We start from the raw sequence: 111,044 nt of genomic DNA on the forward strand, positions 1-111,044 counted from the left end.
TGGTGATCGTGCCGCCCTCGATCCCCGCATCGCTCAGGATCTGCCTGGCCTTTTCCACGTCATAGGTCCAGGGCTGATCCTCGAGCGCGCCCAGATAGCCGGCGGGCAGGAATGCCTGATGGGTCATGAACATGCCCTTCAGGAAGCTGTCGGTGATGCCTTCATAGTTTACCAGATGCTTCATGGCCTCGATCACGGCCGGATTGGACAGCAGTTCGTCCTTCTGGTTCAGGCCCATATACAGGATGCGGCCGCGCGGCTCGTCCTGTATCCTGACGCCCTCGGTGGTGGAAAGCGACTCGACATCGGTGGGCGTCAGGTTGCGCGCGGCGTCGATATCGCCCTGTTCCAGCAGCAGGCGCTGCGCGCTGGATTCGGCCACGTTCCGAACGATGACGCGCTTCATGTCCGAGGCGCCCTGATAGTAATCCTCGTATGCGGTCAGCTGGACCGCCTCGTTGGGTCGCCACGCCGCCAGCTGGAAGGCGCCCGATCCGGCCTCGTTGGTGTTCAGCCAGGTATTGCCCAGATCGTCGCCCTCGGCATGGGCCATGACGGTTTCCTTGTCCACGACGCTGGCGATCATCGCGGTCAGGCAGTTCAGCACGAAGGACTGCGCATAGGGCTGGTCAAGACTGATCGTCAGCGTGTTGCCGTCATGGGTGATCTTTTCCTCGACATTGTCGGCGGTGAACCCGAACTGCGTCAGGATGAAGGCCGGGGTCTTGTCCAGCTTGACGGCCCGGTGCAGCGACCATGCGGCATCTTCGGCGCGGACCGGGTTGCCGGAATGGAAGGTGACGCCTTCACGCATCGTGAAGGTGATCGACATGCCATCCTCTGCCACTTTCCAGCTTTCGGCCAGCGCCGGCTTGAAGCCCGCCTCCATGTCCAGCGGGTCGAAATCGACCAGGCGGTCATAGGTGTTGCGGTTCACGTCGTTGCCCGAGAATTCGAAGGTCTGGGCCGGATCGAGGCTGATGATGTCGCTGATGTCGTTGGCGACGACCAGCGTATCGGCGGGCGTCTCGGCATAGGCAGCAGGCGCAAGCGCGAGGGCCGAGGCCAGCAGCAGCGCGCGGGAGGAGAGATGCATTTTCATGAGCTGGGTTCCCTGTCGGTTGTACGTGGCCCCCTCTGTCCGGGGGCATCATGCGACGAAGGTTGACCCAACCCCGCCCAACTGGCAAGGGCGGGCGGTCCTTCGATCAGGACATGGCCTTCGACCGGCAGCGCGGTCGACAGCCTTTCGACCATCGCCGTGTGGCCGATCACCCCGGGTCGGCGCCGCGAGCCAGCGCCGGGACCGGTGCGAAGCGCGGTTTCACCGGCCGATCGGGTCCGAAACCAGACCGCTTCAGGATCGTTCACCCCCCCCCCCCCCCCGATCCCGGAACGCGGCAGGCAGGAAAGATGCGCTCCGGGATCGGGCGGGGGGGATGATCGGGCGCGCGGTCATCCGCAGCTTTGTCGCGCGGAGGCCACGATCAGCCCCCGGAAAAGCGCCACTCTCCGTCGCCAAGCGCGGGTGCGGCGCGCTGCGTCGTCAAGACATTGCGCGAAAACCGCATCGGGCTGCGAAGGCCCGGAATGCCTTCCGGTGCGATGCGCAGGCCGCGCGCCTGAACCTGTGGCTCGGTCAACGCCTCGGCAACATCGTTGACCGGACCGGCGGGCACGCCCGCGGCCTCGAGCATGGCAATCAGGGCACCCCGCGCGTGGTGTCGCGTCAGCCCGGACAGGATGGGTATCAGCCGGTCGCGATGCGCGACGCGTGCCGGATTGGTCGCGTAGGCCGGGTCGGCCGGCAGGTCCGGCCGTTCCAGCGCCCGGCACAGTGCCGCGAATTGCCGGTCATTGCCGCACGCAATGACCAGATGTCCGTCTGAGGCCGGGAACAGCTGATAGGGAACGATGTTGGGATGTGCGTTGCCCAGGCGATGCGGGACCTGCCCGCCCAGAAGATAGTTCGTCGCCTGATTGGCCAGCACGGCGACCCCGCAATCCAGCAAGGACAGGTCCAGATGCTGACCCTGCCCCGATCGGGCCCGTTCCGCCAGCGCCGCCTGCACGGCGATCACCCCGTAAAGTCCGGTGAAGATGTCGATCCACGCGACCCCGACCTTCTGCGGCTCGCCATTCGGATCGCCTGTCAGGTCCATGATCCCCGACATGCCCTGGATCAGGAAATCGTAGCCGGGCTGCGCGGCGCGCGGCCCGTCCTGCCCGAAGCCGGTGATCGAAGCATAGACAACGCCCGGATTGCGGGCGGCCAGGCTGTCGTAGTCCAGCCCGAATTTCCGCAGGCCACCCAGCTTGAAATTCTCGATCACCACATCGGCGCTCTCGATCAGGACCCTCAGCCTGCCCAGGTCGTCCTGGTCGTTGAAGTCGCAGATGACCGAGCGTTTGCCGCGATTGGCGGCATGGAAATAGGCCGCGACCGTCTCGGTCGTGCCGTCCCGACGCGGCCGCTCGATGAAGGGCGGGCCCCAGCGCCGGGTGTCGTCGCCCTCGGGCGCCTCGACCTTGATGACCTCGGCGCCCAGATCGGCCAGCGTCTGGCCGATCCACGGGCCGGCCAGGATGCGCGCCAGCTCGACGACTCGCAGACCCTTCAGCGGCGCCTCAGCCAAAGGCCTGCAGGCCCGTCTGCGCGCGCCCCAGGATCAGCGCATGAACGTCATGCGTGCCCTCGTAGGTGTTCACCGTCTCCAGGTTCTGGGCGTGCCGCATGACGTGATATTCGATCTGGATGCCGTTGCCGCCATGCATGTCGCGCGCATGCCGCGCGATATCCAGCGCCTTGCCGCAATTGTTGCGCTTGACGATGGAAATCATCTCCGGCGCGAACTTACCCTCGTCGAACAGCCTGCCGACGCGCAGGGACGCCTGCAACCCCAGCGCAATTTCGGTCTGCATGTCGGCCAGCTTCTTCTGGTAAAGCTGCGTGGCGGCCAGCGGCTTGTTGAACTGGTGCCGGTCCAGCCCGTATTGGCGGGCGCGGAACCAGCAATCCTCGGCCGCACCCATCACGCCCCAGCTGATCCCGTAGCGGGCGCGGTTCAGACAGCCGAACGGCCCCCCCATGCCCTCGATATCGGGCAGCAACGCGTCCTCGCCGACCTCGACATCCTCCATGACGATCTCGCCGGTGATCGAGGCGCGCAGGGACAATTTTCCGCCGATCCTGGGCGCGGACAGCCCCTTCATGCCCTTTTCCAGCACGAAGCCGCGGACCTTTCCGCCATGCGCCTCGGACTTGGCCCAGACGACGAACACATCCGCGATCGGGCTGTTCGAGATCCACATCTTGGATCCGTTCAGCAGATAGCCGCCCTCGGTCTTTTTCGCGCGGGTCTTCATGCCGCCGGGATCAGAGCCTGCGTCGGGCTCGGTCAGGCCGAAGCAGCCGATCAGCTCGCCCGACGCCAGCCCGGGCAGGTATCTGCGCTTCTGATCCTCGCTGCCATAGGCCTCGATCGGGAACATCACCAGCGACGACTGGACCGAGGCCATGCTGCGATAGCCGCTGTCGATCCGCTCGATCTCGCGCGCCACGAGGCCGTAGGCGACGTATGAGGCACCGACCCCGCCATGTTCCTCGGCCACGGTCACGCCCAGCATGCCTGCCGCGCCCATCTCGCGGAATATCTCGGGGTCGGTGTGCTCGTTCAGATAGGCGTCCTGCACGCGCGGCGCCAGGCTTTCGGCCGCGAAGGCCGCGGCGCTGTCGCGGATCATCCGCTCTTCCTCGGTCAGCTGATCCTCCAAGAGGAACGGATCGGACCAGTTGAAGGGCGCACCCTTGTGGGATTTCGTGGACATCCGATTTCTCCTTCGACGGCATGTGCGTCATTCTGGTAATAACTCTTATCGCTTTGCAACCGGCCCGGAAAACGGATAATCCGCATCAGTTCATGCAGGGAATGAATGACCCCATGCGGCAAAGACGGTTCCTGCCCAATCTGAGCCTGCTGCTGGCCTTCGACGCGGTGATGCGCAGCGGGTCGGTGACCGCCGCGGCCCAGGATCTTTCGCTGACCCAGAGCACGGTCAGCCGGCTGATCCAGTCGCTGGAAGCGCAACTGGGACTGCCGCTGTTTCTGCGCCAGCGCAAGCGCCTCGTCCCGACCGACGCGGCGCAGAGATATTTCCGCGAGATATCGGGCGCGCTCGACATCGTGCAGCGCGCCAGCATGTCGCTGATCGCCAATCCCGACGGGGGCACCCTGTCGCTGGCGGTGCTGCCGACCTTCGGCACCCGTTGGCTGGCGCCACGCCTGCCAGCGTTTCTGTCCGCGAATCCGGGTATTTCGGTCAACCTGGCCACAAGATTTGCACGCTTCAACTTCGAGTCAGAGCCGTTCGACGCGATGATCTGCTTTGGTCAGGACGACTGGCCGGACGCCCATCACCGGAAGCTGTTCGACGAAAAGCTGACGGCGTGCGCGTCGCCGGGGTTCCTGCGCGCGCATCCGGTCGCAGCGCCCGAGGACCTGCATGACAGCGTGCTGTTGCAGCTTGAGACGCGACCGGCGGCGTGGCCGGCCTGGTTTGCGGGTCAGGGCAGCGTGCCGCCGGCGGTGCTGGACGGGATGCTGATGGATCAGTTCTCGATGATGATCCAGGCGGCGATTTCCGGGCTGGGGGTGGCCCTGCTGCCGGACTACCTGGCCCGCATCGAGATCGCCGAAGGCCGGTTGCAGCCGATCCTGCGCCAGGCCGTTCCCGGTCCCGGCGCCTATTGGCTGGTCTGGCCGCGCACGAAAGACGGGCTTGGCACATTGCGGGCGTTCCGAGCCTGGCTGACCGACTGTCTGGCCAGGCAGACGCCCTGACCCGCCACCCGGCTGGACGCGCCCGCCCGCTGGCCGCTGGTCGCCGCCGAAGGGTCAGCGGCGTCCGCCGGCAAGCCTCCTTGCCTCGGGCAGGGCGCGCAGCCGCAGCATGGCGGCCGCGCCCACAAGCGGCCCCGGCACAAGCACCACGAACGCCCATTGCCAGCCGCCCAGCAGCGCCGCGACGCGCGGCATCAGCCAGATGGCCAGCACGGTCAGCGCGAAGCCGATGCTGAGTTGCAGGGTCAGCGCCGTCCCGACAAGGCGGCGGTCCGCAAGTTCGGTGACGGCGGCCGAGAACTGGGCGCTGTCACCGATGATCGAGATTCCCCAGATCACCGCGACCAGCATCAGAACCCACGCCGGTCCGGCGAAGGCAAGGCCGATCAGCGCCGCGCAGCAGCCCGACACCGCCATCATGCCGGCGGTGGTCAGGCAGCGTCCGATCCGGTCGCTCAGCACTCCGCCAAGGACGCAGCCAAAGACGCCCGAACCGACCACGACAAAGGCAAAGACCGAGGGCGAACCGAACGGCGCGACACCGCCCTGCCGGGCAGCGGTGGCGAAGGCCAGGAACCACGCCCACATCGCATAAAGCTCCCACATATGGCCGAAATAGCCCAGATTCGCCAGAAACACGGGGCGATTGCGCAGCACCGCCAGCGCTTGCCGGGGGTCGAACGTGGCGCGGCCGAAGCCATGCGGCCCCTCGCGCACAAGCAGCCCGAAGATCAGCGCCGAAACGATCGCGGCCAGCGTCGAGGCCATCACCACGACCCGCCAATCGACCCCGCCGCCAAGGGCGCGGAACAGATGCGGCATGGACGACCCAAGCGTCAGCCCCGCGATCAGAAAGCCCATCGCCAGCCCGCGCCCGCGCAGGAACCACGTCGCCATCAGCTTCATCGCCGGCGGATAAAGCCCGGCCAGCGCGACGCCTGTGACAAGCCGAGCGGCGATCGCGATGCCGAAACCCGGTTGCAGCAGCAACACCGCATTGGCCGCCGCCGCCAGCAGTGCGGCCAGCGTGATCAACCGTGTCATCCGCACGATGTCGGGCAGGTTCACCAGCGACGACGCCAGCGCGCCCAGCACGAAGCCGATCTGCACGGCATTGGTCAGCCAGCCCGCCTGGGATGCGGTCAGCGACCAGTCCGCGATCAGCGCCGGCATGATCGCCGTGGCAGAGAACCAGCAGGTCATCGCCCCGACCACGCCAGCGCAGATCAGCGTCAACGCCGTCCAGCGACCTTCGGCCCCGGTGCTCAGGTCTCGGCCTGCTGATTGTCGCGTGGCGGCCGGCCGATGATGTCCCGCAGGGCCTCGAGTTCGATGAAATTGTCTGCCTGACGACGCAGGTCATCGGCGATCATCGGGGGGTGTGACCGGATGGTCGAGACGACCGATACCCGCACGCCCTGTCGTTGCAGCGCCTCGACCAGCGGCCGGAAATCGCCATCTCCCGAGAACAGCACCGCATGGTCCAGCCGGCTGGCAAGTTGCATGGCATCGACGGCCAGCTCGATGTCCATGTTCCCCTTGACCTTCCGGCGCCCGATCGAGTCGGTGTACTCCTTGGCCGCCTTCGTGACCACGCAGTAGCCATTGTAGTGCAGCCAGTCGATCAGCGGGCGGATCGGCGAATATTCCTCGCCATCCAGCAGCGCAGTGTAATAATAGGCGCGCGTCAGCTTGCCGCGGCGGTCAAATTCCTGCCGCAGCAGCTTGTAGTCGATCTCGAAGCCAAGAGATTTCGCCGCAGCGTAAAGATTGGCGCCATCGATGAACAACGCCAGCCGATCATCCTTGTAAAACATCAGCAATGCCTTCAATCAGACTTCTTGTTTCAGTCGTGGTGCAAGAGCCGGGGCAAGCACCCGGCCAGAACCGCCCAATCACGGAAGCAATGTAGGACGGCAAAGCAGGCATGGATAAGTTGTCTTTCGGTATTGTCGCCTTGGGTGCCAACCTGCCATCCGCAGACCGGACTGCGCAGCAAGCGCTTCGGTCCGCGATGCACATACTGCACGCTGAACCGGATATTTCAATATGCGCGGTCAGCCGGGTGTGGCAAACACCTGCCCACCCCGCAGGCAGCGGTCCGGACTACGCCAACGCGGTGGTGACGCTGCAAACCTCGCTTGACGCGGCGCAGCTGCTGCAGCGCCTGCATGCGATCGAGGCCGGGTTCGGGCGCGACCGTCGCACCGGGCGGTGGTCCGCGCGGGTGCTGGACCTGGATCTGATCGCGCTGGACGAGTTGGTCCTGCCCGACGCTGCGACCCAGCGCGCATGGGTCGCGATGTCGCCGGAATACCAGCAGGTCCAGACCCCGGCAGAGCTGATCCTGCCCCATCCCCGAATGCAGGATCGCGGCTTCGTGCTGGCACCGCTGGCCGAGATCGCGCCCGGCTGGCGTCATCCTGCAAGCGGGCAGACGGCAGCCGCGCTGCTGGCGGCGCTGGAGCCAGGGAAACTGGTCGGGATGGTGCCCCTGTCCGCGCGCGATTCCGGGGGTTTTCCTTGACATTCGCGCGCCGGGCCATCAGATGTCCGGTTTCGCCCCGGATATCCGATTCGCAACTGCACAGGTGAGATATGGCCCGCGTAACGGTTGAAGACTGCGTCGACAAGGTTCCCAACCGGTTTGATCTGGTTCTGCTGGCCTCGCATCGCGCACGCGAGATCGCGGCGGGCAGCGCTCCGACCGTTGACCGCGACAACGACAAGAACCCGGTCGTCGCCCTGCGCGAGATCGCCGACGAAACACAGCCCGTGGACGATCTGCGCGAACGCATGATCGAATCCACCCAGACCCAGATCGAGGTCGACGAGCCCGAAGAGGACGCCATGGCGCTGCTTCTGGGTGCCGAGGTTGACCGACCCAAGCCCGCCGACGAGGAATCGGAAGAGCGGATGCTGCGCATGATGCTGGAAGCAAACCAGCGCGGCTGATGGAATAACGGGGTCTTCGGCAGATCATGATCGACGTCGAAGACCTCATCGCGCTGGTCCGGAACTACAACCCCCGCAGCGACACACGGCTGATCCGCGACGCCTATGAATATGGCATGCGCATGCATGAGGGTCAGTTCCGCCATTCCGGCGAGCCCTATTTCACCCATCCGATCGCAGTCGCCGCCATCCTGACCGAGATGCGGCTGGACGACGCGACGATTGCCACCGCGCTGCTGCACGACACCGTCGAGGACACCCGCTCGACCAAGGAAGAGATCGGCCAGCTTTTCAGCCCCGAGATCGCGGACCTGGTCGATGGCGTCACGAAGCTGACAAATCTTCAGCTGTCCTCGACGCAGTCCAAGCAGGCCGAGAACTTCCGCAAGCTGTTCATGGCCATGTCGCGCGACCTTCGCGTGATCCTGGTCAAGCTGGCCGACCGTCTGCACAACATGCGCACGATCCGGTCGATGCGCCCCGACAAGCAGACGCAGAAGGCGCGCGAGACGATGGATATCTATGCGCCCCTGGCCGGTCGCATGGGCATGCAATGGATGCGCGAAGAGCTTGAGGACCTGGCCTTCAAGGTCATCAACCCCGAGGCGCGCAACTCGATCATCCGCCGTTTCGTCAGCCTGCAAAAGGAATCCGGCGACGTCATCGGCCAGATCACCGCCGATATCCGCACCGAGCTGGAACGCGAGAATATCGACGCCGACGTGTTCGGCCGCGCCAAGAAACCTTTTTCCGTCTGGCGGAAAATGCAGGAGAAGCAGCTTGCCTTCTCTCGGCTTTCGGACATCTATGGTTTCCGGATCATCACCCGGACCGAGGCCGACTGCTATCGCGCGCTTGGCGTCATCCACCACCGTTGGCGCGCGGTGCCGGGCCGGTTCAAGGATTACATCAGCCAGCCAAAGTCGAACGGCTACCGTTCGATCCATACCACCGTGTCCGGGCGCGACGGCAAGCTGGTCGAGGTGCAGATCCGCACCCGCCAGATGCACGAGGTTGCCGAGGCCGGCGTCGCGGCGCATTGGGCCTATCGCGACGGTGTGAGGGCCAGGAACCCGTTCGCCGTTGATCCCGCACAGTGGATCGAGACGCTGACCGACCGCTTCGAAGGCGAGGATCACGACGAGTTTCTCGAGCATGTGAAGCTTGAGATGTATCACGATCAGGTCTTCTGCTTCACGCCCAAGGGCGACGTGATTCAGCTGCCGAAAGGGGCCACCCCGATCGATTTTGCCTATGCGATCCATACGCGGCTGGGAAATTCCTGCGTCGGCGCCAAGGTCGACGGGATCCGCGTTCCGCTGTGGACGCGGCTGAAGAACGGCCAGTCCGTCGACATCATCGCCGCCTCGGGCCAGCGCCCGCAGGCGACCTGGCTGGACATCGTGGTTACGGGGCGCGCCAAGGCCGCGATCCGGCGCAGCCTGCGGGAGGAGGATCGCGACCGTTTCGTCCGGCTGGGGCGCGAACTGGTGCGTGTCAGTTTTGAACATGTCGGACGCAAGCCGACAGACAAGGCGCTGCGGACCGCCGCGCGGCAGATGGGGCTTGCCGGAGGCGACGAGCTGCTGGCCCGGATCGGCAGCGCCGAGAACTCGGCCAAGGAAGTGCTGGAGGTTCTGTATCCCGAACTCGCCAATGCCCCGCAGGACGAGATCGACGGCCAACGCCCCTTTGCCGGTCTGGAGGCGGATGCCAATTTTCAGCGCGCACCGTGCTGCAGCCCCCTGCCCGGAGAGCGGATCGTGGGAATCACCTATCGCGGGCGGGGCGTGGTGATCCACGCCATCGACTGCCCGGTTCTGGCCGAGTTCGAGGACAATCCCGATCGCTGGGTGGACCTGCAATGGCGCGACGGGCGCCACCCGGCCGCTTATTCGACACTTCTGAACCTGACCATTCGACACGATGCAGGTGTGCTGGGACGCATCTGCAGCTTGATCGGGGCGCAAGGGGCGAATATCTCGAACCTCGAGTTCATCGACCGAAAGCCGGATTTCTACCGGATCGAGGTCGAGGTCGAGTTGCGCGACCACGAGCATCTGCATAACCTGCTGACCGCACTGGAGGCGGAAAGCGATGTGGCGCAGGTGGCCCGGATCCGCGACCCGGCGCTGAAACCGTAAGACGCGGCAGGGTCCGCGAAGCACCGGATGGTATTTCTTGTTCAAGCGCCGAATACCTCGAAGCTATGGCCAGATGGCCAGCGACATGATCTATCCGCGGGGCGGCTGGCGCCGTGCGGGAACCTATGTCCTGCATCGATTGCGCCGCCTGCCCGATCGGCCGCACCGGATCGGCCGGGGCATTGCCGCGGGGGTGTTCGTATCGTTCACGCCGCTGTTCGGATTTCACTTCGTCTCGGCGGCGGGGCTGGCCTGGCTGATCGGCGGGAACGTCCTTGCCGCGCTGCTGGCGACCTTCGTGGGCAACCCGATCACATTTCCCTTCATCGCCGTCGCCTCGGTCAGCCTGGGCCGGCAGATGCTGGGCTATCGCGGCGAACTGGGCCCCCAGCAGATCTTCGGCGAATTCGCCCGCGCAAGTGCCGAACTTTGGCACAATATCCGCTCGGTCCTTGGCCCCGAAAGCGCCCATTGGGGACATCTGCTGGAGTTCTTCCAGCAGATCTACTGGCCCTATCTGGTCGGCGGCGCGATCATCGGCCTGCTGGTCAGCATCGCCTCGCACTACGTGACCGTTCCGGTCATCCGCGCCTATCACCGCAGGCGGGAAAAGAAGATGGCCGAGCGGATCGCGCGGGTGCAGTCGCGGGGCACGATCGTGACGACGGCACCGCCGGTGGTCGCCAACCAGACGGAAGCCCCCACCGGCGCCGCGCGCCCGGATGACTAGGCACCGAACCGTCTAGTAGCCCTTTTGGCGATCCACCAGGTGACGGACGGGACGCCCCGCCATCGCACGGCGCAGGTTGTCGGCAACCACCGGGGCGGCCGTTTCGGGGCGGGTATCGGCGGCGATATGGGGTGTGACGGTCACAGCCGGATGCGTCCAGAACGGATGGGTCGGCGGCAGCGGCTCGGTCCGGAAGACGTCGAGGACGGCATGCGCCAGCCGGCCCGCGTCCAGCGCGGCCAGCAACGCCTCATCGTCGATCAGCGTGCCCCGGCCGGGATTGACGAGCCACGCCCCGCGCGGCAAACGGGCCAGCCGGCTGGCATCCAGCAATCCGCGCGTCTGCGGCGTGTCGGGCAACAATGTGACCAGGATCGCGGCCCGCTCCAGCGCCTCGTCCAGCGCATCGCCGGCCAGCATCTCGACGCCCTCGACCGGCTTTCCCGAGGCGCTGTAACCGGTCAGGCGAAAACCGATCGGGGCCAGCATGGCCGCCACGGCGCGGCCCAGTTCACCCATGCCAAGGATCACCACGTCGCGCTCGGACGCCAGGGGCGGAATCTGCCCGTTGCGCCACGTCCCGTCCTGAACATAGCGGTCCATGCCCAGATGCGCCCGCATCACCCAGCCGGTGCAGTATTCGGCCATGCCCTGCGCCAGGCCCGGATCGACCATCCGCGCCAGCGGCTGGCTCAGCGTCGGATTGGTCACGATCCGCTCGACGCCCGCCCACAGGCTTTGCACAAGGCGGGCGTTCGCATAGGGCGACAGGTCCTCGATCTCGCCACCCGGCGCATAGATGATCGCGTCGATCGCAGACGGGTCGCCGCCGCGCTGCAACACCATCTCGGGGCAGGCTGCGCGCAGGGCCGGCGCCCATTCGGACCACATCGCATCGGGGGCAGAGAACAGCACCCGCATCCGATCAGCGCGGCCGGTGGACATGCGCGGACTGGACCATGCCGAACCCCATCAGCAGGATCATCATTGCGGTGCCGCCGTAGCTGACAAGCGGCAGCGGCGAACCCACGACCGGCAGAAGCCCCATCACCATCCCCATGTTGATCGCGAAATAGACGAAGAACGTGCCGCTGATCCCGATCGTCAGAAGCGAGCCGAAGCGGTCGCGGTTGCTCAGTGCGGAAAAAACGCAGAAGCCGATGATCAGCGTGTAGAGCATCAGCAGCGAAAAAGCGCCGACAAAGCCGAACTCCTCGGCCAGCACGGTAAAGATGAAATCGGTCTGTTTCTCGGGCAGAAAGTTCAGCCGCGACTGGGTCCCCTGCATGAAACCGCGGCCCGACCAGCCCCCCGACCCCAGTGCGATCTGTGCCTGGGTGATGTTGTAGCCCGCCCCAAGCGGATCCACCGATGGGTCAAGGAAGGTGTCGATGCGCCGGAACTGGTAATCCTCCAGCAACTGCCAGTCGGTGCCACGGCTTTTCAGCACGGCATAGACCAGCCCGACCGCCGAACCGACCACCGCGGCGAAATACCACAGCGAGACCCCGGCCGCGAACATCACGATACCGCCCCCAGCCATCAGCATGATCGAGGTCCCCAGGTCGGGCTGTTTCAGGACCATCGCGGTCGGCAGCAGGATCAGAGCGACCGGGATCAGCACCCAGAGCGGGCGGGACACGCGGCGCAGCGGCAGCAGGTCGTAATAGGCGGCAAGGACCAGCACCAGGGCGATCTTCATCAGCTCCGAGGGCTGCAGGCGCAAGGGCCCGAACTCAAGCCAGCGCTGCGCGCCCATGCCGATATCGCCGACCAGTTCCACCGCCACCAGCAGCAGCAGGCACGCGACGTAGGACAACACCGACACCCCGCGCCAGAACCACATCGGCACGAAGGCCAGCGCGAACATCGCCACCATGCCGACGGCGAAACGGTACATCTGCGGCTCGGCCCAGACATCGGCGCGGCCGCCGCCAACCGAATACAGCATCAGGAAGCCGACGCAGGCCACGGCTGACAGCAGCAGCACGAGCGGCCAGTTGATATACAGGATCTTGCGCAGACCGGTCGGTGTCTGGGCGACCTGATAATCCAGATACGACATGCGCCGCCCTTTCTCAGGCCCGCGACCGGCCAGGGGCGGTCGGCTGCGGCGTATAGAGATTCATCGCGGCATGGCGCGCTTCCATGTCGGCACGCTGGTCTGCCGGCACGGCGTCCAGCGGCGGCAGCCCGTCGGCCAGCGCGAAAAGCAGGATGTCGCGGGCGATCGGCGCGGCTGCGGTCGATCCGCCGCCGCCATGCTCGACCACGACCGACACCGCATAGCGCGGCGATTCGTAAGGCGCGTAGCAGACGAACAATGCATGGTCACGGCGGTTCCAGGGCAGCTGCTCGTTGCTGATGACGCCGCGGGCTCGTTCGGCGGCCGTGATGTTGCGCACCTGGCTGGTGCCGGTCTTGCCGGCCATGCGCCAGTCTTCGCGGCTGATGCGGGACCGTCGCGCCGTGCCGCGCGGCCCGTTCATGACCGCATCCATTCCGCCCCGCGCCATCCGCAACAGGGCTTCGTCGAGGCCAAGCGCCTCTGCCTCGGGCAGCGGCTCGGGCACGCCGTCGATGGCGTGCACCAGTCGCGGGCTCACCGCCCTGCCAGATGCAATACGCGCCGTCATCACCGCCAGTTGCAGCGGTGACGCCAGCACGAAGCCCTGCCCGATAGAGGCATTGAGGCTGTCCCCGATCTGCCACGGCTGATCGTAACGGGCCCTCTTCCAGGCCCGGTCCGGCGCGATCCCCTCGGCCACCGCCGACATGGGCAGGTCGTGCGGGACGCCGATGCCCAGCCGCTTTGCCATCGCCCCGATCCGGTCGATCCCCACGCGCTGAGCCAGTTCATAGTAGAAGACGTCGCAGCTTTGCTCGAGGCTCTGGATCGGATCGACCGTCCCGTGGCCGCCCCTGCGCCAGCAGTGAAAGCGGCGCCCGCCGACCTCGGTGTAGCCGGGGCAGTAATAGCGGGTCCCGCTGTTGATCAGTCCCGAATCGAGGCCGGCCAGCAAGGTGACCATCTTGAAGGTCGAGCCGGGCGGATAGAGACCCTGCACCGTCTTGTCGGCCAGCGGACGATGGTCATGGTCCATCAGTGCCCGGTAATCGGCGGACGAAATCCCCCGCACGAACTTGTTCGGATCGAAACTGGGCGAGGAACATATCGTCAGCAGATCACCCGTCTGAACATTCATGACAACCGCCGCGGCGCTTTCCTCGCCCATCCGTTGCGCGGCGTAATTCTGCAACTGCGCATCCAGCGTCAGCTGGACCGTGGCCCCCTGCTCGCCCTCCTGGCGGCTCAGTTCACGCATCTCGCGACCGGCGCTGTTGACCTCGACCCGTCGGGCCCCGGCCTTTCCGCGCAACAGCGTCTCGAGCTTGGTTTCGACACCCACCTTGCCCAGCTGGAACTCCGGCAGCATCAGCACCGGGTCAGGGTCCTCGATCTTGGACAGGTCGTAATCCGAAACCGGCCCGACATATCCCATCACATGCGCCAGATCGCCCGCGCGCGGATAGGCGCGCGAGAGCCCCGATTCCGGCGTGATTCCCGACAGCGCCGGCGCATTGACCGCGATCGAGCTGAACTGTTCCCAGCTCAGCCGGTCGGCCAGCACGATCGGCGTGATCGCGGTCCGCTTGGAAAATTCTTCCAGAAGCTCGGCGATTCGTTCCTCGCTGATGGGGATCAGCTGCGACAGACGGCGCAGCACCGGCTCGACATCTCCGCCCGCCTCCTCGCGGGTCAGCGTGACCCGGTAATTCTGCTCATTGCCGGCGATCAGCAAGCCATTGCGGTCGTGGATCAACCCGCGCGCGGGCGGCAGAAGCCTGATCTTGATCGAGTTTCCGTCGGCCAGCAGCCGGTATTCCTCGGCGTGATCCAGCTGCATCGAACGCAGCCGCAGCGCCAGGGTGGTGACCACGCCCAACTGGATGCCAGCCAGCATCAGGGCGCGGCGTCCAAGCTTGCGGGTCCCATCCTGCTTTTCGCGCGGCGATTTCTTCATCGACGATATCTCATCATTTCGGACTCGGCAGAGTCGATCCGGCGCAATCCGATCAACCAGCGCGCCGCGAAGACCACCAGCGGATAGGCCGCGACAGTCGCGATGTATTGCAGCAGGACCTGCCCCAGGGCGGGGATCGGCGACATCGACAGCAACAACACCACGCGATAACCCAGCATCATCGCGCCGATCAGGATTGCGACGCGCAGCCATTCAACCATGAATGGCTGATCGCGCCAACGGGCTTCACGAAGGCGTGCGGCCTCGGTTCCCAGAAGCACGATCGCGGCCCACAGCCCCGGTGGCCGCAGAAGCAGGATATCCTCGGCCAGGAAGATGAGCGCGATCACCGGCGCGGCAAGCTGGTCGGGACGGCGCAGCACCCATGCGAAGGTCAGGCACAGCCCAAGGTCGGGGCCGGGCCAGCCTGGCAGACCTATGGTCAGCGGCAGAAGGCGCAGGAACAGCAGCAGCCCCATGCAGATCAGGAACAGGGCCGTGCCGATCATCACCTGGCGCGCAGGCCCCTCAATCATCAGCATCACCACCGGGCACCGGAGCGGCGGACCCGACCGCCCGGGCGGGCGAGGTGGGAAGCTGCGGGCCGATGATGCCCTGATCGCCCGGCCGGATGATCGCGCCGGTATCGACCACCACCTCGGACGGGTGCGACCGCAGCACGCGCAGGAACTCCAGCCGCCCGTAGTCCGCGGCCATGCGCAGCCTGATGCGCCCGTCGCTGCCCTGGACCACCTGCCCGACCAGAAGCCCCGGCGGGAATACCCCGCCATCGCCCGAGGTCACGACACGGTCGCCCGGGCGGACATTGTCAGGCGTGACGATGAAATCCAGCAACGGCAACGGCGTGTTGTCACCGGTCAGCAGGGCGCGGTCGCCCGATGGCTGGACGGTCACCGGGATGCGCGACGAGGGATCGGTCAGCAGCAAGACCCGGCTGGTCCGCTGCCCGACGCCCGAGATGCGGCCCACCAGGCCAAGCCCGTCCATGGTGGCCCAGCCATCCAGAATCCCGTCCTGGGCGCCCACATTCAACAGCACCGACTGGCGAAAGGCCGAGCCGCTATCGACCATCACCACGCCGGTCACGCTGGTCAGCGCCGGGTCGATGCGGACATTGTTCTGGGCAAGCAGCTTCGAGTTTTCCTGCTCGAGCTGCACGGCCGCTTCCTTCCATGCCTGCATCTTCTGCAGTTCGCGCCGCAGCTCCTGATTCTGTTCGTAGATCCTGGCATAGGACTGAAAGCCGGCGATCATCTGGCTGATCTGCGTGACCGGGGCGAAGGCCCATTCGAAACTGGGCACGAATCGGTCGATCAGAACCGTGCGCATGCGTTCGGCACGCGGGCTGTCGATGCGCCAGAACAGGAAAAGCGCCATCAGGGCAATCGTCACCAGCGCGATCAGAACGCGGCGGATCGGGGTTGCGAAATCTGGTCCCTTGCGCGCCATTCAGGGCCTCCGCGCGGGCGACATCAGCTTTCGTAATCTATGACATGGCGCAATTGTTTCTCGAATTCCAGCGCCTTTCCGGTGCCCAGCGCCACGCAGCTCATGGGCTGGTCGGCCAGGGTGATCGACAGGCCCGTCTGCTCGCGCAGCGCCAGGTCCAGGTCGCCCAGCATCGCACCGCCGCCGGTCAGCATCACACCGCGATCGACGATATCCGCGGCCAGATCGGGGGGTGTCGCCTCGAGCGCGACCATCACCGCCTCGCAGATCGCCTGCATCGGCTCGGTCAGGGCCTCGGCCACCATCGCCTGGCTGATCTCGATCTCCTTCGGGATGCCGTTCAGCAGGTCGCGGCCGCGCACCATCAGCGTGGCACCGCGCCCGTCATCGGGCATCCGCGCGGTGCCGATGCTGGTCTTGATCCGTTCGGCGGTCGAATCACCGATCAGCAGGTTCTGGTTGCGGCGCAGGTAGTTGATGATCGCCTCGTCCATGCGGTCGCCACCGATGCGGACCGAACGCGCATAGACCACGTCGCCCAGGGACAGCACCGCCACCTCGGTCGTGCCGCCGCCGATATCGACGACCATGCTGCCGGTCGGCTCGGTGATGGGCATGCCCGCGCCGATCGCGGCCGCGATGGGTTCTGCGATCAGGCCCGCCTTGCGGGCGCCGGCGGACAGCACCGACTGGCGGATCGCGCGTTTCTCGACCGGCGTGGCGCCGTGCGGAACACAGACGATGATCTTGGGCTTGGAGAAGGTCGTGCGCTTGAAAACCTTCTTGATGAAGTGCTTGATCATCTGCTCGGCGCTGTCGAAATCGGCGATGACGCCTTCGCGCATCGGCCGGATCGCCTCGATGCTGCCGGGCGTGCGGCCCAGCATCAGTTTCGCGTCCTCGCCCACGGCCAGGACCTGCCGCTTGCCGTCCTTGACATGATAGGCGACGACCGAGGGCTCGTTCAGGATGATCCCCCTGCCCTTCACATAGATCAGCGTGTTCGCCGTCCCGAGGTCGATTGCGATGTCGGTCGAAAACAAACCGCCGAATGCCATGCCTGTCGTCCTTCTGCGCCGGTTGATCCGACCCTGCCCCGTTTTTCCTGCCCGTCCGCCCCTGCGCAGCAGCGGGCGGAATCGCCCGCCCGCAACGGCGTTGCCCCATATAGAAGGGTTAATGCGCCGGTGAAAGACCCATGCGCCGCGCGAATGCAGAGTTTCGCGCGCACGCGCCGGATGTGCAACAACCGCTTGGACCGGACCGGCCGTCGCGCCCGGGGTCAGTGCGAATACATGCTGATCTGCTTGTCGTCTCGGCCCTGCTGGGACCGCCGGACGATCAGATGGTTCAGCGCACCGACATAGGCCTTGACGCTGGCCAGGATCGTATCCGTGTCCGATGACTGGCCATTCACGATGCGCCCGTCCTCTTCCATCCGCACACTGACCGTGGCCTGGGCGTCGGTGCCTTCGGTCACGGCGTGAACCTGATACAGCTGCAGCCGCGCATTGTGGGGAAAGATCTCCTTCACGGCGTTGAAGCAGGCGTCCACCGGCCCGTCGCCGGTTGCATGAACGCTCTTTTCCTCGCCATCGACGATCATGGTCAGGTCGGCGGACTGCCCGTCGCTGCCGCAGACAACGCGCAGATGCTTGACCTGCAGGTGATCGTCGCCGGTATTGGCGGTGGCATCCTGCACCAGCGCGACGATGTCCTCGTCATAGACCTCTTTCTTGCGGTCGGCGAGAGCCTTGAAGCGCACGAAGATGTCCTTCAGCTGGTTGTCTCCGACCTCGTATCCCAGATCGGCCAGCTTGGCGCGCAGGGCGGCGCGGCCGGAATGCTTGCCCATCGCGATATTGCTCTCGTTCAGGCCGATATCGGCCGGGCGCATGATCTCGAACGTCTCGACATTCTTCAGCACGCCGTCCTGATGGATGCCGGATTCGTGCAGAAAGGCGTTCTTTCCCACGATCGCCTTGTTGAACTGCACCGGAAAGCCCGAGACCTGCGCCACGCGGCGCGACAGGCCAATGATCTTGGTCGTGTCGATGCCGGTGTCGAAGGGCATGATGTCGTGGCGGACGCGCATCGCCATCACCACCTCCTCCAGCGCGGTGTTTCCGGCGCGCTCGCCCAGACCGTTGATCGTGCACTCGATCTGGCGGGCGCCGGCCTCGACAGCGGCCAGGCTGTTGGCGGTCGCCATGCCCAGATCGTTGTGGCAATGGGTGGCGAAGATGATCTGGTCGGCGCCCGGCACGCGTTCCAGCAGCATGCGGATCAGTTCGGCGCTTTCGCGGGGCGCGGTGTAGCCCACGGTGTCGGGGATGTTGATCGTCGTGGCCCCCGCCTTGATGGCGATTTCGACCACGCGGCACAGATAGTCATGCTCGGTGCGGGTGGCGTCCATCGGCGACCACTGCACATTGTCGCACAGGTTGCGGGCGTGGGTCACGGTCTGCTCGATCCGTTCGGCCATCTGGTCCATGTCCAGATTGGGGATCGCGCGGTGCAGCGGCGATGTGCCGATGAAGGTGTGGATGCGCGGGCGCCGGGCATGCTTCACCGCCTCCCAGCAGCGGTCGATATCGGGGATCTGGGCGCGGGCAAGGCCACAGATCACGCTGTGACTCGCCTGCCTCGCAATCTCGGACACGGCGGCAAAATCGCCTTCCGAGGCGATCGGAAAGCCGGCCTCGATGATGTCCACCCCCATCTCGTCCAGCATCGCGGCGATTTCCAGCTTCTCGGCGTGGGACATGGTGGCACCGGGCGACTGTTCGCCGTCGCGCAGTGTGGTGTCGAAAATGTAGACGCGGTTCTTGTCGGTCATCGTGGGGTCTTTCTTACGCGGATCCTGGGAATATCCGGGCGCTGGCCTGACTGAGCGGCGGCCCGGAAGACCCGCTCAGCGCAGCGTAAGAAGCAGCAGACCACCTGGATGCACAGCCCGACGCGCGCCGAACGGCACGGTCGCAGCGGTGAAGATGTGAGCCATCCGGGTCATGCGACGGAATATGCCGACCATGATCGGGTTTGAAAAGCGAAAAATCCTCACAATGCCGGCCACGCGCCGCGCGCCGTCCCCACGCGGCCCGACGCCGGGGCTGCCGCGATGGCCGGCACGCCGCAGCCCCGGCGTGCAGCACGCCGTCCCGGACAGGCAAATTCACGAAGTCGTCATGTTTTCTCTGGCCGCGACGACATTCTAGCGCCTATCATTTCATCACTGAAGCCAAACAAGAACAACACGACAAGGGGGTAACATGTCACGCAAGATCGTCGTCGGCTTCGACGGCAGCGAAGCGTCACGCCGCGCGCTGGACTTCGCGGTCGGCCGCGCCAAGGCGCAGGGGGACAGCATCATCATCGCGCATGTGCTGGAATGGTCGCCATACAGCTTTCTGACGCCCGAAGAACTGGCCGAACGCCACAAACGGCGCAACGAGGAGCTTGAACGGGCCGAAAAGGCGATCCTGCAACCGGTCGTCAAGCGGGTCGAGGACGCCGGAGTCCCGGTCACGACCGTTATCAAATACGGCCACATCGCCGAAACGATCTGCCAGATCGCCACGGACGAGGATGCCGCCCTGATCTTCATCGGGCGCATGGGCCATTCCGGCCTCGCCACGCGCATCTTCGGATCGGTGGCGGGCACTCTGGCGCAGGTCGCGCCTGTTCCGGTCACCATCGTTCCATGAGCGCAGGGAATACAATCACATGAAAATCAAAGCATTTCTCACCGCTTTCCTTGCGGTCATGACCGCTTGGCCGGCGGCAGCCCAAAGCATCGCCGAACGCATCGACAGCGGCTTCGCGGCGGCGACCAGCCCGTTCGTGAACTTCATCTTCGCGAATTTCCCCGGCACCAACTTCTCGTGGATCGTTGTCTGGCTGGTCGTCGGCGCGTCGGTGTTCACGGTCTATTTCGGCTTCATCCAGTTCCGCGCCTTCGGCCATTCGCTGGCCCTGGTCAGCGGCAAGTACTCGGATCCCAACGATGCCGGCGAGGTCAGCCATTTCCAGGCCCTGGCCACCGCCCTGTCGGGCACCGTCGGACTGGGCAATATTGCCGGGGTGGCGGTTGCGGTCAGCATCGGCGGCGCCGGGGCGACCTTCTGGATGATCCTGGCCGGATTGCTGGGGATGGCGTCGAAATTCACCGAATGTACGCTCGCCGTCAAATACCGAAACGAATACGAAGACGGGACCGTCTCGGGCGGGCCGATGTATTACATGACCAAGGGCTTCGCCGAACGCGGTCTGCCTCTGGGTGGGTTCATGGCGATCGTGTTCTCGATCTTCTGCGTCCTCGGCTCTCTGGGCGGCGGCAACATGTTCCAGGCCAATCAGGCGGCCGCGCAGCTGCGTGACACCATCGGCCTGCCGGTCTGGGTCACCGGGCTGACCCTGTCGATCATCGTCTTTGTCGTCATTGTCGGCGGCATCAAGTCGATCGCCCGTGTGACCGAAAAGGTCGTGCCGTTCATGGGGGTCGGCTATGTGCTGATCTCGCTGCTGATCCTGATCATGAACGCCGACATGATCGGCTGGGCGTTCGGCGAGATCTTCCGCGGCGCCTTCACCGATACCGGCATCGTCGGCGGCCTGCTGGGCGCGCTGATCCAGGGTTTCCGCCGGGCTGCGTTCTCGAACGAGGCCGGTGTCGGTTCTGCCGCGATCGCCCACTCGGCGGTGCGCACCAAAGAACCGATCACCGAAGGCTTCGTGTCGCTGCTGGAGCCGTTCATCGACACGGTGGTCATCTGCACCATGACGGCGCTGGTCATCATCATCACCCAGCAATTGACGGTCGACCCGGTCACCGGGCTCTACGCCATCACCGAAGAGGGCCGCATCGCCATCGCCAGCGGCGCCACCGGCGGCGTGCCGATCACCTCGGGGGCCTTCGGCTCGGTGTTCAGCTGGGCGCCCTATGCCCTGTCCGTGGCGGTCGTTCTGTTCGCCTTCTCGACCATGATCAGCTGGTCCTATTACGGGCTGAAGGCCTGGACCTACATGTTCGGCGAGGGCAAGACCAAGGAAATGGCCTTCAAGATCATGTTCTGCGTCTTCGTGTTCATCGGTTCGGTCGCCAGCCTCGGCGCCGTGATCGACTTCTCGGATGCGGCGATCTTTGCCATGGCGGTGGTCAACATCACGGCGCTGTATCTGCTGATGCCGATCGTCAAGCGTGAGTTGAACAGCTATCTGTCGCGCCTGAAGTCGGGCGAGATCCGCAAGTTCGAGTGACCTCGAAGCGGACAACGCACGAGGGCGGGCGCAGCGATGCGCCCGCCCTTTTTTTCATGTCCGCGCCCTAGTCGGTCCAGCGCACCCGGGTCAGGTCGTTCGCCTGGGTCGGCGCATTGGCCCACAGCCCTTCGATGCGCGCATCGGCAACGCCGGTCTTGGCAAGCTGGAACAGGTAGGCGTTGACGTGATCGTCGGCGATCATCTGCTGGGCCTGCCGATAAAGGGCGCTGCGTTGCTCGGGGGCGACCGCCGATTTCAGCTGCTCCATCAACGCCACGAATTCCGGGCGGGCATAGTGGAAATAGTAATCCGGGCGGGCATAGATATCGATGTCCAGCGGCTCGGTATGGCTGACGATGGTCAGGTCGAAATCACCGCCCTTGAACACCGTCTCCAGCCATTGCGCCCATTCCATGTTGGTGATCTCGGTCTCGATCCCGACCGCGCGCAGCTGCGCCGCGATGATCTCTCCGCCGCGCCGCGCATAGGATGGAGGCGGCAGCGCCAGACGCAGCCTGACCGGTCCCAGCCCGGCCTCTGACAGCAGATCCCGCGCCAGGGCCGGATCATGGGCCGATGCCGCGGTCAGATCGACATGGTCGGGGTGATGCGGCGCAAAATGGCTGCCGATCGGCGTGCCATAGCCGAACATCGCGCCCTCGATGATGTCCTGCCGGTTGATGGCGTGGGCAATCGCCTGCCGCAGCTTCGGATTGTCCAGCGGGGGCCGGCTGTTGTTCATCGCCAGAATGGTTTCGCCTTCGGTGGTGCCGACGATCACCTTGAAGCGGGGATCGGCCTCAAGCTGGGGCAGTGTCTCGGGCGCGGGGAAGTTCGGGAACGCATCCACGTCGCCGGCCATCAACGCGGCAAAGGCCGCGGTCGGGTCGCTGATGAAGCGGAAGGTCGCGGTCGCCAGCGCCGGCTGGTCGCCCCAATAGCCGTCAAAGGCGGACAGCACCACCCGATCCCCCTGCACCCATTGCTCGAAGCGGAACGGACCGGTGCCGACAGGCCTGGTGGCCAATTCGGCGGCGCTGGCCTGATCGACCATCACCGCGTCGCCCCAGGCCATCTTGAAGGGGAAGTTGCCGTCCGGCGCGTCAAGCGTGACACGGACCGTAAGCGGGTCGGTGGCCTCGACGGTCTCGATCCCCGCGAACAGCACCTTCTGGGCGTTGGTCGAATCCTCGGCCCGCGCGCGGTCGAGGCTGAAGACCACGTCATCGGCATCGAAGACGCTGCCGTCGTGGAAGGTCACGCCGTCCTGCAGATGGAAGACATAGACCTTGCCGTTTTCTTCCACATCCCAGCGTTCGGCCAGCGCGGGCAGGATGCTGCCATCGGGGCCGAACCGGGTCAGCCCCTCGAACAGATTGGCATAGACCACCTCGTCGGTGGCCGCCGCCGCCCCGCCGGTCGGGTCCAGGTTCGGCGGCTCCAGCACCATGCCGATGGTCATCGCGTCCTGCGCCGCGGCAGCGCCGGCCATCAACGCCACCGCCGCCACGGATGATTTCAGAATGTCCAGCATACGCCGCCCCCCCGATCCCTGATGCGGCCGGATCATCGGACGGATTGCCCGGTCAGGCAAGCATCAGCCGCGCCTTGGCCAGAATTGCTGCACCGGCCCCGCCAGCAGCAGCCACAGCGAGGTCAAGACCAGCCCCCAGATCGCCCAGCTTGACGGATGGAAATCGACCCAGGCCGCGCGCCCCGCGAACACCACCCACAGCACCGCGACAGGCAGCGAGATCGCCCGCCAGCGCTCGGTCCGAACCGGGTGGATGAACTTGATGTTGGTGAACATCGCCACGGTCAGCGCGACCACGATCAGCAGGATCACGACCCAGTGCGGCCTGGTGGCGAACAGCACCAGCACCACCATGTTCCAGCAGCCCGGAAAGCCCGCGAAGGAATTGTCGGTGGTCTTCATCCGCGTATCGGCGAAATAGATGACGCTGCCATAGACGATCACGATGATCGCGAACCAGCCGGTCCAGCCCGACAGCAGACTCGACTGGAACAGCGCGAAGGCCGGGATGAACACATAGGTCAGATAGTCGATGATCAGGTCCATCAGCACGCCATCATAGATGGGCCAGTTCGTCTTGACATGGTATCGACGCGCCAGCGGGCCGTCGATGCCGTCCACGACGAAGGCGACGACCAGCCACAGGAACATCAGCGCCCAGTCGGACTGAACCGCCGCCAGCATCGCCAGCATGGCCAGGACCGCCCCGGAGGCGGTCAGCAGATGGACGGACAGGGCCTTGTGACGCAGTTGCATCCGCTCGTTCTTTCAGTTTGATGACGGTCGCGCAACCGCCTCGGCCGCCTAGCGCAGGATCGGCGGCCGCTTGGGGCGTGCAGGCGGCGCGATGGCTTCGGGCGCGCTCAGATCGAACCGCAACGCGCCCGGCGGGGGCGTCGTCTCGGAAAAGCTGATATCGACGCCACCGGGCTGCGCGGGCAGGAACGCCAGCGCCTCGGCCAGCGCCTTGGCCAGCGCCGGCTGGCGCGCCGCCTCGGCCCCCGCGATCAGCAGCAGATGCGAGGACGGGCCGCCCTCGCCGGCGACCCCGGCCAGCGCCGCGCCCGCCATCAGCCCGCGCATGTCCGCAAGCCGCGCGGCCAGCGGTTCGGCCAGCGCCTCGACCGTCGCGCGCGCGGGGGCGGTCAGGCGCAGCCGGGCCTCGGCCGCTTCGGGGGCAGAGGACAGCGCGCCCGACAGCCAGTCCAGCATCGCGGCATCCAGCAGCATCTCGGACGGGTGGCCCGGGTTGACCAGCAGCCCCGCCCCCTCGGCGCGCAGCAGCCCGGCCAGAACACGCCCCGGCAGGGCCGCATAGGCCACCGGCGCGGCAAGGAAATCGGCCAGCCGATCCTCGGAATCGCAGGCCAGCGCGACCGCGCCCGACTCAAGCGGGAACATCCGCAGGCTGATCCGGTCGCCCGTCGGCTCGGCGCTCAGCGCGACCGACAATTCGGTATCGGCCAGCCGCGACAGCATGCGCGCCCGCGCGGGCGCGTCGGCGGCGTGGAACGGCGTGGCGGCAAGGTCATCAAGCGCGGTCATCTGGTCTTTTCCCGGCAGGCTTTATCCATCGCCCTACCCGGCACGTGCGCGGCCGGCAAGCCCGTCCTGACGCAGCCGTGATTTCGGTCCGGCACAGCCGGCGCCCATATTCATGGCCATGAAACGCCGTTCCCTGCTGATCTGCGCCGCCTCGGCGCCGCTTCTGGCCGCACCCGGGCTGGCGCGCGCCAGCCTCGCGCCGATCCTGGCCGAGGCCCGGTCGCTGGACCCGCTGCGTGCCCTGACCGTGTGGCGCGCAGGTCCCGGCGGGGGCACCGAGATCGCCGCCCAGGGTTACGGCGGCTTCACCCCGGACAGCCCGACCAACATCAAGTCGGCGTCCAAGACGATCGTCTCGGCGCTGGCCGGGATCGCCATCGACAGGGGCCATCTCGACGGCCCGAATCAGCCCATCGCACCGCTGCTGCAAGCAGACCTGCCGGACGATCCCGATCCGCGGCTTTCACGGATCACCCTCGGCCAGCTTCTGTCGATGCAGGCGGGGCTGGAACGGCAGTCGGGCCGGAACTATGGCCGCTGGGTCAGCAACCCGAACTGGGTCCGCGCCGCGCTGGCCGCACCCTTCACGCAGGACCCCGGCGGGCGGATGCAGTATTCCACCGCCTCGTCGCACCTGCTCTCGGCGATCCTGACGCGGGTCACCGGCCGGTCCATGCTGGATCTGGCGCGCGACTGGCTGGGCGCGATCCCGGGGTTCCGGATCACCGGCTGGGAACGCGACCCGCAGGGCATCTATCTGGGTGGCAACCAGATGGCGATGAGCACGCGCTCTCTGCTGGCCTTCGGCGCGACGTATGCCCGGGGCGGACGGGCCGACGGGCGGCAGGTGGTGCCGGAACGCTGGATCGCGGAAAGCTGGCGCCCCCGAACCGAGTCGATCTTCAGCGGGCAGGGCTACGGCTATGGCTGGTTCATCGGACGCATGGCGGGGCGCGACCTGCGCTATGGCTGGGGCTATGGCGGGCAGATGATCTATGTATTCCCGGCCACCCGCCGCAGCCCCGCCCTTGCGATCGCCATCACCTCTGACGCCGACCGGCCCTCGGCGCGCACCGGCTATCGCGATGCCCTGCACAGCCTCGCCCGCAGCATCGTCGAGGCCGCCTGAACGGCAGGCCGCCTGTTTCAGCCCTGGCCCCTCTGCGATCAGTCGATGAGATCGCCGGCCTGGAAATTCCCCAGACTGCCCAGCAATTGCCGGATGAAGGATATCTCGGTGATGCTGCCCTCGGTCACGCGGCGCGACAGCACCACGACCCGGCCACGCTCAAGCCCGAAACGCTCGATATTGGTGACGGTCCCCTCGGGCCCGAACGAGACCGCGACAACCTCGCGGCTGATCTCCTCGGGCCGCCTCGGGCCGTAATGCCGCCAGCGCGATCCCACATAATACCAGCCCGACCCGGTCAGCAGGCCCTGCGCCGAGGGGCGTCCGACCAGACCCTGCAACTCGGCCATGCCGGTCTGGCCGACGACAACCTGCGCCAGGTCCTCGTCGGGCGGCACGAAGCCGTGATTTCGATAGACCGGGGCGCAGGCGGACAGGCCAACGATGGCCACGAAAGCCAGGATCAGCAGGTTCCTGATGGCAGCCATGTAAGCAATTCCTTCGCTCGGACGGTTGACGCGGCCCGACCGGCTTAGCAAACTCGGCGACGGCGCTCAAGAATATCCATCCGCGGCTGGGACTTGTGCACCCCGTCAGGCCGCAAACACCCTTCACACCTGTGCCAGAGGCCCCGCCATGACCGCCCCGTCCTCGTCCACGCAGCGCCTGCGGGTGGCGCATCTGAACCCGCGCCACGCCAATCCCTTCGCGCTGGAGCCCGATGCCGACACCAGGAGGGCCATCGCCGCAGAGCTGGGGATCAGCGAATTGCCCCGGCTCGGCTTTCACGGCGAGTTGCGGGCCAAGGGCGGCGACGCATGGGTGCTGACCGGCCGGCTGACCGCGCGGGTCGTGCAGCCCTGCGTGGTGACGCTGAAACCCGTCAGGACCAACCTGGTCGAGGATGTGCGGCGCGAATATTCGCCCCATGTCCACGATCCCGAGGCCGAAGAGGTCGAAATGCCCGACGAGACGCTGGAACCGCTTGGCCAGTTCATCGACCTGTCGGCGGTGATGATCGAGGCGCTGTCGCTGGCCCTGCCCGACTACCCGCGCGCCGCCGGTGCGGAACGGGAAGGCGACCTGATCGAGGACGACGCGCCCGACACAAGGCGCCCGTTCGAGGGGCTGGACAGGCTGCTTGGCGGCGGCGGGCGCGACGGCGCGGAATGACCCCGCCGAGGCGGGCCGGCGTTGCAGCCTTGCCACAGGCGGCGCCCCGGGCGCCCCACGACCCGCCCCGATCGTCATCGGCGCTGGTGCAGGACACGCGCTTTGGCGCATTTTTGGGGAACATGCCGCGCCGCAGGGGCTTGCGGGCGGGACTTTCATCGCGTATCTGCGCGGTTCATTTGCGAATGCAAGACACACGGTGCCAAGGCGTCCAGACGCCGCACCCCCTAACCGAGGTTGTGACATGGCTGTCCCTCAGAACCGCGTAACCCGCTCCAAGCGCAACATGCGCCGCGCGCATGACGCCCTGGTGGCCGGGAATCCGAACGAGTGCTCGAACTGCGGCGAGCTGAAGCGCCCGCATCACGTCTGTCCGTCCTGTGGGCATTACGCCGACCGGGAAGTGGTTGCGATGGCGCCCGAGACCGACCTGGACGACGACGCGGCCTGATCCGGGCCCGCAGCGCGACCAGATGACCGTCGATTCCTCGACCAGCCCCGCGCCGCGCGCCCCGGAAGACCGGGGCAGCGTGGTGATTTCGGTTGACGCGATGGGCGGCGACCGGGGTCCTGCCGTCGTGGTCGCGGGCATGGCCGAAAGCGCCGGCAAGAATCCCGACATCCGTTTCATCGTGCATGGCGACGAGACCGAGCTTCGCCGCCTGATCGCGCGTCGGCGCGACCTGTCCGAGCGCTGCGACATCCGCCACGCGCCGGGTGTCGTGACGATGGGCGACAAGCCCAGCCAGATCGTGCGCAAGGGCAGCGACACCTCGATGTGGGCGGCGATCGAATCGGTCAAGACCGGCGAGGCCGAGGCGGCGGTCAGCTGCGGCAATACCGGCGCGCTGATGGCGCTGTCGATGCTGCGCCTGCGCAAGCTGCCGGGCGTCGATCGTCCCGCCATCGCCTGCCTGTGGCCGTCCAAGAATCCGCAGGGCTTCAACATCATGCTGGATGTCGGCGCCGATATCCGCGCCGATGCGCCCGATCTGCTGCAATACGCGATGATGGGCGCATCCTACGCCCGCAACGGCCTTGGCGTCGCCCGGCCGCGCGTCGGGCTGCTGAATGTCGGCACCGAGGAACACAAGGGCCGGGCCGAGCTGAGGCAGGCCCATGACATGATCACCGCGCAGGCCGATCGCGGCGATTTCGACTATGTCGGCTTCGTCGAGGGTGGTGATCTGCCTTCCGCGCGGGTCGATGTGATCGTGACCGACGGATTTACCGGAAATGTGGCCTTGAAGACCGGCGAAGGGACGGCCAAGCTGGTCGGCGAATTCATGAAAGCCGCATTTGCCAATTCGATCATGTCCAAATTTGCCGCGCTTCTTGCCATGACCTCGTTGAAACGCCTGCAAAAGCGCATCGACCCGCGCCGCGTGAATGGCGGCATCTTCCTGGGTCTCAACGGAACCGTCATCAAGTCGCACGGTTCGGCCGATGCGACCGGCGTGTCGGCCGCGATCAAGCTGGCCTTCACGCTGGCCAAGTCCGGCTTCCAGGAGCGGCTGGCGGCGCGTGTGGCGCAGGGCGCGGCGGCCTCGGCCAGCGCATCCGCCAAGACGGAGCCCGCATCGTGAGCCGTCGCGCGGTGATCATCGGCACCGGCCATTACCTGCCCGACCAGGTGATCGACAACAGCTGGTTCGAGGACAAGCTGGACACCACGGACGAATGGATCAGGTCCCGCACCGGCATCGAGCGGCGGCATTTCGCGGCCGAGGGGCAGAACACCAGCGACCTCGCGATCCGCGCGGCACGCGCCGCGCTGGACAAGGCCGGACTGCAACCCGACGATCTGGACGGGATCATTCTCGCCACCTCGACCCCCGACTTCACCTTCCCCGCCGTCGCCACGATGGTGCAGGCCGGGCTGGGCATGACCCGCGGCTTTGCCTTCGACGTACAGGCGGTCTGCGCCGGCTTCGTCTTCGCCCTGGCCAATGCCGACGCGATGATCCGCGCCGGCCAGGCCAGCCGCTTGCTGGTGATCGGCGCCGAGACCTTCTCGCGCATCATGGACTGGACCGATCGCGGCACCTGCGTGCTGTTCGGCGACGGCGCGGGCGCCGTGGTGGTCGAGGCGCAGCAGGGCAGCGGCGAATCGACGGATCGCGGCATCCTGTCCAGCGACCTGAACAGCGACGGTCAGTATCGCGAACTTCTGCATGTCGATGGCGGCGTGTCCTCGACGGGCACGGCGGGGCATCTGCGGATGCAGGGCAACCTGGTCTTCCGCCACGCGGTCGAGAAACTGGCCAGAACGGCCCACACCGCGCTGGATCGGGCCGGGCTTCAGCCCGGCGACGTCGACTGGCTGGTCCCGCATCAGGCCAACATGCGGATCATCGCCGCGACCGCCCAGAAGATGCAGCTGCCGCTTGAGAAGGTGGTCCTGACCGTCGCGGATCACGGCAACACCTCGGCCGCCTCGATCCCGCTGGCGCTGTCGGTGGCGGATGGCGAGGGTCGGTTCAAGCCCGGCGACGTGATCGTCACCGAGGCGATCGGTGGCGGCCTCAGCTGGGGCTCTGTCGTCCTGCGCTGGTAGAAGCGCGCCGGTCCCTGCGGGCAACCGACACGGTCCGGACCCGTCTATTTCAGTTGCGAATCCTTGCTGGCGCGGCGGTTGACGCCACCCAGGGGACGCCTTGCCCTGTCGCGGCCCGACTGGCAGGCGACGCACAGCTGCACGCCCGGGATCGCCGCGCGGCGCGCCTCGGGGATCGGTTCATCGCATTCGACGCAGGATTCCGCCGCCTCGACCGCCGCGACCCGTGCGGCGCGCTGCCGCGCGCGCGCCACGGCCTCGGCCGTGCTGATCTCGATCTGTTCGTTCACCGCGTCGTCGCGGGCCCATCCACCGGCCATCGCTGATCTCCTTTCGACAGCCACAAGATAGGTGCCTCTGCGTCATGTTTCAAAGTCAGAATGTCCTCCGACTTTCGGTTGACACCTTCTGCGCCATTGGAAAGACTGCCCGGCGAGTGCGGGCGCAGCACAAATCCTGCAAGACCTTGGGAGGGTCCATAATTTGCCGATCATTCGCGTGATCGACGGCATCAACGAGGTCGTCGGCCGGGTCGTGTCGATCGTTGCGATCGTCTTTGCCGGTATCATCATCTACGACGTGTTCATGCGCTACTTCATCGGCGAGCCGACACGGTGGGCCTTTGACGTGACCAAGCAGCTTTACGGCTTCTACTTCGTCATGCTGGGCGGCTACGCGCTGCGCCATCAGGCGCATGTGCGGGTCGATCTGGTGACGGCGCATCTTGGCCGCCAGGCCCGCCGCTGGGTCGAGGCCGCGGGCTATGTCATCTTCTTCTTTCCCTTCGCCTGGGTCTTTGCGCGCCACAGCTGGAATTTCGCCATGACATCCTGGGGTCAGGGCGAGGTGACCTATGGCGCGGTCCAGCTTCCGGTCTATCCGCTCAAGATCGCGATGTTCGTGGCCGCCGCCCTGCTGCTGATCCAGGGGATAAGCGAATTCCTGAAACTGGTCCTGAACAAGACCGACCATCTCGAACCCATGGAGCCGCTGGATGTCCGGTGAATCGATTGCCCTGATCATGTCGGGCCTGCTGCTGCTGGGCCTGTTCATGGGGCATCCGCTGGCCTTCGTGCTGGGCGGCACGGCCGTTCTGGGTGCGCTGATCGCCGGCAAGGGGATGGTGCTGGGCATCGTCATCAGCCGCATCTTCGGTGACGTGCTGGACAATTACGTGCTGATCGCGATCCCGCTTTTCGTGCTGATGGCGCGGTTCCTGTCCGACAGCGGCGTGACCGACCGGATGTTCGAGGCGCTGCGCCACCTGATGGCGCGGGTGACTGGCGGGCTTGGGCTTGCGGTCGTGTTCATCTCGATCCTGCTGGCGGCGACGACCGGCATCATCGGCGCGTCGATCACCGTGATGGGGATGATGGCGCTGAAACCGATGCTGCAATACGGCTATGACAAGCGGCTGGCATCCGGGCTGATCGCGGCCTCTGGCTGCCTGGGCATCCTGATCCCGCCCTCGATCATGCTGATCCTGATGGCCTCCTATGCGCCCGGCCTGTCGGTCGGCCAGCTGTTCGCGGGCGCGATGATCCCGGGCATGGTGCTGGGGCTGATGTATGCGCTTTATGTCGCCTTCATTGCCTGGCTGAGGCCCGAATGGGCACCCCCCGTCGCCGACGAGGAACAGATCAGCCGCGCTGCGATGTGGCGGATGCTGATCGTCGAGGCCGTGCCGCCGCTGGTTCTGATCCTGGGCATCCTGGGCTCTTTGCTGGCCGGCGTCGCCACCGCGACCGAGGCCAGCGCGATCGGCGCGTTTCTGGCGCTGCTGATCGTCATCATGCGCGGGCGGTTCCAGTGGAAGACCTTCTATTCGGCGCTGCTGGAAACCGGGCGGACCAGCGCGATGATCCTGTTCATCGTCGTGGGCGCGACGGCTTTCACCGGCGTCTTCAATATCACCGGTGGCCTGCGCGCCAGCCAGGATCTGATCCGTGGACTGGCCGACGATCCCTATACGCTGGTCGCGGTGATGCTGCTGGTGGTGTTCATCCTGGGCATGTTCCTGGACTGGACCGGGATCGTTCTGCTGTCCTTCCCGATCTTCCTGCCACTGGTCGGCGAGATGGGGATCAATCCGCTGTGGTTCGTCGTGCTGATGGCGGTGGTGCTGCAGACCAGCTTCCTGTCGCCGCCCTTCGGATACGCGCTGTTCTACATGCGCGCCATCGCCCCGCCCGAGGTCTCGACCACCGACATCATTCGCGGCGTCCTGCCCTTCATCGGGCTGGTGCTCGTGATGTGCGCGCTGATCATCGCCTTTCCGGCGCTGGTCACATGGCTGCCCGCCACGCTGTATGGCGGCTGATCCCTTCGCGCATCTATTTCCGAACCAACGAGGAGTGAACCCATGAAACACCTGATGACGACCGCCGTTCTGGCGCTGGCCACCGCCGCGCCCGCCATGGCCGAGAACTGGACCATGACCACCACCTGGCCATCGAGCCTGGAACTGATCGAGATCGACAAGCACTGGGTCGATCTGGCCAACAGCCTGATCGATGACGACAAGCTGACCATCGAATTCTACGACGGTGGCAGCCTGGTCCCGGCGGGCGAGGTCTTCGGCGCGGTCGAATCGGGCACGATCCAGGCCGGTGCCGACTGGCCCGGCTACTGGGCGGGCCGCGACAGCGCGTTCTCTCCGCTGGCGACCACCGCCAGCCTGTTCAACGCCGTGGACTATGTGAACTGGATCCAGGAATGGGGCGGCGCCGAGCTTTACAACGAGGTCTACGGCAAGTTCGGCATGGTCTATCTGCCCTATGGCGTGACCAACAACGAATCGGGCTTCCGCACGGTGAACACGCCGATCCGCACCGTGGCCGACCTTCAGGGCCTGCGCCTGCGCCTGTCCGGTCTGGAACAGGGCAAGCTGCTCGAGAAACTGGGGGGCAACCAGGTCAGCATGGCCGGTGGCGAGATCTACCAGTCGCTGGAGCGTGGCGTGATCGACGGGGCCGAATTCTCGACCCCCAATGTCGATTTCTCGGGCGGTTTCCAGCAGGTCACGAAATACTGGTCCACTCCCGGCTGGCACCAGTCGTCGTCGATGTTCGGGGTGATGATCAACAAGGCGGCCTGGGACGCGCTGGATGAGGAAACCCAGTCGCGGCTTCAGACCGCCGCCGACGCCACCATGCTGTGGTCGCTGGCCTTCACCGAAAAGCGCGCCACCGAGGCCTATGGCCAGTTCGTGGAGGCCGGCACCGAGATAAACCGGCTGGACGACGCGGCGCTGGAACAGATCCAGACTCTGGCCAACGAGACGATCGAGGAAGTCGCCTGCGAAAACCCGCTTTCGGCCAAGGTCTATGCCAGCCAGGTCCGATACCTTCAGGACTACGCGACCTGGCGCGACGCCTCGGCCCCGTTCAACCTGGGCCGGACGCCGAATGGCCCGGACCTGGCCAAGATCGAGGCCTGTGCGCAGTAAATCGCGCATCTCTCAATGCAAGTATCGGGCGGGGAACGATTTCCCCGCCCTCGTCGTTGACAGATCAGGGATTCGGGCACATCCTGCTTCCATCTGAAGGGAAAGATGATGGGCGAGAAAACGCTGACTCGAATGGACCTGGCCGAGGCTGTTTTCCGTGATGTCGGCCTGTCCCGACATGAATCCGCGCAGCTTGTCGAAAGCGTGCTCGAGCATGTTTCCGATGCGCTGGTGCGCGGCGAGCAGGTGAAGATATCGTCGTTCGGGACGTTCAGCGTGCGCGACAAGAACGAACGGATCGGTCGCAATCCCAAGACGGGAGAAGAGGTTCCGATCACCCCGCGCCGGGTGCTTTCGTTCCGACCGTCGCATCTGATGAAAGATCGCGTCGCCGCCGGCAACAAGCGATAGGACGCGTTTCACAGCATGAAGAAGGGCGCAGACGCATTCCGTTCGATCGGCGAAGTGGCCAAGCTGATCGGCGTCGCACCGCATGTGCTGCGTTACTGGGAAACCCAGTTCTCGCAACTCAAGCCGATGAAGCGGCCTGACGGACGGCGCTATTACCGCCCCGACGACGTGCGGCTGGTGGCCGGGCTGTGCACGGTGCTGCGCGACGAGGGGATGACCATCCGCGGTGCCCGGAAGATGCTGGCCCGCGACCGCGGAGAGGACATCCGCGCACGCGGCGCGGCGCGGCTTGGCGACCTGATGACGGCCGATAGCGGCCCGTTCGAGCCCGCCACGCCCGATTACCCCATGTCAGACACCCGCGTGCCAGACGCCGTGCCCGCGGCCTCGCGGCCGGCCACGCCCGCCGCGGCGCGCGGCCTGACCAACGGCCCGGCGCCCCTGCTCGCCGACGCGGCGGACGATCCCATACCCGCAGAGGAGACGCAGGACATGGCCGCCCACGGTCCCAGATCGCGCCACCGCCGTCGCCGCGCCCATGAGGGCGACGACGCGCTGCCGCTGTTTCCCGAACTCGATGCCGCAGGGGGCGATGCGGCATGGCTGGCCCGCCTGGCCGGGCTGGCGGCGCGGCTGCGCGACCTGCCGCCGGGAACCAGGCTCTCCGCCGCGCCGCGTGCCCGCCTTGCGGCGCTGCGCGGCGCCATCATCGACCTCTACTAGCGCCGCCCGGATTTGACGCAGATTTCCGCATCGCGGCCCTTGTGCAGCCTGCCTGCTTCGCTCTATATGGCCGGCGTCGGGCCGTGGCGCAGCCTGGTTAGCGCGTCCGTCTGGGGGGCGGAAGGCCGCGAGTTCGAATCTCGCCGGCCCGACCATACCGAAAACGCCCATCCCCGTGCGGGGGTGGGCGTTTCCATATCCCTGATGGGGAAAGGCAAGGCATGAACGGCGTCCTGCCTGACAGCGAAATCCGCGGACTGATCGAAACAGGGGTGATTTCCGCCGCTCCGCCGATCACGCCGGACCAGATCCAGCCTGCCAGCCTCGACCTGCGGCTTGGCGATACGGCCTTTCGGCTGCGCGCCAGCTTCCTGGCCGGGCGCGGGCGCCGCATCGCGGACCGGCTGGCCGATCTGCAGATGCACCAGATGGATCTGTCGGGCGGCGCGGTGCTGGAACGCGGCTGCGTCTATCTGGTCCCGCTGATGGAACGGCTGACGCTGCCCGCCGGGCTGACCGCCGTCGCCAACGCCAAATCCTCGACCGGACGGCTGGATCTTCTGACCCGGCTGGTCACCGATGACGGCACCGAATTCGACCGCCTCCCCGAAGGCTATGACGGTCCGCTCTACGCCGAGATCTGCCCGCGCTCGTTCTCGGTCCTGGTCCGGCCCGGAATGCGCCTGAACCAGTTGCGACTGCGCCGCGGACAGGCGGTGCTGTCCGACGCCGAGCTGCGCGAACTGAACGCCCGCGAACCGCTGGTGGGCGGCCCCGCGCTGATCGATCACGGGCTGGGATTCTCGGTCGATCTGCGGCCCGATGCCGATGATCTGGTCGGCTATCGCGCCCGCCCGCACAGCGGCGTGATCGACCTTGACCGGATCGCGGCATATCCGGCCGCCGAGTTCTGGGACGAGTTGCGCACCTCCGAGGGCCGGCTGATCCTCGATCCCGGCGCGTTCTACATCCTTGTCAGCCGCGAAGCGGTCGCCATCCCTGCGGACTGCGCGGCCGAGATGGCCCCGTATCTGGCCATGGTGGGTGAGTTCCGCGTCCATTATGCGGGGTTCTTCGATCCCGGTTTCGGGATCGGCACCGCCGGTGCGGGGGCGCGCGGCGTGCTTGAGGTTCGATGCCACGAGGCGCCCTTCGTGCTGGAACACGGTCAGGTGGTCGGACGCCTTGTCTATGAACGCATGGCCGCACGGCCCGACCGGCTTTACGGCGCCGGCATCAGGTCAAACTATCAGGGCCAGGGGCTGAAACTGGCGAAGCAGTTCCGTTAGGATCGAGAGGGCACTGGCCCGGTTCGCGGCGCGCAACGCGCGCAAGCGGTGTACAGACTGTGCACGCGCTGTGCACGCGCTGTGCACGCGGAAATCCCCGGAAATACAGGCTTTCCGCACCATCTGCGCGCGGCCGCGCCTCGGGCAACGCACGCTGCTGTTGCGCGCAACACTAAAGCGGGCCGGTCTGCCAAAGCCGCACCTTCAGCCCGCCATGCGCCACGATCGGACCCGGCGGTAGAAACGGCAGGCCCGTGGCTTTCGCCAGCCCGGCCTCGGACGTGACGATGCCGACGCGCCAGAGCGCAAATCGCTCGCGCAGCACCGCGCCCATCGCCGCGTGCAATCCGAAAAGCGGCCCCTTGTTGCCGACCCGCGCCCCGTAAGGCGGGTTCACCATCACGATGCCCGGCGCGCAATCCGGGCGCAGCAGGTCGCTGATCTGGCCCAGCTGGAAATCCGTCGACCCGGCCACGCCGGCGCTGTCGGCATTGGCCCGGCTCATCCTGATCGCGCCGGCGTCCCGATCGCTGCCGAAGAACTGCCGGGGCGCGGTGCGGCCCGACACCGATCCGCGCATCGCCTGCCAGACAGGAGGATCGAACGTTGCAAGTTTTTCAAAGGCAAAGCTTCTCGACCGGCCCGGCGCCAGCCCGGACGCCATCTCGGCCGCCTCGATCACGAATGTCCCCGATCCGCACATCGGGTCCAGCACCGGCTGACTGCCGTCGAACCCCATCTCGCGCAGGAACATTGCCGCCATGGTCTCGCGCATCGGAGCCTTGGCGACGGCCTGCTTGTGACCGCGCTTGTGCAGCGATTCGCCAGTCGTATCGAGGCTGATCGTGACCAGATCGTCCTCGATCCGGACCTTCACCACGACGGCCGCATCGGCCGCGACGGGGGCGCCCAGCTCCTCGACGATGGCGCGCTCGATCCGCTGGCTGGCGGCGCCGGCATGGTAGATCCGGCTGGCCCGGCAGGTCGTCTCGACCTTCACAGGCTGATCGGCCCGCAGCACGTCGCCCCATGGAAATTTCCGCGACCGCTTGTCCAGCTGCGCCAGATGCAGCGCCCGGAAACTGCCGACCCGCGCCAGCACCCGCGTCGCCCCGCGCAGCATCAGATTGGCCCGCCAGACATCCCGCCAGCCACCGCTTACCGTCACTCCGCCGGGCTGAGCGCGCGCGCTCCAGCCCAGCTCTCCCACCTCGGCGGCCAAGGGTGCCTCAAGGCCGGGCGTCGCCACCAGGAAGATCTCGAAAGGGTCAGTGTTCATCGGCCAGCCCTATCCCGCCGCGCCCGGCTTGGCGAGGGGCCGCGCTCAGCGACCCAGCCGGCGCACAAGCTGCACGGCCTGCTGCACGCGCCTCGCGGTCTGGCGCGCGATGGGTCCCTGGCTGGACGGTTGACGAGGCGTCGCGCCCCTGGTCCCGACCATGCGGCCGGCGCCCTTGCGAAGACCCCAGCTCATCGCGCGATTGGCCATCATCCGGACCAGCATGTTCAGGATCTGGTTCATCGCGTTGCCTTTCAGTCGTCGTCAAAAAGATCATCGGCCGGACCGTCGTGACCGATCGCGTCGTCGTCATCCCCGTCAGGAATGACGGGCAGCGACATGCCGTCGTCGGGGGGGCGGGAATCAAGCAGGCCAGCGGCGCGCAGTTCGGACAGACCCGGCAGATCGCGCGCGGATTCCAGGCCGAAGTGATCGAGGAAGGCTTCGGTCACGACGAAGGTTGCCGGCCTTCCCGGCGTCATGCGGCGGCGGCCCATGCGCACCCACTCCATCTCGATCAGCTGGTCCAGCGTTCCGCGGCTGACGGCCACGCCACGGATCTCCTCGATCTCGGCGCGGGTGACGGGCTGGTGATAGGCGATGATCGCCAAGGTCTCGACCGCAGCGCGCGACAGCCGGCGCTGCTCGACCGTTTCGGTCTGCATCAGGAAGGACAGGTCGGGGGCGGTCCGAAAGACATAGCCGTCGCCGACGCGTTCCAGCACCACGCCGCGGCCCTGATAATGGCGGCGCAGTCCGGCCAGCACCTCGGCCGGATCGCAGCCGGCGGGCAACCGCGCCGCGAGGTCGCGCACCGTCAGGGGTTGGGCCGAAGCGAACAGAACAGCCTCGACCATGCGCTGCTGCTGGTCCAGCGGGGGTGGCGGGAAATCCGGCGCGCGGGGGACGGCGTCATCGGTGTCGGCCGGGCTGGGCATGTCATCCTGGGTCAGATCGGTCACGTCAGTTTTCGGCTGCGGGTTTGCGCCGAAAGCTGATCGGCGCGAAGGTATCCGACTGGCGTATCTCCAACCGGCCCTGACGCGCAAGCTCCAGCGAGGCGGCGAAGGTGGCGGCGGTGGCGGATCGCCTGCGTTTGCCGTCCGCCGCCCAGCCGTCGGGCAGAAAGTCCGAAAGATCGGTCCAATCGCCGGCGAAACCGATCATCCGGCGCATCCGGTCCAGCGCCTGCTCCATGCTGAAGACGTTCTGGCGGTCAAACGCATAGGGCCGGAATTCGTCCCGGGTCTTGAGCCGCGCATAGGCGCGCATCAGGTCGATCAGTCCCGCCTGCCACTCGGTCCGACGACGGCGGGCGACAGGCTCGGGGGCGCCGCGCTGGAACCGGCTGATGCCCAGCCGGTCGCGTCCCATCAGTCGGCTGGCTGCCTGCCGCATCGCGTCCAGCCTTTCCAGCTGGAACGCCAGATGGGCCGCCATGTCCTCGGCCGAGGGTCCTTCGGCCTCGGGGTCCGGCGGCAGCAGAAGGCGCGATTTCAGGAAGGCCAGCCACGCCGCCATCACCAGATAATCGGCGGCCAGTTCGATCCGCAGCTTGCGGGCCCGTTCCACGAAGACCAGATACTGCTCGGCAAGATGCAGAACCGAAATCTTCATCAGATCGACCTTCTGGCTGCGCGCCAGCGTCAGCAGCAGGTCAAGCGGACCCTCGTAGCCATCGACTTCGACGATCAGCGATTCCTCGGCCTGGCGCGCCGCGACGGTGCCCGCGTCAAAGCCGTCGCCACGCGCAGCGCCGCCCGCCGACGCAGCATCCGGGACGGGGCGCAGATAGGGCACATCGGGCGTGTTTCCGGCCAAGCTGTCTTCCTGATTGTCCGCCGATCAGGGTCTGACGTCACCCTTCACAAGTCAAGCCGGGCGTGTCGGTGCGTCGTCGGGTGTCACGCAGATATCGGCGACGGCAATCGGTGGCGGTCACGCCGTCATCCTCTGCCATTCCCGCATCAAGGCAGCGCGGTCCAGGTCCTGCGGCTCACGGCGCAAGGCCAGCGCGGCCCTGGCGCGGCGTTGCGCGGCCGGTGTCATCGACCCTGCGGCCGCGACGACGGCCTCCATCGCGGACACCGAGCCGTTGCAATGCAGGACCAGATCACAGCCCGCCACGATCGAGGCCCGGGCCCGTTCGGCTTCGGTTCCCGACAAGGCGTTCATGGTGATGTCGTCTGTCATCAGCAGACCGTCGAAGCCGATCCGGTCGCGGATCAGCGTGATCATGCGCGGCGATGCCGTCGCCGGCGCGTCATCCAGCGCGGTGAAGCGGATATGGGCGGTCATGGCCATCGGCAGATCGCTGAGAGCCCGGAACGGGGCGAAATCCAGCGTGTCCAGTTCCGCCTCGGTCGCGGACACCACGGGCAGGTCGTGATGGCTGTCCGACAGGGCGCGCCCATGGCCCGGCAGGTGTTTCATGACGGGCAGCACACCGGCCGCCAGCAGCGCCTCCGCGGCAGCGCGGCCCAGTTCGGCGACACGGTCCGGATCGGTGCCAAGGCAGCGGCTGCGCAGGAAAGGATGCGTGTCGGGCCGGGCGATGTCCAGCGTGGGCGCGCAGTTGGAATCGATGCCGACATCATGCAATTCGCGCCCGATCAGGTAATAGCGCAGCCACATCGCGCGCGGCCCGCAGTCTGCCTGGTCCAGAGGCGCCGGCCAGTCTGACCAGTGCGGCGCGCCCAACCGCTGGACCCGGCCACCCTCCTGGTCGACGGTGATGACGGCCTCGCGCCCTACGGCCTCGCGCAGATCGCCGGTCAGGCGGGTCAACTGCTCGGGGCTTTCGACGTTGCGGCCAAACAGGATGAAGCCCCACGGATCGGCCGCGCGGAAAAAATCCCGCTCGGCCGACGAGAGATCGGTCCCCGCGATGCCGCCAAGGATCGTGGCGCTGTGGGCCATTACTGGGTCAGCGCGAGGCAGTCCGTGCCGCCCGATTTCAGCGCCGCGCAGAATTGCCGCGCCTCGCCGATCGTGCCGAAGCCTGCGACCCGCAACCGCCAGAAGGTCCGGCCGTTCGCGTTGTGCTGCTGGATCACCTGGCCCTTGCCCGAGAACAGCGAGCCGAACTTGCCGGTGAGGCGGTTCCATTCGCCGGAGGCGATGGCATTGCTGTCAAATGCGCCGATCTGGACCAGTGGCCCGCTGGCAGAGGATGCGGCGGCAACGGGTGCGGCTTGCGGCGCTGCCGGGTCCGGTCGCTCGGCCGGGGCGGGGCTGGCATCCGAGGCCGTTGTGCCGGCCGAGGCGACGCGGGCCGCGCGCGGGCGCGCTGCGGGCCGGGGCGAGGCGGTCAGTATGCCCGGATTGGCAGCGGCTTGTGCCTGGATCAGCGCGGCTGTAATCGCATCCGTCTGCGCGGGTGCGCCGGTTTCATCGGTGACGACCGTGTTGACCGGGCCTTCGGCGGCGGGCGCGTCGATGATTGAGGCCTCCTCGACGCTGCGATCGGCCATCGCAAGCCGCTCGGCGTCGGCGGCGGCCTGAATCTCGGCGAGGCTGCGCGCCTCGCTGTCCGACATCGGCGTGATCGGCTCGCCGTCGAAGCTGAGCGGAACTTCGGACGGGTTCTCGGGCTCGCGCGCCGTGGCGCCAAGCTGGCCCATCGCCACGTCCTGATCGGTCAGTTCGGTCGCGGCGGGCGCGATCGCGACCTGATCGGTCGGCCTGGGCTCTGCGCCTTCCGCAACGCCGTTGACGGCGTAGCCGGTATAGCTGGTCAGTTCGCCGCCCGGCTCGTCGGGCGTGGTGCGGGCGTCGCCCTCGATCGCCTTGATGACCGGCACGCCGGACACGTCCCGCGACACCAGCTGCCAGCCCCACGCCATCAGGCCGACCATCAGGCCGACCGATGCCAGCGCCCCCAGATAATGCGTCAGCCGCGCCACCCGGGCCGAGAAGCTGTCATTGCCGTCGGGGTCGGCCGCGAACCGGCTGTCATCGTGCGCCTGCGCGCCCTCGTCCCGGCCGCCCTGATCATAGGAGAAATCGCGCCGCACCTTGTGACGCGAGAACACATAGCCGCCTTCGCGGAAATCCATCACTGCCATAGCCTGCCTGCCTGCCGGTTGATCCGACTTTACCGTTCACTGCTCGATCCGGCCGGGGCGCCCGTTGAATCAGCGCATTTCCTCGACAGGAGTCACGCCAAGGATAGCGAGACCGCTTGAAATGACAACGCCAACCGCCCGGACCAGCGCGATTTTTCCCTGGGTCGTTGCAGGATCGGCTTCCTGAAGGAAACGCAGCGACGCATCATCATTGCCGCGGTTCCACAGCGAATGCAGGTCCGAAGCGATCTCGTACAGGAAAAACGCGACCCGGTGCGGTTCATGCGCGCGGGCGGCGTGTTCCACGAGGCGTGGCCATTCGGCAACTTTTCGGGCCAGGTCAAGCTCTGCCTGATGGGCGATCGCGGTCAGATCCGCCGCACGAAGCGCCGCGTCCGAAACGTCGATGCCCGCCTCTTGCGCGCGGCGCAGCACGGAATGGACGCGCGCGCTGGCATACTGGACATACCAGACCGGGTTGTCCTTGGATTGTTCCAGCACCTTCGCAAAGTCGAAATCAAGCGGCGCGTCATTCTTGCGCGTCAGCATGATGAATCGGGTCACGTCGGCGCCGGCCTCTTCGACGACATCGCGCAAGGTCACGAAGGTTCCGGCGCGCTTTGACATCTTGAAGGGCTCGCCGTTCCGGTAAAGCCTGACCAGCTGGATCAGCTTGACGTCCAGCGGCACGCGGCCGTTCGACAGCGCATTAACGGCCGCGTTCATGCGCTTGACATAGCCGCCATGATCGGCGCCGAAGACGTCGATCAGCTGATCGAACCCGCGTTCGATCTTGTCCCAGTGATAGGCGATATCGGGCGCGAAATAGGTCCACGCGCCGTCCGATTTCTGGATCGGGCGGTCCACATCGTCGCCATGCGCGGTCGAGCGGAACAACAGCTGCTCGCGCGCCTCCCAATCCTCGGGCAGCTTGCCCTTGGGCGGTTCCAGCACGCCGCGATAGATCAGGCCCTGGCTGTTCAGCCGCTCGATCGCGGCCTCGATCTTGCCGGTGCCATAAAGCGCCTTTTCGCTGGAATAGACGTTCATCGTCACGCCAAGCGCGGCGAGATCCTGGCGGATCATGCCCATCATCGTGTCGGTCACGGCATCGCGCAACTCGACCAGCCAGTCCGATTCGGGCTTGTCCAGCAGCGTGTCGCCATATTTCGCCTTCAACGCCTCGCCGACCGGAATCAGGTAGTCGCCGGGATAAAGCCCCTCGCGGATCTCGGGCTCGAGCCCGTTCGCCTCGCGATAACGCTCATAGGCCGAGCGGGCCAGCACATCGACCTGCGCGCCGCCGTCGTTGATATAGTATTCGCGGGTGACCTCGTGGCCCGAGAAATCCAGCAGGTTCGCCAGCGCGTCGCCAAAGACCGCGCCGCGCACATGCCCGACATGCATCGGCCCGGTCGGATTGGCGCTGACGAATTCGACATTGACCCTCTGGCCGGCGCCCATGGTCGAACGGCCGAAATCGCCGCCCGCCTGCAGCGCGGTGCGGACGACGCCCTGCCAGACGGCGGGCGACAGCCGCAGGTTGAGAAAGCCCGGTCCGGCAACCTCGGCCGCTGCGATGCGCGGATCGGTCAGGCGGGCCGCCAGCCTTTCGGCAATGTCGCGGGGCTTCACGCCCGCCGGCTTGGCCAGCACCATCGCGGCGTTCGTTGCCATGTCGCCATGCGCGGGGTCGCGCGGCGGCTCGACCGTGACAGCGGCGAAGTCAAGCCCAGGGGGCAGTTCACCCGCCTGTTCCATCTGATCCAGCGCCTCGACGACGACGCCGCGAAGATCGGTGAAGAGGTTCATGTCCGGCTTCCTGATTGGTCAGCGCGGGTTAACGCCTGCACCCGGTGAAGGTCAACAGCGCATGGCCCGCCCGCGACGGCTTGAGGCGATCCGTCCACCCGCTGGATTGCAGGATCGCGGATCAACCGGACTTGCCGCCCTCGCCCTTCCCCTCGCTCGCGGACGTGACCGATGCTTCGGCGGCCTCGCCGGTCTGGCCGGCATCCGGTTCGGCCTGTGGCTGGCGATCGTCCCGTGGCCTGTCGTCGGCGGCGTCGCCGCTGGTCTCGATCAGTTCGGGATCGTCCTTGATATCCTCGCGCAGCGTGTCTGCGTCGTCCTGCACGGCACCGCCGGCGACGCTGCCATTCCCCTCGCCGCGCTGGACGGCCCGGGCCTCGGCGCGCGCGATCTCCTTGGCCTGCTCCTTCGGCCTGGCCTGCGCCTCGTTCTCGCGCTCGATCCTGTCGGCGACCTCTGGCGGCAGCATCGAAACGATGCGGATGCCGGGCTTGTCGATCAGGTCGTCTTCTTCCCCGACAAACCATATGTCGCCATTCTGGACCACCGCCAGCGGTATCGCGCCCTCGCGGGCGGTGCGCCAGTCATCCAGCCCGTACTCTTCGGTCAGGCGCGTGGTGCGAAAGATCCAGCCCTCGCCCAGCAGTTCCAGATACCGCGCCAGGGTGCGGTTGCCATCGATGGTCTGGCCGCCAAGCTGGACCGGCAGCGAGTGCCGGGCCTGCTCTTCCTTGTGGCGGGCCAACTGCCAGATGTTCTCGCGCCCGAATTCGGGTCCGAGATCGGTCGCGACGAGGGTGTTGTAGGCGTCGTTGTCCGAGGCCGCGAGGATCGAGCCATAGACGATGAACTCGACACTGTTTTCGGCCGCTTCGCCCAGGATGTCGCCATAGAAGGTCTGTATCCCTGCGGCGCGTGCGGTGCGCAGATGGTCGCGGTTGGCGTCGGTGACGAGGACATTCACATCGGCCTTTTCCAGCGCCTTGGCCAGGCCGGTCGCGAACAGCGATCCGCCGACGATCAGCAATCCCGGTTTCTCGCCCGAGGTCAGCCCCAGCCGCCGCGCGAACGGCGCCAGGGTGAAACCGTGCAGCACGACAGTCACCAGAACCAGCACGAAGGCCAGCGGCGCGATCTGGGCACCGTCCGCGATGCCCTCGCCGACCAGGCGTTCGGCAAAGATGCCCGAGACGGCCACCAGCACCACGCCGCGCGGGCCGGTGAAGGCAACCAGCAATCGTTCGCGCATCGGCATGTTGGTGCCGATCAGCGAGATCATCACCGTCAATGGGCGCACAAGCAACACCACGACGGCGACGAAAAGCCCGGCCCGCAGCCAGTCCAGCCGGGCAAGCGTGTCAAGCTCGATCCCTGCCGCCAGCAGGATGAACACGCCCGAGACCAGAAGGATCGTGGCGTGCTCCTTGAAGCGGTGCAACTCGTGATAGCTGGGCAGATCGGAATTGGCGATCACCAGTCCCATCACCGTCACCGCCAGCAGACCGCTTTCATGCAGCAGGCTGTCCGAGCCCGCAAAGACCCCAAGCACGGCGACGAACAGCAGCGGCACCTTCATGTATTCGGGCACCCATCCGCGCCGGAACGCCTGCACGACCAGAATGCCGACGACGACGCCGAGCACCGCCGCGAAGCCGATGCCAAGGATCAACTGGCCCAGTGCGTCACCCCAGGTGACTCCGGTATTGCGGACCAGGACGATTTCAAGCGCGATGACCGCCACCAGCGCGCCGATCGGGTCGTTGACGATCCCTTCCCATTGCAGCGTCTGGGCTGGCCGCGAGACCAGCTTGGCCTGACGCAGCAGCGGCGCGATGACCGTCGGACCGGTCACGATCATGATACCACCGAAGACGACCGCCGATTCCCACCCCAGGCCCGCGACGAAGATCAGGGCCAGCGACGACAGCAGCCACCCGAGCGGCGCCCCGATATAGACCAGCCGACGCACGGCGGGGCGAGCATCCGCCAGCTTTTTCAGGCTGAGCGTCAAGCCACCCTCGAACAGGATGACGGCGACCGCCAGTGCAATCATCGGCGGAATCAGATCGCCGATGTCCCGGGCAGGAACGAATATTCCTGTGACAGGCCCCAGCAGCAGACCGGCCGCCAGCATCAGCACGATTGCAGGCAGGCGGAAACGCCACGCCAGCCACTGCGCGCCCACGCCTGCAATCCCCACGATCGCAAAGGCCTGCATCGGGCTCAGTCCGCCGGTCAACTCTGTCGCCATATCTGTCCCTGCCGAATTTTGTTCATCGATGAAGCTACAGACTTAATGCAGTCCCCCGAAAAATGTCACCTTGTTTAGCTGTTGTCCGGAAAGATTGACGTCTCTTTCACTTTGGTCTAGTCGAAGGCTGGCCCGCGTCCGGCGGGTCGACCGAAGGGGCGTGCGGAATTGCGTCCCATCTGCGCCGCAACCGCGCCATACGGGCGAGCGGCATGGAACGCGAAGCGCGCAACGGCGCTGCAGCCTGGAAAGCCCTGAATGACTAAATTTTCTGATCTGAAGCTTGATCCCAAGGTCCTGAAGGCCATCGCCGACGCGGGATACGAGACCCCGACCCCGATCCAGGCCGGCGCGATCCCGCCTGCGCTGGAAGGTCGCGACGTGCTGGGAATCGCTCAGACAGGCACCGGCAAGACCGCCAGCTTCACCTTGCCGATGATTACCATGCTGGGTCGTGGTCGCGCCCGCGCGCGCATGCCGCGAAGCCTGGTGCTGTGTCCGACCCGCGAACTGGCGGCACAGGTGGCGGAAAACTTTGACACCTACGCCAAGCACACCCGCCTGACCAAGGCGCTGCTGATCGGCGGCGTCAGCTTCTCGGAACAGGACAAGCTGATCGATCGCGGCGTCGATGTGCTGATCGCCACGCCGGGCCGTCTGCTGGACCATTTCGAACGCGGCAAGCTGCTGTTGACCGGCGTGCAGATCATGGTCGTGGACGAGGCCGACCGGATGCTGGACATGGGTTTCATTCCGGATATCGAGCGTATCTTCCAGCTGACACCCTTTACCCGCCAGACGCTGTTCTTCAGTGCCACCATGGCCCCCGAGATCGAGCGGATCACGAACACGTTCCTGCACTCCCCCGAGCGGATCGAGGTCGCCCGGCAGGCCACAGCCAGCGAGACGATCACCCAGCGGCTGGTGCAGATCACGCCGACCCGCAAGGATCAGACCTCCAAGCAGAAGCGCGAATTGCTGCGCGCCCTGATCGAGGCCGAGGGCGAGCGGCTGAAGAACGCCATCATCTTCTGCAACCGCAAGACGGATGTGGATATCGTCGCCAAGTCGCTGGCAAAGCATGGTTATGACGCCGCCCCGATCCATGGCGATCTGGAGCAGAGTCACCGCACCCGGACCCTGGACAGGTTCCGCGATGACACGCTGAAGCTGCTGATTGCGTCGGACGTTGCGGCGCGCGGGCTGGACATCCCGGCGGTCAGCCATGTCTTCAATTTCGACCTGCCCAGCCATGCCGAGGACTATGTCCATCGCATCGGTCGGACCGGTCGGGCCGGCCGGCAGGGCACCGCGATCAGCATTGGCACCCCGTCGGACGAGAAATACCTGTCGGCGATCGAGAACCTGGTCAAGCAGTCGCTGCCACGCGGCGACCTGCCGGAGGGATTCTCGGTGTCGGAGGCTTCCGGCGAGGCACCGCGCCATGACCGGGAAGATCGCAAGGGCGGACGCGACAAGCGGCGTCGCGGGCGGCGCGAGGACGACCAGGCGCAGGATGATCGCAAGCCCGCAGCCGAAGCCGAACCGCAGCAACCCGAACGGCCCGCCGAGGCCGAGGCGCCGCGACCCGAACGCCAGGAACGTCCCGAACGTCAGGAACGTCCCGAACGCCAGGAGCCACGCCGCGATGGCCGGCGCGATGACCGGCGTCGTGGCCGTGGGCGTGACGAAAATCGCGGTCCCGCCGTGACGGGCATGGGCGACCATGTCCCCGAATTCATGCTGGTCGATCTGCGCCCCTCGGTGGAAAGTGCCTCTGCCGAACGCGACGACCAGCCCCGGCAGACAGCCGAAGCCGTCGAAACGCCGGATGAAAAGCCCGCCAAGGCAAGGTCCAAGCCGCGCCGCAGCCGCAAGGTGGCCAAGGCCGAGGACGAGAACCCGTTTGCCGGGACGGCGCAATCGGCCGATTCGGCGACCGACGAGGCGTCGGCCACCGCAGACTCGGACGTCGCGCCCCAGGCTGTTGCCGAAGCCGCGGCCGAAGAGGCTCCGGCCAAGCCCAGGCGGACCCGGCGCAAGAAGACCGAGACCGACGCGCAGGACGTATCCACCGACGCGCCGGCCGAGGATCAGCCGAAACCGCGCAGAAGCCGCGCGCGCAAGGCCGTTTCTGATGACGCGCCGGACAAGGCGGCAGCAGACGAGGCCCCGAAGCCTGCTCGCCGCAGCCGCAAGAAGGCCGGCGAAACCGCTGAAAGCACTGACGAGGCGCCCAAGCCCAAGCGAACCCGGCGCAAGAAGACCGAGGCCGCCGAGGAGCCGCAGGACGCGCAATCGCAGGCCGGTCAGCCGCAGGACAACGCCGACGCCGAGGTCTGATGGCCGGGTCATGCATGACCAGCTGAGACCGCCCCGGCTGCGCCATCGGCGCCCGCCTCTCTTGCGGCTGGCGCCGGATCTGGTGCTTGGGCTGGTGGCGGCGCTGGGGCTGGCTCCGTTCGGGGTTTGGGGCGCCACGCTGGTCAGCCTCGGCATCCTGTCATGGCGCCTTTCGCGGGCGCGGCCGGACGCGGCCTTCTGGCATGCCATGGCCGCGGGGCTGGGCTGGTTCGGCCTTGCGATGTTCTGGATTGTCGAACCCTTTCTGGTCGACCCTGAAATCCACGGCTGGATGGCGCCGTTCGCACTGCTGCTGATGGCGCTTGGCGGTGCGCTGTTCTGGGCGCTGCCGGTCTGGCTGGCCGCCCGTATCGTTCCCGACTGGCGTCACCGCAGCGTCGCCATCCTGGCGGCCCTTGTCCTGTCGGACTGGTTGCGCGGATGGATTTTCACCGGCCTGCCCTGGGCGCTGATCGGACATGTCTGGATCGGCACCCCGGTCGATCAGGCCGCCGCCTGGATCGGCGCGATCGGGCTTGGACTGATCACGCTGGCGATTGCCGTCGCACCGACCTTGTTCTGGCGGCCAGCCAGCCGCCACGCCTTTGGCTTCCTGCCCGGCATCGCGGTGGCGATCCTTCTGACGGGCGCGCTGTGGGCGGCCGGTCTGGCGCGGCTGGCACAGCCCTTGCCGCCGGATCGCGACATCATGCTGCGGATCGTCCAGCCCGATGCGGCACAACGCCTGAAATGGGATCCGGAATGGTCGGCCGTGTTCTTCCGCCGGCTTCTGGACCTTTCTGCGCAGCCCGGCCGCCGCGACCTGGTCATCTGGCCCGAGACGGCGGTCAACTTCCTGCTGGAGGACGCAGACGAACTGCGTCCCGCGATGGCGGGCGCTGCCGGTGCGCCGTTGCTTCTGGGCATCCAGCGGCGCGAGGAAAGTCGTTTCTACAACAGCCTTGCCCTGCTGGCGCCCGACGGAGAGGTGCAGGCCATCTATGACAAGTTCCATCTAGTGCCGTTCGGCGAGTACATTCCCTGGGGCGACGCGCTGGCCAGGATCGGTATCGGCGCCTTCGCTGCGCAGCAGGGCAACGGCTACTCTGCGGGTCACGGCCCGTCGGCGATGTCGGCGCCCGGGCTGCCGCGTGTCCAGCCGCTGATCTGCTATGAGGCGATCTTTCCCCAGCATCTGCGAAATCTGGATCCGCGCCCCGAGTGGATCCTGCAAGCCACCAATGACGGCTGGTTCGGCAGGTTCTCGGGGCCCTACCAGCATCTTGCCCAGGCGCGGCTGCGCGCCGTCGAGACCGGCCTGCCGCTGATCCGCGCGGCGAATACCGGCGTCAGCGCGGTCATCGATGCGCGCGGCCGACTGCGCGACAGCCTGCCCCTGGGTGTCGCGGGCAGGATCGACGCCCTGCTGCCGGGCGCGCTGCCGCCGACGCCGTGGCTGCGGGCCGGGCCGGCGCCCATCGTTCTTGTCGCCCTGGCCCTGTTCGCGACTGCGGCGCTGATGTCCATCCGCCACCGGCGGAGGCGTGACCTGCCCGCCGACAACTGATGTCCGGCAGGGCCGTTGCCTGCCGCGGGCGCAAGCCGCTTTACCCGCCCGCCTCGCCCGACTAGCGTCGGTCCATGCTGCGCTATGTTTTTCGCCGGACGATCTCTCTGGGGCTGAGCCTGCTGGTGGCGTCGGCCGTGGTTTTCGCCGTGGTCGAGCTTGTGCCGGGCGACCCGGCCAGTTTCATGTTGGGCACGGGCGCGCAGCCCGAAACCGTGGCGGCGCTGCGCGAGCAGCTGGGATTGGATCAAACGCTTCCCGTGCGCTACGCCGCATGGGCCGCAGCGTTGCTGCAGGGCGATTTCGGCCAAAGCTTCACCTACAAGACCCCGATCGCCGGCATGATCCTCGACCGGATGCAGGTGTCCCTGCCGCTGGCCATGATGGCGCTGCTTCTGGCGGCATCGATTGCCTTTCCGGTCGGCATCTACGCCGCCGCGCGCCGGGGCCGCATCGGCGACGCCGCCGTGATGGGGGGCACGCAGCTGGGCATCGCGTTGCCGAATTTCTGGTTCGCGATGCTGCTGGTGCTGCTGTTCGCGATCACGCTGCGCTGGTTGCCCGCGGGCGGTTTTCCCGGCTGGGGCCAGCCTGGCCCGGCGATCAAGGCGCTGATCCTGCCGGCCGTCGCACTGGCATTGCCGCAGGCCGCAATCCTTGCGCGGGTTCTCAGATCGGCGTTGATCGACACGCAGGGCCAGGACTATATCCGCACCGCCCGCGCCAAGGGACTGACGGCAGGCCAGACCTTGCTAAGACACGCGCTGCGCAACGCGCTGATCCCGGTGCTGACCATCATGGGGATGCAGTTTTCCTTCCTTCTGGCCGGCGCCATCATCATCGAGAACGTCTTCTACCTGCCGGGCCTGGGACGGCTGATCTTTCAGGCGATCAGCCAGCGCGATCTGATCGTGGTGCAGTCGGCGGTGCTGGTTCTCGTCGCCGCAGTCATCGCGGTGAATTTCCTGGTCGATCTGGCCTATGCCGCGATCGATCCCAGGCTGAGGCGGCGATGAGGCCCGGCCTGCTTGTCGGCTGCCTGCTGGCCGGGGTGGCGCTCGCCGCGGCGGCACTGTCCCTCGTCTGGACGCCCTACGACATCACGCAGTTGGCCATCGCCGAAAAGCTGCATGGCCCGTCGGTCGCGCACCCGTTCGGAACCGACCATTTCGGCCGCGACATGCTGTCGATGGCGATGCTGGGGGCGCGTGTCTCGATCGCGGTGGCTCTGGTCGCGGTGGGCATCGGCATGGGCGCCGGCGTGCCGCTTGGCCTGCTCGCGGCCGCGAACCGGGGAGGCTGGCTGGACGAGGTCATCATGCGCGGAAACGACCTGATCTTCGCCTTTCCCTCGCTGGTCATCGCGATCCTGATCACCGCGGTCTTCGGGCCATCGGCGGTGAACGCCATCATCGCCATCGGGATCTTCAACATCCCGGTCTTCGCGCGGGTGACCCGTGGCGGTGCCCTGCCGATCTGGACGCTGGACTATATCCGCGCCGCCGAGGTGTCGGGCAAGGGCGGCACGCTGATCAGCCTTCAGCACATCCTGCCCAATATCGCCAATCTGCTGATCGTGCAGGGCACCATCCAGTTCAGCCTGGGCATCCTGGCCGAGGCGGGCCTGTCCTATGTCGGGCTGGGGGCGCAGCCGCCGACGCCCAGCTGGGGCAGGATGCTGGCCGAGGCGCAGACCATGGTGACGCTGGCACCGCATGTCGCGGTCATCCCTGGCCTCTGCATCGTGCTGACGGTGCTGGGCCTGAACCTTCTGGGCGACGGGCTGCGCGATGCGCTGGATCCGCGGCTGCGGGTGCTGCGGTGATCCTGACACAGGATCTGTCGGTCACCATCGGTCAGGTCCCGGTGCTGAGCGCCGTCGATCTGAGGCTGGATCCCGGAACCATCACCGGGCTTGTGGGCGAATCGGGCTCGGGCAAGTCGATGACCGCGCTGGCGATCATCGGGTTGCTGCCGCGCCACGCCGCAGCCAGCGGCAGGATCATGCTCGACGGCCAGAACCTGCTGACGATGCCCGAAACGCGGCTGTGCGACATTCGCGGCCGCCGGATCGGGATGATCTTCCAGGAGCCGATGACCGCGCTCAATCCGCTGATGACGATCGGCGATCAGGTGGCCGAGGTGCTGCGCGTCCATCACGGCATGGACCGCAAGGCCGCCCTGTCGCGTGCCCGCGCCCGGCTGGATCGCGTCGGACTGCCCGATCCGCGCTTTCCCCTGTCGCTCTACCCGCACGAATTGTCGGGCGGGCAGCGCCAGCGCGTCGCGATCGCGCTTGCCATCGCCGAACGCCCGGACCTGCTGATCGCGGACGAGCCGACCACCGCGCTTGACGTGACCACGCAGGCCCAGATCCTTGACCTGCTGGCGGGGCTGGTGCGCGACGAGGGCATGGCGCTGTTGCTGATCACCCACGATCTGGCCGTGGTCGCCGGCATCGCCGACCGCGTCGCGGTGATGAAATCCGGCAGGATCGTCGAGGAGGCCCCGACGGAAAGGTTGTTCCGCACCCAGGACCATCCTTATACAAGACGGCTTTTCGCGGCCTCGCTGCACGTGCCCGCACGGCGTGAGCATGAGCATGCGAGGTCCGGCACGACACCGCTGCTGCAACTGCGCAACGCGGTGCGGGAATACCGCTTGCCCCAGGGCGGACGATTGCGCGCCGTGGATGATGTAAGCCTGACCATCCGGCCCGGCGAAAGCGTCGGACTGGTGGGCGAATCGGGTTGTGGCAAATCGACCCTGACCCGCGCGATCCTGGGCCTGGACCCGCTGCTTGGCGGATCGATCGAACTGGACGGAATGCGGGTCACCGCGGGACGCAACATGCCACCAAAGCTGCGCGCCCGCATGCAGGTGGTTTTCCAGGACCCGTTCGGCAGTTTCGATCCGCGCTGGCGCATCGACCGCCTGATCGCCGAGCCGTTTCACCTGACCGGCCGTCCGCCGGACTGGCGCGATCAGGTCGCGGGGGCGCTGGAAGAGGTCGGGCTCGATGCCTCGGACGCCCGCAAATACATCCACGAATTCTCGGGCGGACAGCGCCAGCGCATCGCGATCGCCCGTGCCCTGATCATCCGGCCCCGGCTGATCGTGCTGGACGAGGCCGTCAGCGCGCTGGATGTCCGGGTGCGCGCACAGGTCCTTGACCTGCTGGCGGATCTGCGCCGCAGCCACGACATGGCCTATCTGTTCATCAGCCATGATCTTTCGGTGGTGCGTGGCATCACCGAGAGGGTGCTGGTCATGCAGAACGGCCGGATCGTCGAGGATGGCCGCGCCGAGCAGGTCATCGACGCACCGCGCCATGCCTGTACGCAAAGCCTTGTCGCCGCGATGCCCCGCATTCCACAGGCCTGGACAGCCAGGCCCGTCCCATGCCCTGGTCCGGACATATCCCACGCGGGTCGGGGGGCGTGAAATCCCCGGCGTGCGTCATCCGCGCCCATGGCTGCGCGATCAGGGCACCTCGATCTTGCCCACCAGCGGAACGTCGTCCTGCTGGCTGATCGAATGCCGCTCGATCATCCGGTGAACGACCGGATCGCCCTCGCCGCGATGCAGGGCGCGCAACGACACGGTCACCTCGGCCTCGGATTTCGTGCGGCGCAGATTGTGGCGCACATATTCGTCCCAGGTCGCGATATGATAGCTTTCGGACCAGAATTCGGGATGTTCCAGATCGCGCAGCAGCGCCCAGTTCCGCGCCCCGTCACGGCGGCGGATATTGCGGCGCAGACGCATCAGGCGCAGGAATTCTGCCACGTCACGCTGTTCGATCTGATAGTCCACCATCACCATGATCGGCCCCGACCGCCCTCGCAGATCCAGCCGCAGCGCCGGCTCCTGGAATCGGTTGACCGGGTCAAGATCGACCGTCCCGAACTCGGGCGCCTTGAACCACAGGCCGATCACCGCGCCCAGGGCCAGGACGCCTCCGGCCGCTGTCAGCGCCACGGACAGCCCATAGGCGCCGGCTACCGCGCCCCAGGCCGCCGACCCGGCCGCCATGCCGCCGAACGTGGCGGTCTGGTAAAGCGCAAGCGCCCGGGCAACGACCCAGCGAGGGGTCGAGAGTTGCACGGTCACGTTGAACAGCGACAGCGCCAACACCCAGGACGCCCCCGCCGGCAGCATTGCCAGACCGTGCAGCCACATCGATCCGCTCTGCCCCAGCACCACTGCGGCGAAGGCGAAGCCGGCAAAGGCCATCCGCACGATATTTTCATTGTCATGGCGGGCGCGAATGCGCGGGTTGACGATCGCGCCCGCGATCGCGCCCAGGCCGAAACAGCCCAGCAGCGCTCCGAACAGCAGCGAACCGCCCTCGGGATGCGATTTCGCCACCAGCGGCAGCAGCGCCAGCACGGAAACCGCCGCAAAGCCGAACAAGGCACCCCGCAGCATCACCCGCATCAGATTGGGCGAAAGCGCGACATAGCGCAGCCCCGCGCCCATCGCGGGCATGAACGCCTCGGGCGGCGCGGTGCGCGGCGTGACCTTCGGCTGCCAGCGCAGCAGCGCGCCCAGAAGCGGCAGATAGCTGAGGGCGTTGAGCGTGAACGCCGCTGCGGCGCCGAAGGCCGCGACGATAAAGCCGCCCGCCGCGGGGCCGACGCTGCGCATCAGGTTGAACCCGACCGAGTTCAGCGTCACCGCCGCAGGCAGATCGCTGCGCGGGACCAGATCGCCCATGCTGGCCTGCCAGGGAGGGTTGTAGAGCGCCTGTCCCGCCCCGATCAGGAAGGTGAAGCCCAGAAGCAGCACCGGGGTCAGCAGGCCCTGCCATGCCACCAGCGCCAGCGCCGCCGAGACGATCGCCATGAAAATCTGCGCCGAAAGCAGCAAGGCCTTGCGATCAAGGATGTCCGCCAGCGCCCCCGAGGCGATCGCCAGCAGCATGATCGGCAGCGTGTTCGAGGCCTGCACCAACGCGATCAGCGTCGCGCTGTCGGTCAGCTGTGTCATCAGCCAGGCGGCGCCGACCGCCTGCACCAGACCGCCAAAATTCGAGACCAGCGTGACGCTCCACAGCATGCGGAAATCGCGGTGCCGGAAAGGCGCAAGCGCCGTGCTGCGAAGAGGTTTCTGCGTGCTCACCCGAACCGTCCATGCCGACCGGAGCGCAGACTAGAACAGGGTCATCCAGACAGCAATCGGCGCGAAACGGCCAGCCGGGGATCCCTGCTGGCCGCAAAGGGGAATGGCAGGACAACGGCCTGCCGCTGCGTTCACGACAGGCGATGCCGGTCAGGCGCGGTTCACGAGGCGCAGGATCACCAGCAGTATGACCGCGCCAATGGTCGCATAGATGATTGCCGCCACAATCGAACCCTGCATGCCGGCCCCCATCCCCAGGGCAGGGAAAACGAACGAGGCGATCACGGCGCCGAGTATCCCGACCACGATGTTGACCAGCAGCCCCTGGCCATGCCCCTTGACAAGCAGCCCTGCCAGCCAGCCGGCGATGGCGCCCACGATCAACGCAACGATAAGACCCATGTCGTCCACCCTCTCTTGATTCTTTCGCGCGATGCGCGCAATGCATCCATGCAACCCGAACACACGCTAAGTTGTTCCATGCTCGTGCAAGGTTGAATTGCTGACGCGCGGCTGCCACAAAGCGGCGGTCCAGGACCTGTCATCCTGCCCCAAGGGTTGACGAATGGCCCATGTGACAGGCTGATGAACCCTTGCACGAATCATGCGCGGCCCTGCCGTCGCGGATGGTATCCGGAACTTGAACGCTGCCAACGGGACTGTCTCTGCCGGCACGCCCGATGCTACAAAGGAAATGTCATGTTGCGCCTCGCTTCCATGTTTGCGGCGCTGGCCCTTGGGCTGGCGGCCTGTGCGCCCACAGGCCCAACCTCCGTCACGCCCGGTGCCGGCCTGCTCAGCGCCGGCTCGGTTCCGGCGATCTATCAGGCGCGGACCGATATTGGCCCGAATGGCGAACCGGTCGAGATCCCCAGGGTCCGGGCGGCCTATCTGAACGAACGCAACCGCCGTCAGCGGGTGGCCTATAACGGCCCCGAAGCGCCCGGCACCATTGTCGTCGATCCGTATGCCCGTGTCCTCTATGACGTGATGGAGAACGGCGAGGCGATGCGGTTCGGGATCGCTGTGGGTCGTGCCGGCAAGGGCTTCAACGGCGACGCCGTGATCAGCGTCAAGAAACAGTGGCCCAGCTGGACGCCCACCCAGAACATGATCCGCACCGAACCCGAGCTTTACGCCCAGTTCGCGGGCGGATTGTCGGGCGGGCTGGATAATCCGCTGGGGTCGCGCGCCCTGTATCTGTACAAGAACGGCCGCGACACCTACTACCGGATCCACGGCACCATGGACCCTTCCTCGATCGGCAAGGCCACCTCGGCCGGCTGTATCCGCCTGTTCAACCAGGACATCATGGACCTGTTCGACGAGACCGAGCTTGGAAGCCGCGTCAAGGTGCGCAGTCAGGCCGAGAGCCTGCGGATCGAGGGGCCGATGATCGAAACGCCCGAGGGTTACGTGATCCCCGCCTCGGACGTCTCGCAGGCGCAGGATGCCGCCGTTGGTGCCCCGGTCGCCGCCATGTATGCCACCGCGCAGCCGGCCTTCGTCTCTCCGGTCGAAAGCGCGGTCCCCTTGCGCTAGCTGTCCGGCGCGCGCCGGCGCGAAGGCTTGCACAACGGCTGGCCACCGGCGTCCGCGTCGGTGGCTTCTCAATTGCAAATGCCCGCCAACTCACGCATTCTGCGGCGCGATCGGGTTCAGTCACCAGGGTATGAGGGCCGATATGCCAAACCACGCCAGGCGCGAAAAGGAACTTCTGACCGCCGCGCAGCGGGCACTTTCCGAGGCGACCCGGCGACCGGGCATCGCGCAGATCGACGACGCCGCGCTGATGAAGCTGATCGCGGGGCTGCGCAGGGCCGGCGAAACCGCTTCCCGCGCGGCAAGCGAGGACGGTCTGTCGCAGGCAAGCCTGATCGAGACCGCCCTCAAGCGCGCCCACGCGGAACGCCGTCGCCGCAAGCTGTCGATGGCGTCCGTTCCGGCAGAGAAACCGGCCGACAAGCGCGCGCCCGCGGCCGCGAAAACCGCCAGGCGCGCATCCGCCGGCAGCCGCCGCACGCCTGCCGACCGAAAGACCGCCGAAGCCCGGAAGACCGATCTGCGCACCGGTCCGCACCGGGTCCGGAAGACAAAGCCCGAAGCGGCGGCGTCCGAGCCGGACCTGACCCTCGCCCCGGCCGCGACAGGTGATGACACGGCCCTGAAACCTGCGATCTCGTCCCCAAAGCCGGCGGATCCGGATGAAAAGGCCCGCAGGAAAGCTGTCAGGAAAGCCGCGAAGAAGGCTCAGAAGGACGCCGAGAAAGAGGCGAGGAAGGCCGCGAGAAAGGCCGAAAAAGAGGCCGTTCGCGCCGCCCGGAAGGTCGCCAAGCTGGCCGCGCGCGAGGCCGAGAAGGCCCTGCGGAAAGCCGAGCGGAAGGCCGGGACCAAACCGCAAGAGGCCGGCAAGAAGGGCAAGTCCCCCAAGCCCGCCAAATCGCAGGGCAAGCGCAAGCCGGACAGCGCGGACTGAGCCTGCCCTTCATCCCCCTGCCCAGTTGGGAACTTTGCCGGAAGAAGACAGTCTTGCGCCGCCTCGTTGTCATCCTTTGCCTGATCTCGGGCCTCACCGCCCCGTCCGCGTCGGCCTATCCGGCGGTCGACGCGTTCGTCGGGCGTCCGCCGGCAAAGCAAAGCGACAGGCTGCGCTGCACCGATGATGGCCGCGACTGCATCCGGCTGGAATCCTATGTCGCGGATGTGTGCAAGCTGATCGAACGCAACGCGGCAGATCGCGGTCTGGATGCGGGCTTTCTTGCAAGACTCTTGTGGAAGGAAAGCCGCTTCGAGCCGGGCGCCGTCAGTCCTGCGGGTGCGCTGGGGATCGCGCAGTTCATGCCGGGGACGGCCGATCTTTACGATCTGCACGATCCGTTCAATCCCGCTCTCGCCATCCACAAGGCGGCCTGGTATCTGCGCCACCTCCGCGACATGTTCGGCAATATGGGACTGGCGGCGATCGCCTATAACGGCGGCGAGAACCGCGCGGCGCGCTTTATCGCCCGGCAGACCACCCTGCCCTACGAGACGCAGGATTATGTCGAGGCGATCACCGGTTTCGACGCCCTGCGCTGGCGCGACAATCCGCCCGCGGCCCGGGATCTGCGGCTGGCGCTGGACCCGGACAAGGCGTTCCGGCCCGCCTGCGAGGAGATGGCCGGCAATCGCAGCCTTCGCGAGTTCAACGTGCAGCCGCGGGTGTTTCCGTGGGGCGTCATCGTGGCCAGCCATCCCAGCCAGCCCGGCGCGGCGCAGCAGGTGGCGCGGCTGAACCGCAGCCTTCGCCCGATCCTTGAAGGCAAGCGCGTCGGCTATGTCCGCAAGAAGCTGTCCGGTATGCCGCGTGCCGTCTATACGGCGCAGGTCGGCTATGACAGCAAGACCGAGGCGACGGAGTTCTGCCTGCTGCTGAAGCGGGTCGGAGGGCGCTGCATCGTCTTGCGGAACTGACGCGCTGTCGCGCCACGGCACAGCCGATCACAGAAAGCTTTGCGGGTCGATATCCACCGCCAACCGCAGATTCGCAGGCGGCTTGTGCGGCGACAGCCAGTCGGCGATGGCCGCCTGCAAGGGGGCCTGTCGCGGGGCGTGGATCAGCATCCGCATCCGGTGGCGGCCGCGAATGCGCGCGATGGGGGCCGGCGCCGGACCCCAAAGCTCGGCCCCCGCATCGCGCAGCGGGGCGGCATGGGCGGCCAGATGGCGGGCGAAATCACTGACCACCGCCAGATCGGGATGCGCCAGGATGATGCCCGCCAGCCGACCGAAGGGCGGCATGCCGGTGGCCTGTCGGGCGGCCGCCTCGGCGTCCCAGAACGCCTCGTCCTGACCCGACAGGATCGCGCGGATCACCGGATGGTCGGGCTGGTGGGTCTGCAACAGCGCCACGCCGGCGGCCTGACCCGATTGCCGCCCCGCCCGGCCGGCGACCTGCCGCATCAGTTGAAAGCTGCGCTCGGCCGCGCGCAGATCCGCGCCCTGCAGGCCCAGATCGGCGTCGATCACGCCGACCAGCGTGAGGCGCGGAAAGTTGTGGCCCTTGGCGACGATCTGGGTGCCGATGATGATGTCGGTGTCACCCTTGGCGATTTCGGCGATGGTTTCCTTGAGCGCGCGAGCCGAATGGAACAGGTCGGATGACAGCACCGTGGCCCTGGCGTCGGGAAACCGCGCCGCGACCTCTTCGGCGATGCGTTCGACGCCGGGTCCGATCGGGGCGAGCTTGCCTTCGACCCCGCACGAGGGGCAGGCGCCGGGGATCGGTCGCGTCTCGCCGCATTGATGGCAGACAAGCCGGTTCTGGAAGCGGTGTTCGACCATGCGCGCGTCGCATTGGTGGCAGCCGATCTGCTCGCCGCAGGCCCGGCAGACGGTGACCGGCGCGAAGCCGCGGCGATTGAGGAAGAGCAGCGACTGTTCCCCACGCGCCAGCCGTGCCCGCATCGCGGCCTCGAGCGTGGCCGAGATCCAGCGGCCTGTCGGCATGTCCTCGGCGCGCAGGTCGATGGCCGCCATGTCGGGCAGTTCGGCCTCGCCATAGCGGGACCGCAGGTCCAGCCGCGTGTATTTGCCGCTGGCCGCGTTCACCCAGCTCTCAAGGCTGGGCGTTGCCGAGGCCAGAACCACCTGCGCCCCGTTGATCGACGCGCGCAGCACCGCCATGTCGCGGGCACTGTAATAAACCACATCCTCCTGCTTGTAGCTGCTGTCATGTTCCTCGTCGACGACGATCAGTCCCAGGTCGCGGAACGGCAGGAACAGGGCGGACCGCGCGCCCACGACCAGCCCGACCTCGCCGCGCCCTGCCATATGCCAGAGCCGGCGGCGCTCGGAGCGGGTGATGCCGCTGTGCCATTCGCCGGGACGGGCGCCGAAGCGGGCCTCGACCCGGTCCAGGAATTCCGCCGACAGAGCGATCTCGGGCAGCAGCACCAGCGCCTGACGGCCCTGCGCCAGACACTCGGCGACGGCCTCCAGATAGACCTCGGTCTTGCCCGATCCGGTGACCCCGCGCAGCAGCGTGGTGCCATAGCCGCCCGCCCGGATCGCGCTGCGCAGCGTGTCGGCCGCGGATTGCTGGTCGGCGGCCAGCGGCTTGCCCGGCAGGGTCGGGTCAAGGCGCGGATAGGGCCGGTCGCGCGGGGCCTCGATTTCGGCCAGGGCGCCTTGCGCGACCAGTCCCTTGACGACCGACGTGCCGGCACCGGCCAGTTGCGCCAGTTCCGAGGGCGCGAAGCTGGCGCCGCCATGCGTGGCGATCACGTCCATGACGCGCTGGCGGGCCTCGGTCATGCGGCGGGGGGCGGCGCTGCCCGGCACGATCACCCGGCGGGCGGCGGGCGGCTGGTCCAGATCCGGCGCGCGGGTCGCCATCCGCAGCATCAGGGGCGGCGGCGTCAGGGTATAGTCGGCGGCGCGGGTGAGGAAATCGAGAAAACCCGGCGCGAAGGGCTGAGCCTCCAGAACCTTTGCCACCGGCCGCAGCTTGGACAGGTCGAAATCGCCGGCGCCCTCGCCCCAGACCAGGCCCAGCACCCGGCGCGGCCCCAGCGGCACCAGCACAAGCTGACCCTGGCGGACGCCGCCTTCGGGGGCCAGATAGTCCAGAAGGCCCACCGGTTCGGCCGTCAGGACGGCGATCCGGGCGCGGGCGGGGAAGAAGGCGGGCAGATCACGCATCGGCCGCGATAAAGACGTGCGCGGACTGCGGTTGCAAGGCCCCTGCCCTGCCGCAGCGGATCTTTCCGTCCCGCCCGGCCTCGCGCTTTGGGGGAACAAGGCGGCTGGCGCTGAAAAAGGGCAGCGGCAAGCCGGCGATCTTCCCGGGCAGCGCCGATACCGGGATCAAGAAGGCGCCTCCCCATGTCACCGTCGAACCGGGCGAAACCCTGGCGCCCTCCGCTATCCAGCGGCATCACGACCCGGGCGTGGACAACTGCGATGCAACGCCGCATGGCATCGCCGATCAGGATGCCCGCGATCCGGCGGGCAGCTTCAGCTTGCGCCGGTTCGACAACTCGGGCGACCCGACCAGCCATGACATCAGGTTCAACATCCTCCTCTGGATCAATCCGGCAGTCTCTTCCGGCGATGACCGCAAGGATCTCCGGGCCCGTCTCGGTCCTGACCCAGCCGGACCGAATCACCGGCAGGCCCGGCCGGGTGACCACCTGCCCCGGCGGGATGAAGTCCGGAATCGGCGCAGGCTTCGGCTGCTGTCCTTTCGCCCTGCCGGCCTGTGCGCAGCTTGCGCCTGCAAGACCCGAAAGCTCCCGGCCGCGGCCGGGCTTGGCTCTTCCCGGGGGGCACCTTTTGCGCTATCACCCCAGCGAAACCGTCCTAGAGGAGCCAGGCCATGAAATTCTTCGTTGATACCGCCGATGTGGATGCGATCCGTGAACTGAACGAGTTGGGAATGGTCGATGGCGTGACCACCAACCCGTCGCTGATCCTGAAGGCCGGGCGCGACATCGAGGACGTCACGCGCGAAATCTGCGGCATGGTCAGCGGGCCGGTCAGCGCCGAGGTGGTGGCCGAAAAGGCCGAGGACATGATCCGCGAGGGCAAGCACCTGGCCAAGATCGCCGACAACATCGCCGTCAAGGTGCCGCTGACCTGGGACGGGCTCAAGGCCTGTCGCGCGCTTTCGGATGATGGCCACATGGTCAATGTGACGCTGTGTTTCTCGGCCGCTCAGGCGATCCTGGCCGCCAAGGCGGGCGCGACCTTCATCAGCCCCTTCATCGGCCGGCTGGACGACATCCACATGGACGGCGTGGACCTGATCGCCGACATCCGCGAGATCTATGACAATTACGGCTACGAGACGCAGATCCTGGCCGCTTCGATCCGGACCGTGAACCACATCATCGAAGTGGGCAAGATCGGCACCGACGTGATCACCGCGCCGCCGGGCGTCATCAAGTCGATGGCCAAGCATGTCTTGACGGACAAGGGTCTTGAGCAGTTCACTGCGGATTGGGCGAAGACCGGTCAGAAGATCGGCTGAACAGGGCCGCAGAGGCGGCGGAAAGAGGCAGGATGACGGTGGAACTGGATCAGGATGCGGGACTGGACCCGGAAACGCGCGACAGGTTGCTGGCCGATCCCGGCGTGATCCTGGCGGATCGCGACCTGATGCGGGCGCTGGTCGCCGCGCGCGAGGCCGAGATCGGCGACAATGTCATCGACATTCGCGGCCGCGCGATGGAGGCGCTGGAAACCCGGCTGGACCGTCTGGAAGGCCAGCATGAAAGCGTGATCGCCGCCGCCTACGACAACCAGTCGGGCATGGCGGTCGTGCATCGCGCGGTGATCGGACTGCTGGAATCGGCCGACCTGACGGATTTCATCGACAGCCTGCAGGCCGAGATCGCGCCGCTGTTGCGGATCGAGACGCTGCGGCTGGTTGTCGAGGCCGATCCGATCATCCCGAACCTGCCCGAGGACGTGGTCGTCGCGCCCGAAGGCGCGATCGGGCGCGTGATCAATGCGGGCCGGCGCGCGCCGCGCGGCAACGACATCGTGCTGCGTCCGGCCTCGCCGATCACCCACCCGATCCACGGCCGGGCGGTCGCCTCCGAGGCGCTGCTGCCGTTGGATCTGGGCGCGCGCCATCCGCGCGCGCTGCTGGTCATGGGCAGCGCCGACGCGCAGCGCTTCATGCCCGCCCACGGCACCGATCTGCTGCGGTTCTTCGGGCAGGTGTTCCGGCTGGTGCTGCTGGCCCGCCTGCGCGCATGAGCCAGCCCGGCCCGCTGGCGCTGGCGCCCGCCACGGCGGATGCGCTGGCCCGCTGGCTGGACATCGAGGCCGCGACACGCGACCGGTCGGTCCACACGATTACCGCTTATCGCGCCGATTTGCTGGCGTTTCTGGCGTTTCTGGGCGGCCATCACGGCGCGCCCGCAACCCCGAAATCACTGGCCGGCCTGCGCCAGGGCGACATGCGCGCCTTTGCCGCATCGGAACGGGCGCGGGGTCTGGGCGCGCGCTCGCTGGCGCGGCGGCAATCGGCGGTCCGCAGCTTCCTGCGCTGGCTGTCGGATCGCGAGGGCCATGACCTCAGCGCCGCGCTGGCCGCGCGCAGCCCGAAATACGCACGCTCCCTGCCCCGCCCGCTGACCCCTGCCCAAGCGCAAGGGGCGCTGGACATGATCGCTGCCGGCCACGACACGCCCTGGGTCGCGGCGCGGGATGTGGCGGTCACGACGCTGCTCTGGGGCTGCGGGTTGCGGATTTCCGAAGCGCTGGCGCTGGACGGCGCGGACTGGCCCTTCCGCGAGGCTCTGACCATCGGCGGCAAGGGCGGCAAGGAACGCCAGGTGCCGGTGCTGCCGGTGGCGCGCGCGGCGGTCGGCACCTATCTGCGCCTGTGTCCGTGGCGGCTGGCGCCCGATCAGCCGCTGTTTCGCGGGGTCCGGGGCAGCCGGCTTGGTTCCGGCCAGATCGCCGCGGCGCTGCGACGGGCGCGCGCCGCTCTGGGGTTGCCCCCGACCGCGACGCCCCATGCGCTGCGGCATTCCTTTGCCACCCATCTGCTGGCGGCTGGCGGCGATCTGCGGACCATCCAGGAGTTGCTGGGCCATGCCAGCCTGTCGACCACCCAGGTCTATACAGGCGTGGACGACGCGCATCTGATGGCCGTCTATCGCGCCGCCCATCCGCGTGGCTGAGGCCCTAGCGCTGGACGAGGACGGGCGCTTCGGCCTGGGCGGCCTTGCGATCGAAGATCCGGTCCCCGATCCAGGCCCCGACGAAGAACATCACCGCCGCCAGCCACAATGTCGCGTTGAAGACCGATGTGCCGGTGAGTCCCGCGCCGATCGCGCAGCCGCCCGCCAGCATTCCGCCGAACCCCATCAAGGCGCCGCCAGCCATCGAGCGCAGCATCTGCGGCGCGTCGTGATAGGATTCCCATTTCAGCTCGCGCCCCGCAAGCGCGCCCAGGAACGCGCCCAGGAACACGCCGGGGATCAGGCCGATGTCGAAACTCATGTCATCACCGGTGGTCAGCAGCGCCATCACCACCTGCGCCGACGGCCCGGCAAATGTCGCCGAAGAGACCGAGACCGGCTCGAAGGCGATCTGCGACAGCGAGAAGGTCAGCACCCAGCCAAGCGCGACGGCAAAGCCCACCCCGCAGGCCCAGACCAGCACCCGCACGCCAGTCCGGGCACGCGCAGCCAGCCCGATCGCCACCACCGAGAAGCCAAGACCGATCAGCAGCCCCGCCCATTGCGGCAGCCCGGCCGCGTTGAGAAGATTGATGTTGCGTCCGCCCGGCGTGATCCACATCGCGGCGATCGCCTGCCGCACCGGCGAAAGGGCCCCCGAAAGCGTCAGCTGCGCCGTCAGTGCAAAGACCATGCCCGCCGTCAGCGCCCGCAGATTGCCGGTCCCGGCCAGCACCAGCAGCCGCCCCGAACATCCGCGCGCCATGACCATGCCGATGCCGAACAGCAGCCCGCCGATGATCGCGCCGGACCAACTGCCCGTGACCGCCATGATTCGCGCCGTATCGGGACGGAACATCCCCGCCATCGCAGCCGCCTGCACCCAGACCATCGCGGTCGAGAAGGTCAGCAACCAGATCGCCAGCGATCGGCCCAGGATCCCGCGCGAGAACTCGACCGCGGCCGAGCGCAGACAGAACGCGGATCGCTGCGCCGCGAAACCGAACACCGCGCCGACCAGCAATCCGACCAGCATCGCTGTTGTCAAATCTCCGATCCGCTCGGATATATCGGTCAGCAGGGTACGCAGGTCCATGCTCTTGCCTCGCACGATGAGATGGCCAACCGCACGATGACGCGGGAAAGCCGCGACCGCAAGGCGAACCAAGCCGGGGCGACATGCGTTTGATGCTGATGACAAAAAGGATGGCAAGATGACCACACATGCAATCTTCGATCGACCGATGGATGCGCCCGCGCCGCAGGGCTACGACCAGGCGATCTTCGGCATGGGCTGCTACTGGGGGCCCGAGCGGCTGTTCTGGCAGCAGCCCGGAATCTGGCTGACCGAGGTCGGCTTTGCGGGCGGCACGACCGAAAATCCCAGCTACGATCAGGTCTGCGGTGGCGACACCGGCCACGCCGAGGTCGTGCGGGTGGTCTATGACAGGTCACTGATCAGCTATGAGCAGTTGTTGCAGCTGTTCTGGGAAAACCACGACCCGACCCAGGGCGATCGGCAGGGCGACGATGTGGGCAGCCAGTATCGCAGCCTGATCATGACCTTCAGCGACAGCCAGCGGGCCGCCGCCGAGGCGTCGAAGATCGACTATGGCAACCGCCTGGCGGTCGAGGGCTTCGGCAAGATCACCACCCAGATCATCGACAAGGCACCGTTCTGGCCTGCCCATGCCGAGCATCAGCAATATCTGGAAAAGCACCCCGACGGTCATTGCGGGCTGAAAGGCACCGGGGTAGAGGCGTCCATGCCCAATCCGGACCCGATCTGATGCCAACCTTCACCGCACTGACGCATCTTCCCGGCCGTGAACCTGCCGAGGACCTTGCCGAGGCCTGCGAGGGCCTGACCCCCGAGCCGGTCGGCACGGGCGTGTTCGAGATCGAGGACGGGTCCGAGCGGTGGGAGGTCGGCGCCTATTTCGAGGAAAAGCCCGACGCGGTCGGGCTGGCTCTTCTGGCGGCCGCGTGGGGGGCAGAGCCTTTCGTGATCTCGGAACTGCCCGAGGTGGATTGGGTCGCCCATGTCCGGCGCGAACTGACGCCGGTCACGGCCGGCCGGTTCTTCGTCCATGGCAGCCACGACGCCGACCGCGTTCCCGAAGGCGTCGAGGCGTTGTGCATCGAGGCGGCAATGGCCTTCGGAACCGGCCATCATGGCACCACCAAGGGCTGCCTCGAGGCGATCGACCGGCTGGCGACCGAGGGTTTCAAGCCGCACCGGATCGCCGATATCGGCTGCGGCACGGCGGTGCTGGCGATGGGGGCGGCGCGGCTGTGGCCGGTCACCGTGCTGGCCAGCGACATGGACCGCATGGCGGTGGACACGGCGGCGGCGAATGTCATCGCGAACGGCCTGGACGGGCGGGTGGTCTGCATCGAGGCCACCGGCCTCGATCATCCGACGCTGGAGCAGGCCGCGCCGTTCGACCTGGTGCTGGCCAATATCCTCAAGCAGCCGCTGATCGACCTGTCGCCCGAGATGGCCCGCCATGTCGGAAGCGGCGGCAAGGTCATCCTGTCGGGCATCCTGTCCGACCAGGCACAGGAAGTGGTCCAGGCCTACGAGGCTGCGGGCTTTGCTCTGGACCGACGCGACGATCTGGGGGAATGGGTCACGCTGACATTGACCCGGCAGGGCTGAACGCTCGCAGAGCCCGGCCTGCGCATGAAAAAACCCCCGCATCCGAGCGCAGGGGTTCGTTCGCTCTGTCGTGAAGGGCTCAGACGCTGCGTGCGATTCGTTCGATATCGCCGCGGCAAAGACCGATATCGTCCAGTTCGCGGTCCGACAGCGCACCCAGCTCGCGCCGGGTCTTGCGGCTGTCCTGCCAGGACGAGATCCGCGAAGCGAGGCTTGCGACGACGCTGCCAAGACCATTGGCCGAAATGCCGCAGTTCGTTTCAATGGCGGACATCATATCACCTGTGTTCGGTTTGCCCGATTCACGGGCGGGTTTCGAATGCCAGTCATGTATGGTGCGCAACGAGCCGGAACCATAGCCAAACCGACAAGGCCGGCATGCGCTGCGCGCATGAGGATACCGGCGAACGTGCCGCGCAAGTCGGGTCGCATGGGGGTCGTGCGCGCTAACCGGACCCTGCCGGATCCTGCCAGTCACCCAGGGCCGCCTGCCACAGCGCAAGGGCCGCGACCGCGGCAGTGTCGGCCCGCAGGATGCGCGGCCCGAGGCTGATCGGCGTCACGAAGTCCAGCGCCGTCAGGCGCCGGCGTTCGGGATCCGAGAACCCGCCCTCCGGTCCGATCAGGATCGCCCAGGCACCGGCAGAGAGCCCGCCCAGTGTGCGCGCGGGACCGGCAAGGGCCTCGTCGGCCCACAGGAGCCGGCGCGCGGGATCCCAACCCTCCAGCAGCCGCGAAAGCGGCTGAAGTTCGCCGACACCGGGGACATGGGTGCCACCGCATTGTTCGGCGGCCTCGATGGCGTGGGCTTGCAGGCGATCCTGTCGGATCCGTTCCGAGTTGGTGAAGTCGGTCTGCACCGGCAGGATGCGCGATGCGCCCAACTCGGCGGCCTTCTCGACGATGAAATCGGTGCGGGCCTTCTTGATCGGAGCGAACAGCAGCCACAGGTCGGGCGGATCGCGTTGCGGCGCGGTCTGCTCCAGCGTTTGAAGCGTGCCGCCGCGCTTGCCGGCCTCGGTGATACGCGCCGACCATTCGCCGTCACGGCCGTTGAACACCGCCAGCGTGTCGCCCGCCCGCAGCCGCATCACGCCAGAAAGGTAATGGGCCTGCGCGGGCTCCAGCGGCACGGGTTGTCCCGCGGCCAGGGGGTGATCTATGAACAATCTGATCTTCGACATGATGGGCAAGACGCTATGCAAAGCCAGACCGAAAGGCCAGACACCGTCATTGACGCCCCCAGGGGCAACTGGGTGGACCGCTATGCCCCCCATGGCTGGCGACCCTGGCTGCACCTGTCACGGGCCGATCGACCGATCGGCACATGGTTGCTGCTGCTGCCCTGCTGGTGGGGCGTCGGCCTGGCGATGATGGCGGACGCTCCGCGCGGGTTCGACCTGTGGATCGTGATCGCCTGTGCGGCCGGTGCCTTCGTGATGCGCGGCGCGGGATGCACCTGGAACGACATCACCGACCGCAAGATCGACGCGCAGGTGGCCCGCACGCGGTCGCGGCCGCTGCCGTCGGGCCGGATCAGCCTGCGCGGCGCCTATCTGTGGTTGCTGGCGCAGGGGCTGGTGGGGTTCGTGATCCTGTTGACGCTGGGGCGCGCGGCGATCTGGATGGGTGTGCTGTCGCTGCTGCTGGTGGCAATCTATCCCTTCGCGAAGCGGTTCACGTGGTGGCCGCAGATCTTTCTGGGCCTGGCGTTCAACTGGGGAGTCATGCTGGCCTATGCCGCGCATATGGGCCGGGTCGATGCCGCGCCGGTCGTGGCGTGGCTGGCGGGGATCGCCTGGACGATCTTCTACGACACGATCTATGCCCATCAGGATGCCGAGGACGATGCGTTGATCGGGGTGAAATCCACCGCCCTGTTGTTCGGCGACAAGAGCCCGCGCATCCTTGCGGGCTTTGCGGCACTGGCGATCCTGTTGATGGCGGTCGCCATCCTGCTGACCGGTCGCAATCTGTTGATAGGCTGGATCGGGCTGGCGGGATTCGCCGCGCACCTTATCTGGCAGCTGCAAAGATTTCAGCCTGATCAGGATGATATATGCTTGCGCCTGTTCAGGTCGAACCGCGATGCGGGGCTGATCCTCGCGCTGTTTCTTGCCATGGCCGGGCTGGCATGATTGCGCAGCAGGCGTCGCGCGGCTAGACCATTTCAGCTTGCAACAGCCCAGAGTCGGACCGAATGGCATCGTCCCGCAGCCCCATCTCGACCTCGCTTGCCACCCTTGTCGTGCTGATCGGCTTCGGCGTGCTGTGCTGGTGGGGGGCGCAATCCGCCGCGCGGTTCATCGAACAGCGTTCCCACGAGGATGTGCGGCTGGCCCTGACGACCGCGGGACAGGACTGGGTCGAAGTCAGCACCGACGGCTTGCAGGTGCATCTGTCAGGCACCGCCCCGAGCGAGGTCGAACGGTTTCGCGCCGTGACCCAGGCCGCGACAGCGGTGGATGCGACCCGCGTGATCGACAAGATGACGGTCGCCTCGATCGCGGCGCTGACGCCGCCCGAGTTCAAGGTCGAGATGCTGCGCGACCGCGACGGCATCTCGCTGATCGGGCTGGTGCCCGCCTCGACCGATCGGGCCGGCCTTGTCCGGGCGCTGAAAAGCGAGACCGCCGCAGCCAGGGTCACGGATCTTCTGGAAAGCGCCGATTACCCGATGCCCGATGATTGGCAGGACGCCATGGCTTTCGGATTGCGGGCCGCGCAGATGGCGTCGCGGGCCAAGATCTCGGTCGCGGCGGGACATGTGCAGGTGGCTGCGATCACCGACAGCCGGGCGGAAAAGGGCCGCCTGGAGACCGCGCTCAAGCGCGCGCTGCCCGACGGGATCAGGCTGACAACGCAGATCTCGGCGCCCCGACCGGTGATCGCGCCCTTCACCCTGCGCTTCCTGATCGATGAGGAAGGCGCGCGCTTCGACGCCTGCGCCGCCGACAACGAGACCGGCCAGGCGCGGATCCTGGACGCCGCGGTGAAGGCGGGGGTGGGCGGAAAGCCGGGTTGCACGCTGGGGCTGGGCGCGCCAAGCAGACAATGGGCCGATGCCGCGGTTCCCGCCATCGAGGCAGTCGCGGCGCTGGGGCGCGGGGCGGTGACCATCTCGGACGCGGATATCGCGCTGACCGCGCCCGCATCCGTCGATCAGGCGCTGTTCGACGAGGTGGCGGGACGTCTTGAACAGCAGCTTCCGCAGGTGTTCTCGCTGCAGGCCCGGCGCGAACAGGCTCAGCAGGCCGATCAGGGCCCCGCCCGGTTCGTCGCCTCGCTGTCCGGCCAACGCAGCCTGTCCATGCGCGGAAGGATTGCCGATCCCCGCATGCGCGAGGCCGTGGACAGCATCGCGCGGTCACGCTTTTCAGATGTCCAGAGCAGTCTGCGCAGCGACAGCGAGGTGCCTGGCGGATGGACCGTCAGGGTCATCGCGGCGCTGGAGGCAATGGACAGCCTGTCCAGCGGGACCGTGGAGGTGACGCCGGAACTCATAACCCTGTCGGGCACTTCGGGCGATCCGGACGCGACCGAACGCACTGCCGCCGCTCTGGCACATCGCCTGGGGCCGGGCGCGCGCTACGACCTGTCGATCCGCTATGACCGGCGGCTGGACCCGGCGCTGGCCCTGCCCGATGGTCAGGAATGCGTGCGTCTGCTGAACATCATCATGTCGGAATCCGAGATCGGCTTCGAACCGAACAAATCCGCGATCGCCGGCGATCCCGCCGCGACCCTGGCCCGCATGGCCGAGGTGATGGCGGATTGCGGGGATTTCCAGATGGAGGCGGGCGGGCATACCGATTCCCAGGGTTCGGAAGGATTCAACGCCGATCTGTCGCGTGCCCGCGCCCAGGCGCTGGTCGCGGCGATGGCCGAAGCCGGGATCGACACCACGAACATGACTTCGCGCGGCTATGGCGAAAGCCAGCCGATCGCCAGCAACGAGACCGACGAAGGCCGCGAGGAAAACCGGCGCATCGAATTCCGGCTGCTCTCCGAGCGACCGGTACACACCGCACCGCTGCCCGCGCCGATCAACCTGTCGGGTGTGACGAGGCCAGCCGATCCCGCGGCCCCCAAGGCACCGGTTCCTGCCGCCGAGTCGACTGCCGGGCAAGACCGTGGCGAGGCCGAGGGCCCGCATCTGCCCCGGATCACCACTGGCGCGGGCGCGACGCCCGCCACGGTGGGGGTCAGCGAGGAGTTCGAGAGTCTGGACGCGCGCGAGGAAAACATTAGGCTGCCAGTGCAAACCCCTGACGACAACACGCCGCGGCCCGCGCAACGTCCCGAAACGGCACCTGACGCGGTCGAGGCAGAAGGCACACCCGGCACCGAATGAACCGCACCGAATTCATCACCGTCACCGCGATCATCCTGTTTGCCGCCTTCGTCCTTGGCTGGATGGCCAGTTGGGTGGTTCATCGCCTGACGCGCCAGACCCGATCGGGCATGACCGAACTGGACAAGATGGCCCAGCAACTGCACATGGCCGAGGAAGCCCGCGATACGGCGGTCGCTCAGCTTGAAGAGCGCGAGGCCGATCTGGCCAGCCGTCTGGCCGGCGCCGAGGCCGAGTTGCAGGCCGCCATGGACGGATTGCGCGAAAGCCGCACCGAAGTCGAGGAACTGCGCGAATATATCGAGAGGAAACTCTCGCGGCGCTGATCGCTGTGGACCCGGCCGCCGGAACGCCTGGAAGCAGCGGGAACATGGCTTTCCGGCCCGTTCGGGATCGTTCGCCTCACAGGGCGTTGCGGTGACCGCGACAGCCGACCCGATTCAGCCGTCCGGCACGAAGGGCCTGGTCGCCTTGCGTGCGGACGGTTCGTCCTCGGCACCGGCGCCGGCCTCGACCAGATCGCGGGCCTCTTCTGCCTCGTCGTCCCCAGGATCTCCGTTCCCGCTCTCCTCGCTTGCCTGAAGCGCCGGAGGCCTGCCTGCGGCGAGGAAATTGCCGAACTTTTCCCATCCCGGGATGTTTTCGGACAGCACCCGCAGAACAACCAGCACCGGCACTGCGATCACCATGCCGAGCACCGACCACAGCCAGGCCCACAGAGCCACGGCGAGAAACACCACCACCGTGTTCAGCTGCAACCGGCGCGAGACGAAATAGGGCGTGATGAGCTGACCTTCCAGCGCGGTCAGCGCCAGATAGGTGGAGGCGACCATGGCTGGCCAGAACAGTCCCGGCAGGGCGACCAGCGCGACCACGGCCGCGATCACGACGCCCGCGATCGCCCCCAGATAGGGGATGAAGTTCAGAGCGAAGGCGCCCACTCCGAACAGCACCGGACCCGGCATCCCCCACGCCCACATCGCAAGCCCGATGGCCAGCCCCAGGCAGGCATTGATGATCGTGATGGCGCCCAGATAGCTGCCGAGGGAATCCTCGATCTCGCGCAGGGCCAGATAGGCGCTGCGTTTCTCGCCCATGCTGTCGAAGCTTTGCACGATCTTCAGGTAAAGCATGTCCCCCGAAGCGATCATGAAGAACATCAGTATCAGCGTGAACAGCACCTGGCCCATCAGTTGTGGCGTCAACTTGACCACGGTCTCCATGGTCGATTCGCTTTCTTCCTCGACCTTGATGGTCGCGGCCGATGCGCCGTCCTCGTCCTCAACATTCTGGGCCTCATCGATCTGCTCGGCGGCCTGCTGGATATCCCGCATCGATTCCCGGACCCGATCGAGCTTCTGCTCAAGCTGAAAACGGATCGTCGGGATGTTCTCGGCCGCCCGGTTGAGGGGACCGCTGGCGGCGTAGGCCAGGACCGCCACAAGCGCGAGGATCGTCAGCGTCACCCCCGCCGCCGTCAGCGCGTCGGGGATGCCAAGACGCCGCGCAAAGCGGCGCGACGGCGTGAAGACGAAGAACAGCAGGATGGCCATCGTGACCGGCATCAGGAAATCCCGGGCCGAGGCGATCGCCGCGAACGCAAGGATCAGAAAGATGCCGATGACGGCCCAGTTGGCGAAGCGGGCACTGGAAGGACCCGACGTGCCGCCAAAGCGCAGAGAATGGCGCTCTTCCGGATCTTGCATGAAGATGTCCCCCTCCGGTCATGGCCGACGGGGGCCACGATGCACAAACGCCGCGGATGCGCCGTTCGTTCCGGTCCACCCGACCTGTCACGCATGAGGCTGTCGGCAGGCCAGCCTAGATGGGATGATCGCCCGCCGCGTCAATGACCCGGGTCGGCAGTCCCATCTGGCCAAGCAGCTGAAGGAAAGGCCGCGCCGGAAGGTCCTCGACATTGACCATCCGCTTCACGTCCCAGACGCCGCGCGCGATCAGGATCGCGGCTGCGACCGGCGGCACGCCGGCGGTATAGCTGATCCCCTGGCTGCCGACCTCGGCATAGGCGTCCTTGTGGTCGGCGACGTTGTAGATGAACACCTCGCCTTCCTTGCCGTCCAGGCTGCCCTTGACCAGATCGCCGATGCAGGTCTTGCCCTCGTAATCGGGCGCCAGACTGGCCGGGTCCGGCAGGACGGCCTTGACCAGCTTCAGCGGCACGACCTCGTGTCCCTCGGCGGTGCGAACCGGCTGCTCGCTGAGCAGCCCCAGATTCTGCAGCACGGTAAAGACGTTGATGTAGTGATCGCCGAACCCCATCCAGAATCGCACATCGGCATCCTTGTAGCGGGCAGAGAGGCTGTGAACCTCGTCATGCCCGGACAGATAGGCGGTGCGCTTGCCGACGACCGGCAGATCCCACTCGCGGCCGATCTCGAACATCCGGTTTTCCTTCCATTCGCCGTCCTGCCAGGAGTAGACGGTGCCGGTGAACTCGCGGAAGTTTATCTCGGGGTCGAAATTCGTGGCGAACCAGCGACCGTGGCTGCCGGCGTTGACGTCCACGATGTCGATGCTGTCGATCCTGTCGAAATACTCGTCCTCGGCAAGGCGGGCATAGGCGTTCACCACGCCCGGATCGAAGCCGGCGCCGAGGATCGCGGTGATGCCGGCCTTGGCCACGTCCTCACGGCGTTTCCATTCGTAGTTGGCATACCAGGGCGGCGTCTCGCAGACCTTGGCCGGGTCCTCGTGAATGGCGGTGTCGATATAGGCCGCACCCGCGCGGATGCAGCCCTCCAGCACGGTCATGTTGATAAAGGCCGTCCCCACATTGATGACGATCCCGGCTTCCGTCTTCCTGATCAGCGCCTCGACCGCGTCAGGGTCCATCGCGTCCAGCGCGTGGCTGGTGAAGGCCATGCCGTGACCCTTCTGTCGCAGCGATTCGATGATTGCATCGGCCTTGGCCTGGGTCCGGTTGGCGATGTGCAGTTCGCCGAACTCGGCTGACCATTGCGCGAGCTTGTGCGCCGAGACTTGCGCGACGCCACCCGCGCCGATGATGAGGACATTCTTCTTGGCCAATTCCGACTCCTTTTCCGGTGGCTGGGGATGGGCGCCCTAGGACAGGCTGGACTTGTAGTCGTCGAAGGAAAAACTGCGAACGGTCCGTATGCTGCCATCCTCTTCGCGGATCGCGATGGCAGGCATGGCGACGCCGTTGAACCAGTTCTTCTTGACCATGGTATAGCCCGCCGCGTCGGCGATGCTGATCCGGTCGCCGATCTGCAAGGGCCGCGCGAAGCGTGCGTCGCCGAAAATGTCGCCCGCCAGGCAGGTCTTGCCGGCGATCTGGTATTCGTGCTCGCCGTCCTGCGGCAGCTTCGCCGTCTCGCGATAGATCAGCAGGTCCAGCATATGCGCTTCGATGCTGCTGTCGACGATCGCGACCTGCCGGCCGTTATCGATCACGTCCAGCACGCTGACCTCCAGCGTCGCGGATTTCGTGATGCTGGCCTCGCCGGGTTCCAGATAGACCTGCACGCCGTGCTTCTGGCTGAACTCCGCCAGCCGGTCGGCCAGTCGGTCCAGCGGATAGCCCTCGCCGGTGAAATGGATGCCGCCGCCAAGGCTGACCCATTCCAGCTTCTGCAGGATGTCGCCGAACTCGCTCTCGATCCGTGTCAGCTGGTGATCGAACAGGTCGAAATCCGCGTTCTCGCAATTGTAGTGGATCATCACGCCGCTGATCCGGTCCATCGCCGCCTCAAGCCGGGTGATGTCCCATTCGCCAAGCCGGCTGAAGGGACGCGCCGGGTCGGCCAGATCGAATCCGCTGGTCGAGAATCGCGGGTTCAGCCGCAGCCCGGTGGTGATGCCCGCGGCCTTGTGCGCGAAACGGTCCAGCTGGCTGAGGCTGTTGAAGATCATCTTGTCGGCATAGCCGATCGCCTCGTCGATCTCGTGGTCGGCCCATGCGACGGAGTAGGCGTGGGTTTCCTTGCCGAACTCCTCGTGCCCAAGCCGCAATTCGAACAGCGATGACGACGTCGTGCCGTCCAGATACTCGCGCATGAAATCGAAGGCCGACCAGGTGGCAAAGCATTTCAGCGCCAGCAATGCCTTGGCGCCCGACCGCTGGCGCAGCCTTGCGATCCGTTCCATGTTGCCGCGCAACAGGGTCTTGTCGATCAGATAGAATGGCGTTTGCGGCTGGGTCATGCGGGTCCTTTGGGCGAAGGCTCTGAACGTAAAGACGAAAGGGCCGATATAGCCACGCATCCCGCTTTTCGCAAGGAAGGGTAACGGGTGGATGACGCCCGCCGGTCAGCCGGCGTGAGCGATCGCCATGCGGCGAAATTCGCGTTTCAGAAGTTCCAGTTCGGATCGCAGCAGCGCCACTTCGGCGGCCAGGTCCTCGTCCAGCACCTTGCCGGCGGCGATGGTCAGACGGTCCAGCCGCACCGATTCCGGCCCGACCGGCGTCCCGGCCTCGCCCTCGTCCGCCACCAGCATCAGGCTGGCGACCCCGTCCGAGATCAACGCTCCGGGCAGGTCCAGCCGGATGTCCCACATGCCCTCGGCGGTTTCGGTGAGCCGCGCCTCGGCGACGACCTCACCGAGACAGGTCGCGCAGATCCGCGCGGGGCGCTGCGGCGCGCGCAGCCGGCCCGTCCAGACGCCGCCCTTGACGCCGTGGCTGTCGAATATGGCCATCACCTCTCCTCACATCTGGGCGCGCGGATGGCGCGACAACATCGCGTCACTCAGGGTGACGGCGTTCATGTAGGGCGCCTCGAAGATCAGGTCGATCCAGACCTTGTCGATCGGACGATGCGTCAGGTCCAGATAGGCCAGATCGAACTCGACCGAACGGGGGCAGTCGCGGCCCTCGATCGGATCGCCAAGCTGGCGCAGCATGGTTTCGGTATTCGGCCCCTGCGTGATGTTCAGCCGGCCATAGACGGTGATCGCCCGCTCGGCCTGCAGGACGGTGTCCAGCCGCAGCACATGATGCGGGCCCAGTTCATCGCGCAACGCGTCCGGCAGATCCAGGGACAGCGACAGGTAGCTGCCCGAAAAGCCCAGCATCTCAAGCGTCAGCCCGTAGGGCGACAGATCGGTCGCGCGGCGGTTGCGGTGCTGGCGCAGGATCAGCGCCTGATGCGGGCAGTCATGGAACAGCGCGACCTCGTCGCCCAGCCGCTGCCCGTTCCGGGGCGCGGCCATCGCCGCGGGCGTGATGCGGCCACGCAGCATCAGCGGCCGCCAGTGCCAGTCGGTGCCCGGCGGAAGAGTGGCCAGATCGGCGCGGTCGCCGCCACGCGGCAGGCGGGCGTCGGACATTTGCAGGAACCGGGTCAGGGTCCGGTGCAGTTCTGCGGCCTCGTCGCGTATTTCAGGCAGGGTCGGGCGATCGCGGCGCGCCAGCGCATCGACCTGCGCCAGCCATTGCCGCGCAGCCTTGTCACGGATGCGCCGCGCCAGCCAGCCCTGAGCTTTCGCCGCCATGTCGTCCTATTGATCCATGTAGACATGTGTTTCGGCGGCGGCGCCGGGATGGGTCACCGCGCCCCAGCGCGCGCCGCCGACAAGCTGGGCGTATTTCCACAGCGCACCCGACGCATAGTCGGTCTTGCGCGCGCCGGCCCATGCGGCCTTGCGCGCGGCAAGTTCGTCATCGGACAGATCGACTTCGATCCGCCCCGCGAGGGCGTCGATGGTGATCATGTCGCCATCCCGCAGCAGCGCGATCGGCCCGCCATGGGCGGCCTCGGGTCCGACATGGCCGACGCAGAAACCGCGTGTCGCACCCGAGAAGCGCCCGTCGGTGATCAGGGCGACCTTCTTGCCCATCCCCTGCCCCGACAGCGCCGCGGTCGTCGCCAGCATCTCGCGCATCCCCGGTCCGCCGGCCGGGCCTTCATTGCGGATCACGAAGACATCGCCCTCGGCATAGCCGCGCTGCTGGACGGCGGCGAAAGCCTCTTCCTCGCTTTCGAAGACCCGGGCCGGACCGGTGAAGACCTGGTCCTCGGCCGTCATGCCCGCAACCTTCACGATCGCGCCGTCGGGGGCGAGATTGCCTTTCAGGCCGACCACGCCTCCTGTCGCGCTGAGCGGTGTGGCGACCGGATGGATCACCTTGCCATCGGCTTCGCGCACCACCAGGTCGATCTCTTCGCCGATGCTGCGGCCGGTCGCGGTGATGCAATCCTCGTGGACCAGGCCCGCGCGGCGCAATTCGCGCATGACCACCGGCACGCCGCCCGCCTCGTAGAGGTCCTTGGCGACGTATGCGCCGCCCGGCCGCAGATTCACGAAATAGGGTGTGTCGCGGAAGATGTCGCAGACATCGAACAGGTCGAAATCGATCCCCGCCTCATGCGCGATCGCCGGCAGGTGCAGCCCGGCATTGGTGGAACCGCCGGTGCAGGCCACGACGCGGGCGGCGTTCTCCAGCGACTTGCGGGTGACGATGTCGCGGGCGCGGATGTTCCTTTCGATCAGCCGCATGACCGCCTCGCCCGACGCAAGCCCGTACTGGTCGCGGGATTCATAGGGTGCCGGGGCGCCCGAGCTGTTCGGCAGCGCCAGGCCGATCGCCTCGGAGACGCAGGCCATGGTGTTGGCGGTGTACTGGCCGCCGCAGGCCCCCGCCGAAGGACAGGCGACGCGTTCCAGGATATCAAGCTCGGCGTCCGTCATCTTGCCGGCCTGATGCTGGCCGACGGCCTCGAACACGTCCTGGACGACGACATCGCGGCCGTTCAGCCTTCCGGGCAGGATGGAGCCGCCATAAATGAACACCGATGGCACGTTCAGCCGCACCATCGCCATCATCATGCCGGGCAGCGACTTGTCGCAGCCGGCCAGCCCGACCAGCGCGTCATAGCAATGCCCGCGCATGGTCAGTTCGACCGTGTCGGCGATGGCGTCGCGGCTGGCAAGGCTGGATCGCATCCCTTCATGGCCCATGGCGATGCCGTCGGTCACCGTGATCGTGGTGAATTCACGCGGGCAGCCGCCGCCCTTCTTGACGCCTTGCTTGACCGACTGCGCCTGGCGGTTCAGCGAGATGTTGCAGGGTGCGGCCTCGTTCCAGCAGGTTGCGACCCCGACCCAGGGGCTGTGCATCTCGTCCTCGGAGATCCCCATCGCATAGAAATAGCTGCGATGTGGTGCGCGCGCCGGCCCTTCGGTGACGTGACGGCTTGGAAGCCGGGATTTGTCGAACCGCGAATTCTGCATCTTGTCCCCCCGCTGGCTGCGTTACCCCGGGATAAACCGCGGCGGCGGAGGGAACAAGCGTCAGGCGACCAGAGCGTCCAGTCTGGCCGCGCAGATGAAGTCGTTTTCGGTCAGGCCGCCGGCCTCGTGGGTGGTGAACTTCACCTCGCAATAACCCCATCCGAAGGTGATGTCGGGATGGTGGCCCTGCTTGTTCCCCAGCCATGCGGCAAGATTCGCCATCTCGACGGCTTTCAGGAAGCCCTTGAACGCGAACCGGCGGCTGATGGTGGTGCCATCTTCCGACAGCACCCAGCCCTCGAGCCGGGACATCATCGCCGCCGTCTCGTCGGGTCCATAGGGCGCGACGTTCCCTTGACAGGGTTCGCAGGTCTTGTCTGCCAGATCACGGTTTGTCATGTGCTTCTCCTCACGCGGCGGTGCTGGGTGGGTATTTCGGTGCGTGCAGGCCAAGACTGCGCGCCCGTTCGATATCGGCCAGCAGATCGCGCTTCGCCGCCGCGAACAAGTCGTCAAGGTCATCGACGACGAAATAGACCGGCTGATGGATGTCGATCCGGTAGGGCGTGCGCAGGATGTCGATGACATCGAAGGGGCGATGCTCGGCCGCGTCCGACAGCGACCAGGGCAGTTCGGTGACCGAGCTTGCCAGCCCCGACCCCAGCGCCTTCAGCTGCCCGTCTTCGCGCATCAGCCCGAATTCGATGGAGAACCAGTACAGTCGGATCAGCCAGCTGTAGTCGGCCTTGCCGCAGCGCGTCCCCGCCTCGCCGATGGCCTGGCTGAAGGCGGCAAAGGCCGGATCTGTCAGCAGCGGCGTGTGGCCGAAGATCTCGTGAAAGATGTCGGGTTCCTCGATATAATCGAAATGCTTGCGCTTGCGGATGAAGCTGGCGGCGGGAAAGGTCCGGTCGGACAGCATCCCGAAGAACTTGCCGAAGCCGATCAGCGCCGGCACCGGCTGCACGCTCCAGCCGGTCAGTTCCCCCAGCCTGGCCGAAATGTCGGGACATTGCGGCACACGCTCCGTGGGCATGTCCAGCAGATCGAGCCCGCGCAGATAGGGCCGCGCCATGTGCTGGCGAACGGCGGGCAACTGGCGCGCGACGAGGTCGCGCCAGACGGCGTCTTCCTGTTCGTCATAGGCGATGAACCCGGCGTCATCGGGCGTCTTGGCTTCGTATTCGGTCGATTTCGGCATGGTGCGGCTCCTCCTCGCCAACATCTTACCCCGATTCGCGGATAATTCTTGCCGATTGCGCGTTGCTTGCCAAAAGTAGGGGCAAGATATTCTTGCAAATTGCCAAGTCAGGAAATGAAATGCCCGGTCTGGACGAAACGGATCGCCGCCTGCTGCGCCTGCTGCAACGGGATGCAACATTGTCCACACAGGTGCTGGCCGAGAAGGCCGGGCTGTCCGCCTCTCCGGCCTGGCGGCGGGTCAAGCGGATGATCGAGGACGGGATCATCCGTCGTCAGGTGGCGCTGGTCGATCCGCCTCGGGCGGGGTTGCACGCGATGGCCTATCTGCAGGTCTCGCTGCTGGAACACACCGAAGAATCGCTGGCCCGTTTCGACCGCTTCGTGCAGACCGAGGAGCAGATCGTCGAATGCGCTGCCATCACCGGAACCTCGGATTACCAGCTCAAGATCGTCGCCGCCGATCCCGAGGGGCTGGAACACTTCATCATGCGCCGGATGCTGGCTTTGGGCATCGTCCGGGGAACGGTGACGAATTTCGTGCTGCGGCAAACCAAGTACACGACCGCCATGCCGCTATAGCAGCGGCGAAGCCAGCGCCAGAAGGTTGTTGCGAAGCCGCCGCAGCACACTCCAGCCGCTCACGTCCTGCAATGTGATCGGACACGAACGCGCGATGTAGGAGGCCTGTCTTGCGTCGATCTCGGTGACCAGCTGTTCGTCGAAGATCGCGATGTTGACCTCGTAGTTCAGCTCGAAGCTGCGCCGGTCCAGATTGGCGCTGCCGACCATGGCCATGCAGCCGTCCACGGTCATGATCTTGGAATGCGGCAGACCCGGCTGGAACAGGCGCAGCCTGACACCCGCCGAAAGCAGCCCGAAGTAAAATCCCTCGCTGGTCGCGCCGACCACAAGCGAATCGTTGCGCGCGGGAAGGATCATCGTGACCTGGACGCCCCGGCGCGCCGCCGCCCGGATCGCGGCATCCAGCGCCGCGTCGGGCACGTAATAAGGCGTGGTGATGGTCACTTCCCGGCGTGCGGCATGCAGCATGCCCGTCAGGCAGTCCGAAATGCTTCCCGCCCGCAGATCCGGCCCGGTCGCGACGATCTGGCCTGCCATCCCTGGCCGTTCGGCTGCATCGACAAGCTGCAGCATGTGGCCCAGATCGCGCCCGGTATAGGTCATCCAGTCGCCCAGAAACACGGACTGCAACTGCCGCACCAGCGGTCCCTCGATGCGGAACAGGACATCGACCCAGGGCCCGAAGCGCAGCTTGGGCAGGAACGCCATGTCCGCGCAGTTTCGGCTGCCGGTAAAGGCCACGCGGTTGTCGACCACCAGGATCTTGCGGTGATTGCGCAGATCCAGCCTGCGGAACAGGATGCTGATGACCGGCAGGCCCCACGGAAACGCCGTGACGCACTCTGCCCCGGCCCGCTGCATCCGCTGCCAATGTGTCGAGCGGACCAGAGTTCGTGACCCCAGCGCGTCGACGATCACCCGGCAGGCGACGCCGCGACGGGCTGCGCGCTCGATCGCATCGGCAACCTTGACACCGCTGTGGTCGGGGAGCCAGATGTAGAACAGGATATGAACGTGATCGCGCGCCCGTTCGATCTCGGCGACCAGATCGTCGATGGCCTGGTCGCCCTCGTCCAGCAGCCGGATGTGATTGCCCTGCAGCACATCCATGCCACCCACCGATGCATTCGCGGCGACCACCGGCCGGGCGAATTCCGGGGTGCTGCTGGCCAGCACATCGGGACTGGGCGTGCGCAGACCCGTCAGCCGGTCGCGGATATCGCTCATGCGCTGAACCTCGGCCTGGTTCATCCGGACCTCGCCGAACAGCAGATAGGCCAGGATACCCACCAGCGGCACCGCCTCGATGACCATGATCCAGGCCAGCCGCACCGAGGGGTCCAGCCGCGGACGGATCAACACCCGGCCGATGAAGGCCACGGTCAAGGCCGCGTGCAGAAGGACAAGGGTCGAGGTCCACATGCCGGGCATCATCCGTCTCGGCCGGGGCAATTGCAATTCCCCCGCGCCCGGCATATCTGGGACCAGTCACAGCCAGGGACGCCCGCGATGAACTGGATCACCAACTATGTCCGCCCGCGCATCAACTCGCTGTTCTCGCGCCGTGAAGTGCCCGAGAATCTGTGGACGAAATGCCCCGAATGCGGAACGATGCTGTTTCACCGCGAATTGTCGGACAATCTGAATGTCTGCACGAATTGCGACCATCATCTGGCGATCACTCCGCGTGAACGCTTCGAGGCGCTGTTCGACGGCGGCGCTTTCGTCGAGGTGAAGGTCCCCGATCCGGTCGCCGACCCGCTGCAGTTCCGCGACCAGAAGAAATATCCCGACCGGATGAGGGCCGCCCAGAAAGCCACGGGCGAAAAAGAGGCGATGCTGGTCGTCGAAGGCGAGATCGGCCGCACCCCGATCGTCGCCGCCGCGCAGGATTTCAGCTTCATGGGCGGCTCCATGGGCATGTATGTCGGCAACGCCATCATCGCCGCCGCCGAACGCGCGCTGAAGCTGCGCCGCCCGCTTGTGCTGTTCTCCGCCGCCGGCGGTGCGCGCATGCAGGAGGGGATCCTGTCGCTCATGCAGATGCCGCGCACCACCGTCGCGGTCGAGATGCTGCGCGATGCCGGCCTGCCCTATGTCGTCGTTCTTACCCATCCGACAACCGGCGGCGTGACCGCCAGCTATGCGATGCTGGGCGACATCCAGATCGCCGAACCGAACGCCCTGATCTGCTTTGCCGGACCGCGGGTGATCGAGCAGACCATCCGCGAGAAACTGCCCGAGGGCTTTCAGCGCGCCGAGTACCTGCTGGAGCACGGCATGCTGGACCGCGTCACCCACCGCCGGAAGCTGCGCGACGAGTTGATCTCGATCCTGCGCATGCTGGGCGGCATGCCTGCCCCGACCAAGGCCGACCTGCCCGCGCCCGCCCCCGCCCCCGCCGAGTTGCCGGCCGCCGATGCCGCCGCCGCACCGGCTTCCAAGCCGGACCGCGCCGGCGGCAAGTCGGCGTCCTGAGTCTTTGCCGTGGCACAAATATCCCGGGGGTCCGGGGGCTTGCCCCCGGCTTTGAACGCATGAGCCAATCCGACGCCATTCTCGACCGACTCATGTCGCTGCACCCCAAGGTGATCGACCTGTCGCTTGACCGGATGCACCGCATCCTTGCCGCGCTGGGTCATCCCGAACGCGCCATCCCGCCGGTGATCCACATCGCGGGCACCAACGGCAAGGGCTCGACCCAGGCGATGATCCGGGCCGGGCTCGAGGCGGGCGGTGCCCGGGTCCATGCCTATACATCGCCCCATCTGGCCCGCTTCCACGAGCGCATCCGACTGGCCGGCGATCTGATCGCGGAGACGGCCCTGGCCGACGCGCTGGCGGAGTGCGAGGCCGCCAATGGCGGCCGGCCCATCACCTTCTTCGAGATCACCACCGCCGCAGCCTTCCTGGCGTTCTCGCGGACGCCGGCAGATTATACCTTGCTCGAGGTCGGGCTGGGCGGTCGGCTGGACGCGACGAACGTCATCGCAACGCCCCTATTGACGGTGATCACGCCGGTCAGCATCGACCACACGCAATATCTGGGCGACACCCTGCCGCTGATCGCCGCCGAGAAGGCCGGCATCATCAAGCCGCGCGTGACCTGTGTCGTGGGCCCCCAGCAGGACGAGGCATTGCGCGTGATCGAGTCGCGCGCCTCGGGGCTGACCGCGCCGCTCTGGGTGCATGGCCAGCACTGGATGACCGCGACCGACCGCGACGGGATGATCTATCAGGACGATCACGGGCTGTGGGATCTGCCGCTGCCCAATCTGATCGGCCCGCACCAGATCCAGAACGCCGGGACGGCGCTTGCCGCGCTGCGCCAGCTTGGCGCCAGCCACGCGCAGGCTCGCGCAGCGGTCACGCAGGCGCAATGGCCCGCGCGGATGCAGCGCCTGTCGCGCGGACCGCTGGTCGACGCCGTCGGGCCGCATGGCGAGCTGTGGCTGGATGGCGGCCACAATCCGGCAGGCGGCGAGGCTCTGGCGGCGACGCTGGCCGGGCTGCCGCGCAAGCCGACACATCTGGTCTGCGGCATGCTGAATACCAAAGATGTGGCGGGCTATCTGCGCGCCCTTGCGCCCTGCGCCGACAGCCTGACTGCGATCGACATCCCCGGCGAGGCAAACACATTGCCGGCCGCACAAACCGCCGAGATTGCCGCACGGGTGGGAATCGACGCGCACACGGCCCAGGATGCCACAACGGCGATCAGTCGGATCATCGTGTCGGAACCCCGCCCGCGGATCCTGATCTGCGGATCGCTTTACCTCGCTGGCAGGGTGCTGAGGTTGAATTCCTAGCACGTCGCTCGCCCTTTGGCTGTCCTTTTCGACATGTTTCGCGCGGTCCGACAATATTCTATTAGCTGCGCTGCGGCTTGCCCTGTAACGGATGGGACAAAGCTGATATCTTGAAAGTTGAATTTCAGGGAGCGGTTGAAATGCCTGTGATTGATATCACACTTTACGAGACCCTCGTTGTCGACGGCGTTGTCCAGTCCGACTCGACGCTGATCACCCTGCAGATCGACGATGCCAACAGCGATGGCGCGATCGACCGGACCGAATGGGCCAGCTATACGGACAGGCCCTTTGGCCACCTCGCAGGCAAGACCACTCCGCCGATGCTGTTCGAGGGCGATACCGGCCAGACCACGAACGGCACGCTGTATTCTCCTGTTGCCTATGTTGAAGGACAGGACATCAGCGCGGTGCTGCGGGACCTGGACAAGAACCGCTACGAACCGACGCTGACCTCGCTGAACATATGCTATCTGGCCGGCACGATGATCGCCACGCCTTCGGGCGATGTCGCGGTCGAGACGCTGCGGCCCGGCGATCTGGTGCTGACACTGGACCATGGCCCGCAGCCGCTGGTCTGGACCCATGCCACCGAGGTGACGCCGGCCGATCTGGACCTGGCCCCCAACAAGCGCCCGGTCCGGATCGCCGCCGGATCGCTTGGCGCAGGGTTGCCCGCGCGTGATGTCGATGTCTCGCCGCAGCACCGGGTGCTGGTCCGCGACGGTGACGGGGGCGAGCACCTGATCTCGGCCCGGCATCTGATGATGGCCGCGCTGCCCGGCGTTTCGTTGCGCCCGGTGGACGGCTCGTTCCAGCTGGTCCACATTGCCTTTGCCGATCACCAGATCGTCCTGGCCGAGGGCGCCCCGATGGAATCCTTTTTCACCGGCAAGATGGCGGTCCGCGCGCTGTCCGTGCCTCAAAGGCTCAGCCTCATCGCCAGATTTCCCCGTGTTGCGCATGGCGAAAATCCGATGACCCCGGCGAGGCCCTTCATCACCCATCGCGACTATGCGCGCATCCTGGCGGTACCGACCCGGGATTGACGGCCCCGGCGCGGGATCAGGTTTCGGTGCTGTTCCGTTCGGACGGCCGCGCGCCCCAGCCCGAGGCCTGCATCTCGCGCAATCGGCTGGCCGTGCGCTCGAACTCGAAGCTTCCCTCGCCCTCGTTGTAAAGCTGTTCGGGTTCGTCGGCCGCGCTGGCAATCAGCCTGACCCTGGATTCGTAGATCGCATCGATCAACGTCACGAAGCGCTTTGCCTCGTTGTAGTTCGACGCCGACAGGCGCGGCACGCCGTCGATCATCAAGACCCGCACGTTGCGCGCCAAAGCCAGATAGTCCGCAGGCCCCAGCGGCTTGCCGCACAGATCCCAGAACCCCGTCCGCGCCACGCCGTCCGCAAACGCAGGCAGCATGACCTGCCGGCCCTTGACCTCGATCGCATGGGGCTCTGGCGTGGCAGAGCCGGTCAGATCGTCCCAGATCCCGTCCATGGCGGCGCGAGCGTCCGCGTCTGCGGGGCTGAACCAGACCTGCCCATCCGTTTCGCGACCCTGACGGTGGTCGGTCTCACTGTCCAGGCAGATGACCTCCATCCGCTCACGGATCAACTGGATGAAGGGCAGGAAAAGCTGCCGGTTCAGGCCGTGCTTGTAAAGATCCTCGGGCACCCGGTTCGAGGTCGTGACGACGACCACGCCCTGATCGAACAGGACCTGAAACAGCCGCCCCACGATCATCGCATCGGCGATGTCGCTGATCTGCATCTCGTCAAAGCACAGCAGCCGGACCTGGCGCGCGACCTCCAGCGCGACGGGCTTGACCGCGTCCTGATCGCCGCGCTTGCGCGACGCCTCCAGCCCGGCCTGTATTTCCTGCATGAATTCGTGGAAATGGACGCGACGGCTGGTGCGATCCGGCGCGGCCTCGGCCATCAGGTCCATCAGCATGGACTTGCCACGGCCGACGCCGCCCCACAGATACAGCCCCTTCGGGCCCGGTTTCTCCGACGCCGAGGCCGGATTGCCGACGCCCAGCAACGCCCTCCAGGCCGAGCGCGGCCGCTCCGGCGAAGCCGCAGCCGAGGCCATGTCGGCCAGCACCCGGTCCAGTTCCGACAAGACCGCCTGTTGCGCCGGATCGGCCCTGAGCCGGCCTTCGGACACGCGCTGCCGATAAAGTTCGCTGACCTTTCCCATGTGCAGCACCTGACACAAGCCTCGGCCCCGCCGCAAGATGCCATCACCTGCGCTTGACCGCCGATCTGCCGGCATGTCACCTGCCCAAAACCGCAGACAGGATTGCCGATGCCCCGTTCGACACAGCCCGACCTGGTCGCCGACCAGCCTGTCCTGTTCGTGATGGCCGCCGAACCCGAATACGGCCCTGCGCTGCGTGCCCGGATCAACCCGCTGATCACCGGGATCGGCCCTGTCGAGGGCGCGGTGCAGCTGACCGCGGCCCTGTCGGCCCTGCGCGCGCGGCCACGGCTGATCGTCTCGCTCGGCTCGGCCGGGTCGAACCGGCTTGCGCATGCCGAGGTCTATCAGGTCAGCGCGGTCGCCTATCGCGACATGGACGCCTCGCCCCTGGGATTCGAGAAGGGGCGGACGCCGCTTCTGGACCTGCCGGCCCGGATCGGGCTGCCGCATCGCATCCCCGGCCTGCCCCAGGCCAGTCTTTCGACCGGCGCCAATATCGTCAGCGGCGCGGCCTATGCCGGCATCGCCGAAGACATGGTGGACATGGAAACATTTTCCCATCTTCGCGCGGCCCAGCATTTCGGCATCCCCCTGATCGGGCTGCGCGGCATTTCCGACGGCGCGAAGGAGTTGCGCGGCCTGTCCGACTGGACCGACTATCTGCACATGATCGACGAAAGGCTGGCCGCGGCCGTCGATGCGCTGGAAGCCGCGATGCGGGACGGCAGCCTGACGCCCTGACGCCCTGCGCTTGTCCTTGCCTGGCCAAGCGCCTAAACCCGAAGCGCGGAAGCATTAGACAACAGGCAGATATGGCACGCGGCACGAGGATCCTTGAAGATCGGCCCACCAGCAAGCGCGTGGGCGCGCTGCGCGCGTTGTGGCCATTCGTGCGACCGTATCGCTGGCAGGTCGCACTGGCCTTCACGGCCCTCGTCATCACATCCGGCATCAGCCTGATCCTGCCGCTGGCTGTCCGGCGCGTGGTGGACAATTTCGACGACGGCGCCGGCTTGCTGGACAGGTATTTCGGCGCCGCGTTGCTGATCGTGGCCCTGCTGGCGCTGGGAACCGCGGCCCGGTATTACTTCGTGACCCGCCTGGGCGAGCGCGTGGTGGCCGATATCCGCAAGGCGGTCTTCGCCCGCGTCATCACGCTGAGCCCCGCCTTTTTCGAGCGCGTGATGACCGGCGAGATCCTGTCGCGCATCACCACGGACACGACGCTGATCCAGTCGGTGATCGGCTCGTCCCTGTCGATTGCGCTGCGCAACATGCTGATTCTTGCCGGCGGCATGGCGATGCTGGCGTTCACCTCGCTGAAGCTGATGGGCCTGGTGCTGCTGATCGTGCCGGCGATCCTGATCCCCATCATCGTGCTGGGGCGGCGGCTGCGGACCCTGTCGCGCGCCAACCAGGACTGGATCGCAGCCTCCTCCGGGGCCGCATCCGAGAATTTGCTGTCGGCACAGACGGTGCAGGCCTACACGCACGAGGCGCGCAGCATCGCCCGCTTCGACGACGTGACCGAGCAATCCTATGATGTCGCCCTGACCCGTGTCGGCACGCGCGCGCTGATGACCGCGATCGTGATCTTCCTGATCTTCGCCGGTGTGATCGGCGTCTTGTGGATGGGCGCGCGCGACGTTCGCGAAGGGGCGATGACGGCGGGTCAGCTGGTTCAGTTCGTGATCTATGCGATCCTCGTCGCCGGTTCCACCGGTGCCCTGTCCGAGATCTGGAGCGAGTTGCAGCGCGCCGCGGGCGCGACGGAACGACTTGCGGAACTGCTGACCGCGCGCGACGCCCTGACCGACCCGGCCACGCCGGTCGCGCTGCCGCGCCCGGTGCGCGGCGAGATCGCGTTGCAAGGCGTCAACTTTCACTATCCCTCGCGCCCGGATGTGTCGGCGCTTGACGCCGTCGACCTGACCATCAAGCCGGGCGAAACCGTGGCGCTTGTCGGTCCGTCGGGCGCCGGCAAGACGACCATCATCCAGCTTATCCAGCGGTTCTGGGATCCGGCATCCGGCCGGGTGATGCTGGACGGGATCGATTTGCGCGACATGCGCCGGGACGATTTCCGTCAGGCGATGGCGCTGGTGCCACAGGACCCGGTGATCTTCGCCGCGACGGCGCGCGAGAATATCCGGCTGGGCCGCCCCGACGCCCCGGACGCCGAGGTCGAGGACGCCGCCCGCGCGGCCCACGCCCATGATTTCATCGCCGCGCTGCCGCAAGGCTATGACACGCCCCTGGGAGAGCGGGGCGTGATGCTGTCGGGCGGCCAGCGCCAGCGCGTCGCCATCGCCCGCGCGATCCTGCGCGATGCCCCCGTGCTGTTGCTGGACGAGGCGACAAGCGCGCTGGACGCGGAATCCGAATCGCTGGTCCAGGCCGCCGTCAGCCGGCTCTCGGAAGGCCGCACGACCCTCGTGATCGCGCACCGGCTTGCAACGGTGAAGAAAGCGGACCGGATCGTCGTGTTCGATCACGGGCGCATCGTCGCCGAGGGCAGCCATGCCGACCTTGTTGCTCAGGGCGGGCTGTATGCACGGCTGGCGCGGATGCAGTTCACCGATGGCGCGGCCGATATCGAGCCAGACGAAGCCGCTGCGAACCTGACCGCGTGAGACGCTATCTCGGCGCCGCGTAGATGGCTGCCCAGAACCGGGTTCGGCCGTCCGATCCGATCGCCTGCCCGATGCCGTAATCGCGCACCTGCGGGATCATGATATTGTCGCGATGCCCCTGCGAGGCATTCCATTCGGACAGCACGCGCGACAGGTCGAAGGGCCCGGCGGCGATATTCTCGGCCGTCAGCATCGGCGCATAGCCGCGCGCCTTCACCCTGGGTCCCGGGCCTTTGGTCTTGCTGCCACGATGGGTCATCACGCCACGGGTTGCCATGTCGCAGGCGTGTTGGGCGGCGACCTCGGCCAGCAGCATGTTGGCCCGGACCGGGGCCAGCCCGGCACGGCTGCGTGCCGCGTTCGTGGCCTGCGCGCCGACCGAGTTCTGCGGCGGGCTGGTCTTCAGGCAGGCGGCCTTTCCGGGTGCCGTGGCCTGAACGTCATGGGGGTCGCGCGGCTCGATACCGCTGCCCTGGTCGGCGCATGCGCCCAGCACGGCGCAGCATGCGAGCGTCGCGAGAAGATGGTGCGAAATCCTCATTCCCGTGTCCTGAAAATCCTCTGGTGCCGTGGACGCTAGCCAAGCTGGTGGCTCGACTCAATCGAAGGTTGTCAAACAGTTTAGCGATCGGCGGGGCTTCGCCGCCCGCAATCTTGACCAATCCGGCACATTCTGCGTCCCTGTCCCGCAGCAAGGCAGCAAAGGAACAGGCCATGGCAATCTGGGATTTCGTGAAGGACGCGGGCAAGTCCATCTTCGGCGATGCCGACGCGGCAACGCCTTCGGCACCGGTCAAGGACAAGCCCGACATGGACGGGGAGCAAGGCGACGACATGCAACGCAAGGTCGACGCCCTGAAGGCCGAACTCAGGACGTTGAATCTTGACAGCGGCGACGTTCATCTGACGCTCAAGGGGGACACGGTGAAGGTCGACTCGCGCGGCGCCGATTCCGACACGATGGAGAAGCTGATCCTGGCCGTTGGCAATATCGAGGGCATTGCAAAGGTCGAGGCAGACCTGCCCACGCAAGCCGACGCCCAGCCGCCAGTCTTCCATGAGGTGCAGAAAGGCGAAACTCTGTCGGCCATCGCCCAGCAGCATCTGGGCAGCGCGAACAAGTATCACGCGATCTTCGAGGCGAACCGCCCGATGCTGAGCGACCCCGACAAGATCTATCCCGGCCAGATGCTGCGGATTCCCCGGCAGGACTGACCCGCCGATCTGACGCCGCGTTTCGGGGCGGGGGGCGGGCTGGCCCCTTGCCCCGCCTCCTGCCTTGATCGCATTATGGGATTGTAGAGGCGGGCTTCGGGAAGGGCTCGCAGGGAGGAAGAATGGGCCGTTTCAGCAGCTATGACGACCGCAATCGCGTTCACGAGGAAATGCCATACGAGCAGCGCAACCTGCCGCGGACCGTTTACGGCTTTCTCAGCGCCACGGCCGACCGGTTCCCCGACCGGCCAGCGATCAGCTTTCAGCTTCTCGCCGGGCCGAACGACCACGCCACCACGCTAAGCTGGCGTGACCTGCGCGAACGGGTCACCGAAACAGCGAACCTGTTTCGCAGCCTGGGCATCGGCCCGAACGATACGGTCGCCTATCTGCTGCCCAACAGCCTCGAGACCCCGGTCGTGCTGCTTGCCGGCGCCACGGCCGGGATCGTCAACCCGATCAACCCGCTGCTGGATGCCGAGCATATCGCCGGGATCCTGCGCGAGACGAAGGCCAGGGTGCTTGTCACGCTGAAGGCGTTTCCCAGGTCGGATGTGGCACAGAAGGCCGCCGCCGCCGTCGCGCAGGCCCCCGATGTCACCCATGTGGTCGAGATCGACCTCAAGCGCCATCTTCGTGGCTTGAAGAGCCTGCTGATCCCGCTGCTGCGTCCGAAGGTGAAGACCCGGCACCACGCCGAGATTGTGGATTTCGAAGCCGCCGCGAGTGCGCAGAGCCACACCCGCCTGGCATTCGACGACCCGCAGGAGGATCGCGTCGGCGCCTATTTCCACACCGGCGGCACCACCGGCACGCCCAAGGTGGCGCAGCACAAGGTCTCGGGGATGATCTACAACGGCTGGCTTGGCGGAACCCTGCTGTTTGACGAGACCGATGTGCTGATGTGTCCGCTGCCGATGTTTCACGTCTTTGCGGCCTATCCCGTGCTGATGTCGTGCATCGCGTCGGGGGCGCATGTCGTGATGCCGACGCCGGCCGGATATCGCGGCGAGGGCGTGTTCGACAATTTCTGGAAGCTGATCGAACGCTGGCAATGCACCTTCCTGATCACGGTGCCGACCGCCATCGCGGCCCTGATGCAGCGACCGGTGAACGCGGATGTCCGCTCGCTCAAGACCGCGATCTCGGGCTCGGCTCCGCTGCCGATCGAGCTTTACAACCGCTTCAAGGCCGCGACCGGCGTCGAGATCGCCGAGGGCTATGGCCTGACAGAGGCCACCTGCCTGGTCAGCTGCAACCCCGTCACCGGGCTGAAGAAGGTCGGCTCGGTCGGGATACCGTTGCCGCACACCGATGTCCGCATCCTCAAGCATGACGATGCCGGTCACGTGCACGAATGCGGCACCGACGAGATTGGCGAGATCTGCGTGGCCAGCCCCGGGGTCTTTCCCGGCTCGACCTATACCGAGGCCGACAAGAATCACCGCCTTTTCACCGACGATGTCTATCTTCGGACCGGCGATCTGGGCCGTCTGGACCCGGAAGGCTATCTGTGGATCACCGGCAGGGCCAAGGACCTGATCATCCGGGGCGGCCACAACATCGACCCCGCCGAGATAGAAGAGGCGATGCTGGGCCATCCGGCCGTCGCCTTTGCCGGTGCGATCGGTCAGCCCGACAGCTTCGCGGGCGAACTGCCCTGCGTCTATGTGGAACTGGTCGCGGGCGCCGAGGTCACGACCGAGGAGCTGGCAGCCTTTGCGCGCGACCATATCCACGAACGCGCCGCGATCCCCAAGCATATCGAGATCCTGCCCGAGCTGCCCAAGACCGCGGTCGGCAAGATCTTCAAGCCCGATCTGCGCCGCATGGCGATCACCCGCATCTACGACGCCGCGCTGGCCGGGACCGGCGCCCATGTCCGCGAGGTGGTCGAGGACAAGAAGCGCGGACTGGTGGCGCGTCTGTCCCGCGATGCGAAGGTGGACGAGGAGGCGGTCGGCCACAAGCTGGGCGAATACACGCGGCCTTGGGAATGGGTGGATTGACGGGTTGCGGTGCAGTCTGGCCAAGCCTAGAAGCAGCAGACACGGCCTGCGGCAAGGAAACCGATGCTGAACATCGATGACGAAAGCGACGATCTGGTTCTGCTTGAGAATGCGTTGGTCGTTCCCCCGGATGAAAAGACCAAGAGCAAATGGCAACCTTCGGGTGTCTTGGACCAGGCGGGGCAATTCGTCGAAAACTCGATAAGCTGGTCTTCGACATCCGAGCCGGTCAACTCGGAACCAAAATTGCCAGAGGAGAGCAGGGTCACTGCGCTCGACGGAACCTTTATGTTCGCCGGCATTTCCTACGGGCATTTCGGGCATTTCATTACCGAGAGTCTCTCAAGAATCTGGGCCCTGGACGAACTCCGCGATCGACTTGACGGGCTGATCTTCACTCCAAAGTTCCAGATGGCGAACAATCTGCGACCCTTTGAGGTCTATGATGAACTGGTCAAGGGACTTGGGATCGATCTGCCGATCACATGCCCCGCCGGACCGGTCCGGGTCGCGCGGCTTTACGTTCCGAAACAAGGGTTCGGCCTTGGCGATCTGACGGGCGGCAGCAGGAAGTTCCGGCAGTATGTAAACCGGCACGCAGGGAGCAACATCACCGCCAAAGGTGCCTCGAAAATCTATATCTCGCGGTCAGAGTTGCCGACTGATCGAGGTGGCATCCTGGGCGAGGCCAAGCTCGAAGCCTATCTGCGGGACGAGGGCTACGAGATCTACCATCCGCAGAAAGAGAAGAAGATCGATCAACTCGCGCAATACAAGGCCGCTCGGCAGATCATTGCCGTAGACTGCTCGCCCCTGCATCTTGTGGGGTATGTTGGTCACGCTGATCAGAATGTCGGCATTGTCACGCGCCGCAGCATGGCGTTCGGCGATCAGTTCGTGCGGCAACTGACCGAATTCAAGGGAATGAGCTGCCACATCATCGACGCGCTTGAGAACGACTGGCTGCCGGGCAACACCAACAGGCCCAGCCGAAGCTCTTTCGGCGAGGTCAGCCTGAGCAAGATGTATGGGCAGCTGAAATCGGCAGGCCTGATTCACGGGACGGTCCCTTGGACAGATCTTACCCCGGCGGAAAGAAACGCGGACATCCACCGGCAGGAAGAACGCCATGATATCCGTTTCAAGCCGATGAACCCGGTCGATGATTTCGTGACAAGCAAGATCGAACCGGCAGAGCAAGCGTCAAAAGGCTAGACCTGCCCTTCGGTTGCCAGCCTTGTAATGAAATCGATCGCGGCAGGCGCAACGCGCACGCCAACCAGACCATCAGCGATCGGACGGATTTTTTCGGGATTTTTGCTGGCGACATCAGCATAGACCTTGCTGTAACGGCATCCTGCAACATGCGCGTTGCCCAGGAAGTCACCCCAGCGATGCAACTGGGTCTGGACGGACCCGACTTCGATGACATGCGCGTCTGATCGGGCAAACATCAAGTGCCCGAAAAACGCTCCATGAAACGAGCCGATCACATCGGCCGCGTGAACAGCCGCCACCTGCTCATGCGGGGTGAGGTGTTCGAAGTGCATCTGTTCGAACCCTTCGCGCTTGAGACGCGCCACCAGCGCATCTTCGCCATACATCTGTCGCGAGTTCACGGCATCCGAACGGTTATCCCGACTGACCCAGATTTTCTTGGGCATGGCCGCTATCAGTTTGGGATCTATCATCGACAGAACGCGTTCCCGCAGCAATCGCATCGAAACGTCGTAGCTGTTCTTGAATGCAAACTTGCGGCGACGGACATGTGCGCCGATATCCTGCCAGGCCGTGTCCTCCCCGGTCTCATCAAGCATCCGGGTCAACATCGGATCGCCATTCGAATAGATCATATGTCTGAAGGTGAACGGAATCAACACATCATCATAGCTGGCACGTCGATCGGTGAACTCGACCAAGCCCGCGAGGTCGGGGAAAAAAGCCTCGATAAACTTGCCGGCAAAGCCCGAAGGGTCATTGTTCCGACAGTGGAAAACAATCTCCGAGGGGCTGCGATCATCGAAATGCACAAGCTGCGGCAGAGCTTCGGTCATGAAGTGATAGAAATTGCGCCGGTTTCGGCACTCGATCGCGACACGCATCCCTTTTGGGAAGCTGCCTTCCTCGGGCAGGTCGAGGCGCGTTTCCTCGCGCGCGCGGGCGAAGAACTGGTTGGAGCGCCTGAAATTTTCCATGCCACGATTGTTCTTGAGAAACCGCGTGTAGACGCGATCGCCCGCGGCGCCGTTGAGCAGGCACTTGCCCCCCACCTCCGCCGATCCGCCGCGAAACACGACGTCGCGCGCGCGCACGGGAACGGCATTGATCTCGAAAATCGCAGGCTTGATCCGGGTCCAGCGATGCTCGATGTTTTGTTCCAGCACCGAACGGATCTGGGGATACGCACTGCAAACATATTGCCGCACCGTTGCGCCGGGCGCGCGTTTCAAAATCCAGTCCGGACGGCGTTCCAGCGAAACGCCTCGATCGCGTCCGAGGACGAAGAAGTAATCGTCTGCCGATGCCGTCCAGCTGCTGGCTTGAAGGTCGGTCATGTGGTTTCCCATATCAATGCTGATCAGCGCCGCCATCGGCCCATCCATTTGCCGCTTTAGCAGACAAAATCCAGACATGAAATCCGACCGCGAGACGATCCAGCATACGCCGCCCACCTGCCCGCTTTGCGGCCGACCGATCCCTGAGGGCGTGCCGCAAAGCCGTCATCATCTGACGCCGAAGCTGCGCGGTGGCAAGGGTGGGCCGACCGTGTTGCTGCATCAGGTCTGCCATTCGACCATCCACCGGACGCTTGGCGAGACCGAGCTGGCGCGGCACTATTCCAGCGTCGAGGCGTTGAAGGCGCATCCCGGCCTGGCGCGCTTCTTTGCCTGGGTGGCGCGGCGCCCTCCCGGCTGGAAGGGCAAGGTCCGCTAACCCAGGGTCTTGCGGGCGCGGGCCACGAGGCCCTTCAACTCTTCAAGCGACAACTCTCCGAACACACCCTCGTCGCCGGCGATGAAGGTCGGCGTACCCATCAGGCCCATATGATCGGCCATGGCAAAGGACCTCTCGAGATGTTCGTCGATGCGGGGTGCGTTCATGTCCTTGCGCAGCCGCGCCTCGTCCAGCCCGACCTTGCGCGCGGCGCGGATCACGGTGGCCTCGACGGCGCGGCCCTTCATGGTCATCAGGGCGGCATGAAGCTGCCAGTACTTGCCCTGATCCAGCGAAGCCAGCGACGCCCGCGCCGCGAATTCGGATCCCTCGCCAAAGACGGGCCATTCCCGATAGACCACGCGCAATTGCGGGTCCGACGCGATCAGCTTCTGCATGGTGCCGATCATCTTGCGGCAGAACTGGCAGTTGTAGTCGAAGAATTCGGTCAGGGTGATGTCGCCGTCCGGATTGCCGAGGACCGGTGCGTTGGGGCTGCGTTCCAGGGCATCGCGCAACTCCTTGGGCATCGGGTTGGGCCGGTCCACGCCCTGTGCAAAGGCCGGCATTCCGGCAGTTGCACCCAGTGCGGCCGCGCTGGCCAGAATCCTGCGGCGAGTGGGCATGAATCATCCTTTCGGTCACCTGAGCGCGAATCGTGACATATTCGCAGGTCGTGATACAGGCGGAAAGCCATCACGTTCCGGTGGGCAGCCTGCCCGCTGCAGCGGCATTGTGACCCCGACGGCCGGCCCGTTTCCATTTGGAGATTCCGTGATTCGGTCGCATGCTGGACCAATCCGGAAGCCACGATCAGAGGAGCAATCATGCACGCACGCATTCTTGTGTCTGTCGGACTGTCGGCACTGCTGGCAATGCCGGCGCTGGCCCAGCAGGCCGAAACGGTGACGCCGACCATCACCGCGCCTGAGCAACCGGCCACACGGGCGACCGACGGTCAGCTGCAATCGGAACCTGCAACGATCACGCCGGCGCGCAAGTCGAACTGCGCGCGCGACAAGCATGTGATGTCCTGATTGCGGCAGGCCAATCGACGGCGCGAACCGGGCCTTGTCAAGCATGGCAGCGGTCCGGTTGGCGTGCGCGAGGGCGCGTTGCGCGCTCTGGCACCGGCCGCGGCGACGGTGCGAGGCCGTTCCCCGAAAGCCGTGCGCGGACTGCGAAATCCCATCAAGACATTTGGTCATGCGTCGCTTGCGGTTCACTTGCCTTTCGGTCGGGATTCTGAAGCCCTCTTCCAGATCGTCGAGACATGCGAAGCCCGCCGTTACGCTGCTTGCCGTCCGCCTTGCCGGGATCACGTCGGATGCCGCCATGCCGAACGAGGACGCTGGCGTCCGCGGCGTGAAACTGGCCCTTGCAGATCACCACAAGGGCCGGCGTCCCGCCGCGCAGCGGGCATTCGAGGCCATCCGCCAGCGCTGTCGCGTCCACTGGATGCGCCACGCGCTCGCGCACGTCCCGGCCAAGCGGCGTGCGGCCTGGGCCACGATGCTGAAGATGATCTTCGCTCAGAAGAGCAAGGCAGCCGCCAAAGCCCGATCGAAGGTTGTGGCCGCGGCGCTGCGCGACAGGCAGGCGAGGCTCGGCACCCCCATGGACGCCTCTCGCGATGACATCCGTGCCTGAACGGATTGCTCGCGCGAGCACTGGATCCAGATCGCGTCCACGAATCCACCGGACCGGGCGAGCCGGGAGATCAAGCGCGGCTCCGACGTCATCAGCCTCATCGGCGCGCGGATTCCCGAGGCCCATCACGCGTGAACGATCACGCGACGCTATTCGTGCACTTGCGCAGACCATGCTGCCAACCGGCAATCCGCGTGTCTTTCCGAGGCCGGGCCCCGGTCCGAATACGCTTCGCCCCGCATATCGTCGGCGCAAGGAACGACGTTCACATCTGTCGGACCGCATGGATCGCGGCTATCCGAGTGTCCGCGTCTGGAGGGACAGTTCCACATTCGCACAGTTCCAGGGCGGCTTCGCGGGCGCTTTCGGCATAGAGGCGGATGGCGGTGTCGAAGCCGGGGACGAAAGCTTCAATTCGGGCTGTTCGGAAGGGTTGCCAATGACTTGCAGCGACGTGGTGGCGGTCTTCAACCCACACCACGCGGACTTCCTGCCGATGATCGGAGGCGAATCCGTCGCCCGTCCCGGGCCGCCATGAGACCGCCTGATCGCGGCAGCCGGAAACCGGGCTGCGCGATCACCGGCATGCCAGGCAGCTGCGAACCCCGAGGATTCCAGCGCACGATCGGCGAAGTCGAACCATCCGGCGCTGCCGATTGTGGTCAGCGCGTAAACTTCTTGTATTTCACCCGCTTCGGCTCGATCGAATCCGGCCCCAGCCTGCGCACCTTGTCCTCTTCATAGGCCTCGAAGTTGCCCTCGAACCATTCGACATGGGCTTCGCCTTCGAAGGCCAGGATATGGGTGCACAGGCGGTCGAGAAAGAAGCGGTCGTGGCTGATGATGACCGCGCAGCCGGCGAAATCTTCCAGCGCGGCTTCCAGCGCCTGCAGCGTTTCCACGTCCAGGTCGTTGGTCGGTTCGTCCAGAAGCAAGACGTTCCCGCCCGACTTCAGCAGCTTGGCCATGTGCACGCGGTTGCGTTCCCCGCCCGACAACTGGCCGACCTTCTTCTGCTGGTCGCCGCCCTTGAAGTTGAACGCGCTGCAATAGGCGCGGCTGTTCATCTGCGCGTCGCCTAGCACGATCTGCTCGGCCCCGCCCGAGATTTCCTCCCACACGGTCTTGCCGGCTTCCAGCGCGTCGCGGGACTGATCGACATAGCTGAGATGCACCGTGTCGCCATAGACGATCTCGCCCGCGTCCGGCTTTTCCTGGCCGGTCAGCATGCGGAACAGCGTCGACTTGCCGGCGCCGTTGGGACCGATCACGCCGACGATGCCACCGGGGGGCAGGCTGAAATCCAGACCCTCGATCAACAGCTTGTCGCCCATGGCCTTCTTGAGCCCCTCGACCTCGATCACCTTGTTCCCGAGGCGCTCGCCGTTCGGGATGATGATCTGGGCGCGTGACAGCTTTTCGCGCTCGGACTGGCCGGCCAGCTCGTTATAGGCGTTGATCCGGGCCTTCTGCTTGGCCTGCCGGGCCTTGGCGCCGGCGCGGATCCATTCCAGTTCGCGTTCCAGGGTCTTCTGCTTGGACTTGTCCTCGCGGGCTTCCTGTTGCAGCCGCTTGGCCTTCTGTTCCAGCCAAGCGGAATAATTGCCCTCGTACGGGATGCCCTTGCCGCGATCCAGTTCCAGGATCCAGCTGGTGATGTCGTCCAGGAAATAGCGGTCGTGGGTGACGATCAGGATCGTGCCCTTGTATTCGATCAGGTGCTTTTGCAGCCAGGCGATGGTTTCCGCGTCCAGATGGTTGGTCGGTTCGTCCAAAAGCAGCATGTCGGGCGCTTCCAGCAGCAGCTTGCACAGCGCGACGCGGCGGCGTTCACCGCCCGACAGGCTGGATACATCCGCATCGTCCGGCGGGCAGCGCAGAGCCTCCATCGCGACATCGATCTGGCTGTCCAGATCCCACAGGTTCTCGGCGTCGATCTCGTCCTGGAGGGCAGCCATCTCTTCGGCGGTCTCGTCGGAATAGTTCATGGCCAGCTCGTTGTAGCGTTCAAGCTTGGCCTGCTTGGCGGCGACGCCCAGCATCACGTTCTCGCGCACGTTGAGGCTTTCCTCCAGCTGCGGTTCCTGCGGCAGATAGCCGACGGTCGCGCCCTTGGCGGCCCACGCCTCGCCGCTGAAATCCTTGTCCCAGCCGGCCATCACACGCAGCAGCGTGGACTTGCCCGCACCGTTGACGCCGACGACGCCGATCTTCACGCCGGGCAGAAAGTTCAGACGGATGTTCTCGAAGACCTTCTTGCCGCCGGGATAGGTCTTGGACACGCCGTCCATGTGATACACGAACTGATAGGACGCCATCGGATTCTCCTGAAATCTTTGAGGCCTATGTAGGGGAAAGCACGGGCCGGTGAAAGGTCAGCGCAGATCGGCCATGAACTGGGCTGACATGGCCCGGCCGAGGAAATCGAACTGCGGCTCAAGCCTGGCGCGCAGCGCGGCGCGCGCCTCGGCGGGCACGGACAGCCCGCCGGGCGCGGCGAAAACCTTCTTGTTCAGGCCCTGATACTCTGCGGCGGGAAGGTTGAGGAACGCCTCGACATCCCGCATCACGCCCGAGGGATCGCGCGCGATCCGGCCGAAGGGCAGGACAAGCAGCCTGTCGGGGCCGAACCGCGCCTGCCAGCGCGGCAGATAGGCGGCATAGTCGCCGCGATCCATCAGCACCGGGTCCTCGACCTCGGCCAGCCACTCCTCGACGCTGGCGGGAACGTGCCCCCTGCGCTTGAGGTTCATCTTGAGCTGCGAGATCGCACGATCGACGGGATGCCGGATGATATAGATGAATTGCGCCTGTGGCAGGAAATCGCGGACAAAATCGACACCCTCATCCGGCAGCGTCGAGTATTCCGGGGTGATGTCGATCGGCCAGGTTCCGGCGGGCGCGGGCGCGAAGATGCCACGATACCAGCGTTCGGTGAACATTCGGCCCGTGGTGATCTGCGCCAGATATGTCGCCATTTCGGGCGAGATCGGCGTCCCCTTGGCAATGTGGCGCCGAATCAGGTTTTCCTTGCTGCGGCGGTAATGCCACGGCAGCCATTGCCGATGTTCCGGCACGAAGCGGTGGTTGAAGAACTGGACTTCCTTGAAGGGGGGCGTCCAGATCTTCGGATGCTGGGCAAGCATCTCGCTGAGCCAGCTTGTGCCCGCCTTCTGGGCGCCGATCCCGATGATGCGCGGCTTGCGCGGCTTGCCGTCGGGGTCCCACGCCGGTGCGCCGCCGCTCAAAGCCTTCCCCACAGATCGTATTCGCCCGCCTCGTCCACCGTGACCGTCACGATATCGCCGGGTTTCAGAGCCTCGAAGCCCTGGTCGACAAACAGGTTGCCGTCGATCTCGGGGGCGTCGGATCTGGTGCGGCAGGTGGCGCCCTGCGCGTCGACCTCATCCACGACCACCTCGATCCGCTGGCCGACCCTGGCCGCCAGCTTTGCCTCGGAAATGGATTGCGCCTTTTCCATGAAGCGGTCGTAGCGATCCTGCTTGACCTCGGGCGGCACATGATCGGGCAGATCGTTGGCCCGCGCACCGCGCACGTTCTCGTACTGGAATGCCCCCACGCGATCCAGCTGCGCCTCGTCCATCCAGTCCAGCAGGGTCTGGAATTCGGCCTCGGTTTCGCCGGGATAGCCGACGATGAAGGTCGAGCGCAGGGTGATCTCGGGGCAGATCGCGCGCCAGGCGGCGATCTCGTCCAGGGTCCTGGCCGCGGCCGCCGGTCGGGCCATGCGGCGCAGCACGTCGGGGTGGGCGTGCTGGAAGGGAATGTCCAGATAGGGCAGCACCAGCCCGTCCGCCATCAGCGGGATCAGCTCGCGGACATGCGGATAGGGATAGACATAATGCAGCCGCACCCACGCCCCAAGCCCGCCCAGATCGCGTGCCAGATCGGTGATGTGGGCGCGGTGACCGCGTTCCTCGGCATGTTTGCGGTCAAGCCCGTAGGCGCTGGTGTCCTGCGATATGACCAGCAGTTCCCGGACCCCGGCCTCGACCAGCTTTTCGGCCTCGCGCATGACCGCGTGGGCGGGCCGGCTGACAAGCCGCCCGCGCATGTCGGGAATGATGCAGAACCGGCATTTGTGGTTACAGCCCTCGGAGATCTTGAGATAGCTGTAGTGGCGTGGGGTCAGGCTGACGCCCGATGCCGGCAGCAGGTCGATGAACGGATCCGGGCTGGGCGGTACCGCGCCATGCACGGCATCCAGCACCGATTCGTATTGATGCGGCCCGGTGACGGCCAGCACCTTTGGATGCGCCCCGGTGATGTATTCGGGCTCGGCCCCCAGACACCCGGTGACGATCACGCGGCCGTTTTCCCGCAGCGCCTCGCCGATCGCCTGCAATGACTCGGCCTTGGCGCTGTCCAGGAACCCGCAGGTATTGACGATGACCGCATCCGCGCCCTGATAGTCGCCGCTGATCGCATAGCCTTCGGCCCGCAGGCGGGTCAGGATGCGCTCGCTGTCCACCAGCGCTTTGGGGCAGCCAAGGCTGACCATGCCGATGGTCGGCTGGCCGTCGCGCCGGTTGCCCTGGCTGTCAGCGGGAATGCGGGCGCGTGCAAGGTCGGGGCGCAGGTCGGGCGGATTGTGTTGCATCCGCCGCAGATAAGCGATTCCCCTCGCTGTGAAAAGAAGGCAGCGTGCGAAAGCGCGGCTGCGACGGCGCAACTTTTCTCTGCGATGTCCCGTGTCTGGTCGGCAAGTCACATCATGAGGTGCCATCATGCCCCGCCGTGCCGTCCTCGCGCCAACCGTTTCCGTCCCGACGGTCCCCGGACCGACCGCGCTGGCCGCGCTGGCCCTGGCGGCTGCGATTGCCCTTCCCCAAGCCGCCCAGGCAGAGCGCGTGACCAGCCGCGACGACTTTCTGAGCCTCGTCGAGCAGCGCCAGCTGACCCGGATGGGCATCTCGCTGCAAGTCATGCCCGATGGCAGGATCGGAGGCCGCGCGTTCGGACGCGAGGTTCGCGGCAGCTGGGAATGGCGTTCAGGATGGTTCTGCCGCACGCTTGGATGGGGCGATCGCCAGTGGCCGCTGGACTGCCAGCTGGTCGAACGCAGCGGCGACCGGCTGACCTTCACCTCGGGCAAGGGTGCGGGCGACAAGGCCACACTCAGGCTGCGCTGATCGCTCCTTCGCCGGAAAGTGACTTTTCCTTGTCGTCCGGATCGGCGAATGATCCGGGCATGGTCTTCATTCTGCGCCAATGTGCCCCGATCGTCATCGCGCTCCTCCTGGCGCTGTTTCCGGCCGTGTCGCTGGCCGAAGGCAAGCGAACGGCGAACACCATCGATGTCTGGAACGACAGCGGAGGCAATGTCCTGCAGATGGTCTCGCGCAGGAACCAGCTGGCAAGGTCGGGCAAGGAGGTGCGGATCCGCGGCTATTGCCGGTCGGCCTGCACCATGCTGATCACCATGCCGAACGCCTGTCTGGGACCGAAGGCGCGGATCGGTTTCCACGCGCCGCGCATCCCCAACACCACGATCATACCACCCTTTGTGGATCAGATCATGGGCAACACCTACCGTGGCGGCATCCGCGAGCGCTGGTTCGCGGGGTGGAACCGCTCACTGACGATGCAGGTGATCTCGGCGCGCGAATATGTCCGCCTGGATCCGCAAAGCCGGATCTGCGACAGCCTGCTGCCGCGCAAGCGCGGCTGAGGCCTGGTCGCGCAAGCGAGGCTGAGGCCTAGTCGCGCAGCCGCCAGCCGGTCGCGAAGATCCAGCGAATGACCGCAAAGCAGACCACGACCATGATGGACACGGCGAACAGCGAGACGCCGACCGGCACATCGGCCAGTCCGAAGAACGACCAGCGGAAGCCCGAGATGAGGTAGAGCACCGGATTCAGCTTGGCCACGCCCTCCCAGAACGGCGGCAGCATGCTGGCCGAATAGAAGGCCCCGCCCAGAAAGACCAGCGGCGTGATGACCATCATCGGGACGATCTGAAGCTGTTCGAAGGACTTTGCCCACAACCCGATGATGAAGCCCAGCAGGCTGAAACCAAGGGCCGAAAGGAACAGGAAGGCCAGCATCCAGAACGGGTGCAGGATGTGAACCCCGACGAAGAAAAAGCTGGTGGCAAGGATGACCAACGCGATCAGGATCGCCTTGGCGGCAGCCGCGCCGACAAACCCGGCGGTCACCTCGAGCCAGCCGACCGGCGACACCAGATATTCATAGATGGTGCCCGAGAACTTGGGGAAATAGATTCCGAAGCTGGCGTTGCTGACCGATTGCTGAAGCACGGTCAGCATCATCAGGCCCGGCACGATGAACGCACCGTAGGGCACGCCCTCGACCGACTGGATCCGGCCGCCGATCGCCGCGCCGAAAACCACGAAATAGAGGACCGTCGAGACCACCGGCGAGGCCATCGACTGCCATATCGTCCGGAAGAAGCGCATCATCTCATGATGAAAGATCGCCCACACTCCGGGCCAGTTGATTGCCGCATTCATGCCGCGTCCTCCGCCTTGTCACCCTGAACCAGGGACATGAACACCTCTTCGAGGCTGGATTGCCTGGTCGAGACATCGCGCACGGTCACGCCCTGCGCCGCCAGATCGCCCAGCAGCCGGGCGATGCCGGTGCGTTCGGCGCGCGTGTCATAGTCGTAGCGGATCCGCCGCCCGTCCCGCGACAGGCTCAGACCGCGCCCGGACAGCCCCGAAGGGATCGCGTCCATCGGCTGGTCCAGTTCGATCGACAATGTCTTCTTGCCGAACTCGCCCATCAACTCGTCCTTGGGTTTCATCAGCAGAAGCTGGCCGTGATTGATGACCCCGATCCGGTCGGCCATTTCCTCGGCCTCTTCCAGATAGTGCGTGGTCAGGATGATGGTCACGCCGTCCTGGCGCAGGTCCTCGACCACCTGCCACATCTCGCGGCGCAGGGCGACATCCACGCCTGCCGTGGGTTCGTCCAGAAACAGCACCTTGGGGCTGTGCGACAACGCCTTGGCGATCAGCACGCGGCGCTTCATGCCGCCCGACAATTCGCGCGTCGGGGCATTGCGCTTGTCCCACAGGGAAAGGCTGCGAAGCACCTTTTCCAGATAAGCCTCGTCAGGGGCGGCGCCATACAGGCCGCGCGTGAAGCGCACGCAGTTGATGACCTTCTCGAAAGGCTCGAGCGCGATCTCCTGCGGGACCAGCCCGATCAGCCGGCGCGCGGCGCGCCACTCTTTCCGGATGTCGTGGCCGCCGACGCGGACCGTGCCGCCGGTCGGCACCACCAGCCCGCAGATGATAGAGATCAGCGTCGTCTTGCCGGCCCCGTTCGGGCCAAGAAGCGCCACGATCTCGCCCTGCTCGATCGACAGGCTGACACCGCTCAGCGCCCTGGTGCCGCTGGCGTATTCTTTCGACAGATTGTCGATCTCGATGATTCCGGCCATGTGGTGCTCCTCATGTCGCCGCTTATGCGTATGCAGCGATCGGCTCAATTCAGGCACCTGCCGCCGCGGCGTGGCGGCCACGTCCCCGGACCCGCCCGCTCCTCTGCGCTGGTGCCATGTCAATTATCCTCGCGGTCATATGGCCGACGCTCGCGCGCGTCGGCCAGCGAATCGGCCCACCAGCGCAACCGGTGTGCAAAGACCGCCATGGCGGTCTCGGCCGCCGCGGCATCGTCGGGATCGATGATTCGCCCATCCTCGTCAAAGCGCCGCCAGGGCGAGGCAAAGCTCAGCGTGTCGCGGATGGTGACGGTGTGCAGTTCGGCCAGGATGATGCGCAACGCCTCGATCGCCCTCAGTCCGCCGGATATGCCGCCATAGCCGACCAGCCCGACGGGCCGCGCCCACCATTCCGCCGTCACCGAATCGATCAGGGTCTTCAGATGGCCGGGTTCGGCGTGGTTGTATTCGGGGGTCACGATGACAAATCCGTCAGCGCCGTGCATCCGCGCTCGCAACGTGCTGATCGCCGCCGGATCGCCGGTCTGCACCGGCAGCAATTCGGGATCCGCGGGGTCCAGCAATTCGGGCGCAAAACCATGCAGGCGCAGCTGACTTGTCACCCATGCCGCCACCCGGTCATTGATCCGGCCCTCGCGGATCGAGCCAAGAACCACCACGATCCGATTTCCGTCGCTCATCCCGTTTTCCTCGCCTTTCCGATCCAGGACTGCCACCCTAAGACCTCAACCAGAGTTCAGGACAGGCAGAAAATGTCCCGCAATACCGATCCTTGCAATGCCGGCGCACCGATCCGATCGGTCCGCTGTCGCACCGAAGCGGAATATCCGTCCCGGCCATTCATTTCCGAGAACGCGAAGGGCTGATCCGCTCCACCCGCAACGGCACCGATCAGGGATGCCATTCGCAAGCCAGCCTGCGCGTTCAGGCGATCATCAAGCCCGGCCAGCGCGCCGCGACGATCTGGACCGCCTTGTCCGGCTGCTGGAGCAGGTCCGCGACCGGCTGTCAGGCTGCCTTCGTTGCGGCTGTCTGTGGCACGGGCTGTGCGTGATGTCCAACCCCGATGATCGCGCCGCGGCAAATGGTCCCGTTGCCGCCCGGACCGGGCTGACCGGATGGGCGGCGGCGGGGCGGCGCAGCGCCGTGCGGCCTGTCGCGGGGGGGGGGGCTTGCGCCGCCGCGCACAAGCCGCGATGCTTTCTTCCTGTGACAGGCAGCGGCGGACCCGACCGGCGGCGCGGCCGCCCCGAAGAGCCGATACCCGCCATGTTCCCGATCCGTGACCACAACCCGTCCCAGCGCACCCCGGTCGTGACATGGCTTCTGATCGCTGCGAATGTGGCGATGTATCTGCTGACGCTGCCGGGCTCCGAGATCGGTGAGGCGGTGTGGGTTCGGCTGGCGCTGTATCCGATCGCCGTCAGCCATGGTGAATATCTGTGGGGGCTGGGCAGCCACATGTTCCTGCATGCCGGATTGATGCATCTGGGCGGCAACATGCTGTTCCTGTGGATCTTCGGCGACAATCTGGAAGAACAGATGGGTTCACTGGGCTTCCTGCTGTTCTACCTCGCGGCCGGATTGCTGGCGGCGGCTGCGCAGATTGCGACGGATCCCGGATCCAGCGTGCCGATGGTCGGGGCCTCGGGCGCCATCGCGGGCGTGATGGGAGGCTATCTGCTGATGTTTCCGCGTGCGCGCGTGGATGTGCTGGCGATCTTCATCGTGTTCTTCAAGGTCTTCACCGTGCCGGCCTGGCTGATGCTGGGTGTCTGGCTGGGCTTCCAGTTGTTCGGCGGCTTTACCGTGGCTGGTGACCAGGGCGGGGTGGCCTATTGGGCCCATGCCGGAGGATTCGCGGGCGGGGTCTGCCTCAGCCTGCCGCTGTTCCTGCGTCGCGGGGGGCCGGCTTTCTGGTCGCGCACCCGTGGCCATCCGCCGCATCCGGGCACGGCGTATTCGGCCTCCAGGATCCCGCGGGTCACGCGCTGAGGCAACCAAGGGCGGGCCGCAGCATTCCTGCGCTCATGTGTCGCTTGCGGCCAAAGCCCGGTCGGCGGGTGACATCGAAACCGGCCGCGTCCAGCGCGCGGCGGACATGGCCCGCCGCAGTATAGGTGGCAAAGGTCGCGCCCGCGGCGCTGTGGCTGCCGACTTCGGCCATCAGGTCAGGACCCCACATCTCGGGGTTCCGGGCTGGTGAAAACCCGTCCAGGAACCATGCATCCGCCCGCCCCTGCCACGCCGGCAGCGTCCGGCGGACATCCCCGATAACCAGTCGCAGATCGACCTGCCCCAGCCGCACCCGGGCCGCGCCCCAGCCCAGCCGCAGATCACGGGCCAGCCCGGACAGTTCTGGAAATGCCGCGTGTGACCGCGCCATCTGGTCGGTCGTCATGGGAAAGGCCTCAAAGCTCGTCATCACCACGGGCACCTTGGTGGCCGAGGCCAGCACCAGCGCATTCAGTCCGGTTCCGAAGCCCAGTTCGGCAACGTGAAAGCCCGGCCGCAGCCTGTCCGGCAGGTCGTTGCCGGCCAGAAACACATGCCGCGCTTCCGCCAGCCCTCCTGCGAGGCTGAAATACGGGTCGTCGAACCGCGTCGCCACCGGAACGTCGCCCGCGCGCCATTCCAGCTGCGGCTGGCCCGTCCCGTCCTGATCGGCTAGATCCTGCATGCCCGGCAGCTATGCAAAGGTCCCGTGCGTTGACAAGCATAACCATCATCGGCGGCGGCATCTTCGGCCTCTCGTGCGGCTGGGAGATCGCGCGACGCGGCGCGGCGGTCCGCATCTTCGAGGCCCGGCACCTCGGCGCCGGCGCGTCGGGCGGGCATGTCGGCGCGCTGGCTCCGCATGCACCCGAGAACTGGAATCCGAAAAAGGCCTTCCAGCTGGACAGCCTGCTGATGGCGCCCGGGTTCTGGGCCGGGGTCGAGGCGGCGTCGGGTCTGGCCAGCGGCTATGGCCGCACCGGCCGGATCCAGCCCGTGCCGGATGCGGCCGGCGTCGATCGGCTGCATGACCGGATCGTGGCGGCTGCCCGGCAATGGCCTGCCCCGCTGCCGATGCGCCTGACCGATGCCCCCGCGACCACGCTGTTGCCGGCAAGTCCGACCGGGCTGTGGCTGGAGGATCGGCTGACCGCGCGGATGAACCCGCGCGCCGCGATCGCGGCGCTGGCCGAGGCGATCCGCCGGCAAGGCGGCGAGATCATCGAGGGCCGGCATGTCTGTCCCGAAGACACGCCGGCCGGAACGACGCTATGGGCCGCCGGCCTTGCGGGGCTGGCTACGCTGTCCGACGACCTTGGCCGGATCATGGGCAAAGGCGTGAAGGGCCAATCGGCCCTGCTTGGCCACGCGGCCCCCGACGCGCCTCAGGTCTTTGCGGACGGGCTGCATGTCGTGGCCCATTCGGACGGCACGACCGCCATCGGATCGACCTCCGAGAACCAGTATTCGCATCCGGATGTCGATCACCAGCTGGATCAGGTCCTCGCCCGCGCCCGAGCGATCTGTCCGGCGCTGGCCGATGCGCCGGTGCTGGACAGGTGGGCGGGCATCCGGCCACGCGCCCAGTCGCGCGCGCCGCTGCTGGGACCATGGCCGGGCCGGCCGGGCCATTTCGTCGCCAATGGCGGCTTCAAGATCGGCTTCGGCATGGCCCCGAAGATCGCCTCGGTCATGGCGGATCTGATTCTCGAGGGGCGCGACGGGATACCGGACGCGTTTCGCCTTGGCTGATGGCGATTCTGTCAATCCTGATCGGGCGTCAGCCCGCGGGCCACGGGGACAGGCCGACCACGACCGGATGAAGCAGCATCAGCGCCACCCACAGCGCCGCCGCCAGCGCAAGCCGGGGCAGGCTGGCCCGGAACTGGCGCGGCCAGCCCGAACGGATCAGCCCCATCCCCGCGAACAGGGCCATGCCGCCGAACAGGACGACATGCGCCAGGTCGCCATTCGCGACCAGATGCGCCGCCGCCCACATGGCGAACGCCGCGACCAGCCCCGACATTCCCACCGCCAGCGCGCCGGTCAGGATCGCGACAGGCATCACCAGGTTGACGAGCCAGCGCGTCCACGCGCCAGAATCCCACAGCGGAACATGCGGGGCAGCGCCGGCTGCGCGCACAAGCCAGACCAGCAGCGCGATCGACAGCAGGCTGAACAGGGTCAGATAGATCGCTTTCCCCAGCCGCGCCATCAGCCATGCGCGCGGACCGGGTGCCATCGGCGCCACATGCGCGCCAAGAAAGCACAGCCATGCCAGTGCGTATTCGACCCATCCGTTCATGGCGGAAAGATACCCGCTTGCAGCCCGCGCTGCCAGCGGTGACACTCGGGCAAAACGGAGACTGCGCATGACCACTCGCCTGGACCACGCCTTCGCCGCGATCGACGCGGCCAACGCGAACGACCCCACGCTTGAAGATGGCCAGCCCGCAAACCTGCTTTACGGCCAGCGGATGACGGCCGAGCAGCAGCGGCTGGTTCCGGACGCCAGCGAACCACTGCGCATCGCCTGCCGCGGCCAGCACATCGAGCGCTGGAGGCTGCCGCGCAGCGACTATCCGATGGACCGGGCGGGCTATCTGCAATGGCGCCAGGAACAGGGGCGGCGCCATGCCGAACGCATCGCCGGGATCATGGCCGATGCCGGTTACGACAGCAGCGACATCGATCAGGCCCGCAAGATGCTGACCAAGCAGGGCCTGAAGCGCGACCCCGAGGTGCAGGCGCTCGAGGACGTGATCTGCTTCACCTTCATCCGCTGGTATCTGGGCGATTTCGCCGCCGAACAGCCCGATGACAAGCTGTCGCGCATCATCGAGAAGACCGCCCGCAAGATGTCCGCAGAGGGACGCGCGAAAGCACTTGAGGAATTCGCGATCCCCGATTCATTCGCCTCGTATTTCCGGGACCCCTCGTGATGCATGCGGTCATCATCTCGCACGGCCAGCCCGGAGAACCGGAACCCCAGGAACAGGCGATCCGCGACCTGGCGGCGCGCGTGGCGGCGCATGATCCGGGCTGCGATGTCGTCGGCGCCACACTGGCCGTGCCCGACGCGCTGGCGGCCTGCTGTGACGACGACGCCCTGATCTACCCCATGTTCATGGCCGAGGGCTGGTTCACAGGCCAGCAACTGCCCCGGAAACTGGCCGAGGCCGGCGCCGCCGGCGCGCGCATCATGCGACCATTCGGCACCGATCCCGAGTTGCCGCAACTGATCATCGCCAAGGCGCAGCAGGCCGCCGCGGCCGAGGGGTGGGCGGCTGACCAGACGACTTTGCTGCTCAGCGCCCACGGCTCTCAGCGGTCGCAAGCCAGTTTCAACATCACCTCGGCACTGGCCGATCTGATCGCGCCGCATTTCGCACGCGTGGTCACCGGCTTTGTCGAGCAGGCACCATTCATCGAAGATGCCGCCCGCGGCCTGACAAGGGCGGTCCACCTGCCCTTCTTCGCGCTGAAGGCCGAACATGTGCTGGACGACCTGCCCCAGGCCCTGGACGCCGCGGACTTTACCGGGCCGCGCCTTGAGCCGATCGGGCTTGCCCCCGAAACCCCCGCCCTGATCGCAGCAGCCATACGCCGAGAACTTTCAAGCTTGAAATAGTTTTTGGCCCGTGCCAGCCTTTCCGCAACAGGAGGTGGCACGGCATGAAGATTCTCTGCCTCGGCGGCGGCCCTGCGGGCCTGTATTTCGCGATCTCGATGAAGCTGCGCGATGCAGCGCACCAGGTGACGGTGCTGGAACGCAACCGCGCCAACGACACCTTTGGCTGGGGCGTGGTCCTGTCCGACGACGCGCTGGACAGGATGCAGCGCAACGATCCTGAATCCACGCAGGCGATCCGCGACAATTTCATCTATTGGGACGACATCGCCGTGGTTCGCGACGGGCGGCGGGATGTCTCGGGCGGGCACGGTTTCGCGGGGATCGGGCGCAGGAAGATGCTGGTGCTGCTTCAGCAGCGCGCCCGCGAACTGGGTGTGGAGATGCGCTTCGAGACCGAATTCGGCAGCGCCGAATCCTATCGCGATGACCATGACCTGATCGTCGCCGCGGACGGGCTGAACAGCCGCGTGCGGACCGAGTACGAGGATGTCTTCAAGCCCGATATCGACATGCGGCTGTGCAAGTTCATCTGGCTGGGCACGCATCAGACATTCAACGATGCCTTCACCTTCATCTTCGAACGCACCGCGCATGGCTGGATCTGGGCGCATGTCTATCAGTTCGACGACGAGACGGCGACGTTCATCGTCGAATGCTCGCAGGACACCTGGGACCGGTTCGGCTTCGAGGGGATGACGAAGGAGGAAATCGTCGAAACCTGCCGAAAGACGTTCGAAGCCCATCTGGGCGGGCATGAGCTGATGTCGAACGCGGCGCATCTGCGCGGCTCGGCTGTCTGGATGAATTTCCCACGCGTGATCTGCGAGCGCTGGTACAACGGCAATGTCGTGCTGATGGGCGATGCCGCGGCGACCGGACATTTTTCGATCGGCTCGGGAACCCGGCTGGCCTTCGACAGTGCCATCGCCCTGGCCGATTACCTGCATTCCGAACCGACGCTGGAAAAGGCTTTCGAACGCTATCAGGAGGAGCGCCGCCTCGAAGTGCTGCGCCTGCAATCGGCAGCGCGCAACAGCCTGGAATGGTTCGAGGAGGTCGAGCGGTATCTTGATCTTCACCCGATCCAGTTCACCTACTCGCTGCTGACCCGCAGCCAGCGCATCAGCCACGAGAACCTGCGCCTGCGCGATCCGGGCTGGGTGGCACGGGCCGAGGACTGGTTTCAGGAACAGGCCGGCGGCTCACCGGGACGCGCGCCGATGTTCGCGCCCTTCAGGCTGCGTGACATGGCTCTGAAGAACCGCATCGTCGTCTCGCCGATGGCCCAGTACAAGGCCGTGAATGGCAAGCCGACCAACTGGCATCTGGTCCATTACGGCGAACGCGCCAAGGGCGGCGCCGGCCTCGTCTATACCGAGATGACCTGCGTCTCGCCGGTGGGCCGGATCACGCCGGGCTGCCCCGGCCTCTACGCGCCGGAACATGAGGCGGCCTGGCGCGAGATCGTCGATTTCGTGCACCAGGAAACAGACGCCAGGATCTGCTGCCAGATCGGCCATTCCGGCCGCAAGGGCAGCACCCGGATCGGGTGGGAGGGGATGGACAAGCCCCTGGCAGAGGGCAACTGGCCCGTCATGTCCGCCTCGGCCTTGCCGTGGTCGGCGGGCAATGCCGTGCCCGAGGAAATGACCCGCGCCCAGATGGACGAGGTCACCGAGCAATTCGTCGCCGCGACCCGCATGGCCGGGCGCGCCGGCTTCGACATGATCGAACTGCATGCCGCGCATGGCTACCTGGTCAGCAGCTTCATCTCGCCCGTGTCGAACCAGCGCGCCGACGACTATGGCGGCAGCCTGGAAAACCGGATGCGCTGGCCGCTGGAACTGTTCCGCGCCATGCGCGAGGCCTGGCCCGGGGGCAAGCCGTTATCCGTCAGGATCAGCGCGAATGACTGGATCGGCGACGACGGCGTGACGCCCGAAGAAGCCGTCCGGATCGCCGCGATGTTCCGCGAGGCCGGGACCGACATCATCGATGTGTCCGCCGGGCAGACCACGCCCGAGGCAAAGCCGGTCCATGGCCGCATGTTCCAGACCCCGTTTTCCGACCGCATCCGAAACGAGGCCGGCATCGCCACCATGGCGGTCGGCAATATCTACGAACCCGATCACGTGAATTCGATCCTGATGGCCGGGCGCGCCGATCTGGTCTGCCTGGCCCGCCCGCATCTTGCGGACCCGTACTGGACGCTGCACGCGGCGGTGGCGTTGGGGGACGAGGCCACCGAATGGCCCTTGCCCTATCTGGCCGGGCGCGACCAGGCCCGCCGTCTGGCCGAGCGGCAGGCCGAGGAGATCCGCGCATGAGCCGGGTCCTGATCACCGGAGGCGGCAGCGGCACCGGTGCCGACATGGCCCGCGCCTTCGCCGGTCAGGGCCATGAGGTCATCATCACCGGTCGCAGCGCCGACAGGCTGGCCGGTGTCGCGGGCGGGCGCATCCGCGCCGTGCAGGGCGATGTCGGCGACGCCGATCAGGTCCGTGCGATCTTTGCCGAGGCCGGGCCCTGCCGGATCGTGATCGCCAATGCCGGCGTGGCCGAGGCGGCGCCCTTCAGCAAGATCACCGCCGACCACTGGCACCGGATGATCGCCACCAATCTGACCGGCACCTTCCTGACCTTCCAGCAAGGTCTGGCGCAGATGGGCGAAGGCGGGCGGCTGATCGCCATCGCCTCGATCGCGGGCGTCCGGGGGGCGGCCTATGCCGCTGCCTATGCGGCCAGCAAGCACGGCGTCATGGGGCTGGTCCGGTCCCTGGCCCTCGAGGTCGCGACGAAGGGCATCACCGTCAACGCGATCTGTCCGGGTTTTCTGGACACCGACATGACCCGGCGCAGCGTCGCCAACATCATGGAAAGGACCGGCCGCAGCGAGGCCGAGGCGCTGGCCTCTCTGAACGCCCGGAATCCTCAGGGGCGGCTGGTCCGGCCCGCCGAGGTGACGGCGGCGACGCTTTGGCTGGCGTCGGACGGCGCGGCCAGCGTCAACGGTCAGGCGATCCTGCTGGACGGGGGCGAAAGCGCATGAGCGATCTCAGCAAGCGCCGGCTGAAGACCTGGATCCGGCTTCTGGGCGTGACCCGCGCGGCGGAAAGCCGGCTGCGCGACTA

The 111,044-nt window shown here is 66.4% G+C and carries 106 protein-coding genes, 1 tRNA gene and 2 pseudogenes (2 of these 109 running past the window's edge); 57 read left to right on the forward strand and 52 right to left on the reverse strand.

The genetic code is table 11. The features are described from left to right. The 3 genes from L1965_RS08535 to L1965_RS08545 form a co-directional block, all read right to left on the reverse strand. A protein-coding gene (locus tag L1965_RS08535; protein WP_235755986.1) for an ABC transporter substrate-binding protein crosses the window boundary here: on the reverse strand, window positions 1–1,102 show its 5' portion. The gene continues 497 nt to the left of window position 1, outside the view; 1,102 of the gene's 1,599 nt are visible here — the first part of the coding sequence; it begins with the start codon at window positions 1,100–1,102; the stop codon falls past the left edge of the window. A gap of 385 nt (window positions 1,103–1,487) precedes the next feature. After that, window positions 1,488–2,636 (reverse strand): CaiB/BaiF CoA transferase family protein, encoded by a 1,149-nt coding sequence (locus L1965_RS08540; RefSeq protein ID WP_235755987.1) that lies wholly within the window; start codon window positions 2,634–2,636, stop codon window positions 1,488–1,490. Continuing rightward, window positions 2,629–3,828 (reverse strand): acyl-CoA dehydrogenase, encoded by a 1,200-nt coding sequence (locus tag L1965_RS08545; protein ID WP_235755988.1) that lies wholly within the window; start codon window positions 3,826–3,828, stop codon window positions 2,629–2,631. The genes L1965_RS08540 and L1965_RS08545 overlap by 8 nt, the downstream gene beginning before the upstream one ends. 113 nt (window positions 3,829–3,941) lie before the next feature. Between L1965_RS08545 and L1965_RS08550 the strand changes: the two genes are divergently transcribed. After that, the gene (locus L1965_RS08550; protein WP_235755989.1) at window positions 3,942–4,841 is read left to right on the forward strand and encodes a LysR family transcriptional regulator; all 900 of its coding nucleotides are present in this window, start codon (window positions 3,942–3,944) and stop codon (window positions 4,839–4,841) included. Between the two features lie 54 nt (window positions 4,842–4,895). Here L1965_RS08550 and L1965_RS08555 read toward each other — a convergent pair whose 3' ends face one another. Together L1965_RS08555 and L1965_RS08560 are read right to left on the reverse strand one after the other, a co-directional pair. After that, a complete protein-coding gene (locus L1965_RS08555) occupies window positions 4,896–6,077 on the reverse strand; it encodes an MFS transporter (protein ID WP_277882951.1) in 1,182 nt (393 codons plus the stop codon). A 29-nt stretch (window positions 6,078–6,106) separates the two neighbouring features. After that, window positions 6,107–6,658: a LabA-like NYN domain-containing protein gene (locus tag L1965_RS08560; RefSeq protein WP_235755990.1), complete on the reverse strand. Its 552-nt coding sequence runs from the start codon at window positions 6,656–6,658 to the stop codon at window positions 6,107–6,109. 110 nt (window positions 6,659–6,768) lie between these two features. Here L1965_RS08560 and folK point away from each other — a divergent pair, with 110 nt between their 5' ends. The 4 genes from folK to L1965_RS08580 all read left to right on the forward strand — a co-directional run bounded on the left by folK (window position 6,769) and on the right by L1965_RS08580 (window position 10,670). Next, entirely contained in the window at window positions 6,769–7,368 is a 600-nt protein-coding gene (gene folK, locus L1965_RS08565; RefSeq protein WP_235755991.1) for a 2-amino-4-hydroxy-6-hydroxymethyldihydropteridine diphosphokinase, read from the forward strand. A 71-nt stretch (window positions 7,369–7,439) separates the two neighbouring features. Next, window positions 7,440–7,796 (forward strand): DNA-directed RNA polymerase subunit omega, encoded by a 357-nt coding sequence (rpoZ, locus tag L1965_RS08570; protein ID WP_235755992.1) that lies wholly within the window; start codon window positions 7,440–7,442, stop codon window positions 7,794–7,796. 26 nt (window positions 7,797–7,822) lie between these two features. Beyond that, window positions 7,823–9,940 (forward strand): RelA/SpoT family protein, encoded by a 2,118-nt coding sequence (locus tag L1965_RS08575; RefSeq protein ID WP_235755993.1) that lies wholly within the window; start codon window positions 7,823–7,825, stop codon window positions 9,938–9,940. Between the two features lie 73 nt (window positions 9,941–10,013). Beyond that, the gene (locus tag L1965_RS08580; RefSeq protein ID WP_235755994.1) at window positions 10,014–10,670 is read left to right on the forward strand and encodes a DUF2062 domain-containing protein; all 657 of its coding nucleotides are present in this window, start codon (window positions 10,014–10,016) and stop codon (window positions 10,668–10,670) included. A gap of 12 nt (window positions 10,671–10,682) precedes the next feature. On the opposite strand, the gene L1965_RS08585 is transcribed toward L1965_RS08580, so the two are convergent. The 7 genes from L1965_RS08585 to L1965_RS08615 all read right to left on the reverse strand — a co-directional run bounded on the left by L1965_RS08585 (window position 10,683) and on the right by L1965_RS08615 (window position 19,004). Then, on the reverse strand, window positions 10,683–11,615 hold the full coding sequence (locus L1965_RS08585) for a 2-hydroxyacid dehydrogenase (RefSeq protein WP_235755995.1): 933 nt from the start codon (window positions 11,613–11,615) through the stop codon (window positions 10,683–10,685). Next, window positions 11,596–12,735: a rod shape-determining protein RodA gene (gene rodA, locus L1965_RS08590; protein ID WP_235755996.1), complete on the reverse strand. Its 1,140-nt coding sequence runs from the start codon at window positions 12,733–12,735 to the stop codon at window positions 11,596–11,598. Before rodA ends, L1965_RS08585 begins: the two co-directional genes overlap by 20 nt. A 13-nt stretch (window positions 12,736–12,748) precedes the next feature. Next, window positions 12,749–14,695, reverse strand: a complete 1,947-nt coding sequence (gene mrdA, locus L1965_RS08595; protein ID WP_235755997.1) for a penicillin-binding protein 2 — start codon at window positions 14,693–14,695, stop codon at window positions 12,749–12,751. Further along, window positions 14,692–15,237, reverse strand: a complete 546-nt coding sequence (locus tag L1965_RS08600) for a rod shape-determining protein MreD (RefSeq protein ID WP_235756144.1) — start codon at window positions 15,235–15,237, stop codon at window positions 14,692–14,694. The genes mrdA and L1965_RS08600 overlap by 4 nt, the downstream gene beginning before the upstream one ends. Further along, window positions 15,224–16,165 carry a rod shape-determining protein MreC gene (gene mreC / locus L1965_RS08605; RefSeq protein WP_235755998.1) on the reverse strand — a complete coding sequence of 314 codons (942 nt, stop codon included), beginning with the start codon at window positions 16,163–16,165 and terminating at the stop codon, window positions 15,224–15,226. The genes L1965_RS08600 and mreC overlap by 14 nt, the downstream gene beginning before the upstream one ends. A gap of 23 nt (window positions 16,166–16,188) precedes the next feature. Beyond that, entirely contained in the window at window positions 16,189–17,223 is a 1,035-nt protein-coding gene (locus L1965_RS08610) for a rod shape-determining protein (RefSeq protein WP_235755999.1), read from the reverse strand. Window positions 17,224–17,447: 224 nt separating this feature from the next. Then, on the reverse strand, window positions 17,448–19,004 hold the full coding sequence (locus tag L1965_RS08615; protein ID WP_235756000.1) for a 2-isopropylmalate synthase: 1,557 nt from the start codon (window positions 19,002–19,004) through the stop codon (window positions 17,448–17,450). Window positions 19,005–19,437: 433 nt separating this feature from the next. On the opposite strand from L1965_RS08615, the gene L1965_RS08620 reads away from it, so the two are divergent. Both L1965_RS08620 and L1965_RS08625 read left to right on the forward strand, forming a co-directional pair. Next, window positions 19,438–19,872, forward strand: a complete 435-nt coding sequence (locus tag L1965_RS08620) for a universal stress protein (RefSeq protein WP_235756001.1) — start codon at window positions 19,438–19,440, stop codon at window positions 19,870–19,872. Window positions 19,873–19,891: 19 nt separating this feature from the next. Continuing rightward, window positions 19,892–21,424: an alanine/glycine:cation symporter family protein gene (locus L1965_RS08625; RefSeq protein ID WP_235756002.1), complete on the forward strand. Its 1,533-nt coding sequence runs from the start codon at window positions 19,892–19,894 to the stop codon at window positions 21,422–21,424. 67 nt (window positions 21,425–21,491) lie between these two features. Here L1965_RS08625 and L1965_RS08630 read toward each other — a convergent pair whose 3' ends face one another. The 3 genes from L1965_RS08630 to L1965_RS08640 all read right to left on the reverse strand — a co-directional run bounded on the left by L1965_RS08630 (window position 21,492) and on the right by L1965_RS08640 (window position 24,506). Beyond that, window positions 21,492–22,961 carry an ABC transporter substrate-binding protein gene (locus L1965_RS08630; protein ID WP_235756003.1) on the reverse strand — a complete coding sequence of 490 codons (1,470 nt, stop codon included), beginning with the start codon at window positions 22,959–22,961 and terminating at the stop codon, window positions 21,492–21,494. Window positions 22,962–23,024: 63 nt separating this feature from the next. Then, entirely contained in the window at window positions 23,025–23,717 is a 693-nt protein-coding gene (locus L1965_RS08635) for a CDP-alcohol phosphatidyltransferase family protein (protein WP_235756004.1), read from the reverse strand. 48 nt (window positions 23,718–23,765) lie between these two features. Then, complete coding sequence (locus tag L1965_RS08640; protein WP_235756005.1) at window positions 23,766–24,506, reverse strand: SseB family protein; 741 nt, start codon at window positions 24,504–24,506, stop codon at window positions 23,766–23,768. Between the two features lie 118 nt (window positions 24,507–24,624). Here L1965_RS08640 and L1965_RS08645 point away from each other — a divergent pair, with 118 nt between their 5' ends. Continuing rightward, the gene (locus L1965_RS08645; RefSeq protein WP_235756006.1) at window positions 24,625–25,635 is read left to right on the forward strand and encodes a serine hydrolase domain-containing protein; all 1,011 of its coding nucleotides are present in this window, start codon (window positions 24,625–24,627) and stop codon (window positions 25,633–25,635) included. 38 nt (window positions 25,636–25,673) lie between these two features. Here L1965_RS08645 and L1965_RS08650 read toward each other — a convergent pair whose 3' ends face one another. Next, window positions 25,674–26,123, reverse strand: coding sequence for an outer membrane protein assembly factor BamE (locus tag L1965_RS08650; RefSeq protein WP_235756007.1), 450 nt, complete (start codon window positions 26,121–26,123; stop codon window positions 25,674–25,676). A 148-nt stretch (window positions 26,124–26,271) separates the two neighbouring features. On the opposite strand from L1965_RS08650, the gene L1965_RS08655 reads away from it, so the two are divergent. The 4 genes from L1965_RS08655 to L1965_RS08670 all read left to right on the forward strand — a co-directional run bounded on the left by L1965_RS08655 (window position 26,272) and on the right by L1965_RS08670 (window position 29,365). Next, window positions 26,272–26,808 (forward strand): YceD family protein, encoded by a 537-nt coding sequence (locus L1965_RS08655; protein WP_235756008.1) that lies wholly within the window; start codon window positions 26,272–26,274, stop codon window positions 26,806–26,808. Window positions 26,809–27,052: 244 nt separating this feature from the next. Then, window positions 27,053–27,259: a 50S ribosomal protein L32 gene (gene rpmF / locus L1965_RS08660; protein WP_235756009.1), complete on the forward strand. Its 207-nt coding sequence runs from the start codon at window positions 27,053–27,055 to the stop codon at window positions 27,257–27,259. A gap of 22 nt (window positions 27,260–27,281) precedes the next feature. Further along, on the forward strand, window positions 27,282–28,394 hold the full coding sequence (gene plsX, locus L1965_RS08665) for a phosphate acyltransferase PlsX (RefSeq protein WP_235756010.1): 1,113 nt from the start codon (window positions 27,282–27,284) through the stop codon (window positions 28,392–28,394). Further along, window positions 28,391–29,365, forward strand: coding sequence for a beta-ketoacyl-ACP synthase III (locus L1965_RS08670; RefSeq protein ID WP_235756011.1), 975 nt, complete (start codon window positions 28,391–28,393; stop codon window positions 29,363–29,365). The genes plsX and L1965_RS08670 overlap by 4 nt, the downstream gene beginning before the upstream one ends. A 44-nt stretch (window positions 29,366–29,409) precedes the next feature. On the opposite strand, the gene L1965_RS08675 is transcribed toward L1965_RS08670, so the two are convergent. Beyond that, on the reverse strand, window positions 29,410–29,685 hold the full coding sequence (locus tag L1965_RS08675) for a DksA/TraR family C4-type zinc finger protein (protein ID WP_235756012.1): 276 nt from the start codon (window positions 29,683–29,685) through the stop codon (window positions 29,410–29,412). A gap of 163 nt (window positions 29,686–29,848) precedes the next feature. On the opposite strand from L1965_RS08675, the gene L1965_RS08680 reads away from it, so the two are divergent. The 7 genes from L1965_RS08680 (at window position 29,849) to L1965_RS08710 (ending at window position 35,236) form a co-directional block, all read left to right on the forward strand. Then, a complete protein-coding gene (locus L1965_RS08680; protein ID WP_235756013.1) occupies window positions 29,849–30,370 on the forward strand; it encodes a TRAP transporter small permease subunit in 522 nt (173 codons plus the stop codon). Then, on the forward strand, window positions 30,360–31,685 hold the full coding sequence (locus L1965_RS08685; RefSeq protein WP_235756014.1) for a TRAP transporter large permease: 1,326 nt from the start codon (window positions 30,360–30,362) through the stop codon (window positions 31,683–31,685). Before L1965_RS08680 ends, L1965_RS08685 begins: the two co-directional genes overlap by 11 nt. A 42-nt stretch (window positions 31,686–31,727) precedes the next feature. After that, window positions 31,728–32,813 (forward strand): TRAP transporter substrate-binding protein DctP, encoded by a 1,086-nt coding sequence (dctP, locus tag L1965_RS08690; protein ID WP_235756015.1) that lies wholly within the window; start codon window positions 31,728–31,730, stop codon window positions 32,811–32,813. A 108-nt stretch (window positions 32,814–32,921) separates the two neighbouring features. Next, window positions 32,922–33,224 (forward strand): integration host factor subunit alpha, encoded by a 303-nt coding sequence (gene ihfA, locus L1965_RS08695; protein ID WP_235756145.1) that lies wholly within the window; start codon window positions 32,922–32,924, stop codon window positions 33,222–33,224. 15 nt (window positions 33,225–33,239) lie between these two features. Beyond that, window positions 33,240–33,947, forward strand: coding sequence for a MerR family transcriptional regulator (locus tag L1965_RS08700; RefSeq protein WP_235756016.1), 708 nt, complete (start codon window positions 33,240–33,242; stop codon window positions 33,945–33,947). 77 nt (window positions 33,948–34,024) lie between these two features. Continuing rightward, window positions 34,025–34,102, forward strand: a tRNA-Pro gene (locus L1965_RS08705). Between the two features lie 66 nt (window positions 34,103–34,168). Continuing rightward, a complete protein-coding gene (locus L1965_RS08710; RefSeq protein ID WP_235756017.1) occupies window positions 34,169–35,236 on the forward strand; it encodes a 2'-deoxycytidine 5'-triphosphate deaminase in 1,068 nt (355 codons plus the stop codon). Window positions 35,237–35,408: 172 nt separating this feature from the next. On the opposite strand, the gene L1965_RS08715 is transcribed toward L1965_RS08710, so the two are convergent. The 8 genes from L1965_RS08715 to L1965_RS08750 form a co-directional block, all read right to left on the reverse strand. Continuing rightward, window positions 35,409–36,515, reverse strand: a complete 1,107-nt coding sequence (locus tag L1965_RS08715; RefSeq protein WP_235756018.1) for a THUMP domain-containing class I SAM-dependent RNA methyltransferase — start codon at window positions 36,513–36,515, stop codon at window positions 35,409–35,411. A gap of 45 nt (window positions 36,516–36,560) precedes the next feature. Beyond that, window positions 36,561–36,758, reverse strand: a complete 198-nt coding sequence (locus L1965_RS08720; protein ID WP_235756019.1) for a hypothetical protein — start codon at window positions 36,756–36,758, stop codon at window positions 36,561–36,563. 11 nt (window positions 36,759–36,769) lie between these two features. Next, on the reverse strand, window positions 36,770–37,453 hold the full coding sequence (gene scpB / locus L1965_RS08725) for an SMC-Scp complex subunit ScpB (RefSeq protein WP_235756146.1): 684 nt from the start codon (window positions 37,451–37,453) through the stop codon (window positions 36,770–36,772). Between the two features lie 25 nt (window positions 37,454–37,478). Continuing rightward, entirely contained in the window at window positions 37,479–38,336 is an 858-nt protein-coding gene (locus tag L1965_RS08730) for a segregation and condensation protein A (protein WP_439332065.1), read from the reverse strand. Between the two features lie 117 nt (window positions 38,337–38,453). Then, window positions 38,454–39,434, reverse strand: a complete 981-nt coding sequence (locus L1965_RS08735; protein WP_235756020.1) for a glycoside hydrolase family 3 N-terminal domain-containing protein — start codon at window positions 39,432–39,434, stop codon at window positions 38,454–38,456. Continuing rightward, window positions 39,434–40,582 carry an SPOR domain-containing protein gene (locus L1965_RS08740; RefSeq protein WP_235756021.1) on the reverse strand — a complete coding sequence of 383 codons (1,149 nt, stop codon included), beginning with the start codon at window positions 40,580–40,582 and terminating at the stop codon, window positions 39,434–39,436. Before L1965_RS08740 ends, L1965_RS08735 begins: the two co-directional genes overlap by 1 nt. Before the next feature lie 69 nt (window positions 40,583–40,651). Further along, window positions 40,652–42,394, reverse strand: coding sequence for an arginine--tRNA ligase (gene argS / locus L1965_RS08745; protein ID WP_235756022.1), 1,743 nt, complete (start codon window positions 42,392–42,394; stop codon window positions 40,652–40,654). 121 nt (window positions 42,395–42,515) lie between these two features. Beyond that, the gene (locus tag L1965_RS08750; RefSeq protein ID WP_235756023.1) at window positions 42,516–44,645 is read right to left on the reverse strand and encodes a cation:proton antiporter; all 2,130 of its coding nucleotides are present in this window, start codon (window positions 44,643–44,645) and stop codon (window positions 42,516–42,518) included. 258 nt (window positions 44,646–44,903) lie between these two features. On the opposite strand from L1965_RS08750, the pseudogene L1965_RS08755 reads away from it, so the two are divergent. The 5 genes and pseudogenes from L1965_RS08755 to L1965_RS08775 all read left to right on the forward strand — a co-directional run. Next, window positions 44,904–46,445: pseudogene (locus L1965_RS08755) on the forward strand (DEAD/DEAH box helicase); the annotation flags it as partial. A 553-nt stretch (window positions 46,446–46,998) separates the two neighbouring features. Further along, entirely contained in the window at window positions 46,999–48,555 is a 1,557-nt protein-coding gene (gene lnt / locus L1965_RS08760; RefSeq protein WP_235756024.1) for an apolipoprotein N-acyltransferase, read from the forward strand. A gap of 74 nt (window positions 48,556–48,629) precedes the next feature. Next, entirely contained in the window at window positions 48,630–49,571 is a 942-nt protein-coding gene (locus L1965_RS08765) for an ABC transporter permease (RefSeq protein ID WP_235756025.1), read from the forward strand. Beyond that, a complete protein-coding gene (locus tag L1965_RS08770) occupies window positions 49,568–50,380 on the forward strand; it encodes an ABC transporter permease (RefSeq protein WP_235756026.1) in 813 nt (270 codons plus the stop codon). Before L1965_RS08765 ends, L1965_RS08770 begins: the two co-directional genes overlap by 4 nt. Then, window positions 50,377–51,999, forward strand: a complete 1,623-nt coding sequence (locus L1965_RS08775; RefSeq protein ID WP_235756027.1) for an ABC transporter ATP-binding protein — start codon at window positions 50,377–50,379, stop codon at window positions 51,997–51,999. The genes L1965_RS08770 and L1965_RS08775 overlap by 4 nt, the downstream gene beginning before the upstream one ends. 39 nt (window positions 52,000–52,038) lie before the next feature. Here the strand turns inward: L1965_RS08775 and L1965_RS08780 are convergent, their stop codons facing one another. Next, the gene (locus tag L1965_RS08780; RefSeq protein ID WP_338421478.1) at window positions 52,039–53,679 is read right to left on the reverse strand and encodes an MFS transporter; all 1,641 of its coding nucleotides are present in this window, start codon (window positions 53,677–53,679) and stop codon (window positions 52,039–52,041) included. A gap of 150 nt (window positions 53,680–53,829) precedes the next feature. Further along, window positions 53,830–54,081 carry a GlsB/YeaQ/YmgE family stress response membrane protein gene (locus tag L1965_RS08785; RefSeq protein ID WP_235756028.1) on the reverse strand — a complete coding sequence of 84 codons (252 nt, stop codon included), beginning with the start codon at window positions 54,079–54,081 and terminating at the stop codon, window positions 53,830–53,832. Between the two features lie 297 nt (window positions 54,082–54,378). Between L1965_RS08785 and L1965_RS08790 the strand changes: the two genes are divergently transcribed. From L1965_RS08790 to L1965_RS08800, 3 genes are all read left to right on the forward strand, one after another. Continuing rightward, the gene (locus L1965_RS08790) at window positions 54,379–55,221 is read left to right on the forward strand and encodes a L,D-transpeptidase (RefSeq protein WP_439332066.1); all 843 of its coding nucleotides are present in this window, start codon (window positions 54,379–54,381) and stop codon (window positions 55,219–55,221) included. 142 nt (window positions 55,222–55,363) lie between these two features. Beyond that, a complete protein-coding gene (locus L1965_RS08795; protein ID WP_235756029.1) occupies window positions 55,364–56,155 on the forward strand; it encodes a hypothetical protein in 792 nt (263 codons plus the stop codon). Between the two features lie 53 nt (window positions 56,156–56,208). After that, entirely contained in the window at window positions 56,209–57,132 is a 924-nt protein-coding gene (locus L1965_RS08800; protein WP_235756030.1) for a lytic transglycosylase domain-containing protein, read from the forward strand. A gap of 27 nt (window positions 57,133–57,159) precedes the next feature. On the opposite strand, the gene L1965_RS08805 is transcribed toward L1965_RS08800, so the two are convergent. Next, window positions 57,160–59,361: a primosomal protein N' gene (locus L1965_RS08805; RefSeq protein WP_235756031.1), complete on the reverse strand. Its 2,202-nt coding sequence runs from the start codon at window positions 59,359–59,361 to the stop codon at window positions 57,160–57,162. A 676-nt stretch (window positions 59,362–60,037) separates the two neighbouring features. Between L1965_RS08805 and fsa the strand changes: the two genes are divergently transcribed. From fsa to L1965_RS08820, 3 genes are read left to right on the forward strand one after another with little or no spacing between them, the layout of a single operon-like run. After that, complete coding sequence (gene fsa / locus L1965_RS08810; protein WP_235756032.1) at window positions 60,038–60,691, forward strand: fructose-6-phosphate aldolase; 654 nt, start codon at window positions 60,038–60,040, stop codon at window positions 60,689–60,691. A 32-nt stretch (window positions 60,692–60,723) separates the two neighbouring features. After that, on the forward strand, window positions 60,724–61,425 hold the full coding sequence (locus L1965_RS08815) for a DUF484 family protein (RefSeq protein WP_235756033.1): 702 nt from the start codon (window positions 60,724–60,726) through the stop codon (window positions 61,423–61,425). Beyond that, window positions 61,422–62,357 (forward strand): tyrosine recombinase XerC, encoded by a 936-nt coding sequence (locus tag L1965_RS08820; RefSeq protein ID WP_235756034.1) that lies wholly within the window; start codon window positions 61,422–61,424, stop codon window positions 62,355–62,357. The genes L1965_RS08815 and L1965_RS08820 overlap by 4 nt, the downstream gene beginning before the upstream one ends. A gap of 4 nt (window positions 62,358–62,361) precedes the next feature. Here the strand turns inward: L1965_RS08820 and L1965_RS08825 are convergent, their stop codons facing one another. Next, window positions 62,362–63,453, reverse strand: a complete 1,092-nt coding sequence (locus L1965_RS08825; RefSeq protein ID WP_235756035.1) for a YeeE/YedE family protein — start codon at window positions 63,451–63,453, stop codon at window positions 62,362–62,364. 118 nt (window positions 63,454–63,571) lie between these two features. On the opposite strand from L1965_RS08825, the gene msrA reads away from it, so the two are divergent. Both msrA and L1965_RS08835 read left to right on the forward strand, forming a co-directional pair. Then, complete coding sequence (gene msrA, locus L1965_RS08830; RefSeq protein ID WP_235756036.1) at window positions 63,572–64,147, forward strand: peptide-methionine (S)-S-oxide reductase MsrA; 576 nt, start codon at window positions 63,572–63,574, stop codon at window positions 64,145–64,147. Continuing rightward, the gene (locus L1965_RS08835; RefSeq protein WP_235756037.1) at window positions 64,147–65,019 is read left to right on the forward strand and encodes a 50S ribosomal protein L11 methyltransferase; all 873 of its coding nucleotides are present in this window, start codon (window positions 64,147–64,149) and stop codon (window positions 65,017–65,019) included. Before msrA ends, L1965_RS08835 begins: the two co-directional genes overlap by 1 nt. A 79-nt stretch (window positions 65,020–65,098) precedes the next feature. On the opposite strand, the gene L1965_RS08840 is transcribed toward L1965_RS08835, so the two are convergent. Both L1965_RS08840 and L1965_RS08845 read right to left on the reverse strand, forming a co-directional pair. Beyond that, entirely contained in the window at window positions 65,099–65,293 is a 195-nt protein-coding gene (locus tag L1965_RS08840) for a DUF1127 domain-containing protein (protein WP_235756038.1), read from the reverse strand. 172 nt (window positions 65,294–65,465) lie between these two features. Further along, window positions 65,466–66,203: a 16S rRNA (uracil(1498)-N(3))-methyltransferase gene (locus L1965_RS08845; RefSeq protein ID WP_235756039.1), complete on the reverse strand. Its 738-nt coding sequence runs from the start codon at window positions 66,201–66,203 to the stop codon at window positions 65,466–65,468. Window positions 66,204–66,218: 15 nt separating this feature from the next. On the opposite strand from L1965_RS08845, the gene ubiA reads away from it, so the two are divergent. From ubiA to L1965_RS08860, 3 genes are all read left to right on the forward strand, one after another. Continuing rightward, a complete protein-coding gene (ubiA, locus tag L1965_RS08850; RefSeq protein ID WP_235756040.1) occupies window positions 66,219–67,157 on the forward strand; it encodes a 4-hydroxybenzoate octaprenyltransferase in 939 nt (312 codons plus the stop codon). Between the two features lie 62 nt (window positions 67,158–67,219). Next, window positions 67,220–69,373, forward strand: coding sequence for an OmpA family protein (locus L1965_RS08855; RefSeq protein WP_235756041.1), 2,154 nt, complete (start codon window positions 67,220–67,222; stop codon window positions 69,371–69,373). Continuing rightward, window positions 69,370–69,699 (forward strand): hypothetical protein, encoded by a 330-nt coding sequence (locus L1965_RS08860; protein WP_235756042.1) that lies wholly within the window; start codon window positions 69,370–69,372, stop codon window positions 69,697–69,699. Before L1965_RS08855 ends, L1965_RS08860 begins: the two co-directional genes overlap by 4 nt. 114 nt (window positions 69,700–69,813) lie before the next feature. On the opposite strand, the gene L1965_RS08865 is transcribed toward L1965_RS08860, so the two are convergent. The 8 genes from L1965_RS08865 to phhA all read right to left on the reverse strand — a co-directional run bounded on the left by L1965_RS08865 (window position 69,814) and on the right by phhA (window position 77,789). Further along, entirely contained in the window at window positions 69,814–71,079 is a 1,266-nt protein-coding gene (locus L1965_RS08865; protein WP_235756043.1) for an AI-2E family transporter, read from the reverse strand. Between the two features lie 115 nt (window positions 71,080–71,194). Then, a complete protein-coding gene (locus L1965_RS08870) occupies window positions 71,195–72,421 on the reverse strand; it encodes a saccharopine dehydrogenase family protein (protein ID WP_235756044.1) in 1,227 nt (408 codons plus the stop codon). A gap of 36 nt (window positions 72,422–72,457) precedes the next feature. After that, the gene (gene nspC, locus L1965_RS08875; protein WP_235756045.1) at window positions 72,458–73,558 is read right to left on the reverse strand and encodes a carboxynorspermidine decarboxylase; all 1,101 of its coding nucleotides are present in this window, start codon (window positions 73,556–73,558) and stop codon (window positions 72,458–72,460) included. 105 nt (window positions 73,559–73,663) lie between these two features. Next, window positions 73,664–74,053: a hypothetical protein gene (locus L1965_RS08880; protein WP_235756046.1), complete on the reverse strand. Its 390-nt coding sequence runs from the start codon at window positions 74,051–74,053 to the stop codon at window positions 73,664–73,666. Window positions 74,054–74,062: 9 nt separating this feature from the next. Further along, a complete protein-coding gene (locus L1965_RS08885; RefSeq protein ID WP_235756047.1) occupies window positions 74,063–74,848 on the reverse strand; it encodes a DUF6478 family protein in 786 nt (261 codons plus the stop codon). Between the two features lie 6 nt (window positions 74,849–74,854). Next, a complete protein-coding gene (gene ilvD, locus L1965_RS08890) occupies window positions 74,855–76,588 on the reverse strand; it encodes a dihydroxy-acid dehydratase (protein WP_235756048.1) in 1,734 nt (577 codons plus the stop codon). 60 nt (window positions 76,589–76,648) lie between these two features. Next, window positions 76,649–76,987 carry a 4a-hydroxytetrahydrobiopterin dehydratase gene (locus L1965_RS08895; protein WP_235756049.1) on the reverse strand — a complete coding sequence of 113 codons (339 nt, stop codon included), beginning with the start codon at window positions 76,985–76,987 and terminating at the stop codon, window positions 76,649–76,651. A gap of 10 nt (window positions 76,988–76,997) precedes the next feature. Next, window positions 76,998–77,789: a phenylalanine 4-monooxygenase gene (gene phhA, locus L1965_RS08900; RefSeq protein ID WP_235756050.1), complete on the reverse strand. Its 792-nt coding sequence runs from the start codon at window positions 77,787–77,789 to the stop codon at window positions 76,998–77,000. 119 nt (window positions 77,790–77,908) lie between these two features. On the opposite strand from phhA, the gene L1965_RS08905 reads away from it, so the two are divergent. After that, window positions 77,909–78,370, forward strand: a complete 462-nt coding sequence (locus L1965_RS08905) for an Lrp/AsnC family transcriptional regulator (RefSeq protein WP_235756051.1) — start codon at window positions 77,909–77,911, stop codon at window positions 78,368–78,370. Here L1965_RS08905 and cls read toward each other — a convergent pair. After that, complete coding sequence (cls, locus tag L1965_RS08910) at window positions 78,365–79,795, reverse strand: cardiolipin synthase (protein WP_235756052.1); 1,431 nt, start codon at window positions 79,793–79,795, stop codon at window positions 78,365–78,367. The genes L1965_RS08905 and cls overlap by 6 nt on opposite strands. An 87-nt stretch (window positions 79,796–79,882) precedes the next feature. Between cls and accD the strand changes: the two genes are divergently transcribed. The 3 genes from accD (at window position 79,883) to L1965_RS08925 (ending at window position 83,231) form a co-directional block, all read left to right on the forward strand. After that, window positions 79,883–80,851: an acetyl-CoA carboxylase, carboxyltransferase subunit beta gene (accD, locus tag L1965_RS08915; protein WP_235756053.1), complete on the forward strand. Its 969-nt coding sequence runs from the start codon at window positions 79,883–79,885 to the stop codon at window positions 80,849–80,851. A gap of 59 nt (window positions 80,852–80,910) precedes the next feature. Then, complete coding sequence (locus L1965_RS08920; RefSeq protein WP_235756054.1) at window positions 80,911–82,182, forward strand: bifunctional folylpolyglutamate synthase/dihydrofolate synthase; 1,272 nt, start codon at window positions 80,911–80,913, stop codon at window positions 82,180–82,182. 140 nt (window positions 82,183–82,322) lie between these two features. Further along, on the forward strand, window positions 82,323–83,231 hold the full coding sequence (locus L1965_RS08925) for a Hint domain-containing protein (RefSeq protein WP_235756055.1): 909 nt from the start codon (window positions 82,323–82,325) through the stop codon (window positions 83,229–83,231). Window positions 83,232–83,247: 16 nt separating this feature from the next. Here the strand turns inward: L1965_RS08925 and zapE are convergent, their stop codons facing one another. After that, window positions 83,248–84,387 (reverse strand): cell division protein ZapE, encoded by a 1,140-nt coding sequence (zapE, locus tag L1965_RS08930; RefSeq protein ID WP_235756056.1) that lies wholly within the window; start codon window positions 84,385–84,387, stop codon window positions 83,248–83,250. A gap of 108 nt (window positions 84,388–84,495) precedes the next feature. Here zapE and L1965_RS08935 point away from each other — a divergent pair, with 108 nt between their 5' ends. Further along, window positions 84,496–85,131 (forward strand): 5'-methylthioadenosine/S-adenosylhomocysteine nucleosidase, encoded by a 636-nt coding sequence (locus L1965_RS08935; protein WP_235756057.1) that lies wholly within the window; start codon window positions 84,496–84,498, stop codon window positions 85,129–85,131. Window positions 85,132–85,202: 71 nt separating this feature from the next. Beyond that, window positions 85,203–87,023, forward strand: coding sequence for an ABC transporter transmembrane domain-containing protein (locus L1965_RS08940; protein WP_235756058.1), 1,821 nt, complete (start codon window positions 85,203–85,205; stop codon window positions 87,021–87,023). Between the two features lie 4 nt (window positions 87,024–87,027). Here the strand turns inward: L1965_RS08940 and L1965_RS08945 are convergent, their stop codons facing one another. Continuing rightward, window positions 87,028–87,564 (reverse strand): CAP domain-containing protein, encoded by a 537-nt coding sequence (locus tag L1965_RS08945; protein WP_235756059.1) that lies wholly within the window; start codon window positions 87,562–87,564, stop codon window positions 87,028–87,030. A 173-nt stretch (window positions 87,565–87,737) separates the two neighbouring features. Here L1965_RS08945 and lysM point away from each other — a divergent pair, with 173 nt between their 5' ends. The 3 genes from lysM to L1965_RS08960 all read left to right on the forward strand — a co-directional run bounded on the left by lysM (window position 87,738) and on the right by L1965_RS08960 (window position 91,462). After that, complete coding sequence (gene lysM / locus L1965_RS08950) at window positions 87,738–88,238, forward strand: peptidoglycan-binding protein LysM (protein WP_235756060.1); 501 nt, start codon at window positions 87,738–87,740, stop codon at window positions 88,236–88,238. Window positions 88,239–88,360: 122 nt separating this feature from the next. After that, window positions 88,361–90,247 (forward strand): acyl-CoA synthetase, encoded by a 1,887-nt coding sequence (locus L1965_RS08955; RefSeq protein WP_277882952.1) that lies wholly within the window; start codon window positions 88,361–88,363, stop codon window positions 90,245–90,247. 63 nt (window positions 90,248–90,310) lie between these two features. Beyond that, entirely contained in the window at window positions 90,311–91,462 is a 1,152-nt protein-coding gene (locus L1965_RS08960) for a glycosyltransferase 61 family protein (protein ID WP_235756061.1), read from the forward strand. On the opposite strand, the gene L1965_RS08965 is transcribed toward L1965_RS08960, so the two are convergent. Beyond that, a complete protein-coding gene (locus L1965_RS08965; RefSeq protein WP_235756062.1) occupies window positions 91,459–92,838 on the reverse strand; it encodes a glycosyltransferase 61 family protein in 1,380 nt (459 codons plus the stop codon). The two genes, L1965_RS08960 and L1965_RS08965, sit on opposite strands and share 4 nt — an antisense overlap. Before the next feature lie 40 nt (window positions 92,839–92,878). Here L1965_RS08965 and L1965_RS08970 point away from each other — a divergent pair, with 40 nt between their 5' ends. After that, entirely contained in the window at window positions 92,879–93,181 is a 303-nt protein-coding gene (locus L1965_RS08970; protein WP_235756063.1) for an HNH endonuclease family protein, read from the forward strand. Here L1965_RS08970 and L1965_RS08975 read toward each other — a convergent pair. Further along, on the reverse strand, window positions 93,178–93,807 hold the full coding sequence (locus L1965_RS08975) for a DsbA family protein (protein WP_235756064.1): 630 nt from the start codon (window positions 93,805–93,807) through the stop codon (window positions 93,178–93,180). The two genes, L1965_RS08970 and L1965_RS08975, sit on opposite strands and share 4 nt — an antisense overlap. Before the next feature lie 201 nt (window positions 93,808–94,008). Here L1965_RS08975 and L1965_RS08980 point away from each other — a divergent pair, with 201 nt between their 5' ends. The 3 genes and pseudogenes from L1965_RS08980 to L1965_RS08990 all read left to right on the forward strand — a co-directional run bounded on the left by L1965_RS08980 (window position 94,009) and on the right by L1965_RS08990 (window position 95,369). After that, window positions 94,009–94,218 carry a hypothetical protein gene (locus L1965_RS08980; RefSeq protein ID WP_235756065.1) on the forward strand — a complete coding sequence of 70 codons (210 nt, stop codon included), beginning with the start codon at window positions 94,009–94,011 and terminating at the stop codon, window positions 94,216–94,218. Between the two features lie 310 nt (window positions 94,219–94,528). Continuing rightward, window positions 94,529–94,831: pseudogene (locus tag L1965_RS08985) on the forward strand (transposase); the annotation flags it as partial. Window positions 94,832–95,114: 283 nt separating this feature from the next. Continuing rightward, window positions 95,115–95,369 carry a hypothetical protein gene (locus L1965_RS08990; protein ID WP_235756067.1) on the forward strand — a complete coding sequence of 85 codons (255 nt, stop codon included), beginning with the start codon at window positions 95,115–95,117 and terminating at the stop codon, window positions 95,367–95,369. Between the two features lie 124 nt (window positions 95,370–95,493). On the opposite strand, the gene ettA is transcribed toward L1965_RS08990, so the two are convergent. Genes ettA through rimO form a run of 3 tightly spaced genes read right to left on the reverse strand, consistent with a single transcriptional unit; the run spans window position 95,494 to window position 99,452 of the window. Next, window positions 95,494–97,149: an energy-dependent translational throttle protein EttA gene (gene ettA / locus L1965_RS08995; RefSeq protein WP_235756068.1), complete on the reverse strand. Its 1,656-nt coding sequence runs from the start codon at window positions 97,147–97,149 to the stop codon at window positions 95,494–95,496. A 57-nt stretch (window positions 97,150–97,206) separates the two neighbouring features. After that, window positions 97,207–98,079 carry a sulfotransferase family protein gene (locus tag L1965_RS09000; RefSeq protein WP_235756069.1) on the reverse strand — a complete coding sequence of 291 codons (873 nt, stop codon included), beginning with the start codon at window positions 98,077–98,079 and terminating at the stop codon, window positions 97,207–97,209. Continuing rightward, window positions 98,076–99,452: a 30S ribosomal protein S12 methylthiotransferase RimO gene (gene rimO / locus L1965_RS09005; protein WP_235756070.1), complete on the reverse strand. Its 1,377-nt coding sequence runs from the start codon at window positions 99,450–99,452 to the stop codon at window positions 98,076–98,078. Before rimO ends, L1965_RS09000 begins: the two co-directional genes overlap by 4 nt. A 127-nt stretch (window positions 99,453–99,579) precedes the next feature. Here rimO and L1965_RS09010 point away from each other — a divergent pair, with 127 nt between their 5' ends. Beyond that, window positions 99,580–99,984: a dihydrodipicolinate reductase gene (locus tag L1965_RS09010; RefSeq protein WP_235756071.1), complete on the forward strand. Its 405-nt coding sequence runs from the start codon at window positions 99,580–99,582 to the stop codon at window positions 99,982–99,984. Window positions 99,985–100,043: 59 nt separating this feature from the next. After that, on the forward strand, window positions 100,044–100,523 hold the full coding sequence (locus L1965_RS09015; protein WP_235756072.1) for a hypothetical protein: 480 nt from the start codon (window positions 100,044–100,046) through the stop codon (window positions 100,521–100,523). 28 nt (window positions 100,524–100,551) lie between these two features. Here L1965_RS09015 and L1965_RS09020 read toward each other — a convergent pair whose 3' ends face one another. The 3 genes from L1965_RS09020 to L1965_RS09030 form a co-directional block, all read right to left on the reverse strand. Continuing rightward, window positions 100,552–101,325 carry an ABC transporter permease gene (locus tag L1965_RS09020; protein WP_235756073.1) on the reverse strand — a complete coding sequence of 258 codons (774 nt, stop codon included), beginning with the start codon at window positions 101,323–101,325 and terminating at the stop codon, window positions 100,552–100,554. Further along, on the reverse strand, window positions 101,322–102,263 hold the full coding sequence (locus L1965_RS09025) for an ABC transporter ATP-binding protein (RefSeq protein WP_235756074.1): 942 nt from the start codon (window positions 102,261–102,263) through the stop codon (window positions 101,322–101,324). Before L1965_RS09025 ends, L1965_RS09020 begins: the two co-directional genes overlap by 4 nt. A gap of 119 nt (window positions 102,264–102,382) precedes the next feature. Beyond that, the gene (locus L1965_RS09030; RefSeq protein WP_235756075.1) at window positions 102,383–102,964 is read right to left on the reverse strand and encodes an NADPH-dependent FMN reductase; all 582 of its coding nucleotides are present in this window, start codon (window positions 102,962–102,964) and stop codon (window positions 102,383–102,385) included. Between the two features lie 589 nt (window positions 102,965–103,553). Here L1965_RS09030 and L1965_RS09035 point away from each other — a divergent pair. Continuing rightward, complete coding sequence (locus tag L1965_RS09035; protein ID WP_235756076.1) at window positions 103,554–104,279, forward strand: rhomboid family intramembrane serine protease; 726 nt, start codon at window positions 103,554–103,556, stop codon at window positions 104,277–104,279. On the opposite strand, the gene mnmC2 is transcribed toward L1965_RS09035, so the two are convergent. Further along, window positions 104,269–104,964 (reverse strand): tRNA (5-methylaminomethyl-2-thiouridine)(34)-methyltransferase MnmC2, encoded by a 696-nt coding sequence (gene mnmC2 / locus L1965_RS09040; RefSeq protein ID WP_235756077.1) that lies wholly within the window; start codon window positions 104,962–104,964, stop codon window positions 104,269–104,271. The two genes, L1965_RS09035 and mnmC2, sit on opposite strands and share 11 nt — an antisense overlap. A gap of 11 nt (window positions 104,965–104,975) precedes the next feature. Here mnmC2 and L1965_RS09045 point away from each other — a divergent pair, with 11 nt between their 5' ends. Next, the gene (locus tag L1965_RS09045) at window positions 104,976–106,031 is read left to right on the forward strand and encodes an NAD(P)/FAD-dependent oxidoreductase (RefSeq protein ID WP_235756078.1); all 1,056 of its coding nucleotides are present in this window, start codon (window positions 104,976–104,978) and stop codon (window positions 106,029–106,031) included. Window positions 106,032–106,059: 28 nt separating this feature from the next. On the opposite strand, the gene L1965_RS09050 is transcribed toward L1965_RS09045, so the two are convergent. Further along, window positions 106,060–106,653 (reverse strand): NnrU family protein, encoded by a 594-nt coding sequence (locus tag L1965_RS09050; RefSeq protein ID WP_235756079.1) that lies wholly within the window; start codon window positions 106,651–106,653, stop codon window positions 106,060–106,062. Here L1965_RS09050 and L1965_RS09055 point away from each other — a divergent pair. The 5 genes in view from L1965_RS09055 to L1965_RS09075 are tightly spaced (at most 44 nt apart) and all read left to right on the forward strand, a layout consistent with a single transcriptional unit that may run on beyond the window. Next, window positions 106,652–107,221 (forward strand): DUF4202 domain-containing protein, encoded by a 570-nt coding sequence (locus L1965_RS09055; protein ID WP_235756080.1) that lies wholly within the window; start codon window positions 106,652–106,654, stop codon window positions 107,219–107,221. The two genes, L1965_RS09050 and L1965_RS09055, sit on opposite strands and share 2 nt — an antisense overlap. After that, complete coding sequence (locus L1965_RS09060; RefSeq protein WP_235756081.1) at window positions 107,221–107,910, forward strand: sirohydrochlorin chelatase; 690 nt, start codon at window positions 107,221–107,223, stop codon at window positions 107,908–107,910. The genes L1965_RS09055 and L1965_RS09060 overlap by 1 nt, the downstream gene beginning before the upstream one ends. Before the next feature lie 44 nt (window positions 107,911–107,954). Further along, a complete protein-coding gene (locus tag L1965_RS09065; protein WP_235756082.1) occupies window positions 107,955–110,240 on the forward strand; it encodes a bifunctional salicylyl-CoA 5-hydroxylase/oxidoreductase in 2,286 nt (761 codons plus the stop codon). Then, on the forward strand, window positions 110,237–110,962 hold the full coding sequence (locus L1965_RS09070; protein ID WP_235756083.1) for an SDR family NAD(P)-dependent oxidoreductase: 726 nt from the start codon (window positions 110,237–110,239) through the stop codon (window positions 110,960–110,962). The genes L1965_RS09065 and L1965_RS09070 overlap by 4 nt, the downstream gene beginning before the upstream one ends. After that, window positions 110,959–111,044 carry the 5' portion of a MarR family winged helix-turn-helix transcriptional regulator gene (locus L1965_RS09075; protein ID WP_235756084.1) on the forward strand. It continues 349 nt past the right edge of the window, so 86 of the gene's 435 nt are visible here — the first part of the coding sequence; the start codon lies at window positions 110,959–110,961; the stop codon falls past the right edge of the window. The genes L1965_RS09070 and L1965_RS09075 overlap by 4 nt, the downstream gene beginning before the upstream one ends.

Origin of the sequence: Paracoccus salsus (genome assembly GCF_021556615.1) — a bacterium.
GTDB classification, from domain to species: domain Bacteria; phylum Pseudomonadota; class Alphaproteobacteria; order Rhodobacterales; family Rhodobacteraceae; genus Paracoccus; species Paracoccus salsus.

Excerpts from the sequence above, each read along its gene's own strand:
- L1965_RS08885 (WP_235756047.1), bottom strand. The coding sequence starts at position 74,848 with ATGGCGGCGAAAGCTCAGGGCTGGCTGGCGCGGCGCATCCGTGACAAG.
- dctP (WP_235756015.1), top strand. The coding sequence starts at position 31,728 with ATGAAACACCTGATGACGACCGCCGTTCTGGCGCTGGCCACCGCCGCG.
- L1965_RS08600 (WP_235756144.1), bottom strand. The coding sequence starts at position 15,237 with ATGCTGATGATTGAGGGGCCTGCGCGCCAGGTGATGATCGGCACGGCC.
- L1965_RS08750 (WP_235756023.1), bottom strand. The coding sequence starts at position 44,645 with ATGGCGACAGAGTTGACCGGCGGACTGAGCCCGATGCAGGCCTTTGCG.
- L1965_RS08575 (WP_235755993.1), top strand. The coding sequence starts at position 7,823 with ATGATCGACGTCGAAGACCTCATCGCGCTGGTCCGGAACTACAACCCC.
- mreC (WP_235755998.1), bottom strand. The coding sequence starts at position 16,165 with ATGGCGCGCAAGGGACCAGATTTCGCAACCCCGATCCGCCGCGTTCTG.
- msrA (WP_235756036.1), top strand. The coding sequence starts at position 63,572 with ATGACCACACATGCAATCTTCGATCGACCGATGGATGCGCCCGCGCCG.
- L1965_RS08970 (WP_235756063.1), top strand. The coding sequence starts at position 92,879 with ATGAAATCCGACCGCGAGACGATCCAGCATACGCCGCCCACCTGCCCG.
- L1965_RS08790 (WP_439332066.1), top strand. The coding sequence starts at position 54,379 with ATGTTGCGCCTCGCTTCCATGTTTGCGGCGCTGGCCCTTGGGCTGGCG.
- L1965_RS08630 (WP_235756003.1), bottom strand. The coding sequence starts at position 22,961 with ATGCTGGACATTCTGAAATCATCCGTGGCGGCGGTGGCGTTGATGGCC.
- L1965_RS08585 (WP_235755995.1), bottom strand. The coding sequence starts at position 11,615 with ATGTCCACCGGCCGCGCTGATCGGATGCGGGTGCTGTTCTCTGCCCCC.
- L1965_RS08825 (WP_235756035.1), bottom strand. The coding sequence starts at position 63,453 with ATGGACCTGCGTACCCTGCTGACCGATATATCCGAGCGGATCGGAGAT.
- L1965_RS09030 (WP_235756075.1), bottom strand. The coding sequence starts at position 102,964 with ATGAGCGACGGAAATCGGATCGTGGTGGTTCTTGGCTCGATCCGCGAG.
- rimO (WP_235756070.1), bottom strand. The coding sequence starts at position 99,452 with ATGCAACACAATCCGCCCGACCTGCGCCCCGACCTTGCACGCGCCCGC.
- L1965_RS09055 (WP_235756080.1), top strand. The coding sequence starts at position 106,652 with ATGACCACTCGCCTGGACCACGCCTTCGCCGCGATCGACGCGGCCAAC.
- L1965_RS09035 (WP_235756076.1), top strand. The coding sequence starts at position 103,554 with ATGTTCCCGATCCGTGACCACAACCCGTCCCAGCGCACCCCGGTCGTG.
- L1965_RS09060 (WP_235756081.1), top strand. The coding sequence starts at position 107,221 with ATGCATGCGGTCATCATCTCGCACGGCCAGCCCGGAGAACCGGAACCC.
- L1965_RS08990 (WP_235756067.1), top strand. The coding sequence starts at position 95,115 with ATGGATCGCGGCTATCCGAGTGTCCGCGTCTGGAGGGACAGTTCCACA.
- L1965_RS08700 (WP_235756016.1), top strand. The coding sequence starts at position 33,240 with ATGAAGAAGGGCGCAGACGCATTCCGTTCGATCGGCGAAGTGGCCAAG.
- L1965_RS08560 (WP_235755990.1), bottom strand. The coding sequence starts at position 6,658 with ATGTTTTACAAGGATGATCGGCTGGCGTTGTTCATCGATGGCGCCAAT.
- L1965_RS08905 (WP_235756051.1), top strand. The coding sequence starts at position 77,909 with ATGCCCGGTCTGGACGAAACGGATCGCCGCCTGCTGCGCCTGCTGCAA.
- nspC (WP_235756045.1), bottom strand. The coding sequence starts at position 73,558 with ATGACCCAGCCGCAAACGCCATTCTATCTGATCGACAAGACCCTGTTG.
- L1965_RS08880 (WP_235756046.1), bottom strand. The coding sequence starts at position 74,053 with ATGGCCATATTCGACAGCCACGGCGTCAAGGGCGGCGTCTGGACGGGC.
- scpB (WP_235756146.1), bottom strand. The coding sequence starts at position 37,453 with ATGCCCAGCCCGGCCGACACCGATGACGCCGTCCCCCGCGCGCCGGAT.
- fsa (WP_235756032.1), top strand. The coding sequence starts at position 60,038 with ATGAAATTCTTCGTTGATACCGCCGATGTGGATGCGATCCGTGAACTG.
- lnt (WP_235756024.1), top strand. The coding sequence starts at position 46,999 with ATGCATGACCAGCTGAGACCGCCCCGGCTGCGCCATCGGCGCCCGCCT.
- phhA (WP_235756050.1), bottom strand. The coding sequence starts at position 77,789 with ATGCCGAAATCGACCGAATACGAAGCCAAGACGCCCGATGACGCCGGG.
- L1965_RS08955 (WP_277882952.1), top strand. The coding sequence starts at position 88,361 with ATGGGCCGTTTCAGCAGCTATGACGACCGCAATCGCGTTCACGAGGAA.
- ilvD (WP_235756048.1), bottom strand. The coding sequence starts at position 76,588 with ATGCAGAATTCGCGGTTCGACAAATCCCGGCTTCCAAGCCGTCACGTC.
- L1965_RS08980 (WP_235756065.1), top strand. The coding sequence starts at position 94,009 with ATGCACGCACGCATTCTTGTGTCTGTCGGACTGTCGGCACTGCTGGCA.
- L1965_RS08640 (WP_235756005.1), bottom strand. The coding sequence starts at position 24,506 with ATGACCGCGCTTGATGACCTTGCCGCCACGCCGTTCCACGCCGCCGAC.
- L1965_RS08765 (WP_235756025.1), top strand. The coding sequence starts at position 48,630 with ATGCTGCGCTATGTTTTTCGCCGGACGATCTCTCTGGGGCTGAGCCTG.
- mnmC2 (WP_235756077.1), bottom strand. The coding sequence starts at position 104,964 with ATGCAGGATCTAGCCGATCAGGACGGGACGGGCCAGCCGCAGCTGGAA.
- L1965_RS09020 (WP_235756073.1), bottom strand. The coding sequence starts at position 101,325 with ATGAATGCGGCAATCAACTGGCCCGGAGTGTGGGCGATCTTTCATCAT.
- L1965_RS08545 (WP_235755988.1), bottom strand. The coding sequence starts at position 3,828 with ATGTCCACGAAATCCCACAAGGGTGCGCCCTTCAACTGGTCCGATCCG.
- L1965_RS08960 (WP_235756061.1), top strand. The coding sequence starts at position 90,311 with ATGCTGAACATCGATGACGAAAGCGACGATCTGGTTCTGCTTGAGAAT.
- L1965_RS08920 (WP_235756054.1), top strand. The coding sequence starts at position 80,911 with ATGAGCCAATCCGACGCCATTCTCGACCGACTCATGTCGCTGCACCCC.
- L1965_RS08855 (WP_235756041.1), top strand. The coding sequence starts at position 67,220 with ATGGCATCGTCCCGCAGCCCCATCTCGACCTCGCTTGCCACCCTTGTC.
- cls (WP_235756052.1), bottom strand. The coding sequence starts at position 79,795 with ATGTGGACCTCGACCCTTGTCCTTCTGCACGCGGCCTTGACCGTGGCC.
- plsX (WP_235756010.1), top strand. The coding sequence starts at position 27,282 with ATGACCGTCGATTCCTCGACCAGCCCCGCGCCGCGCGCCCCGGAAGAC.
- L1965_RS08975 (WP_235756064.1), bottom strand. The coding sequence starts at position 93,807 with ATGCCCACTCGCCGCAGGATTCTGGCCAGCGCGGCCGCACTGGGTGCA.
- L1965_RS08675 (WP_235756012.1), bottom strand. The coding sequence starts at position 29,685 with ATGGCCGGTGGATGGGCCCGCGACGACGCGGTGAACGAACAGATCGAG.
- L1965_RS08840 (WP_235756038.1), bottom strand. The coding sequence starts at position 65,293 with ATGTCCGCCATTGAAACGAACTGCGGCATTTCGGCCAATGGTCTTGGC.
- L1965_RS08935 (WP_235756057.1), top strand. The coding sequence starts at position 84,496 with ATGCCCCGTTCGACACAGCCCGACCTGGTCGCCGACCAGCCTGTCCTG.
- L1965_RS08770 (WP_235756026.1), top strand. The coding sequence starts at position 49,568 with ATGAGGCCCGGCCTGCTTGTCGGCTGCCTGCTGGCCGGGGTGGCGCTC.
- L1965_RS08710 (WP_235756017.1), top strand. The coding sequence starts at position 34,169 with ATGAACGGCGTCCTGCCTGACAGCGAAATCCGCGGACTGATCGAAACA.
- ettA (WP_235756068.1), bottom strand. The coding sequence starts at position 97,149 with ATGGCGTCCTATCAGTTCGTGTATCACATGGACGGCGTGTCCAAGACC.
- L1965_RS09050 (WP_235756079.1), bottom strand. The coding sequence starts at position 106,653 with ATGCGCAGTCTCCGTTTTGCCCGAGTGTCACCGCTGGCAGCGCGGGCT.
- L1965_RS08965 (WP_235756062.1), bottom strand. The coding sequence starts at position 92,838 with ATGGCGGCGCTGATCAGCATTGATATGGGAAACCACATGACCGACCTT.
- L1965_RS08720 (WP_235756019.1), bottom strand. The coding sequence starts at position 36,758 with ATGAACCAGATCCTGAACATGCTGGTCCGGATGATGGCCAATCGCGCG.
- L1965_RS08860 (WP_235756042.1), top strand. The coding sequence starts at position 69,370 with ATGAACCGCACCGAATTCATCACCGTCACCGCGATCATCCTGTTTGCC.
- L1965_RS09045 (WP_235756078.1), top strand. The coding sequence starts at position 104,976 with ATGCAAAGGTCCCGTGCGTTGACAAGCATAACCATCATCGGCGGCGGC.
- folK (WP_235755991.1), top strand. The coding sequence starts at position 6,769 with ATGGATAAGTTGTCTTTCGGTATTGTCGCCTTGGGTGCCAACCTGCCA.
- L1965_RS08940 (WP_235756058.1), top strand. The coding sequence starts at position 85,203 with ATGGCACGCGGCACGAGGATCCTTGAAGATCGGCCCACCAGCAAGCGC.
- L1965_RS08895 (WP_235756049.1), bottom strand. The coding sequence starts at position 76,987 with ATGACAAACCGTGATCTGGCAGACAAGACCTGCGAACCCTGTCAAGGG.
- L1965_RS08835 (WP_235756037.1), top strand. The coding sequence starts at position 64,147 with ATGCCAACCTTCACCGCACTGACGCATCTTCCCGGCCGTGAACCTGCC.
- L1965_RS08815 (WP_235756033.1), top strand. The coding sequence starts at position 60,724 with ATGACGGTGGAACTGGATCAGGATGCGGGACTGGACCCGGAAACGCGC.
- ihfA (WP_235756145.1), top strand. The coding sequence starts at position 32,922 with ATGGGCGAGAAAACGCTGACTCGAATGGACCTGGCCGAGGCTGTTTTC.
- L1965_RS08820 (WP_235756034.1), top strand. The coding sequence starts at position 61,422 with ATGAGCCAGCCCGGCCCGCTGGCGCTGGCGCCCGCCACGGCGGATGCG.
- L1965_RS09025 (WP_235756074.1), bottom strand. The coding sequence starts at position 102,263 with ATGGCCGGAATCATCGAGATCGACAATCTGTCGAAAGAATACGCCAGC.
- argS (WP_235756022.1), bottom strand. The coding sequence starts at position 42,394 with ATGAACCTCTTCACCGATCTTCGCGGCGTCGTCGTCGAGGCGCTGGAT.
- rodA (WP_235755996.1), bottom strand. The coding sequence starts at position 12,735 with ATGTCGTATCTGGATTATCAGGTCGCCCAGACACCGACCGGTCTGCGC.
- L1965_RS08945 (WP_235756059.1), bottom strand. The coding sequence starts at position 87,564 with ATGAGGATTTCGCACCATCTTCTCGCGACGCTCGCATGCTGCGCCGTG.
- L1965_RS09070 (WP_235756083.1), top strand. The coding sequence starts at position 110,237 with ATGAGCCGGGTCCTGATCACCGGAGGCGGCAGCGGCACCGGTGCCGAC.
- ubiA (WP_235756040.1), top strand. The coding sequence starts at position 66,219 with ATGCAAAGCCAGACCGAAAGGCCAGACACCGTCATTGACGCCCCCAGG.
- rpmF (WP_235756009.1), top strand. The coding sequence starts at position 27,053 with ATGGCTGTCCCTCAGAACCGCGTAACCCGCTCCAAGCGCAACATGCGC.
- L1965_RS09065 (WP_235756082.1), top strand. The coding sequence starts at position 107,955 with ATGAAGATTCTCTGCCTCGGCGGCGGCCCTGCGGGCCTGTATTTCGCG.
- rpoZ (WP_235755992.1), top strand. The coding sequence starts at position 7,440 with ATGGCCCGCGTAACGGTTGAAGACTGCGTCGACAAGGTTCCCAACCGG.
- L1965_RS08635 (WP_235756004.1), bottom strand. The coding sequence starts at position 23,717 with ATGCAACTGCGTCACAAGGCCCTGTCCGTCCATCTGCTGACCGCCTCC.
- L1965_RS08625 (WP_235756002.1), top strand. The coding sequence starts at position 19,892 with ATGAAAATCAAAGCATTTCTCACCGCTTTCCTTGCGGTCATGACCGCT.
- L1965_RS08805 (WP_235756031.1), bottom strand. The coding sequence starts at position 59,361 with ATGCGTGATCTGCCCGCCTTCTTCCCCGCCCGCGCCCGGATCGCCGTC.
- L1965_RS08740 (WP_235756021.1), bottom strand. The coding sequence starts at position 40,582 with ATGGCAGTGATGGATTTCCGCGAAGGCGGCTATGTGTTCTCGCGTCAC.
- mrdA (WP_235755997.1), bottom strand. The coding sequence starts at position 14,695 with ATGAAGAAATCGCCGCGCGAAAAGCAGGATGGGACCCGCAAGCTTGGA.
- L1965_RS08715 (WP_235756018.1), bottom strand. The coding sequence starts at position 36,515 with ATGAACACTGACCCTTTCGAGATCTTCCTGGTGGCGACGCCCGGCCTT.
- accD (WP_235756053.1), top strand. The coding sequence starts at position 79,883 with ATGAACTGGATCACCAACTATGTCCGCCCGCGCATCAACTCGCTGTTC.
- L1965_RS08785 (WP_235756028.1), bottom strand. The coding sequence starts at position 54,081 with ATGGGTCTTATCGTTGCGTTGATCGTGGGCGCCATCGCCGGCTGGCTG.
- L1965_RS08580 (WP_235755994.1), top strand. The coding sequence starts at position 10,014 with ATGGCCAGCGACATGATCTATCCGCGGGGCGGCTGGCGCCGTGCGGGA.
- L1965_RS08735 (WP_235756020.1), bottom strand. The coding sequence starts at position 39,434 with ATGGCCCACAGCGCCACGATCCTTGGCGGCATCGCGGGGACCGATCTC.
- L1965_RS08925 (WP_235756055.1), top strand. The coding sequence starts at position 82,323 with ATGCCTGTGATTGATATCACACTTTACGAGACCCTCGTTGTCGACGGC.
- L1965_RS08685 (WP_235756014.1), top strand. The coding sequence starts at position 30,360 with ATGTCCGGTGAATCGATTGCCCTGATCATGTCGGGCCTGCTGCTGCTG.
- L1965_RS09015 (WP_235756072.1), top strand. The coding sequence starts at position 100,044 with ATGGTCTTCATTCTGCGCCAATGTGCCCCGATCGTCATCGCGCTCCTC.
- L1965_RS08650 (WP_235756007.1), bottom strand. The coding sequence starts at position 26,123 with ATGGCTGCCATCAGGAACCTGCTGATCCTGGCTTTCGTGGCCATCGTT.
- zapE (WP_235756056.1), bottom strand. The coding sequence starts at position 84,387 with ATGGGAAAGGTCAGCGAACTTTATCGGCAGCGCGTGTCCGAAGGCCGG.
- L1965_RS08865 (WP_235756043.1), bottom strand. The coding sequence starts at position 71,079 with ATGCAAGATCCGGAAGAGCGCCATTCTCTGCGCTTTGGCGGCACGTCG.
- L1965_RS08655 (WP_235756008.1), top strand. The coding sequence starts at position 26,272 with ATGACCGCCCCGTCCTCGTCCACGCAGCGCCTGCGGGTGGCGCATCTG.
- lysM (WP_235756060.1), top strand. The coding sequence starts at position 87,738 with ATGGCAATCTGGGATTTCGTGAAGGACGCGGGCAAGTCCATCTTCGGC.
- L1965_RS08615 (WP_235756000.1), bottom strand. The coding sequence starts at position 19,004 with ATGACCGACAAGAACCGCGTCTACATTTTCGACACCACACTGCGCGAC.
- L1965_RS08795 (WP_235756029.1), top strand. The coding sequence starts at position 55,364 with ATGCCAAACCACGCCAGGCGCGAAAAGGAACTTCTGACCGCCGCGCAG.
- L1965_RS08550 (WP_235755989.1), top strand. The coding sequence starts at position 3,942 with ATGCGGCAAAGACGGTTCCTGCCCAATCTGAGCCTGCTGCTGGCCTTC.
- L1965_RS08610 (WP_235755999.1), bottom strand. The coding sequence starts at position 17,223 with ATGGCATTCGGCGGTTTGTTTTCGACCGACATCGCAATCGACCTCGGG.
- L1965_RS08620 (WP_235756001.1), top strand. The coding sequence starts at position 19,438 with ATGTCACGCAAGATCGTCGTCGGCTTCGACGGCAGCGAAGCGTCACGC.
- L1965_RS09010 (WP_235756071.1), top strand. The coding sequence starts at position 99,580 with ATGCCCCGCCGTGCCGTCCTCGCGCCAACCGTTTCCGTCCCGACGGTC.
- L1965_RS08645 (WP_235756006.1), top strand. The coding sequence starts at position 24,625 with ATGAAACGCCGTTCCCTGCTGATCTGCGCCGCCTCGGCGCCGCTTCTG.
- L1965_RS08845 (WP_235756039.1), bottom strand. The coding sequence starts at position 66,203 with ATGTCGAAGATCAGATTGTTCATAGATCACCCCCTGGCCGCGGGACAA.